Here is a 115,343-nt window from a genome sequence, read left to right as displayed (position 1 = left end):
CCGTCAGGCTGAAATGGTCCAGGGCGCTGGCCTCGGGCCGCGACGGATAGCGAAAGGTGACGTCACGGAAGACGACGCGGCCCTGGGGCGGCGGCAACGGCACCGGATTCGGCGGCGCGGCGATGGCGGGTTCCACGGCGAGCACCTCGGCCAGGCGATCTGCCGCCGCGGCCGCGCGCTGGATCTCGCCCCACAGCTCCGACACGGTCGCCCCGGCGCTCGCCAGCAGCACGGCGTAGAAGACGAAGGCGGTCAGGTCGCCGCCGGTCATGCGGCCCGCCATCACGTCATGCCCGCCGATCCACAGCGCGAAGGTGATGGCCCCGAAGCCCAGCAGCACGACGGACAGGATCAGCCCCGTGCGCGTCAGCACACGGCGCAGCGCGGCCTGGACGGAGCGCTCGGATTCCGCGCCATAGCGCGCGCGCTCGGCCTCCTCATGGGTGAAGGCCTGGACGATGCGCATGGCGTTGATCGCTTCCTCGGCCGTGGCGGCGAGGTCGGCGACGCGTTCCTGCGCGGCGCGCGACAGGCGCCGCTCCCGCCGGCCGAAGGCAACCATGGGCAGCACGACCAGCGGCACCACCACGGCCATCAGCCCGGCGAGCTTCGCGCTGGTCAGCACCAGCATGGCGAAGGCGCCGATGCCGGTCAGCGCATTGCGCAACCCCATCGAGATCGCCGAGCCGATCAGCGATTGCAGCAGCGCGACGTCGGCGGTCAGGCGCGACATCAGGTCGCCGGTGCGCGCCGTCTCGAAATACCGCGCATCGAGCCGCGTCAGATGGTCGAAGACGGCGCGGCGCAGATCGGCGGCGACACGCTCGCCGAGCCAGGTGACCAGGTAGTAGCGGCAGGAGGTCGCCACACCGAGCGTCGCCACGATCGCGCCCATGATGATGGCCGATTGGTTCAGCGCGGAGGCGCCGCCGCGGAAGCCGTCATCGATGATGTGCCGGAGCCCCTGCCCGACCGCGAGGGTCAGCCCGGCCGCCAGCAGCAGCGCCACGGCCGCGCCCAGGGCGCGACCGAGATAGGGCCGCAGGAAGGGCAGCAGCAGGCGGAGGGAGGAGATTCTACCCACGCGCATCCTCGAAGCGTCGCCCCGAACGCCACGGGGGCGCGCGCCGCCCCCAAGACCCTGCCGCGACTGCTCCCGCCCTCAACGCATCGCCATCCCCGACGGATCGCGGCTCTGCCGTGATCCGGGAGCGCAAAGCGCGACCGCGCCGAGACCATCAGCCGCCGCCGGAGCGACTGCGGAGGGCGCGAAAGCCCAGCCGGCGGATGCCGGCGCCGGCGTCTGAGGCACGCTAGACATGTTGCCCGCCATTGATGTGGAGTTCGGCACCGTTCACGTAGGAAGACGCCTCGGTGCAGAGGAAGTAGATCGCCTGCGCGACCTCCTCCGGCCGGCCGAGCCGCCGCATCGGGATTTGCTCCTGCACGATCTTCTCGGTGCCGGGAGACAGGATGGAGGTGTCGATCTCACCCGGGCTGATGGCATTCACCCGGATGCCGAGCGGGGCGAAGTCGCTTGCCATCTCCCGCGTCAGCCCGGCCAACGCGGCCTTGGAGGTGGAATAGGCGACGCCAGCGAAGGGATGCACCCGCCCGCCGGCGATGGAGGTGACGTTCACCACCGACCCCTTCGCCTTCTGTAGCGGCCCGACCAGGCCGCGCGCCAGCAGCACCGGGGCGAAGAAATTCACCCGAAACACCGTCAGCCAGTCATCGAGCGGCATGTCGAGCGACCCCAGCCGGGCCCCGCCGGGCCCTTTCGGGGAAATCGCCGCATTGTTCACCAGCGCGTCGAGCCGCCCATCCTCGGGCGCGAGGCGCGCGGTGATCTCCTCCACCGCGGTCTCGGTCGCCGCGGGGTCCGTCAGGTCGAGTTGGATGTGGTCCTCGGGGCCCATCTCCCAGGGGCATTGCTCCGGGAACGGGTGGCGGGAGACGGTGATGACCCGCCATCCTGCGGCGGAGAATCGCTTCACCGTGGCATGGCCGATGCCACGCGATGCCCCGGTCAGCAGCAGGACGCGGCGCGGCCCGTTGGTGGTCCTGGCTCGTCCGGTGCTGCTCATCGCCACTGACCCGCATTCGCTGTTGCGTTGCGGGATATAGCGCGGAACCCGCCGTCGCACAGCGGGGCGGGTTCCGATCCATCACGCTTGGCGCTGGCAGCACGCGCCGAGTGCCGGCTTTCGAAGGCCGATCGGGCTGCCGCGACAACCTCGTCGGAAGGAACCGGAGAGGCTCTGCCCCTCCGGACCGCCCCGCCAAATGACAGTGTCATTTGGAAAGCCGGATACTTGGCGCTTGGCACAAAAGGCATTCCTCGCCCCCGCAGCACGCTCTGTGCTCAGGTGCGGGTCTCGGTGCCGGTTCTGTCCGCGGTGCCCGGCGCCAAGTCATGGATTCCAAAGGCCTTGGGCCTTTGGTGGGGTGGTTTGGAGGGGCAAAGCCCCTCCAATACACGCCAGAAATCCCGGGGGCCGATCCCCCGGTCACGGGTCACGCCGCGAGGCGCAGCGCCGTCGTGGTCGGAAACGCCGCGGCCCAGCCCGGCGCGGCGCGCAGCAGGCGCTCGATCGCGGCTTCGGGCAGCGTCTCGACATATTCGAGCGCGGTGACGGCGCGGTCATCCCAATGGCGCGCGATCTCGGTCACGGCCTGCACCGAGGCATCGGTCGTGGCCGGCAGGCGCAGCGCGCCCTCGGCGGCGAGTTCGCCGGCACGGCGCGCGGCGGTGATCACGCGGGCCGCCTGCTCCAGGCGGATGCGCGCCGCGAGGCTGCCCTCGGCCAGTTCGGCCAGGGTGCGCGTCAGGGCGGCGGTCTGCAGGCGGGTGGAAACGGTCATGGTCTGATGTCCCCTTTCGGACGTTGCGCGCGGCCTCCCAACCACGCGACGGATAGGAAGAGTGGTTTCACGCCCCCGCAACAACAAGACCGATGTTTAGAACTCCGGCATGTTGCACATGCATAGTGTCACAATTGCCCATGCCGTAGGCGGTTTCTATTCCGGCTCGATCCCGGCGGCGCGGGCCTGCTCGCCCCAGAAGGCGATCTGCGCGCGGATGAAGGTGCCGAATTCCGCCGGCGTTGAGGTCGCCTGCTCGATGCCGAACTCGCCGAGGCGGCGGATGGTCGCCTCGCGGTCCCAGACGCGGCGGATGGCCGCGTTCCAGCCGCCCAGGATCTCCTCGGGCATATGGGCCGGGCCGACCGCGCCCATGAAGGACAGCAGCTCGAATCCCGGCAGCCCGGCCTCGGAAAGCGTCGGCCAATCGGGGAACAGCGGCGTGCGCCGCGCCGAGGTGATGCCGAGCGGCCGCAGCTTGCCCTCATTGAGGAAGGCCCGCGACGAGGCGACGTCGGCGAACATCGACGTCACCCGCCCGGCGATCACATCCGTCATGGCCGGCGGCGAGGACCGATACGGCACATGGGTCACGTCCACGCCCCCGATGCGGTTCAGCATCGCCGCGCCGACCACGCCGGTCGTGTTGCCGGATGCGCAGGTGAGCTGGCCGGGTCGTGCCATCGCCAGCGCCAGGAACTCCGGCATGGTGCGGACCGGCACCTGCTCGTTCACCGCGAAGACGAAGATGTAGGTGCCGAGGCGGCTGATCGGGGTGAAATCCGCCACCGCGTCATAGGTCGGCCGCTTCATCAGCGCCGGCGTCGCGCCATGCGGGCTATTGGTCGTGATCATCACGGTCTGGCCATCGGGCGCCGCCCGGGCGGTCGCCAGCGCCGCGATGGCGCCATTGGCGCCGGGACGGTTGTCGACGACCACTTGGCCGCCCCATTCCTGTTCCAGAAGCCCTGCGAGGGTGCGCGCCACCGTGTCGGTGCCGGATCCGGCCGCGAAGGGAACGATCATGGTAACCGCACGCGACGGCTTCCAACCGCCCTGTGACCGCGCCAGGCCGGGCGCGAGGAAAGGGGCAGCGAGCACGGCACGCCGCGCGATGGTGAAGCTCATGGGACGCCTCCTCACAGACTCTTGTTGGGGGCAGGGTCGCAATCGCCTGCGGGCTTGTCCACCACCGCGTCCCGGTACGCCGATGCCGTCTTCGGAACGGTTTATCATCCCGTCACGCTTGACCCGACACGGCCGCCCAGTCCATGAGGGCCCTGATATGCCGATGCTCGGACCCCGCGCCACGAGGCTGCTCGGCCTGATGCTGCCTCTCGCCGCGCTCGCGGCCATGCCGCTGGCGCCGGCCCATGCCGACAATGAACAGCGCGCCGCCGGGGCCAGCCGGCCGGCGGTCTCGCGGCCTGCCGCGCTACCGCGGCGTCCGCAGCAGGTGGCCGCGCGCCCCGCGCCTGTCGCCGCCGTCATCCCGCCGCCCTCGAACGACCCCTGGGACGCCTGCGCGCGCGCCATCGCCGTGGCGGAACAGAATTCCGGCCTGCCGCCTGGCCTGCTCGGCGCCATCGCGCGGGTCGAGACCGGTCGCCGCCACCCCACCAATGGCAGCGTCCAGCCCTGGCCGTGGTCCTTCAACGCCGCCGGCGAGGGCCGCTACATGGGCAGCCGCGCCGAAGCCGTGGCCGAGGTGCAGACCCGCCTCGCGGGCGGGACGCGGTCCATCGACATCGGCTGCATGCAGATCAACCTGCTGCACCATCCCGACGCCTTCGAGAGCGTCGAGGCCGGCTTCGATCCCGACACCAATGTCCGCTACGCGGTGCGCTACCTGAAGTCGCTCTACCAGCGCAGCGGCGACTGGAACGTCGCCTCCGGCCAATACCACTCCGGCACGCCGGAACGAGCGCTGATCTACCAGCAGCGCGTCATGGCGGCGCTGACCGGACAGGGCTTCATGCCCGGCCCCGCCCCCGGCGTGATCCCCCTGCCCGGCCCGGCCATGGCAGGGCTTTGTGCCTCCGGCCGCGGCGCGGTGCTGCTGGTGGGCAACCAGACGCCCACCCTGACCCCGATCGTCGCGGTGCCGCAGGTGGAATTGCGGCTGCGCGGCCGGACGGCGTCGGGGCCCGCCAGACCCCGCATCATGTGCCTGCAACAGGCGGGGCGGCGCGGCCGGCCGGGCTGACCCCCGCCCGCCGCCAGGCCGACCACAGCAGCAGCCCCCAGGCGGCCGGCGCGGTCAGCGGGAATTGCGCCATCGCCAGCAGGCCCGGCAGCAGACAGGCGCCGACGAGGATCGCCTTCTCGCCCGGCAGCCAGCCCTCGCGCAGGGCCCCGCGAACCAGGAACAGCGCGGCCACCGGGATCGCGGGCGTGTCATAGCCCCAGACATAGGGCGTCATCAGGTAGGAAGCCGCGATCGCCGCGGCGGCGCGGGGCTCTTCCCCGACGGCGGGCCGGCGCAGCCACAGATGCAGGGTCAGGCCGGTCGCCGCCAGCGCCAGCACGGCATGACCGATCACGGCAACCTCCCGCTGCCCCGTCAGACGCAGCAGGAAGGCATAGACGGACTGGATGCGTGGCGAGACCTCGCCCCCCAGCATCCGCGCCGCATTGCTGGAAAGCGACGGCAGGAAGGCCAGCCACGCCTCGGTCCCGAAAATTGCCCAGGCGAGGCCCATCGCGAGCAGCGCGGTCGCCGCCGCCGCCGCGAAGACCCGCCAGCGACCGGTCACCAGCAGCAGGGCCGGGAGCAGCAGCCCGAATTGCGGCTTCACCGTCAGTAGCCCCAGCGCGACGCCCGCCAGCCCCGGGCGCCGGTCCATGAGCGCGAAGGTGACACCGAACAGCGCCGCGATCAGCAGCCCGTTCTGCCCCACCGACATGCAGAGCATGACCGAGGGCGCGGCGAGCACGGCCAGCACCGCCGGAGCGCGCGGCAGGATCAGCCAGGCAGCGCCGGCCAGCAGCGCCACCCCCGCCAGGGTCCAGAGCAGCCACGCCCAGCCATAGCCGAGCGGCGCCAACGGCAGCACGGCGAAGAAGAAATGCGGCGGGTTCAGCCAGCCGAGCGCACCACCGATCGCCTCGGTCCCTCTGCCCAGCACCGCGGCCTGCGCCTCGGAAAAGGCCGTCCAGTCATAGGCGATCGCCGCCTGGCCCGCAGCCGCCAGCCGCGCCGCGGCGAGGAAGGCCAGCACATCGGTCGGCAGCGGCCCCTGCGTGCGCAGCACCGTGCTGCTCAGCAGGAAGGCCCCGTACAGCGCGACGACCCCGGAGCCGAGAACCAGCACGACGCCGCCCTGGAGCCAGCGCGGCCAGCCCGCGCTCTCCACCTTGCCCACGCTGCGGCGTCAGCCCGGCGGCGAAGCGCTCGGGGTCACCTCGATGATCTGGCGTCCCGGGGCGCGGAACGCATCGCCGAGCGCCGCGACGTCGCCGCCAGCCTCGCCGAGGACGGTGCGCGCCGCTGCGACATCGCCCGTTGCGGCGAGCGAGATGCCGTAATTCGCCGTCACCCGCTCATTGGCGTCGGGGCGGCGGGCGAGTGGTTCGAGCACTGCGCGGGCCTCATCCGGCCGGCCGTCCAGGAGCAGGGACAGGCCGAGGTTGTTGGCGATCGCGACCGAGTTCGGCGACAGCGCCTGGGCGCGGCGATAGGTCTCCTGCGCCTCCGGGTGCCGGCCCATCAGGTCGAGCGCGACGCCGCGACCATCGAGCGCCTCGACCGAACGGGCATCGGCGGCCAGCACGCGGTCGAAGAGGGTCAGCGCTTCCCCGACCTGGCCGCTCTGCAGGCGCATGCGGCCGAGCTGGACCATCAGCCCGCGCTCGTTCGGCCGGCGCTCCAGCGCGGCTGCGAGGATCTGCTCGGCCTGCTGCCGGTTGCCCGAGCGGGCCAGCGCCGTCGCGAAGCGCGACTGGGCCTGCGCGTTGTCCGGGTCGTGGGCCGCGGCGGAACCATACATCGACAGCGCGACATCCATCTGCCCCTGGGATTCCGCCGTCGCGGCGACGCGGAGGCGCGACGCGGTATCGAGGCTGCGCGGTCCTTCGGTCGCACAGCCCGCCAGCAGCAGGCCAAGGACAACGCCTGTGAGGTGACGACTCGTCATCAGCGCATTCCGGAGAAGAGACCCTTGCCGAGTTCCAGCACGGATGGACCAACAAGAGCAATGAAGACCGCCGGCATGATGAAGAGGATCAGCGGAATCACCAGCAGGGCGGGCAGGCGAATTGCCTTTTCCTCGATACGCAGCATGCGGTCCTGGCGCATTTCGGCCGCCAGCACGCGCAGCGCCTGCGCGAGCGGCGTGCCGTATTTCAGGGTCTGCGACAGCGTGCCGCCGAGCCGCTTGAAGCCATCGAAGTTCGAGCGCTCGGCGAACCGCTCCAGCGCCTGCCGCCGATCGGGCAGCATGCGCAGCTCCTGCACCAGCACGAGGAAGGAGATGGCGAGCGGACGGTTGTTCGGCTCGATCTCCCGCGCCACCCGGTCGAGCGCCGTCTCGATGCCGAGTCCCGCCTCGGCGGTGACGACCAGCAGGTCGAGCGCGTCGGGCAGGCCCTTGCGCAGCTTCTCCTCATGCTTGCGCTTGAGGTAGCTGAGAAAGTAGTTCGGCCCGAAGATCGCGACGACGATGCCGCCGAACAGCACCATGGCCGTCTTCGGCACGTCGAAGCCGCTCAGTTGCGCGTAGAAGAAGGCGCAGATCGGCAGGCCGACCATCAGCACGGCCTTGATGCCGATGAAGGTCGGCACCGCCGCGCGCGGATTGAGCCCCGCGGCGGCGATCGCGATCTGGAAATCGGCGATGTCCTTGTCCGAGACCAGGGCCGTGTTGCGCAGCTTCTCGCCCAGGTGGCGGAAGGGCGCCGCAGCCGCCCGCACGCCGCTGCCCGCGACCGAGATATCGGGCGCCGCCGGGCGCAGCACGCCCTGCACACGGCTGGCGAGGTCCCGGTCCTCCGCCCCGCGCGCCAACAGAACCGCGGCGGCGATGGCCATGACCACGGCGCCCATCGCCGCCAGGATGGGAATCATGCCGCCCGTAAGAAGCTGCTCGATCATCGCTCAGTCCGTCCCCGCCTTCTTGATCATCCAGCGGATGACGAGCCAGCCGAAGACCGAGAAGCCGAGACCGATGAGCACCAGCCTCTGCCCGGACGGGTTGCGGAAGAAATTGTCGATGTAGAAGGGCTGGATCTGCGACATCGCCAGCGCGGCGACGTAGGGCAGCGCCATCAGGATGCCGGCCTGCATGCGCGCTTCCGCCGCGAGTGCCTTGGCGCGCTTGGTCATGGCGACGCGCTTGCGCACGATGTCGGCGAGGTTGTCGAGCGTCTCGGCAAGGTTCCCGCCCGTCTGGGACTGCAGACCGAACACGACGGCCAGGAAGGAGAATTCCGGCAGTTCGGTGCGCGCATGAAGCCGCAGCAGCGCCTGGTCGAGCGGCCGCCCGATGGCGACATCGCCGAGCACGCGGGCGAATTCGTCACGCAGGGGATTGGCCAGTTCCGCTGCCACGGAGCGTATCGCCTCGCCCACCGGCAGGCCCGCGCGGATCGCCCGCACCATCAATCCGATGGCATCCGGGATCTGCACGAAGATCGCATCGACATAGTTGTTGTGCTGCCAGGCAAAAAGGCCGCGCACCGCGAACAGCGCCATGCCGAGCCCGATCAGCGCGCCCGCCCCCCGGCCCAGGAGGAACCCCATGTAGTATCCGGCGATGACGCCGATCAGCGAGCCGATCAGCAGCGTGGCCCACCAGGGGATCACCTGTTCCTGCGGCGTGTCCGGGTTGAAGCGGAGGAACCGCAGGATCCGCTCGAGGAACGGCCTCTGCCGGCCGGTCTGCAGGCGGATGCTCGGCAGGCCGGCAGCATGGGTGGTGCGGACCTCGATCGCGCTGGCATTCGCCACCCGTTCCTTCAGCCGCCGCGCCTGGCCCGACTTGGCCAGGGTGATCACCCCGGTGACCAGGGCGAAGGTCAGCAGCCCCGCAACGCCGAGAAGGAGGGTGCGATCCATGCTCAGGCTTCCTGGAGCGCGCGCATCCAGGGGTCGAGCATGCCGAAATAGTTCAGCCGATCGATGAAGGCCGGCCGCATGCCCGGCGAGACCCAGGTGCCGCGCAGGCGCCCATCGGCGTTCTCGCCCTCATACTGGAAGGTGAAGATGTCGTTCATCGTGATGACATCGCCTTCCAGGCCGCAGATCTCGGCGATCTGGGAGACGCGGCGGCCGCCATCGCGCATGCGCTCGATCTGCACGATGAGATCCACCGCCGCGGCGATCTGGGTGCGGATGGCGCGGGACGGCAGCGTGGACTGCCCCATCATCACCATGTTCTCGATGCGGGTCAGCGCGTCGCGCGCGGTGTTGGCGTGGACGGTACAGAAGGACCCGTCATGGCCCGTGTTCATGGCCTGCAGCATGTCGAAGGCCTCGGCGCCGCGCACCTCGCCGACGATGATGCGGTCGGGGCGCATGCGCAGCGCGTTGCGCACCAGGTCGCGCGCCGTGATCTCGCCGCGGCCTTCCAGATTGGCATGCCGCGTCTCGAGCCGCACGACATGCGGCTGCTGAAGCTGGAGTTCCGCCGCATCCTCGATGGTGACGATGCGCTCGCCATGGTCGATCAGCCGCGACATGGCGTTGAGCATGGTGGTCTTGCCCGACCCCGTGCCGCCCGAGATCACCACGTTCAACCGGCAGCGCGACGCGATCTCGAGGACGCGCTGGACGCTCGGCGACATCGATCCGTTCGCCGCCAGCGACCCGAGATCGTAGCGCTTCTTGGAGAACTTTCGGATCGAGATGCAGGGCCCGTCGAGCGCCAGCGGCGGGAAGACGATGTTGACGCGCGATCCGTCGAGCAGGCGCGCGTCGCAGAGCGGGCTCGATTCATCGACGCGCCGGCCGACGGTCGCCGCGATCTTCTGCGCGATGGCCGCGACCTGGGAGGAGGAGCGGAAGCGCACATTGGTGCGGATCAGCTTGCCCCGCACCTCGACGAAGACATTGTCAGGGCCGTTCACCATGATGTCGTTGATGGTGTCGTCCTGGAGCAGTGGCTCGAGCGGACCGTAGCCCACCATGTCGCGGGCGATTTCCTCGGCGATGCGCGACTGGTCGCGCGCCGAGATCTCCATCCGCTCGCGGCTGGCGAGTTCATGGACCAGCGCATCGAGCTGCTGGCGCAGCGCGGCATGGGGCAACTCGCCCGCGACGACCGGGTCGATGCGCTCCAGGACGAGGGTACGCAGCCGGGCAAGCTCGGCGCTTTCCGCCAGTGCCAGATCCGCCGCACTGATGTTGACCGACCGCGGCTCGTTGTCGATCGTCAGCGGGACGGGAAGCTGGCTGCCCTCGCTGCGGCGCCCGAAGGTCCGCATGGTCAGCCTCCGCGCCCGAACAGGCGCGCGAAGAGGGAGCGCGGCCGGTCGGCCACGCGCACCGCCGCGATCTCCTGCGACAGGATGCCGAGGCCGCGGCGCAGCACCGGGCTGTCCCGCAGTGCCGGACGGCCGAGATTGGCCGCACGCGGCAATTGGCGCGACAGGTCGGGCAGGATCACCTCGGGCATGCTGCCGATGCCCTCGGCGACCAGCCGCGTCGGCAGATACCCCTTGCGTCCCGCGCCGTTCAGCACGGTGAGGACGCGTCCGGCCGAGCCCGTCATCGTGACCACCTTCTTCACCGCCACGGCATCGCGGATGCTCGCGACATCGGGGGCCAGCACCAGCACGACATGACGCGCACGCTGCAGCACCAGTCGCTCCATCGACCCGGGCGGCATCGGCAGATCGACGATGACGTGGTTGAAGCGCTGGCGCAGCATGTCGATGACGCGGCGGGCCCCCTCCTCCGTCGGCCGGATCTCGGCCTCCATCGGCTCCTCGGCCGCGATCAGGCGTACGCGCTCGCTGATCGGCACGCCCACGCGGTCGAGGAAGAGGCTGTCGACGCGGTCCGGTTCCTCAAGGGCCACGCGCAGTCCGGAGGTCACGCGCGCGCCGAGCATCATCGCCGCCGTGCCGCCCTGCAGATGCAGGTCGAGCAGCGCGACATGGCCGCGCGTCACATCCTCGATCTGCAGGGCAAGATTGACGGCGAGCGTGGTCGCGCCGACCCCGCCATGCACGCCGCAGACCGCCGTGACCAGGCCGCCGCGGTCGAGCCTGCCATCGCCGCCGCCCTGGACCAGCGGGGCGAAGAGCCGGGCGACATTGTCGCGGGTCAGCGGCTTGTGCAGGTATTCGTGCACGCCGACATTGCGGGTGATGTCGCGGTAGAACCCGATCTCGGTCCGTTCGCCGACCACCAGCACCCGCACATCGGGCGTGCAGACCGAAGCGAGGTCATCCAGCGCGGCGAAGGGATCCTCGATGCCGCTGATGTCGACGATCAGGACGCGCGGCGTGGTTTCCTTCTCGAGCGCCTTGACGGCGGTGCGCACGGTACCGCGCCGGATCTGCGCCCCGAGCACATCGCCGATGCCGCCGCGGATCGCCGTCTCGCTCGCCTCGTCGGCGACGAAGACCATGAGCGCCGCGCGGTCGGCGGAGATGACCGCCCCACCCCGCTGCGCATCCGGGACCTCTCGCGGAACCGGGCGGTCACTGGCCACCGCTTGATCCTCCGCCGCTCGAGGTCACGCCTGTATTGCCCCCCCCGGACTGCCGGCCGGCCGTGCTCAGGGTCGTCCGGGGCAGGGGTGGCCGGCGGCCAGCCTCCATGGCCTGGGCCGCCGCAGCACCCGCCTGGCCGCGATCGGTCGCGGCGCCGACGCCGCGCGTCAGATGCGACGGGTCGGCGACCATGGCCCGAAGGTTGCGGTCGTTGACGCCATCGGCCTGCCAGGTGCCGGCGCGTTCGAAATCGGTCGGCGGGAAATACGTGTCCGGCGCACAGCCGATGAGGCCGCAGGCGGCGACGAGCACGGGGAGGAGCGTGGGGATCCGGATCATGCCACTCACTCCACGATGAAGCCGGCGGCCGAGGGCGGGCGGATCTGCCGATACGGTGCCCCCGATCCGGTCTGCCGGCGCAGCAGCACGCGTTCGAGATCCGTCGCCGGACGGAAGGTGTCGAGCGGGGTGCCGAGCGCCGACGGATCCGACACCGGCCGCACGAGATATGGCGTGATGATGATGACGAGTTCCGTCTCGGCACGGCGGAACCGGTCGGAGCGGAACAGCGCGCCGAGCACCGGGATGTCGCCGAGGCCGCTGACGCCCGAATTGTTGATGGAGGCGTTGCGGCTGAGCAGCCCGGCGATGGCGAAGCTCTGGCCCGAGCCCAGTTCGATCGTCGTCTCGGCGCGGCGCACCGTCAGGCCGGGAATGCTGACCACGCCGCCCGCCACCGGGAAGCTGATCGAGCCCGTCTCGGAGAGTTCGCTCACCTCGGGGCGGACCCGCATATTCATCCGTTCGGGCGACAGCACCGTCGGCACGAAGGCAAGGCTGACGCCATAGGGCTTGTATTCGACGGACAGCGTCGTGCTGTTGTTGGCGGCGGCCGCCGGAACCGGGAACTCGCCTCCCGCGAGGAAGGAAGCCACCTCGCCTGACTGTGCCGTCAGGTTCGGCTCGGCAAGGATGGTCACCAGCCGGTCCTGCGCCAGCGCGTCGATCAGGCCATTGATGTCCCAGTTGCCGTTGGCGTATCGCACCCCATAGGTGCCGCCCGTGCCGGTGCCCGCTCCGGACGCCAGGCCAGGAATGAGACGGCCGAGGGGGTCCGCCAGCGCCGCGACCGCGGTACCGACCACGCTGCCAGAGCGCAGACCGAGCTGCCAGGTGCCATCATTGAAGGCCGCCAGCCAGTTGAAGCCGAGATCGCGCGTCACCTCGCGCGAGATCTCCGCCACCCGCACCCTCAGGTTCACCTGGATGCCGGACAGCAGGGTGAGATCGTTGATCACCTCACGCGATTCACCGGCCATCGACTTGGCGATGGCCTCGGCGCGCTGGGCATCGGCCGCGGACGGCACCATGCCCGACAGTTGGATCGCGCCGGTGCGCCCGGCGATCGACACCCGGACATTCTGTCCGCCGCGCACCATGCGGCGGATCATGCTCTGCACCTGGCCGGCCGTCACCGTCGGCACCGCCGCGGGCGCGATCGCCTGCGGTGCCAGGGCGCCGCTCGACTGCACGGTGATGTCGAACTCGGCGACGAGGGAGCCATCCTCGCGCGTCGCGATGAGGTTGGTGCGCCCGGCATTCACGCCCATGATGAACAGTGAGGTGGGCGAGGCCGGCTGCACCCGCGCGATGCGCGGATCGGCCACCAGCACGGTCAGCGCCGCCGCCGGCAGTTCGACGAGCCGCCCGGCCCCCTGCTCGATGACCAGCGGCCGCGTCAGCGTCGCACCCGGTGCCGGCGCGACGACCTGCGGAACGCCCGGGATCTGCGTCGGCAGGGTCTGTGCCTGGGCCTGCGGGATCAGGGAGATGCCCGGCGGCGGCGCCTGCATCGGAACGTTGAAGGGTGCGCTGGGTCGCGGCCCGCCCGGGGGCAGCGCCTGGGCCATCTGAATGGTCGCCGGCGCGGGCGCGGCGTCCCGCGGCAGCACATCCGGCGCGATGCCGGCGGCGCGCACCGCCTCGGGCCCGGGCGTCGCACTGGCCAGCACCGCCGCGCGCGAAGCCGCGCGTCCCGGCACCGGAATGCCGGTCGCGCCGGCCAGGTCGGCCAGAATGCCTTCGGTGCTCGGCGCCGGGTCGATGGTGAGCGCCGGACGCATCTCCGGCGCGGCAGCGGCGGTGACCGGGGCCTCGGGGTCCAGGATATCGACCACGAGCTTCGGCCCGTGAAGGAAATGACGGAACCGCGCGCCCTCGCGGGCCGAGATGCGCACCGCGCCATCCTCGGCCGACAGGCCCGTCACGTTGCGCGGCACGATGATGCCGCCGATGCGGGGCTGGCCGGGCGCGGCGAAGCGGATCACCAGATCGTCGCCGCGAGTCACGGCCTCGTAGCCCGTGCGCGTCGGCCAGTCGAAGACGACACGGCCATAGCCAGGATGTGTTCCGACGCGCACGCCGATGACCGGTCCGTCGCTCGCGACCATGGCGGCCGGCTGCTGTGCCGCCACCGGCCCGACCGGCAGGACGACCAGCATCGGCAGCGCCGCGACGGCAGCGAGAAGGGCCGCCCGACCGAATCGCCGGGCGCTGCCTTCCGCCACCCTGGCCGCGAAGCGCGCATCAGTCATCGGAACGTGACCTCCTGTTGGGTGCCGCCCTGAATGATGCGCATGCGCGGCGCGGCCGGCGCCGGAGCCTGGGGACCAGCGAGAGCCGAGGAGACATCGGAGCCGAAGACAAGGGACGGCCGCGGCGACGAGGCCTCCGGCACACCCTCGATGGAGCGCACGACGAGGGAAATGCGCCCGAGCTGGGTCGCCACCGCCACGCGCTCCGCCTGCTCCGGGGTCACTTCAAGCGTGACGGTACGCGCCACCACGCGGGCAGCGGCTGCATCCGTTCCACTGTGACTGATCTGCTGGTCCACTGCGATCACCCGAACTGCCGAAAGGATGGTCTCGCCAACGACACGACGTCCAGACGATTCCTGGGCTTGCCCCTGTTGCTGCAGATTCTGGGTGAGGATCAGGTCGACCTCGTCCCCCGGCCAGATCAGGCCTGAGGCGCCGGTGACGACATCGACTCCGACCGAGATCGCGCGGGTGCCGGGACGCAGCACGGCGGCCAGGAAGCCGCGGTCGCGGGGACGCAGCACATCGGTGCGGATGATCGGCTGGTTGGGGTCGACGAAGCGGCGCAGCAGCGCGCCGCGCAGCTCGGCGAGGGATTCCTGGCCGCCGACGAAGGCGCCCTCGGGCATTCCATCGCCGGCCACTTCCATTTCCCGGAAGTCCTCATCCTTCAGCAACGTGCCGATCGACAGCGGGCGCGACGCCACCAGCATGCGGATGCGCGGCGCCGGCGCCACGACCGGGGGCGCCTCGACGCGGGCGACCTGCTGCGCCTGCTGCGCCGGCTGAAGGAGCTGAAGCGCGAGGATCCCAAGGCCGGTGGCGCTCAGGACCAGGGAGAGAATGACGAGAAGCCGAAGAAACATCGGTCAGACCCCCGGAAGGGTGTTCAGGACAATCAGGCCGCCGACCGCGATGGCGACGGCATAGGGCAGCGGACCCCGCCGCCGCATCCGCCAGGCCTCGACGGCCAGGACACGGCGTAGGAGGTTGGTGTTGCCGGCCACGCGTGTCTCGGGAACCACGTATCGGCCGGCGATGTAGGCGATCCCGAGCACGCCGCCCGCGAACACGGTCGCCATGATGAAAACCCATGTCTCGTAGGGTGCGAGACCCACCGCCATGGCGCCGATGAGTTTGACGTCACCGCCGCCGAGCCAGCCGCGCATCGCGAGCGGCAGCAAGATCACGAAAAGCAGGAGGCCGGCGAGGAGCGACGTGCCCGCCTCGGTCCAGCCGACCATGAGGCGCGACAGCACGCCCAGCACAAGCAGGGCAATGGGCACCGCGTCGGGAATCAGGCGCGTCGCGACATCCCGTGCCGCAGCATAGATCAGGAGGCCCGCCGCAAAGACCTGATGGATCGGCAGATCGGACATGCGACGAAGATCTCCCGACAGAAGGAACCGTGATCTGCTTGCTTCCAAACCACCAGAGTCATCGTTGAACACGGCATTTGCAATACTTGGCATTCCGGACGGCGGATCGACCTGTACATCAATAAGAATAAGCTATCGGCACGCTTTGTATTGCAGCAGTGGCAGCACCTTGCGCGAATCTCGACGGTTGCCCGGCAAAAGATCGTCCAAGACGCCGGACATGCGAAGCTGCCCGTCGGGATGAACTCACGCGCGGTAACCGAAACTCCCCGGGATAGGCCGCACCGCTACAACGAACCGGCTGACCCCGAAAATGGTGCCAGCCGATCTGCAGGAACACGCGCGACAGGGTCGACCACCTCAGCCACCCAAGACGAACGCAGAGCCGACCCGATCAAATGCGCTGGACAGGGAAGTGCCGAACGTCAACACCGCGGACGCGATGATGACGACGACACCTAAGCCCAGAACCGCGCATTCCGAAGCGGTGACGCCCCTGCGGTCGGCAAGGGCGCCGCGGAGAAAGGCCAGAAGCGCGTGGGTCATTGACGCGGCGGCGTCAGCCCCCGGCGGGCGGCACAGTGATGCGCGAGCCGAGCGCCGTGAACACATCACTCAGCTTGGTGCCGAAGGTTGCCGCCGCAGCAGCAACGACGATGACGATGCCCACCGCCAGCACGGCGTATTCGGCAGCCGTCACGCCCTTGCGATCGACAACGGCAAGATGGAGGGAGGCCAGGAACTTGCGAATCATATCTATCCCCTTCGGTTCGTCTCTTTAACGAGCCATTGCCTGCGCCATCCTCCGGAACCCGCTCGTCTGGGTTGCTATCGAAAGGACGGGAAGCGGATCGCCACCGGAGGGAGTCGACCGCGTCGAAACAACCAAACATCTTACTTAATGAACCGTCAACGCCGAAAATTGAGACATTTCATTCTTAATTCACTAATTTTACGTTCCCCCACCTGACATCACACCTCGACTCCGGCCCAGCACCCGTTCGGATCGCCCGCCACGGCGATCAAATCGCACCCGCCACGCCTCGTGGTTGTTCCCGGATTTTCGCCACTCTCGCGCGATCGCGATAAAATTCCGCATCAAAAACGCGACAGGTTTTGGCTTGCGGGACGCGTCCGGCGAGGCTGCATGGACCCTTGTCGAATTCAACCTATATCACGCAATCGTGTAGTGGATGACATCGCCGTTTGCACCACCGGCGGCGCGTCGGGAAGCGCCTCGGCGCAACCGTTCGGACCGTCCACGGGCAGCGGTACCCGCACCGTCGCGGCCCCACCGCAGGGGCCCGCTTGACCAGCCTCGCCCAGCGCGGCGTGATGCCGCGCTTGGCACTGCGCCAGGCTCGCCCTTGGTATGGGAGGAAGGCGGCCAATGTCCGCGACACTCTTCGACCGGATCTGGGATCCGCATGTCGTCGCCGATCTCGGCTCGGGCTGGTCGCTGCTGCATTGCGACCGCATCCTGCTGCACGACCTCTCGGGCGGCCGCGCCATGCAGGAAGTCGGCGAGGCCGGCTATGCCCTCGCCCGCCCCGACCTGGTCTTCGCCACGCCGGACCACGCCGTCTCCTCCGCCCCGGGCCGCACGGCGGACACCTTCCCCACCGGCGCGAAGCTCCTCACCGGCCTGCGCCGGCGCGCCGCCGAAACCGGCGTGCGCTTCTTCGACATCGGCACGGATGGCCACGGTATCGTCCACGTCATGGGCCCCGAGCTCGGCCTGGTGCTGCCGGGCACCACGCTCGTCTGCGGCGACAGCCACACCTGCACCAATGGCGGCGTCGGCGCGATCGCCTTCGGCATCGGCGCGTCCGAACTCAAGCATGTCCTCGCCACCCAGACCCTGCCCCAGCGCAAGCCGAAGCGCCTGCGCATCCGCTTCGACGGCGCGACCCCGGCCGGCGTAACGCCCAAGGACATGATCCTCGCCGCCATCGGCCGCTTCGGCACCGGTGCCGGCACCGGCTTTGCGGTCGAATATGCCGGCGCGGCGGTGCGCGCCCTGTCGGTCGAGGGCCGCCTGACCCTGTGCAACCTGTCCATCGAGATGGGGGCAAAGATCGGCATGGTCGCCCCCGACGACACCACCATCCAATGGCTCGCCGGCCGCGACTTCGCCCCGCGCGGCGCCGCCTGGGACGCCGCCGTCGCCGATTGGCTCACCCTGCGCAGCGATGACGACGCCACATTCGACCGTGACCTGACGATCGACATGCGTGACATCGCCCCGCAGATCACCTGGGGCACCAGCCCCGAGCAGGTCCTGCCCGTCACCGGCCACATCCCCGATCCGGCCTCCGCCCCCAACCCCGAGAAGCGCGCCGCCTGGGAGGCCGCTCTCTCTTATATGGGCCTCACCCCGGGCGCCCCGATAGCCGGCACGAAGGTGGACTGGGTCTTCATCGGGTCCTGCACCAATTCGCGCATCGAGGACCTGCGCGCCGCCGCCGCCGTGCTGCGCGGCCGCAAGGTCGCCCCGCACGTCACCGCCTGGGTCGTCCCCGGCTCCGAACGCGTGAAGCATGAAGCCGAGGCGGAAGGTCTCGACGCCGCCTTCCGCGAGGCCGGCTTCGCCTGGCGCGAACCGGGTTGCGCGCTCTGCGTCGCCGCGAATGGCGAGTTCGTCCCGCCTGGCGCGCGCTGCGTCTCCACCTCCAACCGCAACTTCGTCGGCCGGCAGGGCACGGGCGCGCGCACGCATCTCGCCTCCCCCGCCATGGCGGCGGCGGCGGCCCTCAGCGGCGCCATCGCCGATGTGCGGACCCTCGCGGCGTAAGGGGCGCGACCGATGGACAAGTTCACCACCGTCTCTGGCCCCGCCGCGCCTCTCATGGCCGCGAATGTGGACACGGACGTCATCATCCCCATTCAACGCCTGCTCGGCAGCGGGCGCGGCGGCCTCGGCCCCTATGCCTTCGAACGGCTGCGCTACGCCCCCGACGGCACCGAGAACCCCGACTTCGTCCTCAACCGCCCGCCCTATCGCGACAGCCCGATCCTGCTGGCGGGCCCCAACTTCGGCTGCGGCTCCTCGCGCGAGGGCGCGGTCTGGGCCCTGATGGGCATGGGCTTCCGGGCGGTGCTCGCGCCATCCTTCGGCGACATCTTCTTCAACAACTGCTTCCAGAACGGCATGCTGCCCATCGCGCTGCCCGAGGACGCGATCGCCCGCATCGCCGCCGAGACCGAGGCCGCGCAGGGCGCGCGCCACACCACCGTCGATCTCGCCCGCCAACTCGTGGTCACCCCGGACGGAACCGAGATCCCCTTCCCCGTCGACGCCCGGAAGAAGGAGGCCCTGCTGGAGGGCCTCGACGACATCGCGCTGACCCTGCGCATGAAGGATCAGATCACCGCCTGGTATGCCGCCGACCGCACGCGGCGCCCCTGGGCCTGGGAGAGTGTCGAACGATGACCACCGCGTCCGATCGCCCGACGGCGGAGACGAAGCCAAGCACCGATGGCGTGAATCCGCCGCGCCAGACAATGAACATCGTCGTCCTGCCCGGCGACGGCATCGGCCCCGAAGTGACCGACGAGGCCGTCCGCATCCTCGACTGGTTCGTCACCAAACGCGGCCTCCCGCTGCGCATGGAACGCCGCCTCTTCGGCGCCGCCGCCTGGGCCGCCGAGGGCACCACCATGCCCGACGCCTCCTGGGACGCCATCATGGCCGCCGACGCGCTCCTCTTCGGCGCCACCGGCAGCCTCGACCAGAAGCACATCCCCGCCGAGGAACGCCGCAAGGGCTCCCTGCTGCGCATGCGCAAGGCGCTCGACGTCTTCGCCAACCTCCGCCCCGTCCGCGCCTGGCCCGCCCTCGCCGAGGTCTCCCCCTACAAGCCCCGCACCATCGCCGGCACCGACCTCGTCTTCGTGCGCGAACTGACCGCCGGCGTCTATTTCGGCACGCCCCGCGGCATCCAGACCCTGCCCGACGGCACCCGCTGGGGCCTCAACACCCACGCCTACACGGAAGCCGAGATCGCCCGCGCCGCCCGCTTCGCCTTCACCCTCGCGCGCACGCGCCGCAACCACGTCACCTCGGTCGACAAGGCCAACGTGATGGAAGCCGGCGCGCTGTGGCGGGAGGTCGTCGCCGCCGTCCACGCCAGGGACTTCCCCGACGTGACGCTCGAACACATGCTCGCCGACAACTGCGCGCTCCAGCTCTCCCGCGCCCCCACCCGCTTCGACGTCATCGTCACCGACAACCTCTTCGGCGACCTCCTCTCCGACTGCGCCGGCGCCATCAACGGCAGCCTCGGCATGCTGCCCTCCGCGGCCCTGTCCGACCCCGGGCCGGACGGCAAGCGCCGCGCCCTCTACGAACCCATCCACGGCTCCGCCCCCGACATTGCCGGCAAGGGCATCGCCAACCCCCTCGGCGCCATCCTCTCCGCCGCCCTCCTCCTGCGCTGGACCGCCCGGGCCCCCGCCGAGGCCGACGCCCTCGAAGCCGCCGTCGCCACCGCCCTCGCCGCCGGCGCCCGGACCGCCGACATCGCCCTGCCCGGCGAGTCCGTCCTGTCGACGCGCGGCATGGCCGACGCCGTCATTGCCGCGCTAGAACACCCCTGACGACACCACACAACGACCGAGGAAGCGTTCATGAATACGTCCCGTCGCACCCTGCTCATCGCAGGGGCGAGCACCCTTGCCGCGCCCGCTCTCGCGCAATCCGGCCCCGTGCTGCGCCTTGGCATCCTCGGTGATCTCTCCGGTCCCTATCGCGACCTGTCGGGCCTCGGTACCGCCGCCTGCGTGCGCCAGGCGATCGCGGATGCCGCCCGCGCAGGAATCGCGCCGCAGGTCGAGGTGCTGCACGCCGACCACCAGCACAAGCCCGACATCGGCGTGCAGATCGCCCGCCAATGGTATGACCGCCAGGATGTCGACGCGATCCTGGAGGTGAACAACTCCGCCATCGCGCTCGCCATCGCCGACCTGGCGCGGGACAAGGACAAGGTCTTCCTCGCCACCGGCCCGGCCACGGCCGATCTGCACGGACCGCGCTGCGGGCCGAACCATGTGCACTGGACCTACGACACCTGGATGCTCGCCAACGGTGCCGGCACCGCGACGGTGCGTGCGGGCGGCGACACCTGGTTCTTCCTCACCGCCGACTATGCCTTCGGCCACGCCTTGGAACGCGACAGCAAGGCCGCAGTGGAACGCGCCGGCGGCCGCGTGCTCGGCCAGGCCCGCTACCCCTTCCCCAACACGACCGACTTCTCCTCCTTCCTGCTCCAGGCACAGGCCTCCCGCGCCAAGGTGCTCGGCCTCGCCAATGCCGGGACGGACATCGTCAACAGCGTGAAGCAGGCGCAGGAATTCGGCCTGCCGCGGCACGGCATGCGCATGGTCGCGCTGCTCGGCCTGCTGGGCGACGTGAAGGCGCTCGGCCCCGCCGCCGCGCAGGGGCTGCTGGTGACCGAGCCCTTCTACTGGGACCTCAATGACCGCACCCGCGGCTTCACCCAGCGCGTCCTGCCGCAGATGCCAAGCGGCATCTACCCAAGCACCAACCACGCCGGCGCCTATTCGGCCGTCCTGCACTACCTCAAGGCAGCGAACGCGCTGGGCGTGGCGCAGGCCAAGGCCTCGGGCCGCGCGCAGATCGCGCAGATGAAGGCCATGCCGACCGATGACGACTGCTTCGGCCCCGGCATGGTCCGCGCCGACGGCCGCAAGATCCACCCCGTCTACCTCTTCGAGGCCAAGCCGCCCGCCGAGGTCCGCGCCGAATGGGATCTCTACCGCCTGATCGGCAGCATCCCGGCGGACCAGGCCATGCGCCCGCTCTCCGAAGGCGGCTGCCCGATGGTCAGCGGCTGAGTGCCCGTTTGAGAATGCGCCGTTCGGCGCATTCTCGCACCCGGCACCGGCCCGCACCCCCACCCGGCCACCCACGTCAGTATCCTGGAATAGGTGGCCGGGTGGGGGTGCGGGCCAGTGCCGGCATTCTCAATGCGGGCTCTGACAGGTTTTCCCGCGCCGGCTTTCGATACTACCCTCCTCGGCAAGAACACCCGAGGAGGAACATCCATGCGTCGCACCCTGCTCGCCGCCATCGCGGCGGCCTGCATCGCCCTGCCTGCCGCCGCGCAGGACCGCACCATCCGCGTCATCTCGGGCTACGCGGCCGGCGGCACCGGCGACCTCATGGCCCGCCTCATCGCCGAATACGTCGTCCCCTTCCTCGGCGCCCGCGGCGTGGTCGAAAACCGCACCGGCGCCAACGGCCTGATCGGCGCTGAGGTCGTCGCGCGCGCCGCCCCCGATGGCCTCACCGTCCTGCAATGCCCGATGGGCACCATGACCATCACGCCGAACCTGCCCGGCGTGTCCATGCCCATCGACCCGCGCACCGAGCTGATGGGCGTCGCCAACGTCGCGCTGTCCACCTACGCCCTGGTCGTCGCCGCGCGCGGGCCGCATCAGGATGTCGCTGCACTCCTCGCCGCCGCCCGCGCCCACCCCGGCGCAATGAGCTACGCCTCGGCTGGCGTGGGCTCCGCGCAGCACCTGTCCGTCGAGCTGCTGAAGGCGCGCACCGGCCTCGACATCGTCCACGTCCCCTACCGCGGCGCGACGCCGGCGATCGTCGACATCCTCGGCGGCCGCACCGAGTTCATGATCACCAACCTCGGCGACGTCATGCGCCAGGTGCAGGGCGGCGAGCTGCGCCTGCTCGCCCTTGGCGACGATGGCGGCTCGCCGCTCTTCCCGCAGGCCCGCCCGCTCTCGGCCTTCGTGCCGGGACTGCAGATGGCCGGCTGGTTCGGCATCTGCGGACCCAAGGGCATGACCGAGGAGAGCCTCGCCCGCTGGTCCGACGCGACCCGCCGCGCGCTGGAGAACCAGACCTTCCGCGAACGCCTGCTCGCCAACGGCCTGACCCCGCATTTCGAGGACACCCGCACCTTCAACGCCCGCATGGCCGAGGACCTGCGGTCCTGGGGCGAGGTGATCCGCGCGGCGGGGGTGCGCGGGGATTGATGCGGGTGGGTGACGCAGGGGCTCTGCCCCTGCACCCCGGCAGGAAACTCAGTTTCCTGCACCTTCGATCTGTCAGGCTGTCGCTCAGGTGAGATGGCGCGGCCCATCCATCCGCTGATGGAGAATGCGGATGACCTCCGGCGCACCATCCGGGCGGCGCCGGAACCACAGCACATGCGACCCGACCGGCGCCTTCCGATAGCCCGGCCGCACATCGCCCGCATCGCGATCAGGATACGCCCGCGCCGCCAATGCCCGGCAGACCTCGACGATCGCCTGGGCATACCGCTCGGCCTGGGCGGTGCCCCAACGCTGCTCGGTGTACTCCCAGATCGCGTCGAGATCGGCCCGCGCCGCCGGCGTGAGATAGAATCGCCTCACGCCCCGGAAGCGCGACGCCGACCGGCGAGATAGGCCTCGAAATCGAACTCGGTCGCAGGACCGGACCGCTCGCCCTCATCCAGCGCATCGCGCAGCGACTGCATCGCTGCTTCGCGTTCTTCCAGCAGCCGCAGCCCGGCGCGGATGACCTCGCTGGCTGAGCCATAACGGCCATTCTTGACCTGCCCGTCGACGAAATCGGCCATATGGTCGCCGAGGGAAATGGATGTGTTGCGCGCCATGCTTCTGCCCTCCTAGTGGACGATACCAAATTTCGGTATCCAGCGCACCGCCTGTCCGTGGCCGGCAGCGAACGCGGCCTCTCAAGAACGAAGCCTTCATCCACTTGCACAAGGCAGGTAAAATACCGCATCGTTCGCTGCCTGCTCTTAGCATGCGCCGCCTTGCGACATTGATAAAATTAAACCAAGCCCAAAGTGAACCGGAAGCGACCCGTGAAACCAAAAATCATATGGAATAAACATGCCAGACCTGCTTGAATCTGGAATATACACTATTGCAGAAGCCGCTTATCTCGTCGGCATATCCGAAAGAAAAGCACGCGGCTGGATATCTGGATATGATAAATATAAATTAATTCCTATGATAGAAAATGAAATTGGTTGGAGTGGAAATCATCTAGCCCTAAGCTTCAAGAATTTACTTGAAATGCGATTTATTTCATTTTTTGAAGACGCTGGCGTTCATATTAATCATATTCGATCCATTATGGATGAAGTACGAGTCATCACAAGCACTGATCATCCTTTCTCAACGGACATAGTATTCCAAACTGACGGAAGGAAAATTGTAGGATCCATAATAAAAAAATACTCCTCTCCAAAGATTTATGACCCTAGAACAAAGAATTTGGAGATGTTTCCGGTCGTTTATGACTCACTTAAGCACGATATAGAATTTGATTTCAACGGGGACGCACGATTGTGGTTCCCTCGAAAGCACATTGCGCCGAATGTTATTATTCATCCGAAATTTGCTTTTGGAAAGCCCATCATAAAGGATTTTCAAATCCCTACACAGGCCATAGCTTCAGCGGTGAAAGTGGAAGGAAGTCAGGCAGCTGTAGCAGAGATATTTGATATACCTGTAAAATATGTTCGACAGGCAGTGAAATTTGAAGCCGAGCTTAGGCTTGCAGCATGAAGATAGCCTTCGACGAACACGTACCGGGCGCCGTACCGCGCCTGATGCGCGAGATCATAACAGACAGGGCTTCGCGCCATCTTTTTCGCGGCATCGAAATCGTGTCGGCGAAGGATTACGCTCCTAGGCCCAATGATTCAGATTATGTAAAGAATAGTGATGCTCCCTGGATAAAAAGATATAGGGACGCTGGCGGGCGTATCATTGTGTCAGGCGATGTCTCAATGAACGAAAAGCCGGCTGAACTTCTAGCACTAATAGAAAACAAGCAAGTTGTATTTTATTTTCCAACAAAATGGAATTCTTGGAAATTTCCACGAAAAAGCGCATTCCTACTCGTATGGTTCGAACGAATTATCAAATTTTCAAGAACAGCGAAACCACGATCTCTCTATAGAATTCCTGAAAGATGGTCCGATGATGCTGATTTTCTTATAATCAATACGCCGACGCCACTAAAACTATCTATTCGCGGTCCGCTTGCATCTGCCTCAAGCGTTAAGAAGGCCAAGAAAAATCAGAAAATCCAGCGATCTCCAGCGCCGGAACCGCAACTGCTCGCAATGATGCGCCGGCCCGCCCCGGATGCGTCAACAGCGCAGAATGCCACCGAGGAAACTACGAATCGGGGTGGCTCCTCATCAGAATAGGATTTTCTTGCTAATTCTGTCGCGACCGTTTATGCTCTCGGCATGTTTGCACCCCTCACCCCACCCAATTCTTCGCCTCCTCCCCTACATCCTCCCCCGTTCCTCCGCCGGCCGTCAGATCGGCGACCTCAAGAGTCGGCTCAACGCCATATTCCACCTCGCCTGCACCACCGACCCCTGGCGAGCCCTCCCCCCGGAACACGGCAAGCCCGACACCGTCTCCCGCTACTTCCGCCGCCTGACTCACGCCGGCCTGTGGGAACGCCTCCTCGAAGCCATCAAGGAAAACCATCCCAACCACCCGCTGAATGAGGTCGCCCCCCTCATCTTCCGCGCCTGCCGCCGCGCCGTCCGGCTCAGGGGGCTGAGATTCATCGTCCTCATCCGCCGCCTCGGCTTCCTGCACGCGCTGAACGGCCCGCCGCACAAACTCCCCAACCCCGATTTGTCCGAAAAGCTGAAGGCCATGCGCCTGCCGGCCCTGCCGCGCACGCGCAAGCAGATCACCGCCTATCTCGGCTACCTGAAGGCGCTGAGGCACCTCCACCGCTTGGCCGGCGGCATCAAGCACATCAGCCGGCAGCAACGCCTCGGCTGGTCATGAGGCCCCCGGCCGGCACCCGCATCGCCCGCCGCCGCCCGGCCGGCCCGCACCCCGGGCCGAACCCATCCGCCACACGCTCCAACCGCGGCCTGGCCTCACGGCCGCATGGTCAGCGCCGCCATCCCCGGTGCCCGCAGCGGCTCCGCCAGCCGCGCGAACTCGCACAGCAACCCCCGGGTCCCCCGCGGGTCGATGATCTCCTCCACCCAGAACGCCTCCGCGGTGCGGAAGGGGGATCGCAGCTTGTGCAGCCGCTCCTCGATCTCCGCGACCTTCGCGTCGCGATCCTCGGCGGCCGACACCTCGGCGGCATAGGCCGCCTCGACCCCCCCTTCCAACGGCAGGGACCCCCACCGCGCCGATGGCCAGGCATAGCGGATCGAATACCGCCCGGCCGGCTGGTGCACGACGCCCGCCACCCCGAAGGCGTTGCGCATGATGACCGTGCACCAGGGCTGCCGGCACTGGTTCACCGCCGCCATCGCCCGCACGCCCCAGCGGATGGTCGCGGTCTTCTCCGCCTCCAGCCCCACCGCGAAGCCCGGACAGTCCATCAGATAGACAACGGGGATATGGAAGGTCTCCGCCAGGTCCACGAAGCGGATCACCTTCTGGCACGCATCCGCCGTCCAGGCCCCGCCATGGAACACGGGCTCGGACGCCATCACCGCCACCACCCGCCCGTCCAGCCGCGCGAGCCCCGTCACCACCGACCGCCCGAACCACTTCCCCATCTCGAAGAAGGATCCCTTGTCGACCAGCATCTCGATGATCGGCCGCACCTTGTAGGCCTGCTTGGGGTCCCGGGGGATCACCGACAGCAGCTTCTCCTCCCGCCGCTCGGCATCGTCCCGGCAGCGGATCGCCGGCGCCAGCTCATGCACGGACGACGGCATGTAGGACAGGAACCGCCGCGCCAGCGCGAAGGCCTCCTCCTCCGTCTCCACCGCGTCATCCACCGCCCCGGCCTTGCACTGGATCTCCCACCCGCCGAGGTCCCGCTTCTCCAGCGTCTGCCCCAGCCGGGCGACCACCGGCGGCCCCGCGACGAACATCGCCGACGACTTGGTCATCACCGAGTAATGCGCCGCCGCCAGCCTCGCGGCGCCGAGCCCCGCGACCGACCCCAGCCCCAGCGTCACCACCGGCACCAGCCCCATATTGGCGGTGGTCTGGTAATAGAGCTGCGTCCCGCCCACGCCCCCCGGCAGGTTGGCGCGCCCGGTGGTCTCGATGGTCTTGACCGACCCGCCGCCGCCCGACCCTTCGATCAGCCGGATGATCGGCAGCCGCAGCTCGGCCGCCATGCGCTCCGCCATGATGGGCTTCTCGCGGATGGTTGCATCGGCACTGCCGCCGCGCACGGTGAAGTCGTCCCCCACCACGACCACGGGCCGGCCATCCACCTTCCCCCGCCCCATCACGCAGTTGGACGGCGTGAAGCTCGCGAACTCCCCCTTCGCGTCATACTCCGCGCGCCCCGCGATGGCGCCGACCTCGTGGAACGACCCCCGATCGACCAGCGCCTCGACGCGCTCCCGGACGGTGAGCCGCCCGCCATCATGCTGGCGCTTCACCTTGTCGGCGCCGCCCATCTCCCGGGCCAGCGCCTCGCGCCGGCGCAGTTCCTCGAGTTCAATAGTCCAGTTCATCGTCGCGGCGTTCCCTTCCTTGCCCACAGTCTCGGGCGAGGACCCGCGGGCGGCAAGTCAGGGCGACGGGGCGGCGACGTCGCTACGCTGGAACCACAAGGTCAAGGGCGCACCGTTGGTCAGGCGGAGCTGCACCGCATCGCCCTCGCTGGACAGCAGGGCCCATTCATTGACGCGGAAGGTCGTCCGGCACCCTCCCGCGGCGCGCGCTTCGGCGAGCAGCCGCGGCGTGCCCTCTGCGGCCTGGCGCAGCATCGACAGGGCCCCCCGGTCGGCGCAGCCGGTGACGCCATCGCGCGCCACGTGCCAGGCCGGCGGCGGCCGGTCGGCCAACGGCCCCTCGGCAGGGCGCGCGGCAGCATCCGCGGCCACCGCCGAGGCAGCCGGCGCTACGACCCGCGGCGCCACCCGGCTCACCTGGGCGCGCGGCGGCGCGGGCGGCGGCGGCGGGGGCAACGGTTCCTCGGGCGGAGGCTCCGGCGCGCAGGCGCCAAGCAGGCCCAGCAGGACCAGGACAGGCATGAATCGGGACATCACGCAGACGTTAAGCCATTTTTCACGACAGCGATATCAATCCGGTCGCGGTCCAGGCGTGACTTGGACCTCACGGGTCCTTGCATTGCACGATCCCATCCCCGGTTGTTATTGCATTCTGGGGACACGTCGAGCAGGCGACGGCCTCAGGAACGGTAGTGCTAGACAGAACGAGCCAAGCCGAATGGACGGAGTCCCGCTTTCCGACCCTGGGTCGGCGGCTGGTCAGACTCGTGCTCGCCTCGGCCCTGCCCCTGCTGATCGGCGCGGCAGGCGTGGCGACGCTGGTCATCCGGGCCGAGGAAGAGGCGGCGGATGCCGCGATCCAGGCACGCGTCCAGATGGCCGCTCATGCCATCGATGTGGAGATCGAGAGCCGCCGACTGGCGCTGGAAGGATTCAGCGCCCTGCTCGGCAATGCGGACCGTAGCGACCTTGCCGCGATCGATGCGGCGGCCCGGCGGCTCGCCGAGATCCTCGGCGCGCCGATCGGAGTCCTCGATCGCGGTCTCGGCCTGCTGGTGGACACCGACCAGCCTTTCGGCACGCCGCTCGGGTCTACGCCGGCCGTGGCCGCCGGGCTCTGGGCCGTGGAGACCGGCCGGCCGCGTGTCAGCGACCTGCCGGCCAATGGCGAGGGTCGCCCCCTTCTGATGGTGCCGACGATGCGCGACGGGCGCGCCGTGGGCGTGTTGAGCGCCACGCTCCAGCCCGATCGCCTGGCCGCCGCCATGGGGCCGGGTCCGGCCATGCTCGCCGACAGCCGCTGGCGCCCCGTTGCCGTCCAGGGCGGCGGCGCGGCCGACTTGCCGACCTGGTCGGCCCTGACCACTGCACCACGTGGCGTGGTGCAGGCCGGTGAGGCCAGCAACAGCGCCCCGCTGCGCTACGTCGTCACCCACCTGACCGAGGCGCCCGAATGGCGGCTGGTCGTCTGGGCGCCAGCCGGTCTCGCCACCAGCATCGCCGGCAAGGCCCTGCCCTGGGCGCTGATCGCGCTCGCCCTCGCCGCGGCGGTGGCGCTGGCCGCGCTGCTGCGCGCAAGGCGCGTGCTGCGCGCGCCGCTGCTGGCGCTCGAAGCCCATGCCCGGGCCCGGGCCGAGGCGCTGCGCAATGACGCGCCCCTGCCCGCCCAGCCGGCCCTGAGGGGAGTGGCAGAATATGCGGCGCTCGGTGCTGCTCTCGGCCAGGCCGATGTCGCCGCCGCGGGACATGAACGCCGGATGCGTGCCCTGGCCGAGGCCGGGGCCATCGTGCTGTGGCGCGCCGACGTCGCCGGCGGCTGGAACGAGGCCGCTGGCTGGGCCGGCCTCACCGGCCAGACCTCCCCGGCCTTCCGCGGCGATGGCTGGCTGGAGATGCTGCACCCGGACGACCGTGCACCTACGCTGGCCGAATGGGGCCGCAGCCTGGTTGCGCGCGGCCCGATCAGCGTGGAGTTCCGCCTGCGCACCGCCGATGCCGATGCCGATTGGCGCTGGGTGCGCGCCACTGGCGTGCCCGTCTCCGACGAGGCCGGGCAGCTGCAGGAATGGGTCGGCGCGATCCACGACGTCAGTGACCCGCGCGGCGCCGGGATGGCGCGGCATGTGAACGACTCCCAGGTCCGCCAGACCGTCGCCGAGCTGCGCGCCGTCTATGACAACGTGCCGGTCGGCCTCTCCCTGGTCGATTCGGCGCTGCACTTCGTGAATGTGAACGAGCGCTTCGCCGCCATGACCGGCCTCGCCCCCGAGGCCCATATCGGCCGCGCCCCGCATGAGGTGATGCCCGAGGGGCTCGCCGGCCCGCTGGAGGACGCGCAGCGCCGGGCCTTCGAAGGCGGGCGGCCGGTACTGGACGTGACCTGCTCGGGACCCGCACCGGGCACCACGCAACCGATGCGCCACTGGCTCGCCTCCTGCCACCCGGTGAAGGATGCGGAGGGCACTGTCACCGGCGTCTCCGCCGTGCTGCAGGACGTCACCGAGCGCGTGCGCGCCGAACGGTCCCGCGAGATGCTGGTCACCGAGCTGAATCATCGGGTGAAGAACACCCTCGCCACGGTGCAGGCGCTGGCGGCGCAGTCGCTGCGCGGGGCGCGCGGAGGCCAGGCCGGGCTGGGGCGGGAATTCGTCGGCCGGCTCCAGGCCTTGATGCGCGCCCATGACCTGCTCTCCGACCAGGGCTGGCGGGAAGTCGACCTGACCCGCGTCGTGCGCACCGGCATCCAGCCCTGGATCGAGAGCGGCCGCGCCATCCGCTTTGGCGGCTCGGGCCGCATCCAGGCCAGCGCCGGACAGACCCAGGCCATCATCCTCGCGCTGCATGAGCTCGCGACCAACGCGGCGCTGCATGGCGCGCTGTCCCATCCGGGCGGCGAGGTCGAACTCCACTGGGAACTTGGTGAGGACGGCGTCGCCACGTTGGACTGGCAGGAGAGCGGCGGCCCGGCCGTGACCCCACCGACCGCCGAGCGGCGTGGCTTCGGCATGCGGCTTCTGCAGCGCGGCCTGGCGCATGATCTCGGCCCGGATGCCAAGGTGACGCTGGATTTCGCGCCCGAGGGCCTGCGGGTGCGGATGCGCTTCCGCGCCGGCCAGCCGGCGTTGCAGCCTGCCGAGGGCGATTGAAGCGCGTCACCCTGTGACGTGCCCGACATTGGCTCCCGCACCGTCCTGCGTATAAGGACTGAATGACAGTTGAAGGCGGGTTCGAAACGGTATGGCACGTGCGCTGATCACCGGGGTCACGGGCCAGGATGGCGCCTATCTCGCTGCCCTGCTGCTCGGCAAAGGCTATGAGGTCCACGGGCTTCTGCATCGCCATGGCGGTTCGGAAGCGGTGCAGGACCGGCTGCGGCGTCTCGGCTGCAGCGACAGCGTGGCCATGGTTGATGGCAACCTGATCGACCTCTCCTCGCTGATCCGTCTGCTCGATCGGGTGAAACCGGATGAGATCTACAACCTCGCAGCCCAGTCTTTCGTGCGCATGTCCTGGGACCAGCCGCTGCTGACCACGCAGGTGACGGCAATCGGCACGGCGAACATGCTGGAGGCGGTGCGCATCGCCTCCCCCGGCGCGCGTTACTTCCAGGCCAGTTCCTCCGAGATGTTCGGCAAGGCCGAGACGCCGGCGCAGAACGAAGCGACGCATTTCCATCCGCGCAGCCCCTACGCCTCGGCCAAAGTCTTCGCGCATTGCCTGGTGCAGAACTACCGCGATGCCTTCGGCCTGTTCGGATGCAACGGCATCATGTTCAATCATGACAGCCCGCTGCGCGGCATCGAATTCGTGCTGCGCAAGATCACGGACGGGGCAGCGCGGATCAGTCTCGGCCTGGCCACGGACCTGGCGATGGGCAACCTGGAAGCACGGCGCGACTTCGGCCATGCACGCGACTACGTCCGCGCCATGTGGCTGATGCTGCAGCAGGACAAGCCCGACGACTACGTGGTCGCGACAGGCCGCGCAGCCTCGATCCGCGACCTGTGCCGTATCGCCTTCGCCCATGTCGGGCTCGACTACCAGGACCATGTGCGCGTCGATCCCGCCTTCCTGCGGCCGGTGGATGTGGACGTGACGGTGGGCGACGCGACGCGGGCGCGGCGGAAACTAGGCTGGGCGCCGGAAACGAGCCTGGAGCAGATGATCTCGGAGATGGTCGAGAGCGATCTCGCGCGGTGGAAGGCACGGATGTGAAGGCCTGGGAAGGCCTGCGGGCCATGCCTGGCGAGGCAGGGGTGTCGAACGCAGGGTGGGACTTCGCTTCATAGGCGCGACGATGGGCGGCGGCGGACCGGAAACGGGCTTCGCCTCTCTCAGGACCTCTCCTCAGCAAAGGCCCACGGCCTTTGGAAGCCGTTACTTGGCGCGCGGCACTACGGGACTTCACGGCATCGAAGCGCGCGCTGCGCCCATAGCACCCTGGAGCATCTTTCGATCGAACGGCACCAGCCGGCCACCCAACGACAGTATCCTTGATGGGTGGATGGGTGAGGGTCCGGGTCGCTGCCGATCCAACGTGAGCGAGAATTGCCCTTGGCCATGCCGGTCTGGCCCTCAGTCCCGACCGGCTCCAGAGGCCTTGCGGCCTTTGGCGGGCGCGAAGCGCGGCTTCGCCGTGCAGAGTGGGCAGAGCCCCGCTCCAATTCCCGTAACGTATCGGCCGTTCCACGGACGCAGCATCGCCGCCGGGCCCAAGGCTTCCCGCATCAGTTCGGGAACCTGAAGGTGTTCCCGTAATTGAAGGAAATCGAGGTCCCGTTGAACAGGAAGATCTGGCGGATCACCTGGTCGACGAAGCGACCGACGCGGGCCACCTGCGTCGGCGGCACCCAGACCGTCGCGTTCGGCGGCACCACCATGTCTTCCTCCACCGCGAGGTCGTTCAGCACGCGCTCCAGGTTCACCTGCCGCACGCGCGGCCGTCCCACCGCGTCGAAATACAGCACCCGCACCTGGTCCATCGCGCCGGTCGGCATCGGGCCGCCAGCCGCGGCGACGAGCTGCAACAGGGTGCGCGGGGACGGCGCCGGTATCGCACCTGCCTGGCGTACCTCGCCGAAGACGAAGATCTGGTTGGCCGCGATCTGCGACAGCCGCGCCGTCACCGTCACGCCACCGACCTCCCGCGCATAGCGCGCGTTCAGTTCCGCGCTCAGTTCGTTCAACGTCATCCCGGCCGCCGGGATGTTCGCGGCGAGCGGCAGGTCGATCAGCCCGTCGGGGCGCACCAGCGCCGTGCGCGCGCGGCCATCGGCACCGTTGCGCACCACCTCCGCCAAGTCCTCGGCCGGCGTGGTGAAACGGCGGACGATCACGGTGACGACCGGTGACCGCGCGACATCCTCGAAGCGGCGCGCAACCTCGCCCGACAGCGCCGACGGCGTCAGCCCAACCGCCCGCACCTCCCCCTTGCCGGGCAGCGAGATCATGCCATCCGGCCGCACAACCATGGTGCGGTTGAGGTCGCGGTTGAAATCGAAGTCTAGCTCCAGTTCATCCCCGATGCCGATGCGATAGGGCCGCAGGCGCTGGTTGTTGGTGTGGTAGAAGACCTCGACGCGATCACCGGGCTGCAGGCGGTAAGTGCCACTGCCGCGCAACAGCCCCTCCCCCACCAGACGGGCGGCGCTGTCGCGCTGTTCGGGCGTCGCCTGGTCGAAATAGACCGGCTCCTCGCCGACCGCGCGATCGAAGCCACGGGGGGATTCGCAGGCGGCAAGCAGCAGCGCCGCCATCGCCAGGGCGAGGCGCCGACCGCTTGCGGCTGCGAATCGAATTCGGACCATGCCCATCCTTACCGCACCCCGACGCCGCTGCGCGCCCCTTGCGGCCGCAGCAGCGCCTCATAACGCGGAGCCAGCGTCGTCCAGGCGAAAGCACCCGCCCGCGCGCGGCACAGCGCCGCGGTCTCGGGCAGGCCGGCAAGCGCCGCGCCGCGCAGCAGCGCCTCGGCCAGGCCCTCGACATTGGTCGCCACGCGCCGGAAGGGGCCTGGATCGAACAGCGTACCGATGCGCGGATCGTCGATGATGTCCGGGATGCCGCCATGGGCGCAGCCCACGACCGGGGTGCCGGCAGCCAGCGCCTCGATCAGCACCATGCCGAGCGCCTCCCACACCGCCGGGTTGACCACCAGGCTCGCACGGGCGAGCAGCGCCGGCAGATCCTCGACGGCGCCCACGCCGTGGAAGTCGACCTCGTCGCGCAGCGCCTCCGGCAGGGCATCGAGGATGGCCATGCGCGTCGCCTCCGATGCCCGGCCGGAGAAGCCGAGCCGTGCGGCGGCGCCGAGGCGGGGCCGCGCCATCGCATAGGCCTGGGCGAGCAGCAGCGCGCCCTTGCGCGGCTCGTCCGCATCGCCGACGAACAGGATGCGCATCACGCCGTCCGGCCCGGGCTTCGACGTCGCGGCGAAGGCCGCGTCATCGACCGGCACCGGCAGCAGCACGGAATCCCGGCCGAACTCGGCGCGCAGCGTCTCGGTCGCGAAGTGCGAAATGGTCACCACCGCATCGGCCCCGGCCAGGACCCGGCGGAAGGCGAAACCGTCGCAAGGCGTGCGGCGGAAATAGGCGCGGATCGGGATGCCCGTCATGACGACGGCAAGCCGGAAGCCGGCCCCGCCACGTCGCGCGACCAGCGCGCCGGCCGCATCGTGCCAGCCCAGGCAGAGCACGCTGTCATAGCCGCCATCCCGCAACGCCCACCGCAGATCCCAGGCGAACAGGTGGTGCTGCGTCACCTGCCGCAGGCGCGCGAGGATCCCCGGCGGCTCGCGCCGCGGCAGGAACAGGTAGCGGACATCCCCGCGCCGTTCCTCCCCACCCGCGGGCAGGCCGGGCGTGGTGGAGATTGCCGTCACGTCATGCCCGCGCGCGGCCAGGACGCGGCCGGTTTCGGCGAGCATGCGTTCCGAGCCACGCCGGATTTCCGGCCAGCAGGTGGCATGGGTGATGGCAAGGCGCATGCGGGCTGGCGGCCCTCTCAGATGCCTGCGTGGAAGACCGCATGCCAGATCGAGGGCGGCACGCCGCGCTGGCCATACTTGAAGCGCGCGACCTCCTCCACGCGCTCGAAGCCGGCATCCTCGATCATCGCGCGCAGCGCCTCCGACCCCAGGCGCCACCAGATGTTCTGGCCACGCCCGCCCTGGTACTGCACCAGCGGAACGCCGCCCGTGCCGCGGTCGAGCTCCGGGAAGATCACATCCGACAGGATCGCCTGCCCACGGCAGACGCTGCGGATCGCGGTCAGCGCGCGCACCGGGTCGCGCAGATGCAGCAGCAGGTCGCCCACATGCACCAGGTCGAACAGGCCTGCGCGCTCGGGGCTGAGATCATAGACGTTGCAGTGGAGCGGCTGAACCTTGCTCGACAGCGCCTCGCGCGCCAGCGCGAAGCCCTTGCCGAAGGCGAAGGACAGATCCGCCTCGCTCATCGCGGCGCGGGTGCGCGGAGGCAGGTCGATCTCGCGCTTCTCGCGCACATCCAGGGCAACGACCTCGGCCGCGCCGCGCCGTTCGAACTCGAAGGCCCAGTAGCCGTCAAAGGTCGCGACGTCGAGCACGCGCAGCCCGTCGAGCCGGTCCGGCAGATTGTAGCGTGCCAACAGGTCGCGATGGTCGAAATAGCCGGGCGTGACGATGCCGTGCGGCAGTTCCAGCGTGTGATACCAGGTGAGTTCCGCGACCCGTGCCGCGAGGGCCTGCGCCTCGGCCCCGCCCGAGGTCGGCACCGGCGGCGCGGGCGGCGGCTGCACGTCCTCGAGCGCCACCGAGGCATCGCGGCGCGGCCGGCGTGCGGCGACCTCAAGGCCCAGCTCGCCGCGATCGGCGAAGATGCTGGCGCGCAGTCCGAGGACATTGAGCGTCTTGCGGGGCATAGGCGTCGTCTCCGGAAGGGGCGGCGGTCAGAGGACGAGGGAACGGAAGCGCGCACTTCCGTAGAGAAGGGATGCCGTCAGCGCGAACTGCCGCAGGATGTCACCGCCGGCCTTGAGCAGTCGCTGACCAAGATCACCGGCTTGCGGCCCCCGTCGCGGCCGCAAAGCGATGGCCAGCAGGCCGAGCGGCCCCAGCAGCAGCAGCCATGGTACGAAGGCACAGGCCAGCAGCCAGAGGAGGGTCGCCACCACGCGCAGCGTGCCCGAGGGATAGAAGAAGATACCCCAGGTCAGCAACTCGGCCCGCAATTCGGGATGACGGCGCACGAGTTCCGGCAGCGCGAAGACGCGCGTCGGCTCGATAAGCCAGTTGAACACGGAAAGCTGCTCGATCTCGTGCCGGATGACGGCGTCGGGCATGAAGCGGCGCGCATGGCCGGCCTTGATGATGCGCCAGGCGAGGTCCGTGTCAGCGCATTCCGTCGAGCGGCCGAAGGGGTCGTCGAAGCTCAGCGTCGCGTCAAAGCCGCCGAAGGCGAGGAAGACCGCTCGCCGATAGAAGGCATTCGCATTCGGGAAAGAAGCGTGTTCGGTCTCGACCACGAAGGTCAGCTTGGAGGTCGCGCGCACGGGCTGGCCCGGCTTCGGCAGCACGGGGCCGGTCACCAGCGCGATGGCCGGGTCGGCGAAGGCAGCGATGCCGGCTTCGAGCCAGCCCGGTTCCGGCCGGCAGTCGCTGTCGGTGAAGGCGATGATCGGCGCGCGCGCGATCCCGACGCCGCGGTTGCGTGCCGGCGCCGGGCCGTGGTCCTCGTCCATGCGGGTGAAGGTCACCGCCAGGCCGAGTTCCCGGCGCGCACGCTCCGCCACGCCGGCGAGGTCGTCGCGGGAGACATTGTCCATCAGCACGACCTCGAAGCGGTCGCGCGGCAGGGTCTGCGCGCCAAGGCCGAGGAAGCAGTCCCACAGCATCGCCTGCCGGTTCTTGCAGGAGATGACGACGCTGACGTCCGGGTTCGCGGTCATCGCAGCAGCCTGTCGATCCAGGCGGGCACCACCTCCCGCCGCTGGTTGAGGATGACGCCGAGAATGTCGACCTTCGCCTCCACCAGGTCGTCGCGCATCCGTTCCAGCACCTCGTAGGGCAGGTTGCCGGCGCGGATCACCAGCAGCGCCTGGCCGCAGACGCGGGCGGCGGCCAGCGCCTCCAGCCCGTCGGCGAGCGGCGGCGCATCCACCAGCACGATGTCGAAACGCCCGGCCGCGGCACCGAGCAGCGCGGACAGGCGCTGCCGCAGGTCGCGTAGCGGTTCGGCCGCCTGGGCCAGGTCGACCAGCGCCCAGGGGCTGGCCGCGCCGGCGACGGCGTCCTCGCGAATCGTTGCCGGCGCCGTGGAGAGGCGGCCCAGCGTCTGCGCCAGCCGCCGCTTGCCCGGCGCCAGGTCGACGAGCAGCACGCGCAGACCGAGATGGTCCACCAGTTCGCGCGCGAGATGCGCAGTGATGGTCGTCACCCCTTCCCCACGCACCGCACCGACCAGGGTCAGGGCGCGGAGGCCGCCTTCCTCGGCAACGCGCGCGAGGGTCGCGGCCGCCCGCGCCAGCTCCGGTCGCAGACTGGGAGGCTTCACCGGTCAGCCCACCGGTTGCGGCTGACGCACGCGCGGTGCCACGGCCAGCACGCGCAGGCCGAGCTGTTTCTCGACATCCGCACGGCCATAGACCCGGTGGTCGAAGAAGCTGCGCAGCGCCACCCAGGCCAGTGCCAGCACCACCCCCGCCGCGCCGGCGAGCATGATCATCGACATCTTGCGCACACCGACCGGATTGGCCCCTTCGGCAGGGCGCTGGACAAGCTGAACATTGCCGATCCGCGCCTGCTCCAACGCCGCGATGGCCAGCGAATCGTTCAGCTTGTTGTCGTTGAACTCATAGGCGCGGCGCGCCGATTCCACCTCGCGGCGCAGTTCGTACCAGCGCGGCAGCTCGGCCTGGAAGGCGTCAAGCTCGGACTGGATCGCCGCGCGCTGGCGTTCGCGGGCTTCAAGCAATTCCTGGCGCTGGGCGAAGGTGGCGCGCACCTGGTCAGCGAGCTGGCGCGACAGCGCGGCCATTTCGGCGCGCTGGCGGCGGATATTGACGTCCTGCGCGCTCAGCGTGGTCTGCGCCCCGGCGCTGCGCGCACCCAGCGTGGCGAGCTCCGTCGCCAGCGATTGCTGCAGCGGATTGCCGGCGAGCGCGACCCCGGACAGCGTCTCGTCGCCCGCCGCCCGGGCCGCGTCGAGCTGGTCCATCGCGGTGCGCGCCATGTTGAGCTCGAGCGTGGCGGCCTGCACCGCGGTGTCGGCCTCGGCCAGGCGGCGGTTCAGGCCGGAACGCTGCTCGTCGGGACTGGTGATGCCGTTCTCGCGTTCGAAGGTCGACAGTGCCGCCTCGACCTCCTGCAGGCGCAGGGCGGTCTCGCGCCGGCGTTCGGTGAAGAAGGTCACGGCCTGGGTGCCGAGGAACATCGCCCCCCGCATCTCGAAATAGAGGTCGAGCAACTGGCCCAGGATGGCCTCCGGCACGCCGCGCTGGGCCCAGAGGAAGCGCGCGCCGACGACATTGCTGTTGGGCTGGGTCTCGAGGATCAGGGAGCCGGCGATGGCCTCGATCGCCTGCTCGCGCGGGGTGAGGCGGACGCGGGCGCCGATCGCGATCAGGATCTCCTCGAACCATGCCTGGACCTGCCGGTACAGGTCGCGCGCGGCTTCCTTGATGCGTCCGAACAGCGAGGTCGGCGCGGGCCGCGGTTGCGGCGTCAGGTCGACGCGATCGACGAGCCGCGCGATCAGATCGCGCGAGCGGATCAGCTCCATCTCGCTGTTCACATGGCCTGCCGTGGTGGCGACCAGCGCCTGGCGGTCGGCCACCATGGTCGGCAACGGCGCCTGCTCCTGGCCCAGGCGGACCAGGATCTTCGCCTCCGCCATCCAGGCATCGCCGCGGATGAGGAAGGCGTAGACGGCCGCGCACACGACCGAGACCAGCACGATGCCGATCACGCTCCAGATCCGGCGGAACAGGATCTCGGCGATCTCATGCAGGGACACGGCGGGCAGCAGGCCGCCGAGATTCGCCGGCGGGGGGCCGGCAGGCGATGTCATGCGGGCTGGCCTTCGAGCCAGGCGCGATACCAGGCCACCGTCTCGCCCAGCGCCGCATCCAGCGTGAAGGCGGGCGTCCAGCCCAGCATTGCCCGCGCCTTGGCGGCCGAGAGATGCTGCTCGGGGATCTCGTTCGTCGCCTCGCCGAGGATGATGGGTTCGAGGTCCGAACGCCCGGCCGCGGCGAGGATGTGCTTCACCAGCGCGATGACCGACATCGGCTGCTCGGTCGAGAAGTTGAAGGCGTGGCCGTGGATGGCCTTGTCCTCCATCTTCTCGGCCAGGGCGAGATACGCAAAGACCACGTCGCGGACATAGATGTAGTCGCGGATCATCGACCCGTCGGAGCGCAGGATCGGCCGTTCCCCATTGATCGCCCAGCGCGCCACGCCGGGGACGATGCGGTTGAAGTTGAGGTCCCGGCCGCCATAGAAATTCCCCGCCCGGGTGACGCAGACGGGCAGTCCATAGGTGTGGTGATAGGTCTGCGCGATGATGTCGGTGCAGGATTTGGAAGCATCGTAGGGATGCCGGCCGTTCAGCGGCATGCTCTCGTCATAGGGCAGCGTCGACGCGGTGCCGTAGGCCTTGTCGGAGGACGCGACGACGATGCGCTTCACCTTGCCCCCGATCTCGCGGCAGGCGTCGAGCACATTCCAGGTTCCGCGCACATTCGCCTCGAAGGTCGAGCGCGGGTGGCGGTTGGCGACGCCGACGATGGGCTGGGCGCCGAGATGCAGGACGGTGTCGGCCTCGTGCTCATTGATGGCGCGCAGGATGGTCTCGTAGTCCTCGAGCGCGCCATGCACAGTGAAATGCGGTTCCGTCTCCGGGTCGTCGCGGCGCGACAGGTGCCGCCCCAGATCGCGCACATAGCCGATGGTGGTCGCCCCGCGACGGTTCAGCTCCTTCACCGTCCAGGAGCCGAGGAAGCCCGAGGATCCCGTGACGAAAACGCGCTTGTCGGCCCAGAAGCCGGCAGTTCCGGTCATGTCGATACCTGTCCTGTGTGTCCGCAAGGCCGGTTCACGCCCCGGCCCGTCCTGTGGTCGGCGCGGGCCGTACCGCCCGCGCCGCCCGGTCGATCAGGCCGCCTGGGCCGCGCGCATCCAGGGGGTCTGGCCGGCGCTGTACATGGCCTCGATCTCCTGCTGGTCCTTGTAGGTGTCCATCGACTTGAAGAAGCCGTCATGGCGATAGGTCGCAAGGTGACGGCCCGGCAGCAGGTTCGGGAATACGTCGCGCTCCAGGTTCTCGCCCTGCCAGTGGTCGAAGATGCGCTTATCCATGACGAAGTAGCCGGCGTTGATCCAGTGGTCGCGCATCACCGGCTTTTCCTTGAAGTCCTGGATGACGCCGCTGGCATCGGCTTCGATGGTGCCATACTGGGAGCGCAGCGGGACCGAGGTGATGGTCGCGAGCTTGCCGTGCTTGTGGTGGAAGTCGAGCAGCTTCGTCAGGTCCACGTCGCATAGCCCGTCGGCATAGGTTGCCATGAAGGTGTCGCCGACCAGGTCCCGGCACCCCCAGATCCGCCCGCCGGTGTCGGTCTGCGCGCCGGTGTCCACCAGGTCGACCTTCCAGCCGAAGCTGCGACCTTCGAAATAGTCGAGGATGATTTCCTTCCGGTAGCCGACCGAGACGACGAATTCCGTGACGCCCTGCCGCGCGTAGATCTCCATCACGCGCACCAGGATTGGCTTGCCGCCCACCGGCATCATCGGCTTGGGCAGATACTCGGTGTAGGGATAGGCCCGGGTGCCGGAACCGCCCGCCAGGATGACGACCTTCATCGTTGTTGCTCCTTCGTAGTGAGGCCGGCCTGCCGGCCGTTCCGTCCCGTCAGAATGCGCTGTCGCTGGTGAATCCGCGGAAGACTGTCGCGAAGAGGATCCGGATGTCCATCGCGAGCGACCAGTGCTCGACATAGTGCAGGTCGTAGTCAAGCCGGCGCTGCGCCTTCTCGAGCGTATCGACCAGTCCCCGATAGCCGTTGATCTGCGCGAGCCCCGTGATGCCAGGCTTCATGCGGTGGCGCGCGGCGTAGTGGCTGACGACCTCGTGGTAATAGCGCCCGCCGACCTGCATCTCGACCGGATGGGCACGCGGCCCGACCAGCGACATCGTCCCCAGCACGACGTTGAAGAGCTGCGGCAGCTCGTCGAGGCTGGTGCGGCGCAGGAAGCGCCCCACCCGCGTCACCCGCGGGTCGCCGCGCACGGTCGCGACGCGGCCGGACAGGTCGCATTTGTCGGCGTACATGGTGCGAAACTTGAAGATCGAGATCGGCGTGTTGCCGAGGCCGTAGCGCCGCTGGCGCAGCAGCACCGGCCCCCGGCTGTCGAGCCGGATGGCGAGGGCGGCAAGCGCCATGACCGGTGCAAAGAGCAGCACCAGCGCGCTGCCGATGACGAGATCCTCGGCCCGCTTGACGACGCCGCGCCAGTCGCGCAGCGGCCGCCCCCACACTTCGAGGCCCACACGCCCGGCAATGCGGTGCGGCGCCGCGGTCGGCAGGTCATAGCCCGCGAGGTCAGGCGCGAGGCGCACATCGACCGGCAATTCGCGCAGCCGCATGCAGGCCTCGGCGATGCGTTCCGGCTCCGACCAGGGCAGCGCGATCAGCACCGCATCGACGCCAAGCCCTGGCGCATCGCGCAGCAAATCCTCGAACCAGCCTTGCGCGTCGGGATGCGGCGCCTCCGCGCCATCGAGGCTGTAGATGCCAAGGAGCGCCACCAGGCCCGCGGCCCGCGGCTCCGCCAGATGGTCGACCAGACGCCGCACGTGCTGGCCGCCGCCGACGACGAGGACGCGTTCCGCGAGGCGGCCTTCGACCCGCCAGCGCCGCAGCGCCGCCGCCGCGCCATGGCGCCAGGCGACCAGCGCGCCGCCGCCGACCAGGAACCAGCCCACCACCCAGGCGCGCGTCACCGCAACCCCGCCATCCCAGAGGAAGGCGATCGTCAGCGTCAGCATCACCGCGAGCCCCCAGATCGCCGAAAGGGGCCCGAGCGCCGCGATCCGCCGGTCGAGATCCTCGCCACGGTATTGCCCGGCCAGTGCGGCCATGGCGACGAAAAGCCCCGCCCCGACGATGGTGGCCGCGAGTTGCCGCCCCACATCCGGCCCGTCGGCATCGCCGAGGCCGAGACCGACGACAAGGTCGGCGACAAGCAGCAGAGCGGCATCGACCGCCGGCATCATCCCCGCCATCAGCGCGGTGGAACGACGCGCCGGCGGCGCCGGCTTCACATCGTGCGGCCGCGAGACGTCGCGACCGCCGGAAGGAGCCTCCACCAGGGTGACCCGGGTCATGGCCGCGTCACGCCGGCCGCCGCCGCCTTCGTCTGGGTCGATGTTACGCCCTTAATGGTCAAGGCCTCGGCTCCAACGTAATAGGAACTGCGCCGCCTTGCCGCCGCCGTATCCGGGCAGCAGAGGCAACGCACCAACCGTCCTGTCTCCCCGCGCGGCCGAGCGTTCTGATGCACACGGACCACGTTCGAACCTCGCGCTGCCGCTGCCGACGCGTTGCCGGCACCACGGCCGCGCAGGGCCGATCCCCGGCAAACTATGCTCTCGAAACATTCTGCCTCAATACTAAATGCGACGCCGCAATGTGAAACAGGAGCAGGATGCGTGGATCGGCCAAACCCGGGCACCCGGCAGGTGCTGACACGCGCTGCCATGGCCCTCGGGCTCAAGGGCGGGCTCGTCGTGGCGGGGTTCGGCATGCAGATCATCCTGGCACGCAGCCTCGGTCCGGAGGGTCTTGGCGCTTATGCAACGTTCCTCGCCCTGGCCACGGTGCTCTCCATCACAGGGGGCTTCGGCATGCCGATGGCGGCGGTGCGCTTCGTGCCCGTCTATCTCGCAGCCGGGCAAGACGCGGCGCTGCGCGGCTTCCTGTCTGCCGCGCGGCGTCTGACCCTGCTGACGTCGATCCCGGTCGCGCTCGGCTTCGCGCTGGTCTTCCTGCTGCTGCCGCCATTGCGTGACCAGGCGCACGCCGCGGTTGCCGCGGCGGCGATCATTCCCGTCTTTGGGCTCGGCACCCTCGCGGCAGGGCTCCTTCAGGCGCTCGCCCGGCCCATGCGGGCGGACCTGCTGCTCAATCTTTTCCGTACGGCGATGATCGCGGCCTTCGTGCTCCTCGCGCGGTGGTGGGGCTTCGCAACGGCGGAGATTGCGCTGTGGCTGACCGCGCTGGCCGCGCTGCTTGCCGCACTCCTCACGGCACGCGCCGCGGGCCACGCACTGCCGGTGGCGCCGGCGGGGCCGCGTACCGAGGGGGAACGGCACCACTGGATCGCCGCGGGCATGACCTTCGTGCTCGCGATGCTCTCGGTCTCGCTGATCGAGCGGCTCGACACCATCATGATCAGCGCCCTGCTCGGCACCGAGGCGGCCGGGATCTACAGCGTCGCATCGCGGCTGGCGCTGACGGTGATGCTCGCTACCTCCTCCGTGCTGTCGCTGCTCGCCCCCGCACTGGCGCGGCAGGCGGCGGCAGGGGATCGGGCGGGTCTGCAGCGCAGCGCGGCCCTGGCGGCAGGGCTGACGCTCGTGCTTTCGCTCGGCGTCGCGGGCGTGCTGGCGGCCGCCTCGCCCTGGCTCCTGCCGGCCTTCGGCCGTGATTTCGCGGCAGCGGGGGCGCCCTTCGCCATCCTGCTCGCCGGCCAGGTCGCGGTGGCCGCCTGCGGGGCGGCGGGCGGCCTGCTCGCCCTGTCGGGACGGAACCGCGCGCTCATCATCGTTGCGCTGGCGGCTGTGATCCTGGACATGGTGCTGTGTCTGGTCCTGGTGCCAGCCTTCGGATCCGAGGGCGCCGCGGCCGCAACGGTGACGACCTTGCTGGCGCAGGCCGTGGCGCTGTCGATCGTGGTGCGGCGATCGCTCGGGGTCGATCCGACGCTGGTCGGGGCCTTGCTTCTCGCCTGGCGCACCATCGGGCGCGGCATTCGGAAAGAGGGGACCTGATGATCCGCCGGCTGTTGATCCTCCTGCTGTTCGGGCTGCTCGCCGGCGCACGGCCCGCCGTGGCGCAGAGCATGCCGGAGAATGGGGGATTCGCCGGCGACGCCGCGCCGCCCGCGGGCTGGTTCCTTGATGACGAAGCGGCGGCCAAGGGCCGCCTGCGCCTGCTGCCGGCGCCATCGGGCGTGCCGGGACAGGTGCTGGAATTGTCGCCCAATGCGCGCAACACGCCGAGCGCCAAGCCGCTCGGGGTCGGGCAATTGCTGCCGGCGGCCGCGGTGCGCGGGCGGACGCTGCGGGTCTCGGCCGCGCTCGGCGCGAGCGGGGGTGCCTCGGCCGTGCTCGGCCTGGCAATCCTGCGCCGTGGCGGGGAGGCCGGCTCCGTCACCCTGCGCAACGTGACCGCGGATGGCACGTTGCAGGCACAGTCCGACACCCTGGACGTCCCGGACGACAGCGCCATCGAAGGCGCGGTGCTGTTCCTGGTGGCGGAGGGCACGGCCGGCGCGGCGCTGTTCGCCAATGTCGCGGTCGCCGCCGGGGCCGCCGCGCCGCCGGCACCGCGGGGGGCCGCCACGGCACCCGGTGCCGCGGTGGCGGATATCGCGGCGCGCGTGCGCGTCGATACCACCACGATCCGCAGGTCCATCCCGCGCGACCTGTTCGGCACGAACATCGAGGTGATCCGCGACGCCAACGGGCTGTGGGATGCGCGGCGCAACCGGCTCGACCCCGATGTCGTCGCCATGGCGCGCGACATGGGCATCACCCTGGTCCGCTTCCCCGGCGGCGTCTGGTCAGATGCCTATGACTGGCGCAACGGCATCGGCCCGCAATCGGCCCGCGCGACCACGCCGACGCATCCCGGCGCGGAGGAGCGCTTCCGCCATGTCTTCGGCACCGACGAGGCGCTCGCCTTCGCGCAGGAGATCGGCGGCTCGCTGCTGATCACCGTCAATGCCGGCCATGGCACGCCCGAGCTGGCCGCCGACTGGGTGCGCTACGTGAATGGCGAGGGCGGCCGCGCCCCGCGCAACGGCCGCGTGACATGGTGGGAGATCGGCAACGAGCTCTACATGGCTGGCGACGCCTCGGGCGGGTCGACGACGCCCGATCGCTATGCCGACCGCGTCGTGCAGTTCGCCCGGGCGATGCGCGCCGTCGATCCGAACATTCGTATCGCCGCGATCGGCCTGCGTAATTTCGGCCGCTACCGATTCAACGCGCACGACAACTGGAACGAGGTGGTGCTGCGCCGCGCGGGGTCCGAGATCGACCTGCTCGCCGTACACAACGCCTATTCGCCGCTGGTACCCGACGCGCGCGGGGCCGATCCGCTCGACGTCTATGCGGCGATGTGGGCCTTCCCGCAGCTCATCGCACGCAACCTCGCCGATACGCGGGCAGAGATCGCGCGCTTCGCGCCGGGCCGGCGCATCGGCATCGGCATCACCGAATGGGGGCCGCTCTTCGCGATCGACCCGGCCTCCCCGTTCATCGACCATGTAAAGACGCTGGGATCGGCGCTCTTCGTCGCCTCGGCGCTGCGGGTCTTCGCAGAGGATCCCTCGGTCGAGCTGGCGAACTTCTTCAAGCTCAACGAATCCCTGTTCATGGGCTGGATCGGGCGGCGCGGGAACCAGTGGGCGATGACCGCGCCGGCCATGGCCTTCCGCATGGTCGCGCGCGGCATGGAGAGCGGGTTGCTCGCCGCAAGCACCGAGGTCGCGACCTATGCGAGCCGCGCCCTCGGCTTCGTCGACCGGGTGACGGCCGCGCCCTATCTCGATGTGCTGGCGAGTGCGTCGCCCGAACGCGATGTCGCCACCGTGCTGCTGATCAACCGCCATCCCGCCGCCGCCATCGCGACGCGCGTCACGCTGGGCGGCGCGGCCGGCGCCGCCTTGGTGACGGCCGAGACGCTGACCGGCGACGCGCCCGACGCCAATACCGGTACCGACGTTCTGCGCATCCCCGGCCTGCGCTGGGGAGACCAGGCGCGTGTCGGCTCGCGCGGTCGCTTCCAGCAGGGAGCGGAGGGCGAGATCCGGCTCGAACGCCAATCCCTGGGACCGGCCGGGGCCGACACCGCGATCCGCGTGCCGCCCCATTCCATCACCCTGCTGCGCTTCGAGGGGCTGCGCCGGCCGTGACCATCCTGCCGCATCCGCGCCACTGGCTCGGCACCGCCGGGGTTCTCGGCGGGGGGTTCCTCGCGGCGAGCCTCGCGGTCGCCCTGCCCCAGCTCGGCGCCAAGGGCCTCGCGGCCCTGCTCGGGCTCGGGATGATCGGCGCGGTCATCCTGTGGACGGGACGGCCGAAGGAGGTCTTCCTCGCCTTCTACGTCCTCGCCCTCACCTACAACCGGCAGTATTTCGACGTCTTCGACCGGATCTTCGGCGGTATGCCCGGCGAGGGGCTCTACTGGATCCCGGCCGACCTGATGCTGTTCTGCCTCTTCGCCACGAGCGTGCTGGAGCGCGCCCTGGGGCGCGACACCACGCCGCCCAGGGTGCGGGAATTCGCGGCCGCGCCGGTGCTGCCCTTCCTCGTCGCGGCGCTGCTGTCGACCCTGGTGGCGGAGAGGATGGACCTGGCCGCCGCCGATACGGTGCGGATCGTGAAGTTCACGTTGCTGCTGGTCTGGCTGCACCGGAACATGACGCGGTCCCTGTGGCTGACGCTGGTCGGCGCGCTCGCCGCCTCGATCACGCTGCAGGCGACGCTCGGCACGCTCCAGGTGGTGTTCAAGGCGGGCCAGTCGCTGCTGTCCATCGTCGGCGCCGGCGGCCCCGACGCATTGCCCGAGGAGATCGACAACCGCGCACGCGGGACGCTCGGTCATCCCAACATGATCGCGCCCTATCTGCTGATGCTCGCGCCGGGCGCCTTCGGGGTTGCGGTCTTCTCGCGCCACGCCCCGCTTCGGCTGCTCGCGCTCGTCATCACGGTCATTACCATCGCCGGCATGGTCGCGACCAAGTCGCGCGGGCCGGGGCTGCTTCTGCTGGTCGCGCTGATCGGCGTCGCAATGGCCGGCGTCTGGCTGCGCGCCCTGTCGCCGAAGGCGCTGATCGGCATCGGCATCTGGGCGCTGCTCGCCATCGCGCTCGCCCTGCTGCCCTTCCTGAGCGACATCATCGAACGCTTCCGCGGTGATTTCGGCGTCTCGATCACCTTCCGCGCCGACTACAATCGCGCGGGCATGCTGGTGTTCAGCGAGAACCCGCTGCTCGGCATCGGCTTCGGCGGATCTCCGGAACGCATGGGGCAGCTCTGGTGGGTCATCGCGGACGAACTGCGCCAGGTGACTCGCTTCGCCCAACTCGCCGGCGTGCGCGCCGGGGCGCCGATCCACAATGCCTATGTGCTGATGCTGGCCGAGGCCGGCGCACTCGGCTTCCTCGGCTTCTGCATCCTGCTCGTCGCGACCATCCTGCGCGGTATCCGCGGCGCCCTGCTGACCGAGGCCGGATCGCGCGGCGTCTGCGTCGGCCTCACCTGCGGGATGATCGTGCAGATGGTGCAGCAGACCATCGACTTCTCCCTCTGGTGGGACCCGTCCTTCTTCACCCTCGCGCTGATCGCGGCGGTGCTGGGGACGGCACCGCGGATAAGGCCCGGATTGCCATGACAGCGCCGATCCTCTTCGTCATCCCGACCTTCAACCGCGCCCCCGACCTGCCGCGCACGATCCGCGCCATCGCCGCGCAGGACTGGCCGAAGGAGGCGATCGCCGTGCTGGTGGTGGACAATTCCTCCACCGACAACACCGCGGAGGTCGTGGCCGGGCTCGCCGCCACGCTGCCGATCCGCCTTGACTATCACCGCAAGGCGCCCGAGGGACCGTCCATCGCGCGCAATGCCGGTCTCGCCCGGGCGCCGGAGGACGGCTACTGCGCCTTCGTGGACAGCGACGTGGAACTCGACCCGGGCTGGACGCGCGCCACCGTCACGGCGATGGAGGCCGATCCGCAGCTGGCCCTGGTCGCCGGACCGCTCGTCTTCGGTCACAACCGGGCACTGCTGAACTGCTATGGCGGCGCGCTCTCGCCGCTCGGCCTCGCCTGGGATCTTGAGGAAGGGTCGCCGGTCTCCGCCGCCGATGCGCCGCGCGACGCGCTGTGGCTGAACAGCTCGGCCATCCTCGCCCGTACGAAGCCGGTGCGCGCGACGGGCGGTTTCGACGCGCGGTTCTTCTACGCCTATGAGGAGCCGGATCTCTGCCTGCGCCTTGCCCTCGAAGGCTGGCGCTGCCGCCTGGTGCCGGATGCGGTGGCCATCCACCATGTCGGCAGCGATATCGGGCGCAGCCATGCCGACTTCGTCTTCCATCACGTCAAGAACCGCCTGCGCATGGGCCTCAAATGCTTCAGCGCCGGCACGCTGGCCTGGTGGATTCCCGTCGCGACCGCCCACGCGCTGCTCGACGCCGTGCTGCACGTCCCGAAGCGCACCAGGCTGCGCGGCTTCGTGTGGAACCTCCGGAATCTCCCCGACACGCTGCGCGCCCGTGCCGCGGTGCAGGCGCGCCGCACCGTGCCGCATGGCCAAGCCTTCCGCCTGATGGAGACGCGCTGGTTCCCGCCGACGCGCCTCGGCGGCCTGCGCCGCCGGCCGGTGGAGGGCATCGTGGTCGGCAATGTCGCCGACGACCGGGCGGCGCGATGACCGACGCCCCGCCCTTCGTCAGCGTCATCGTGCCGACGCATCGCCGCCGCGACCTGCTGCGCCGCCTGCTCGATTCGCTGATCGCGCAGGATTGGCCGGCGGATCGCTTCGAGGTCATCGTCGTGCACAACCACACCGATGACGGCACGGCGGAGATGGTCGCCGCATGCGCCGCCGCGAGCCCGGTTCCCATCGCCTATTTCCGCACCGCTTTCTCGGGGCCCGGCCCGTCGCGCCAGTTCGGCGCCGAGCATGCGCAGGGCGCGATCCTCGCCTTCATCGACGATGACTGCGCGGCCACGCCGGGATGGATCGCCGCCGGGGTGCGGGCGATCCAGGGCGGCCTCGCCCTGGTCCAGGGCCGTACCCTGCCGCGGCCCGACCAGCCGCGCCGCCTGCTGGAGAAGACCGTCACCGTCACCGGCCCGACACCCTATTACGAGACCTGCAACATCTTCTACGACGCCGCCGTCTTCCGCGCCGTGGGTGGCTTCCCGGCCGATTTCCGCGAGCGATTCTACGGGGAGGACACCGCCCTCGGCTGGGCCGTGCATCTCGCCGGCTATCCCACCGGCTTCGCCGCGGATGCGCTGGTGCATCACGAGGTCTTCCCCGTCACCTTCCGCCGCTGGCTGATGGAACCGACGACGATGCGCCACTGGCCGGCCCTGGTGCGCGCCTATCCGGCGATGCGCCGCGACCTCTTCCTCGGCTATTTCCTGTCGCGGCTGACCGCGGCCTTCGATCTCTTCGCGCTGGGGCTGATCCTCGCCGTGCTGCTGCATCCGGCCTTCCTGCTGCTGACCCTGCCCTATCTCGCGCTGCGCTTCCTCGACCGCGGCCGGCTGACCAACCCGATCCACCTGGTCGCGCGGCTGGTCTTCGGGCTGCCGCGCGCGACGATCCTCGCCGCGGTGCTGCTGCGCTCCTCGATCCGAGCCGGGACGATCGTGCTGTGAGGCCGCGTTCCGTCCTGCTCGTGCATGAGGTCTTCCCGCCCGATTTCCGCGGCGGCGGCGAACGCATCGCCGTGCGGACCGCGACCGCGCTGATGGCGCAGGGCATCGGCGTGCAGGTGCTGACCACCGGCGATCCCGCCATCACCGAGCATGAGGGCGTTCCGACGCGCCGGCTGCGCCTGCCGCGCCAGGCCATGGCGCTGGCCATCGGCACGATCGCACGGGAGGCCGCACGCCATGATCTGGTGCATGCCTTCAACTACAATGCCGCCCTGCCCGCCCTCGCCGCCGCGCGCATCGCGAAGCGCCCGATCGTGTGCGAGATGCTCGGCCTGTTCGGCGAGGGCTGGCTCAAGCTCAAGCCCGGGCTGCAGGGCCGCGCGCGCATGTGGCTCGAGGAACGGATCGTCCGCGCCCGCTACGACCGGATCATCTTCCTCTCCGAACCCTCCCTGCGGGCCGGCATCGGGATGGGCGCCGATCCGGCGCGCAGCGTCACGATCCATCCGGGCCTCGAATCGGGCGGTATCCCGCCCGCCGTGCAGCGCGAGCCCTTCGTCCTGTTCGCCGGCCGGCTCGACCGCCGGAAGGGCTACGACCATGTCGTCGCCGCCGCGCGGGCCCTGCCGCACATCCGCTTCCGCGCCTCCGGCTGGGCGCCGGATTTCGACGCGCTGAAGGCGGCGGCGCCACCCAACCTCGAACTGGAAGAAGGACGTGCGGGTGACAATTACTGGCGATCCCTGTCGCAGGCGCGGATCTTCCTGTTCCCCACCTATGCCGAGACTTTCGGCCTTGTGGTGGCCGAGGCGATGGCGGCCGGCTGCGCCGTGGTCTCGTCCCTCGACACCTTTGCCTTCGCGGGGTACCGCCACGCTCCCGGCAATGAGGCGGACATGATCGCTGCCATAGAGCGCCTGTGGAACGACCCGGCGGCCCTGGCCGCCGCCGGGGCAGAGAACATGCGGCTTGCCGGCGCCTTCACCTGGGAGCGCCATGGCGAGGCCCTGGTCGCGCTCTACGAGGATGTGCTGGGCGAAAGCACCCCGGCGAGGATGGCAGCCTGATGCGCGTCGCACTCTACCACCCCTGGGTCTACCTGAAGTCCGGCCTTGAGCGGACGCTGCTCGAGATCCATCGGCGCAGCCGCCACCAGGTGCGGATCTACACCAGCCATTACGACCAGCAGGGCACCTACCCGGAACTCGCCGCGACGGGCGTGGTGGAACTGCCGCGTGTCTCGGTGCGGCGATCCTACCTGCCGGTGCTCGGTGCCGCGGCGCAGATCGTGCGGACGCGGCTCGACCCGTCGGAATTCGACGCCCTGGTCATTTCCTGCGACGGACTCGGCGACCTGCTGACCCTGCGCAACCACGACAAGCCGGTGCTGGCGCTGACCTTCACGCCGCTCCGCGCGGTCTATGACGACGCCTATCGCGCCCGCCTGCTCGATCGGGTGGGGCCGGCGGGCCGGCCCTTCGCGCTGGGCCTCGAAGCCGGCTACCGCGCCATCGACCGCGCCTGCTGGAAGCATTATTCCGCCGCCGTCGCCATCAGCGACACGATCCGCCAGCGCATCGCCGCCGGCGGGCTGTGGCCAGCCGAGAAAGTCCAGGTCCTCTACCCCGGCATCGACGGCGCGCGGATTGCCCCGGGCAGCGGCTCCGACCCCTATTTCCTGATCTCCGGCCGGATCATGTGGACCAAGAACATCCGCCTGGGGCTGGAGGCCTTCGCCCTGGCGAAGCAGGCCCTGCCCGGATGGCGGCTTGTGGTCGCCGGCATGGTGGACGAAAAGAGCCGTTCCCACGCCGAGGAGCTGATGGCGCGGGGACGGGAGATCGGTGACGTGGAGTTCCGCATCGGCAATACCGACGCCGAGATGCGGGCGCTCTACGACCGCTGCACCGCGCTGCTCTTCACCCCCTTCAACGAGGATTGGGGGCTGACGCCGCTCGAAGCCATGGCCGCCGCCAAGCCGGTCATTGCCGTCGATCGCGGCGGCCCGCGCGAAAGCGTGGCCGATGGCGTCACGGGCTTTCTGGCCCCGGACGACGCCGCGGCCTTCGCCCAGCGCATGGTGCAGCTGGCGCAGGACCCCGCCCTCGCCCGGCGGCTGGGGGAAGCCGGGCTGGAGCGCGCCCGGCTCTTCACCTGGGATACTTTCGTGGGCGGACTGGACGACGCGATCGAGACGATGATCGAGGAACGCAGGGAGCACAGGGGCTGACATGATTTCGCGCAAGCGTGTGCTGGTGACGGGCGGGGCCGGCTTCATCGGCTCCCATCTTTGCGAAAGGCTGCTCGCGCAGGGGCACCAGGTGCTCTGCGTCGACAACTATTTCACCGGCACCCGGGACAACATCGCCCATCTGCTGTCCCATCCGCAGTTCGAGGCGATGCGCCACGACGTCACCTTCCCGCTCTACGTGGAAGTGGACGAGATCTACAACCTGGCCTGCCCGGCCTCCCCGGTGCATTACCAGTTCGACCCGGTGCAGACGACCAAGACCTCGATCTCGGGCGCGCTGAACATGCTGGGCCTCGCCAAGCGGGTGAAGGCCAAGGTGCTGCAGGCCTCGACCTCCGAGGTCTATGGCGACCCCGAGGTGCATCCGCAGACCGAGGATTACCGCGGCAGCGTCAATCCGCTCGGCCCCCGCGCCTGTTACGACGAAGGCAAGCGCTGCGCCGAGACGCTGTTCTTCGACTACAAGCGCCAGCATGACGTGCGCATCAAGGTGGCGCGCATCTTCAACACCTATGGGCCGCGAATGCACCCCAATGACGGGCGCGTGGTGTCGAACTTCATCGTCCAGTCGCTGCAGGGCCAGCCGGTCACGATCTATGGCGAGGGCACCCAGACCCGGTCCTTCTGCTTCGTCGACGACCTGGTCGAGGGGCTGATGCGGCTGATGGACACGCCGGACGAGGTGACCGGGCCGGTGAACCTCGGCAATCCGCACGAGATCACGGTGCGCGAACTCGCCGACCGCATCATCGCCCTGTGCGGCGAGGGCGCGAGCCTGGAGAAGCGCCCCCTGCCGCAGGACGATCCGACCCGGCGCTGCCCGGACATCAGCCTGGCGAAGCGCCTGCTGGGATGGGAGCCGAAGGTGCCGCTGGAAGACGGGCTGCGCCGGACGGTCGCCTATTTCGACGCCAGGCTGCGGCAGCCGGCGACGGCCGACTGACCGGGGGGGGCTTTGCCTCGCCCGCATCGGCGCCGCCGGCTCATGGAAGATTGGAGGGGCTTTGCCCCTCCAAGCCACCCCACCAAAGGCCCGAGGCCTTTGGAAACCGTCACTTGGCGCCCTGCGCCGATGGCAGAAAGAACGCCGAAACCCGCCTTTGCGTCCGCAAGGCGCTTCGAGGGCAACGGCATGATTTTCCCGCTCAGCACCAAGTTCCTGCGTTCCAGGTGCTCCGGGCACTTGGCGGGGTGGTCTGGAGGGGCAGAGCCCCTCCGATCTCCTTCAGCGGAAGGATCCGGGCACTCCGCACGGCCTTCGGTCTTTGGTGGGAAGAAACCGGAGAGGCAACGCCCCTCTCGCTTCCATGGATCAGGTCAAAGAGCCCCTGGTATCATCGCCCTACCGCCGCCGCCGGATGCGGCGCGACGAGGCGCGGGCCGGTCCCGAACAGCTTCTCGCGATAGGTCCCTGGCGCATAGCCGCGCTTGTATCGCCCGCGTTCCTGCAAGGCCGGCACCAGCAGCGCGACGACGTCCTCCAGGCACTCAGGCCACACGGTGCGGGACAGGTTGAAGCCGTCGATGTCCGTCTCGTCCACCCAGCCGATCAGCGTCGCGGCCACCGTCTCGGCGCTGCCGACGATGGGCGGCTGGCGGCTGCCCAGGATCATGCGGTCGATCAGCGCCTGCTTGGTGGCGTGGGGGGCTGCGGCGCGCAGCGCCTCGACATTGGACCGGATGGCCTCGGACGGCGCGGCGGGCAGTTCGTCGTCCGGACCGAGTGCCGCGAGATCGATCCCGAGCGACGCCGAGGCATGCACCAGCGCCGCCTCCACGCTCGCGCAGCGGCGATAATCCTCGAGCTTGTCGCGGGCCTCGGCATCCGTGCGGCCGAGGATCAGCGTCACCCCCATGAAGGCCTTGATCGGGCGCGCCGCCGCACGCCGCCGCAGGTCCCGCACCAGCGCCGCGACATGGTGCTTCGGCCCGCCATTGATGAAGACGCATTCGGCATGCCGGGCGGCGAAGGCGCGGCCGCGCTCGGAAGCACCGGCCTGATACAGCACCGGGGTCCGCTGTGGGGACGGCTCCACCAGATGCGGTGCGTCCAGCCGATACTGGGTGCCCTCATGGCGGATGCGGGCCACACGGGACGGATCGGCATAGACCCCGGCCGCGCGGTCGCGCTTCACGGCGTCCGCGGCCCAGGATTCCTCCCACAGGCGATAGACCAGGCCCATGAACTCGTCCGCCATGTCGTAACGGTCGTCATGGGCCATCTGGCGGTCGAGCCCCATCGCCCGCGCCGCGCTGTCGAGATATCCGGTGACGATGTTCCACCCGATCCGCCCGTCCGTCAGGTGATCGAGCGTCGAGAAGCGCCGCGCCAGTAGGGCCGGCGGTTCCCAGGCGAGATTCACGGTGACGCCGAAGCCGAGGTTGCGCGTGACCGCCGCCATGGCCGGCACCAGCAGCATCGGGTCGAGCAGCGGGATCTGCACGCCATGGCGGATCGCCGCATCCTGCGACCCGCCATGCACGTCGTAGACGCCAAGCACATCCGCCAGGAACAGCCCGTCGAACAGCCCGCGCTCGAGCAGCCGGGCGAGCCCGGTCCAGTGATCGAGCCGCAGATAGTCGGTCGAACGGTCCCGCGGATGGGTCCAGAGCCCCTGCTGGATATGCCCCACACAGGCCATGTCGAAGGCGTTGAGGCGAATCTCGCGCGACGTCGTCATGGCGCCACCCTCGCCCAGCCGGCGCGCCCGGACAATGGCGCGGCCCGGTCGGGCATCGCCGGATCGATGCGGGCCGGTGCCGGTCTTCTCGAACACTCCCTCAGCAGCCGGGCACCCGCCAGCGTTCGATGTCCACGGTGATCATGCTGCTCTCGAAGATGATCTGCCCGCCGGCCGCCCGCAGCACCGCGCGCACCGCGGACAGGGTCGAGAAGCCGGGATCGCTCTCCACGATCGGCGGCACCGGCCGGGCCACCACCCAAACGGTGGCGGCGCCGCGCAGCCGAGTGCAGAGCGCATCCACCGACGTGTCGCCCTCGGGGTCCAGCAGGGCGGCCGACCGCTGCTCCAGCGGCGAGGCGGCCGGCACCACCAGGATCGGCGCGCTCAGTCCTCCGCGCGCCGTGGCCGCCATGCGCAGCGAGATCGCCGCGAAGACGCTGTCCGTCACCACGATCCGGTCGTTGGGAGAAGCTTGGGATTGCAGCAGAACCGCCGCATGGTCCCAGCGTTCCTTGTGCGCCGGCCAGTCGAGGTAGCGGACGATGCCGAAGCCATGCAGCCCGACGAGCAGCGCGGCACAGCCCAGGAAGACGCGGCGCGGCAGCAACGCGATGCCTGCCGCGATGCTCGCGGCAAGCGGCGCGACCATGAACAGCACTGTCCGCTCCAGCATCACCGGCCAGGACTGGCTGAGGACGGGAAACAGGATGGCCGCGGTGCCGAGCAGCGCGACGAGCGCCACCCGCGCCGGCCAACCCTCGTGGTGACGGGCGTGCAGACCGATCAGGACGCCGGCGATCGACAACAAGCCGGTCAACACCGAGATCGGCGAATGGAACGGCGCGACCAATCCCCGGATGTAGATCAGCGCCACGTCTTCGAGATCCGGCGGCGCGATCCAGCGCGTGACGAAGGCGCCTTCCATCGCGTGCTGCAAGGCCCACCAGATCGGCGCCGCGCCGATGAGGAGCCCCATCAGATCGGCCGCGACCAGCAGCGCGATGCCGCGCCCGATGCCCTGCTGCGCCGCCAGCAGCAACGCGACCACGAAGACATTCAGCGCCAGGTCGGCGATACCCGCGGTGTGGTGCAGCCACAGCATGCCGCCCTGGCAGACGCCGAGCGCGATGACCGCCGGCACGCCCGCCTCCCCGCGCCGCGCGGCCTCGGTCAGCCGCCAGGCGGCCAGCAGCGCGCAGCAGAAGACGAAGAACAGCACCGCATAGGTCCGCCCATCCTGCGACATGCGGAACAGCAGCGCATGCAGCGCGATGATCAGCCCGGCCAGCCAGGCGGCGCGCAGCCCGAAGGCTTCGCGGCAAAAGATCCACAGTGGCAGGATCGACAGCGCCGCCGCGGCCGCCGAGAGCAGGCGCAGCGGCGCACCCCCCTGCCCCGCCGCGATGCCGACCAGCTTGGCGATGGCGTAGTAGCCGGGCGGACTCGCCTCGATCCGCGCCATCTCCCCGAACAGCACCGACCAGGGCAAGGAGCCGATGCCGATGCTCGCCGCCTCGTCGATCCAGACCGGATCGCTGAACAGTCCGAGGCACCGGATCAGAAAGGCGCCAAGGATCAGGCCTGCCAGCAGCAGGCTCGTCGATGGGCGCCAAACGGTCGGGGGCGCGGCCACCGGGTCCGGCGGCACGTTCTCGTCACGGGTCAGCATCGATCCGGACGTTACAGATTTGCACCGCGGCGCAACAGGAACGGCATCACACCGCGCACCACCCCGCCTGGGGCCGCGCGCGGCGTGTGATCAGCGCAGGGGGAAGCCCAGGCCGATCAGCGCCTCCTTCAGCTTGTCACGGCCGCGCAGGGCGGTCAGGGTGCCGAGCCGCGCGATGACGCGCTGCGTCCAGTTATCCGCCGCCATCTCATTGCGGCGGGAGAATTCGGCCATGCGCGGGTCATAGGCGGCACGGTGCCCGGCATCCGCGGCGTCATAGGTGCCACGATGCAGCACAGCCTCCTGCGGCAGGCGGGGCTTCACCTCCCCTTCGCGCCCGGCGGCGGGGTGGCCGACGCACAGGCCGAAGACGGGTGCGACGCCCTTCGGCAGGCCGAGCAGTTCGGCCACCCGCGTCACGTCGTTGCGCAGCGCGCCGATATAGACGGTGGACAGGCCGAGGCTTTCCGCCGCCACCACCGCGTTCTGCGCGGCGAGCGCCGCGTCGATCGAAGCGACGAGGAAGGACTCGAGATAGGGCAGGCCGACGAGGTCCTTGCCCTCGGCTTCGGCGAGGCGCGCATTGCGCGAGACGTCGGCAAGGAAGACGAGAAAGAGCGGGCAGATCTCGACATGCTTCTGGTTGCCGGCAATCGCCGCCAGTTCCTTGCGCACGGCGGGATCGGTCACCTCGACCACCGACCAGGTCTGCAGGTTCGAGGACGTGGCGGCCGATTGCGCGGCGGCGACCAGCGTCTCGGTCGTGCCGTCGGGCAACGCATCGGGGCGGAAGCCGCGCACCGAACGGTGCGAGAGCAGCAGCGCCAGCGTGTCGTTCCACGGGCCCGGCTTGGGCTCGGCGCCGGCGCCATAGCGCAAGGTCATCGCCGCCTGGGCGGCAGGCGTCTGGTGTCCATCCATAATGTCGGGATCCCTCGGGGTTTCCCCGAAGGTAGCGTGAACACCAGGTCCGGCAAGGGTGGGAAGCACCGGGCCGCATCAGGCGGGGATGCGGCCGACTGCCCTCATTCTTCCGCTGTCGAGTTGGAGGGGCTTTGCCCCTCCAAGCCATCCCGGCAAAGGCCGAAAGGCCTTTGGTGCGGAAGAGGTCTGGAGAGGGGCAAAGCCCCTCTCCCGTCTGAGCACCGCCCGGGGAAAGCGCCCCTCAGCGTTCCAGGCACATGGCGACGCCCATGCCGCCGCCGATGCACAGCGTCGCGAGGCCCTTCTTCGCGTCGCGCTTCTGCATCTCGAACAGCAGGGTGGTCAGCACGCGGGCGCCCGAGGCGCCGATCGGATGGCCGAGCGCGATGGCCCCGCCATTCACGTTCACCTTCGACGTATCCCAGCCGAGATCCTTGTTCACCGCGAGCGCCTGAGCGGCGAAGGCCTCGTTCGCCTCGATCAGGTCGAGGTCGTTGACCGTCCAGCCGGCCTTCTTCAGCGCCTTGCGCGAGGCCGGGATCGGGCCGGTGCCCATGATCGACGGATCGACGCCGGCGGTCGCCCAGGACACGATGCGCGCCATCGGCGTGATGCCGCGCTTCGCGGCCTCGGCCGCCGTCATCACCACCACCGCGGCGGCGCCGTCATTGATGCCCGAGGCATTGCCGGCCGTGACCGTGCCGTCCTTGGCGAAGGCCGCGCGCAGCTTGGCGAGCACTTCCATCGTGGTCTCGGGCTTCGGGTATTCGTCGTCGCTGACGACGATGTCGCCCTTGCGGCCCTTCACCGTGACCGGGACGATCTCGTCCTTGAAGCGGCCGGACTTCATCGCCTCGCCGGCCTTGCGCTGGGAGTTGAAGGCGAACTCGTCCTGCTCGGCGCGGGTGAGCTGGAACTTCTGGGCGACGTTCTCGGCGGTGTTGCCCATGTGGTAGCCGTGGAAGGCGTCCATCAGCCCGTCGCGCAGCATGGTGTCGATCAGCGCGAGGTCGCCCATTTTCTGCCCGACGCGGAGCTGCTGGGCATGCGGGGCCTGGGTCATGCTCTCCTGCCCGCCGGCGACCATGATCGTCGCGTCGCCCGAGGCGATCTGCTGGGCGGCGAGGGCCACCGCGCGCAGGCCGGACCCGCAGAGCTGGTTGATGCCGAAGGCGGTGTGCTCGACCGGGATGCCGGCGTTCACCGAGGCCTGGCGGGCCGGGTTCTGGCCGGAGGCGGCGGTCAGGATCTGGCCCATGATGACCTCGTCCACCTCGGCGCCCTCGACCTTCGCCCGCTCCATCGCGGCCCTGATCGCGGCGGTGCCGAGCGCATGCGCCGGGACGGAGGCGAAGGCCCCGTTGAAGGAGCCGACCGGCGTGCGGGCGGCGGAGGCGATAACGATCTCAGTCATGACAGCGGCTACTCCCAAGTGGATTTGAGCGGCATCCTGCGCTCGCCTGGGGGGTGGCTACAAGCGTCTGAGCCATGACGTCATCGGCTGCCAGAGTGCCGACTCGGCCCCGGTTCCGGCGACCATGCCGATATGCCCCCCTGCGGCGACATGCACATCCCCCTGGCGGAAGCGCAGCGCGGCCGCCATGGCCGAGGCCGGCGGCACGATGCGGTCGCGTTCCGGCATGGCGGTGAAGACCGGACCGGCCCACGCGGCCGGGTCGATGATCTGGCCGGCGATGCGCCAGACGAGGCGCCCCGGCTCGTTGCGCCCATACCAGCCGCCCAGGCATTGCCGCGCGATCGGTGCGGGCAGCGGCACGCCGTCATTCAGCCAGTCCTCGAGCGCCACGAAGAGGCTGGCGCGTTCGCTGTCCGGCCGCAGCCGGGCGAAGGCGCGGAATTTCTGCGCCACCCCATAGGGGTCGAGCATGGCGAAAAGCGATTGGATGGCATCGACCGGCAGCGCGCCAGTGGGTTCCATCAGCGCGTCGAGCCCCGGCAGCAGCGCAGCGGCGGTGCGGGCGCGGCGCGGCCCGTCGGGCCCGGCATGGAAATCCCAGGGCGTCGCCAGCAAGGCCAGGGCATGGACCCGGTCTGGCCGGCGCAGGGCGGCGGCGAGCGCCAGCAGCCCGCCCATGCAGTATCCCGCGAGCACGACCGGCCCCGGGGCCGCCATGAGGGCGCGTTCGAGCCGGCCGGCGACGTAGTCCGTCAGGGTGAAGTTGCGTTCCGCCTCCCCCGGCCAGCCCCAATCCAGCAGCAGGGTGCGGAAGCCCTGCCCCGGCAGCCAGCGCATCAGCGAGCGTTCCGGCGTCAGGTCCAGCACATAGGCGCGGTTGACCAGGGACGGGACGAACAGCACCGCCGGCCCCTCGCCGCCGAAATCCAGCAGGCGCGACCCGCCCTCGGACCAGAGCACCGGCGGGTCGGCCATCTCCCGGGTCCAGGGATGGCGGCGATAGGCGGCCATGCCGGCGATCAGCGCCCGGTCGGCGCGGGCGAGGCGCGTCAGGACCGCCTTGCCGAAGGCCTCAGGCCCGTGGCCGCCGGCCGCGAGGGCGCCGAGGATCCGGTCCCGTTCCGCCTGTCCCGCCTTCGAGATCGGCCAGGCGGCGCTCGAGTTCGGCCAAGCGCTTGGCCATGGCGTCGCCGGCAGGCTGCTGGCCGCCGCCATGGCCCGCATCCCCGCCAGGCCCAGATGGAGCGGCAGCGGGCGGGGGCCCCGGCGGCGCAGGGGTCCGGTCATGCCCATCGGGCCGCATCCGCGGGGCCATGGCCGTGGCCGCACGCATCCATGCCGCGCCGAGCGCAGCCCAGGCGGCCCATTGCTCGGCCAGTTCCGGATCGGCGGCCAGTCCGGCGATCTCGCTCTGCCACAGCGCGATCCAGTCCTCCGCGAGGCTGTCGAGATCCTCAGGCGGTTCCATAGGGGGGTTCCTCGCGCGGCGGACCATAGCCGCACAGGCGGTCTGAAGGAACGTGCGGAATTTGCTGCTTTCGCTGCACCGCGTTGAGCGTCTAGGGTGCGGCGCGAAGGAACAAGAGCGAGGCGTGATGTCGATGGCCGGCAGTGCAGCGACAAGCGGCGCGCAGGGGAGCGAAACAGCAGTCCCGCCCGTCGTGGTGAAGAAATACGCGAATCGGCGACTCTACAACACCGAGGCTTCGACCTACGTCACGCTGGACGACTTGGCGAAGATGGTGCGCGAAGGCCGCGACTTTGTCGTCTATGATGCCAAATCCGGCGATGACATCACGCGGTCGGTGCTGACCCAGATCATTGTCGAGGAAGAAAGCAAGGGCGGACAGAACCTTCTGCCGACCGCTTTTCTGCGGCAATTGATCGGATATTACGGCGACAACCTGCAGGGACTTGTGCCGCGCTACCTGGAATTTGCCATGGCGTCTTTCGCCCGGCAGCAGGACCAGATGCGGCGCACCATGGAGCACACGATCGGCGGCCTTCTGCCCTTCCCGAACCTCGAGGAAGTGGGCAAGCAGAATATGGCCATGATGGAACGCGCCATGAGCCTTTTCGCCCCCTTCGGCCGGCGGGAGGACGCGCCCGCCGAGGTTGACGCGCTGAAGGCTGAAGTTGAAAACTTGCGCAAAGAACTCGCGCTTTTGCGAGAAGGACGTGGTAAAGTTTGATGCGCCATCACACCTGCGCGATTCGCGCATAAGTAGAGAACTTAGTTGCTGGCACACCCTGAGGGCGCTAGAGTAGGTTCGCCACCATGATGATGAAGCCTGCCTCACACGACCATGACATCGAGACCGGCGTGGACGATGGCGCGATCCAGCGCGCCAGCCTCGTCGACCATCATGTCGGCGCGCGAATCCGCGAGCGGCGGACGATGCTCGGCCTGTCGCAGCAGCAGCTCGCGAAGATGATCGGGGTCACCTATCAACAGGCCCATAAGTATGAGCGGGGCCTGAACCGCATCTCCGCCGGCCGCCTGTTCGAGATCGCCCAGGTGCTCAGCGTGCCGGTATCCTATTTCTTCGAGGGGCTGCAGCCCGGCGGGGAGGCCCAGCCGGTCTCGCCGCGCCAGCGCATGTTCCTCGAACTCGCGCGCAACTTCGCGTTGATCGACAACGACAAGCACCAGGAAGCGCTGAGCCAGATGGCACGTGCCCTGGCCGCCCAGTCCCAGGCCCATCAGCGCGACCGCGAGGAATAGTCGGCGGGTGTCCCGCCGACACCGGCCAGGGCCGCCCGGATCGTCCGGCGGCCTTTTTTTATGCCTCGCCATGGCACGATAACTGCCCAGTTTCCGGGCTCATGGCAGAATTGCTGCCCAGTGCCGCGCCTTTTGCCGTTTTTCGGCGCAGAGGTCCCCTGACGCCTTCTATATCCGTCCCCTGCAACCCGATGCAGCGGAGACCTTGATGCATCAGACGATCAACCGCCGGCGCCTGCTCGGCGGTGGCGCGGCCCTCGGTATGGCCGCAGTGCTGCCCTACGACCTCGCCCTGGCCCAGGGCGCACCCACGACCAATCTGCGCGTCGGCATGACTGCTTCCGCCGTGCCTCTGTCCAACGGCATGCCCGATCAGGGCGCCGAGGGGCATCGCTTCATGGGCATCACCCTCTACGACCAGCTCGTGCAGTGGGACCTGTCGATCAGCGACAAGCCGGCGCCGCTGCGCCCGGGCCTCGCCACCGCCTGGCGGGTCGATCCGGCCAATGACAAGCGCTGGATCTTCACCATCCGGGAGAATGTGAAGTTCCACGACGGCAAGATCCTGACCGCCGAGGACATCGTCTTCTCCTACAACCGCGCCTTCAAGAACGACGCGCCGGAATTCGACCCGCGCGGTTCCGCCCAGGTGCGCAGCCGCATGCCGACGCTGGTGAACTGGTACGCCGAAGGCCCCAACACCTTCATCGTCGAGACGCGCACCGTCGACAGCCTCGTCCCCTATGGCGCCACCTGGGTCGGCATCACGCACCGCGCCGCCTGGGAAGCCGCGGGCCGCGACAACGACAAGTTCCTGACCCAGCCGGTCGGAACGGGCCCCTTCAAGCTGGAGACCTTCTCGATCCGCGAACGCGCCATCCTGGTGCGGAATCCGGATTACTGGGAGGAGCGGCGCACCCCCAAGGTCGGCCGCGTCACCCTGCTGCCGCTGCCCGAAGCGAATACCCGCGTCGCCGCGCTGCGCTCCAACCAGGTGGATTTCATCGAGGCCCCGCCGCCCGATGCCATCCCGTCCCTGCGCCAGGCCGGCTTCAACATCGTCACCAACCAGTACGGCCACAACTGGACCTGGCACCTGAACCTGAAGGAGGGCTCGCCCTGGCGCGACGTGCGCGTGCGCCGCGCCGCGAACCTCGCCATCGACCGCACCGGCATGAAGGACATGCTGGCCGGCACGATGCTCGAGGGCGGCGGTCTCGTTCCCGTCGGCGGTCCCTGGAACCCGGTGCGCAGCCCACGCCTGACCTACGACCCGGATGCGGCGAAGAAGCTGCTCGCCGAGGCCGGCATCACACCGCGTACGCCGATGCGCACCAAGGTCGCCATCTCCTCCTCCGGCTCGGGCCAGATGCAGGTGCTGCCGATGAACGAGGCGCTTCAGCAGATGCTGAAGGAAGTCGGCATCGAGGTGACCTTCGAGGTGTTCGACTGGAACTCCCTCCTGTCGACCTGGCGCGAGGGTGCGGGCGCCGCCTCGGCGCGTGGCTGCGATGCGATCAACGTGTCCTACACCGCGCTCGATCCGTACACGGCGCTGGTGCGGCTGCTGAAGTCGGACCTGACGCCGCCGACGGCGAACAACTGGGGCTACCTGAACGACCCGTCCTACGACGCGATCATCAATCAGGTGTACCAGACCTTCGACACGACCGCGCAGGACGCGCTGCTGAAGCAGCTCCATGACAAGGTCCTGGACGACGCGCTGTTCCTGTTCGTCGCGCACGACATGAACCCCCGGGCGATGAGCACGCGGGTGAAGGGTTTTGTGCAGGCGCAGTCCTGGTTCCAGGATCTGACGCCGATCTCGATGAGCTGAAGGCCGACAAGCCGGAGCGGCGCGCCGGCCGCTCCGGTTCCGGCGTCAGTTCTCGTCGCGATCGCGGCCACGGCCGCGATTTGCCTCCCGTTGACGCTGCTGTTGTTCGGCGCCTCGACGCTGCTGCTCCTGCGCCTGGCGCTGCTGTTGCTCCGCCGCACGACGCTGCTGTTCCTGTGCCTGGCGCTGCTGCTGTTCCGCGGCGCGACGCTGCTGGTCCTGTGCCTGGCGCTGCTGTTGCTCCGCCGCGCGGCGCTGCTGGTCCTGTGCCTGGCGCTGCTGCTGTTCCGCTGCGCGACGCTGCTGTTCCTGCGCCTGGCGCTGCTGCTGTTCCGCCGCGCGACGCTGCTGGTCCTGTGCCTGGCGCTGCTGCTGTTCCGCCGCGCGACGCTGCTGGTCCTGTGCCTGACGTTGCTGTTGATCCGCCGCGCGACGCTGCTGCTCCTCGCGCTGCTGCCGTTCCTCAGCCCCGCGACGCTGCTGCTCCTCGCGCTGCTGCCGTTCCTCGGCCCCGCGACGCTGCTGCTCCTCGCGCTGCTGCCGTTCCTCAGCCCCACGACGCTGCTGTTCCTCGCGCTGCTGCCGTTCCTCAGCCCCACGACGCTGCTGCTCCTCGCGCTGCTGCCGTTCCTCAGCCGCGCGACGCTGCTCCTCGCGCTGCTGCCGTTCCTCAGCCCCACGACGCTGCTGCTCCTCGCGCTGCTGCCGTTCCTCAGCCCCACGACGCTGCTGCTCCTCGCGCTGCTGCCGTTCCTCGGCCCCACGACGCTGCTGTTCCTCGTGCCGCTGCCGTTCCTCGGCCCCACGACGTTGCTGTTCGTCAGCGGTTCGGCGCTGCTGCTCCTGGCCCTGCTGCTGAGCCGCGCCACGCACCGCATCCCGCCGGGACTCGTCGCCCCGGCTGGCGCGCTCAGCCACGGCACGACGGCGCTGTTCCTCCATCAGGCGACGCTGCCGCTCGACAGCGGCACGCTGCGCCTCGTCGCGATCGCCCTGGCGCGCATCGCTTGACGGCGCCGGCCGGGACGTCGCGCGATCAGGCGGGTTGAACCGTCCGTCGCGCGGGCGGGCCTGTTCTTCGTCGGGAAGCCGTTCGCGCAACGCCACATGGCGGTCCGCCGGCGGTCCCTGCCGGGTCAGCGGCGCACGGAGCCGATCGGGCGCGATGCCGAAACGCTGGGCGTCCTGGGCCGTCAGACCCCGGGTCCGCGGACCGGGCCGAGGCGGACCATCCTGGATCGCGGCCAGCCGGCGCCAATCCTCGGTCCCGACCCGGCGCAGGGATGCGCGAACCGGCCGGGAGTCGCGCATCGCCTCCGCCGGCACGACGGTCGCCCAGCGGCGGTTCCGGTACTGGTCGATCGGCTCCCGCGGACCGCGGCCGCGGTCGCGCACCCAGATCGTCGTTACCTCCCGCACATCGGTCACGTAGCGGGCATTCACCTGCTCCACGTAGCGCGGGGAGGCGCGATACCAGGGGTAATAGGCCTCGCGCGGCGCCAGGGGCACCCAGCCGACCGGCGCATAGCCCCGGTCCCGCGGCCCGCCCCCGAAAAAGCGCACATTCGCCGGCGACCACACGGGTCGCGGCGCGAGCGCATTCACCACCGCGGCGACGACCGGCGCCCAGGCCCAGCGCGACCCGACCTGCACCCAGCGACCGTAATGTGACGGCGCATACCCCCAGGGCTGCGCATCCACCCAGGTCCAGCCCCAGGGATCCACCCATTGCCAGGATCCGTCGCGATAGGGTGCCCAGCCCTGCTGCACGTTCGGATACCAGACCTGGCCGTAGTCCGGGGCATTCGCCCAGGTGCCATGGCCAGCGAGTTCGCTGATGCCGGTCATGCCCTGCGCCGCCGCAGGAATGGCCACCCTCTGGCGCGGCAATGCCCCATCCGCCCAGGCCACCAACGGCGAACCAGGCCCAGCCTGCTCGATCCGCGGCTCCGCGCCGGGCGTCAGGATCGCCGCCTGGCCGGAGGTCAGGCGCAGTTCGCCCGAGGCGGTCGCCAGCAACGCCTCACCTTCCAGCACCGCCACACGGCCCGGCCCCTCCGCGGGCACTTCGATCAGATAGCGGCCCTCGGTGGCGAGGGTCACGCCAGCCTCGGGTGTCACGATCTGCGCGATCTCCTGTGGCGCCAGGCCGGCCATGACGACATAGGCCGCGCCGCGCGGCAGCGTCGCCGCAAACACCGCATCATCCAGCGCCGCCATCTGAAGGTCGGTCCCGCCTTCCAGCGCGATACGGCTCTGACCCACCTCCAGCACCGCACGGGCCCCGGGCGCGGCATAGATCGCATTGCCTTCGGTGATCGGGATGTTCTGCACGGCCTGCTGCCAGGTGTCCTCCCTCGGCAGACGGTAGGATACCTGCCCGGTCATGCGCGCAAGCCGTCCCACGCGGGTCGGCGGATCGGCGACGTCCGCGGCCTGCGCATCGGTGGTCGCCGCGGCAGGCTGCAAGGGCTGCGCCGGCAAGGGGCCGGGTAGCAGGATCAGGAGAGGCAAGGCCAGGATGGCTGCGCGCGTACCGGGCCTGATGATGCTGCGCATGGTCTTGGTCTCCCTGGACGCTTGGGGCGCCATCAGGTCATCAACGCGCAGCATTCTGGGGAGTTGAGGGCCACGGCGGGGCAATCGCGCCGGGTTTCGGCCGCGTCGCTGCCACATGCGTGGCAGCGGCAGCCGAAGGTCAGTGGCGCATGCCGATCAGCCGGCGGCGGACGCGACCCGAGATCGTGTCGATGATGGCGACAGTCACGATCATCAGGATGATGATGAAGGCGACCTCGTCCCAATGGCGGACGCGGATGCGCTCGGCGATCTGCAGCCCGATGCCGCCGGCGCCGACCACGCCGAGGATCGCTGCGGAACGCGTGTTGCTCTCGAAGAAGTACAGCGCCTGGGCCAGCATCACCGGCGCGACCTGGGGCAGCACGCCGAAGCGGATGGCGGCAAGCCGCCCGCCCCCCGCGGCGACCACGCCCTCGGCCTGGCGCTTCTCGGCATTCTCGATCGCCTCGGCATAGACCTTGGCGATCACCGCGACGTCGGTGGTGAAGATGGCGAGCACGCCGGCAAGCGGCCCGAGCCCCACCGCGCGCACATAGGCCAGCGCCCAGATCAGCTGATCAACGCCGCGCAACCCATCCAGCAGCCGCCGCAGGGAGAAGCGCAGCAGCACATTCGTCACGACGTTCCGCGCACCGAGGAAGCCGAGCGGCACCGCGATCAGCGCGGCCATGAAGGTGCCTAGGAAGGCCATGGCGACGCTCTCCGCCAGGCCCTTGAGGATGTCGAGCCAGAGCTCGCCCGGCGAGGGCGGGATCATCAGCCGCACGATGGTCCCGAGGCCCGACAGCCCGTTCCACAGCCGCTGCGGCGTGAAGCCGAAATACCACAGCGCGCCGATCAGCCAGATGGCGAAGGCCGCCCAGCCAACGCTGCGCAGAGCGCGCTGGGACGGCGTCGCGCCAAAGGCGGCGGGCATGCGTTCCCGCCACATCGCGACATTGGCGGGGGCATTCATCGCGCTGCCTCCAGCCGCCCGATCGCGGCGTGGCGCAGCCGCTCGGAGACGAGGTCGACGCAGGACACGGTCAGGACGATCAGCAGCACGATGGCGCTGATCTCCTCGTAGTAGTTGAAGGAGATCACCTTGTAGAGCTCCTCACCGATGCCGCCGGCGCCGACGAAGCCGATGACGCTCGCGGAGCGGATGTTCACCTCGAAGCGCAGCAGCAGATAGGACAGGATGTTGGGCAGCACCTGCGGCAGCACGGCGAAGCGGCAGGCATGGACCCAGGATCCGCCGGTGCTCTGCACGCCTTCCCAGGCCTTGAGGTCGGCATTCTCGATGGCTTCGGCGAACAGCTTGCCATTGGCGCCGGCCGAATGCAGCGCGATCGCCAGGATGCCCGCGAGCGGCCCGACGCCGAAAGCCCAGACGAAGATCAGCGCATAGACGATCTCGGGCACGGTGCGCATCGCTTCGAGCGAGCGCCGCGCGAGGTGATAGACCAACGGCGAGGGCGCGATGTTGCGCGCTGCCGGGAAGCACAGCAGCAGGGCGACGGCGGACCCCATCAGCGTCGCCAGCGCCGCCATGTTCGCGGTCTCGAAAATCAGCCAGGACCATTCGGGAAGGCGATACAGCCAAAAGGCGATCGAGCCTTCCGTCTCGGCATTCGCGAACAGCGCGTGCCAGCGGAGGTCGGGCAGGATCTTGCCGAAATACTCGCCGATGCGCGGCAGGCCGGCCCAGAGCGTGGAAGGACGCGCCTCGCTGACCCAGGCGGAGATCGCCAGGCAAACGAGCAGGATCGCCGCGCCGAGCAGCACCTGGCGGCGCTTCTCCCGGCGGGCGGCCTGGTAGGCTTCCTCCCCGCGGATCACCGCGGGGAGGCCGGTGGCGTAAGATGCGCTCACGAACGCCGGCGACGGGCGGCGGCTTCTTCGCGACGCAGCTCGACGATGATGTCGAAGGTCTGGTGGGTGACCTCGCGATACCCCGTTCCGCCGCCGCGCTCGATCTGCTGGTAGATGTCCGGATGCGTCTTCGGCAGGGCCAGGTGGAAGCGCGTCATGTCTTCCTTGAAGGCGGCCGGAAGCGCAGTGCGCACGGCGAGCGGGCCGTTCGGGATCGGATCGGACGTCCAGATCACGCGCAGATCGGCCATGTTGAGCATGCCCTTCTCGACCATCGCGCGCAGGTTGCCGCGGCTGTAGCCCTGCGCCGGGTCGCCCTGGCCCGAGGCCCAGGTGCAGGCGCCGTCATACTGCTTCTGCAGCACGGCGACGACGCCCTGCTCATGCCCGCCGGCGAAGCCGGTGCGGGAGAAATACTGGCCGCTCTCGACGCCAATGCCCTGGCGGCGCAGCGCGAAGCGCGGGATCAGGTAGCCCGAGGTCGAGTTCGGGTCGGCCCAGGCGAGCGACTTGCCGCGCATCTGCTCGAGAGTGGTGATGCCGCTGTCGGCGCGAACCACCAGCACCGAGACATAGGCGATCGAACCGTCATTCTCCTCGGGCACCACGAGCGGCTGCACGCCGCCATTGGTGTCGAGCCAGGCGCCGGCGTAGCCGGAGGCGCCGAGCGAGGCCATCTCGATCTGCGCGGCCGAGAAGGCCTGCAGCACGCCGGCGTAGTCGGTCGCCGGGAACAGGCGCGTCGGGACCTTGAAGGTCTCCTCCAGCAGGTCGCGATAGGCGCCGAAGCGGCCAAGGCGGTCAGCCTCGTTCTCGCCGCCGAGCAGGCCGATGCGGAGCTGCGGCACCTGCTCCGCCCACGGGCGCTTCCCGGCTTCCGGCATGGTGGTGGTGGCGTCGAGCGTGCGGCGCATCGTCGGCTGCGCGGGCTGCTGCTGCGCGACGGCAAGGCCGGGCGCGATCAGCGCGCCGGCGCCGAGGCCGGCGAGGGTACGACGGGTGATCATCTGCGTTCTCCTGGTTCTTCAGGCGTGAATGGCGACGGGACGAGGCGTGGCGCCGACCGCGGCGGCGGCCTCGGCGGCGAATTCGGCCTCGCTGACGCCATAGACCTCGGCAATGCGCGCCGCGGTCAGCTCTTCGGGCGGGCCGTCGAAGACGAGCCGGCCGGCATTCAGCGCGACGATGCGGTCGCAATATTCGCGCGCGGTGGCGAGGTCGTGCAGGTTCACCAGCACGGTGATGCCCTCGCGATTCACCGCGCGCAGCGACTCCATGACGATGCGCGAGTTGCGCGGATCGAGGCTCGCGATCGGCTCATCCGCCAGGATGATGCGCGGTTCCTGCAGCATGGCGCGGGCGATCGCCACGCGCTGCTGCTGCCCGCCGGAGAGCGTGTCGGCCCGCTGCAACGCGGTCTCGGCCAGGTCGAAGCGATCGAGGGCGGCGAGCGCCATCGCGCGCTCCTCCGCCGTGAACAGGCGCAGCAGCGAGGACAGCATCGGCCGCCGGTTCAGCCGCCCGACCAGCACATTGGTCAGCACGTCGAGCCGCTGCACGAGGTTGAACTGCTGGAAGATCATGGCGCAGCGCATGCGCCAGTCGCGCAGCGCGCGGCCGTTCAGCGTCGTGATGTCGGTGCCGTCGAAGCGGATGCGTCCCTCGGTCGGATCACCGAGCCGGTTGATCATGCGCAACAGCGTCGACTTGCCTGCACCCGAACGTCCGATCACGCCCACCATCTGCCCGCCCGGAATCGCGAGCGAGACGGCATCCACCGCTGTCTTGGCGCCGAAGCGGCGCGTCAGCCCGTCGATTTCCAGCATCGCGTCCCGCCTCCGTGCTGCGGCGCAGTAGCAGCGGGGCGTGACTGGCCGATGACGCCCAGATGACAGAGCTGTTGCGCGGGCTTGAGGCCGACGCCGGGCGCGGGCAGGCTATGCGCAACGACATGGAGGAAACGACGATGATCACCCGCCGCGCATGGCTCGGGGCGCCGCTTGCCCTGCCCGCCCTGCTCCGCCCCGCCGCCGCGCAGGATGCCTGGCCGAGCCGCTCCGTCTCGGTACTGCTCGGCTACCCGCCCGGCGGTGTCACCGATTTCGCGGCGCGTGCCGTTGTCGAGCGCATGGGCCGTGCGCTGAACCAGACGATGGTGCTGGAGAACCGCCCCGGCGCCGCGACGGCGCTGGCGAACACCGCGGCCGCCCAGGCACGGCCGGATGGCTACACGCTGCTGATGGGCACTTCGACGCTCGCCATCAATCCGGCGCTCCAGCCGAACCTGACGCCGAAGGACCCGCAGAAGGAACTGACGCCGATCGGCACGGTGTTCCGCACCGCCTTCGTGCTGCACGTCCATCCCTCGGTGCCGGCGCGCAACACGGCGGAGCTGATCGCCTACGCCAAGGCCAATCCGGGGAAGCTGAACTTCGGCTCCTCCGGCACCGGCGCGGTGAACCATCTGTGCCTGGAGCTGTTCCGCGCCCGCGCGGGGATCGATGTGGTCCATGTCCCCTATCGCGGCGGCGCGGCGGGGTTGCTGGACCTGCGGGAGAACCGCATCCAGGGCATGTTCAGCGCGGTGCAGGAAGCCCTGCCCGTGATCCGGGACGGGGTGACGCGCGGGCTCGCCATATCCTCGAAGGAACGCGCCGCGGCGGTGCCGGACCTGCCACCCATCGCCGATGTGCTGCCGGGCTATGACGGCGTCTTCTGGCAGGGGCTGTTCGGCCCGGCCGGCCTGCCCGCGCCGATCGTCGCGCGTGCCGGCGCCGCCCTGCGGGAGGCGACGACCGACACCGACCTGATCGCCCGCATGGCTGCCCAGGGCGTCGCCCTGACGCCCGGCGACGGCGAGGCGCTGCGCCGCACCCTGGCGGATGAGACCGTCCTGTGGGGTCGCCTCATCCGTGAGCAGAACATCCGGGCGGAGTAGAAGCGCCCGCTTGTCTTCCTGGCCCGGGGTCCGGCACGCCGGCCAGGGTCGGCGCCGCCATGGCATCCCGGCCTGCATGGCCGCCCGCGGCCCGGCGAAACCCCGGGGCGCGGCAAACCGATGGCGTAGCGGCGAGAAGTCGAAACGTCCGACCACGGCCCGGGCCGGGCGATCGAGCGGGAGCAATTCCTCCAGGCGCATGGCGCGCAACGCCGCCGGGCTGCGCTCGGCAGGCGCAGCCGCGGGGCCCCAGGAGCGACAAGGCCCCGTTTCCGCGCCGTCAGTCGAGGATGCGGAAGATCGCCTCGATCTCGACCGGGATGCGGCCAGGCAGGGAGGCGAAGCCCACCGCCGAGCGCGCATGCTTCCCGTTCTCGCCCAGCACGGCCACGAACAGATCCGAGCAGCCGTTGATGACCTTCGGATGGTCCTCGAAGTCGAGGTCGGCATTGACCATGCCGAGCACCTTGATCGCCTTGAGCTTGGACAGCCCGCCTGCGCCCTCAGCCGCCGCGGCGAGCAGGCCGAGGCCCACCAGCCGCGCAGCGGCATAGGCGTCCTCGACGCTCATCTCGCTGGGCACCTTGCCGCGCGGGCGCGGCCCCTCGATCACGCGCGGCCCCTGCCCGGAAGTCCACAGCAGGTTGCCTTCCACCCGATAGGGAACATAGGTGCCGATGGGCTTCGGCACGTCCGGAAGGGTCAGGCCCAACGCGGCCAGGCGCTGTTCGGGGGACTCGCTTGACATTGCTTTCGCTCCTGTGACGCATGTCGCCATGCGACACGCGCATGGGCATTTCGGCAAGAGCGCGTGCACAGGTCAGCCCCACGGTCCTAACCTTCGGCCATGGAAACGCTCCTCCCGTTGCTCGCTTTCGCGGTCGCGACCTCGGTGACGCCCGGGCCGAACGTCCTGATGGTCGCTGCCGCCGCGGCGAATCATGGGGTCCGCGCGACGCTGCCGCACATGCTCGGCATCGCCATTGGCTTCGCGGCGATGCTGGTGATCGTGGGCATGGGCTTGGCCGGCCCCTTCGCCGCCTGGCCGCTGCTGCATGCGGTGCTGAAATGGGGCGGAGCGGCCTGGCTGCTGGTGCTCGCCTGGAAGATCGCGCGCGCCGGCGCGCCCGGCGAGGGCCCGTCACGCCCCCCACTCGGCTTCACGGGCGCGGCGCTGTTCCAATGGGTGAACCCCAAGGCGTGGATGATCGCGCTCGCCGCCATTCCCGCCTTCACCACGCCGGCGGGCGACACGCTGTCCGAGACGCTGCGCATCGCCGCCGTCTTCACCCTGGTCGGCCTGCCCTGCACCTTGGTCTGGGCCGGCCTTGGCGCCGGGGCGGCACGGGTGCTGCGCACCGAGGTCGCCCTGCGCGGCTTCAACATCGCCATGGCGCTGCTGATGGTCGGATCGCTGCTGCCCGCCTTCCTGTGAGGCATCGCACGGCGCGCTGAAGCGCTTCAGTCCTGTCACGCGGCATCGCTGGACCCGTGCCGTGGCCCTCCCTACCCTCCGGCGCGCCTGACATGGGCGGCGGCTGACGCGGCTCCGCCCCAATCGGCCCCATGCGCGCCACAGCTCCGGCGCAGGGTGCCATCCGTGTGACGAGAGGACACCGCCATGCGCCGCCTGACCCTGGCCTTCCTGCTGACTGCCTCGACCGCGCTCGCCACCGAATTGCCGGTGCGCAGCGTGACGCTCTCCTCCGCCGGCCTCGCGCAGATCGAACGCGCGGGCGAGGTCCCCGCCGATGGCGATGTCACCTTCCGCGCTCGTACCGACGATGTGGACGACCTGCTGCGCAGCCTGATCGTGGTGGACCAGGCCGGGACTGTGGAAGGGCTGCGCCTGCCCGCCCGCGACCTGACCGGCGAGGCCTTCCGCGGCCTGCCCCTCCAGCCCGAGGATTTCGACAGCCGCGCCCGGCTGCTCTCCGCCCTGCGCGGCCAGGAAGCCGAGGCCGGCGGGGCCCGCGGCCGCATCGCCGATGCCGCCGAATCCGAACAGGGCCTGCGCCTGACCCTGGTCACCCAGCGCGGCCTGACCACGGTGCTGCTGCGCGAGGGCGACGAGGTGAAGCTGGTCGATGAGGGCCTCGCCGCGCGCGTCGCCCGCGCGGCGGAATCCCTCGCCGCCGCCCGCGCCGCCGACGAGCGGCGGATCGACATCCGCCTGCGCGCCGACCGCGCGCGCCAGGTGGCGGTGCTCTACGTCGCCGGCGCGCCACTGTGGAAGCCGTCCTACCGCCTGCTGGTGCCGCCCATGGGTGCCACGCCGCCCGCCGGATCGCCCACCGCGCCCACCGCGCCACAGGCCCGCCTGCAAGGCTGGGCGGTGGTGGAGAACGCCTCCGGCAGCGATTGGGACCGCATCCGCCTGGCGCTCGTCTCGGGCGAGGCCGCCGCCTTCCGCCAGCGCATCTACGACCCGATCACGGTGCCGCGTCCCGAATTGCCGGTGCGCATCGCCGGCGCAGTGCAGGTCCGTCCCGATACCGGTGGGGTGCCCATCCCCCTGCCGGCGCCCGCGCCGGTCGCGGCGCTGGGCGGCCGGGCCTTCGAGCAGTCCGAGCGCGCCGCCCCGCAGGCTGCCCGTCGCGCCGCCGCGCCCGACGCCCCGGTCGGCGCCGGCATCGCCGACACCGCCAACCCGGCCGCCGGCGCCAGCGCGGAAGCCTCGGCCGGCCGCGTCGCCTTCGTCCTCTCCGAACCGGTGACCATCCGCAGCGGGGAGACGGCGAACGTCCCCTTCCTGGACATCCGCCTGCCGGCGGAGCGGCTGTGGTGGATCCAGGATCTCAGCGCGCGGTCGCCCTTGCAGGCGGTGCGCATCCGCAACACCTCCCAATCCACGCTGCCGGATGGCCTCGCCACCGTCTATGGCGCGGAGGGCAATGAGGCCGGCGTCTTCCTCGGCGATGCCGAGATCCGCGCCATGCCGGCGGGCGATGGCCGCATCCTCGCCTTCGGCCGGGACCGCGACGTGCTGGTGAACCAGACCAGCACCACGAATGAGCGCGTGGCGCGCGTCGCCCTGCGCCGCGGCTACATCGCGCTCGAGATGGTGCGCACCGATCAGACCTCGCTCGCCATCGACCCGCGCGGCGCGCGTGGCCCGGTCGTGATCGACATGCCCCGCCGCCCCGGTGCGACGCCGCGCTTCACCATCGTCTCCGAGGGCGATTTCGGCCTGCGGCACGAAGCCATGCTCGATGGCAGCCCGCAGACACTGAATCTCGCCTACGAACGCACCATGACCCAGTCGCTCCCCCTCTGGGACAGCGGGTTGGGCGAGCCGATCCTGCTGCGCTGGCAGAATTTCGACGTGGAGCAGAACCTGCGCCGCCTGCCCGGCGGCCCGGGCACGATGGAGCGCCTGCAGGAGATCCTGGCCCGCACGCCGGAGAACGTGCCCGGCCGCGCCGACCTCGCCGCCGTGGTCGAGAGCATGGGCGAGCTGCGCCGGTTGCTCGACGATGCACGGATGAAGCAGCGCACCTACCGCAGCGCCGACCAGGTGCTGCAACGCGCCCGCCAGGCCGCCGAGGATCGCACCGGGCCGGAGCTTCAGGAAGCGCGGCGCAAGCTGAACGCCGCGAGCCGCGACGCGGAGCAGGCGGGCGCGGCGGCGGACCAGGCCTGGGAAGCGTGGCAGCGGGCAGTGATTGCGCTGATGCAGCGGGGGTCGTGAACCACCCAAGGCCGGGGGCCGACTTGCTACTTCCGCTACGGCAGCAATCGGAGGGGCTCCGCCCCTCCGAACCACCCCGCCAGGATGCTGGGCATCCTGGACCGCAGTCTTTTGGCACGGAACACCGCAGACACGCTGCGCCCGCCAGGCGCGCTGTCATGCATGACTGCGGTGTCGGCGGTTTTGCAGCCAGGTCCGTCCGACGCCGGACCGTGGCCTGACCCAGGGGCCGCTGCCCGCACCGCGAAATCCGCGACGGGAGACATCCATCAGGCCAGTGGCACCCAGCGCCGGTTGAGGTTTTCCAAACGCCCTTCGGTCGATGCGGGCTCCCCTTCGCATGCCGGAGCAAGGTGAATGGGTATTCGTGTTGGGGTGGCTTGAAGGGGCCCCAGGCCCGTCCAGCGTCCGTAAGCTCAGGGATCGCCATGGCGCGACCTGGGAGCGGCTACGCCCTGCCCCACGCCATGAATTGAGGCAGCACGGCACGAAGTTGCATCCCACCGCGGCAACACCCTCGCGGCAAGCCATTGCATACAGCCTCGCATACAGTTTGCACGCCCCTTGCATGGTGCAGCGCATCCCATTGCGAGGGCGTGCCCCATGCCGATCGCCATTCCCGCCGAACCCTCGGATTTCGAGTTCGATCCCGCGCGCACGGCGCTGATCGTCATCGACATGCAGCGGGACTTCCTGGAACCCGGCGGCTTCGGCGAGACGCTGGGCAATGGCGTCTCGCTGCTCGCCGCCGCCATCGGCCCGTGCAAGGTCGCGCTGGACGCCGCGCGCGCCAACGGCATGCTGGTCATCCACACCCGGGAAGGCCACCGGCCCGACCTCTCCGACGCGCCGCCGGCCAAGGTGCTGCGCGGGGCACCCTCGAAGCGCATCGGCGATCCCGGGCCGATGGGCCGCATCCTGGTGCGCGGCGAACCGGGGCACGACATCGTCGCGGAACTCACCCCGCTGCCCGGCGAGCCGGTGATCGACAAGCCGGGCAAGGGCGCCTTCTACGCCACCGAGCTCGAACCCATGCTGCGCCATCGCGACATCGAGGCGCTGCTGGTCGCCGGCGTCACCACCGAGGTCTGCGTCCACACCACGGTGCGCGAGGCCAATGACCGCGGCTTCCGCTGCGCCGTGCTCGGCGATGCCTGCGCCTCCTACTTCCCGGAATTCCACGCCATGGCGCTGCGCATGGTCAGCGCGCAGGGCGGGATCTTCGGCTGGGTCACCGACACCGCGGCCTTCGCCGCATCGCTGCAGGGAGACAGGGCATGACCACCACCACCGCGAAGCCCGCGCTCTGGACGCCGGGCGACTGGAACGCGCTGTTCGGCTTCGGCACGAACATCCTGGTGAACCTGCTGGTGCTGACGGGGCTGCTGCGCTTCGTGCTGCAACTGCCGCCCGATATCGTCTTCGGCCGCATCCTGCCCGCCGCCGGGCTGATGATGGCGCTGTCGACCTGGTACTACGCCTTCCTCGCCTACCGGCTTGCGGCGCGGACCGGGCGGGATGATGTCTGCGCCCTGCCCTCCGGCATCTCGGTGCCGCACATGTTCGTTGTGGTGCTGGTCATCATGCTGCCCATCGCGCAACGTACCGGCAACCCGATCAAGGGTTGGGAGGCCGGGCTCACCTGGGTCTTCATCCAGTCCTTCATCCTGATGGCCGGTGGCTTCGTCGCCCCCTACATCCGGCGCATCACGCCGCGGGCGGCCCTGCTCGGCACGCTGGCGGGTGTGTCGATCACCTTCATCTCGATGCGCCCCGCACTCGAGATGTTCATGACGCCGGCAATCGGCCTCGCCTGCTTCGCCATCGTGCTGGCGTCCTGGTTCGGCGGGCTGCGCTACCCGCGCGGCACGCCGGCGGGGCTGGTCGCGATCGCCTTCGGCATGGCGGTGGGCTGGCTCGCGGCGCTGTTCGGCCTCGGAACCGGCGGGCGCAGTGTCGATGCACTGTTCAGCGGGCTCGCGAATATCGGCTTCTCGGTGCCGGTGCCCTCGCTCAGCCATGTCTTCGGCGGCTTCGAATACATCGGCATCATCCTGGTCACCGCCATCCCCTTCGGCATCTACGACCTGGTCGAGGCGATGGACAATGTGGAGAGCGCCGAGGTGGCGGGCGATCCCTTCCCCACCACCCGCGTGCTGACGGCCGACGGCGTGGTCAGCCTGATCGGCTGCATCATGGGCAACCCCTTCATCAATGCGGTCTATATCGGCCACCCGGGCTGGAAGGCGATGGGCGGGCGCATCGGATATTCGGCCGCCACCGGGCTTGCGGTGCTGGTGGTCACCTGGCTCGGCATCGTCTCGCTGCTGCTGGACCTGATCCCGGTCGTCGCGATCTCGCCGATCCTGCTCTACATCGGCATGCTGATCGGCGCGCAGGCCTTCCAGGAGACGCCGAAATCGCATGCGCCCGCCGTGGTGCTGGGGCTGGTGCCGCACCTCGCTGCCTGGGCGAAGACGCTGATCGACGGGGCGCTGGGTGCGGCCGGGACCAATGCGGCGACGGTCGGGATCGACAAGCTGGCGACGCTCGGCGTGTTGTATCCGGGGCTCGAGGTGCTGGGCGAAGGGTCGATCCTGTCCGGCCTGATCCTCGCGGCCATCGCCGCCTTCGTCATCGAGCGCGAATGGGTCAACGCGGCATCCTTCGCCGGCGCCGGCGCGGTGCTGACCTTTTTCGGCTTCATGCACGGGCCGGCGGTCGGCTTCGCGGTCACGCCGGCGGTGGCACTGGCCTATGCGATGATGGCGGCCTTCCTGTTCGCCTGCGCGCGCTGGCCGGTGCTCACGGCCGGGCTCGCTCCGAAGCCCGCGGCGGCAGAATAGAATGCGAAGCGGCCGCTCCCCATGATGTCAATCAACCTTGCGACAAGCCTGCGCGAGTATCTGGTGACCTGATCGCGCCACGGTTCGGTGGCGCTGGCAGCCTTCCGGAGACCGCGCCCATGACCTTGCCGATGCCTCCCGCCGGGGCGGGCCTCGCCCGCCGTTCGCTGCTGCGTGGCGTCGGGCTCGCCGCCGGCGCGGCGCCGCTGACCATCGGCTCCCTGCCGCGCCCGTCCGTCGCGCAGGCCGCGTCGCCGGCCGAACGCCGCATGACGCTCGACAACGCCGTGACGGTGACGCGGATGCGGTTGGACAACCTCGTCGCCACTTGGCACGCGACCTTCAACACGGGCGATGTGCTGCGTGCCTTCGATCCGGCGATGCAGGGCGCCGGGTCCGATGTGCGGCTCAGCCGCATCATCACCACCACCGAATTGCCCGGCACCGGAGAGCGCGTGACGATCAGCGGCCTGCTCGCCATCCCTGCCGGGGCGACGGGCCGCATCCCGGTCGTGTCCTGGCAGCACGGCACGATCTTCGGCGCGGACTCCGTCCCCTCGAACCTCACGCGCATCGCCGAGGACGACTACGTCATGCGCGAGGGCACCGATTCCGCCGAGACGCTGTTCATGGTCCAGCGCCTGGCCGCGAATGGCTTCGCGGTGATCGGCGCGGACTACATCGGCAAGGGCCCGTTCCGTGACGGCCGCCCCGAGGCCTATGTCGTTAAGGAGGCGACGACGCGCTGTTGCCTCGACATGCTCGATGCCGGCATCGCCGGGATGCGAAGCCTGGGACTCGAGCCCGGGCCGCTGTTTCTCCATGGCTGGTCGCAGGGCGCGATCAACACGCAATGGCTGGCGCAGGCGCTGCAGGATGGCGGGCGCCCGGCGCGCGCCGCCGCCGCCGCCAGCCCGTTCAACGACCTGAACGAGACGTTCCGCTGGTGGGCGGGTGGGCTGACCTATCCGGCGCCGACCGCGGCGGCCTATCCGGCCGTGCCGGATTGGGTGTCGCTCGGGATGATTATCGTGCTCGGCAGCTACCAGACCTATTACGGCCTCGATGGGCTGATCGAGGCGGCGGTGCGCCCCGAATATCACGAGATGGCGCTGAAGTTCTGGCCTGATGAGGGCCTCGACTTCGACCCCGCGCAGCACTTCCCGAAGACGACCGAATTGCTGACGGAGGGGCTCTTCCAGGGCTTCACCGCCGATGTCGTCAGCCGCTTCCTGCGCCAGCTCGCGGCGAACCGAGCGACCTTCTGGGACTACGCCGCACCGATGCGCTTCTTCTACGGGCTGGCCGACGAGGCGATCCATCCCGTCCTCGCGCAGCAGCCCCTCGCCGCAGGTGGGGCGCGGATCGACGGCGCCGCCGTGCCCCGCGGCACCCATCGCATCACCTTCCTCGCGAGCCTCTACGGCAACGGGGCGGAGACCAGCGGCCAGCCCGACCTGCTGACCTGGTTCCGGTCCCGCCTGCCGGGCTGACCTCCGCGCCTCACCGCGGCCCGTATTGCGCGGTGAGGTAGGCGATGATGGCCGGGATGTCCTCGCGCGGGACCGGGGCGTGGAAGACGCCGACCATCTTGTTGACCTCGGCGGTCCACTGCGCCTCGTTCAGGAAGGGCGAGTTCATCGGGATGTAGGCCAGGGTGTGGCAGGCACCGCAATTGGCCTGGACCTGCTCCCGCCCCGGGCCGGGGCGCAACTCGGGTTCCGCGGCCATGGCGGAGAGCAGCGGCGCGGCCAGTGCGCCGGCGATGACGATGCTCCTCATGACGCGATCACCTCCAGCGTCTGGATGACGTTGTGGTGGTAGCCGGCCGGGTTCGGGACCAGCCGAGCGGCCTGCACCTGGCCGGCATTGCTGGTCGCGCGCACCATCGCCTGCACCGGACCAGCCCGGCCGGGCTGCACCCGCATCGTCCAGGGACGGAAGGCGTAGACGCCAAGATCCTGGCCGAGCCGCGCCCGCTGCCAGGTCTCGCCGCGATCGGTCGAGACCTCGACGCTGCGGATGCCATGGCCGCCATCCCAGGCGATGCCCTCGATGTCGAAGCCGCCGACGGGCACGCGCACGCCGTCCTGCAGGTTCGTCACCAGCGAATTCACCATGATCTGCGTGATCGGCTCATTCGCCTGGGTCATCTGGGTCGGGAAATCCATGTCGGTGGGGAAGAGCCCGCGCGGCACGCGATAGGCGGCCTTCATCCAGAAATTCTCTTCCGGGGCCGTGCGCAGCTCGATCCGGTTGACGTGCTTCATCCAGTAGGTCGCAGTCCAGCCGGGCACCACAACGCGCAGCGGGAAGCCGTTGAAATGCGGCAAAGGCTGGCCGTTCATCTCCCAGGCGAGCAGCGTGTCGGAATGAATCGCCCTCGCCAGCGGGATGGATTTCACGAAGTCGGGCGTCTCGGGCACGATCGGGCCGTCGGCCCCGTCGAAGGCGACCTCGATGGTGTCGGACTTCACGCCCGCCCGTGCGAGGACATCGCGCAGCCGCACGCCAGTCCAGCGCGCATTGCCCATCGCCCCGATGCCCCATTCGACGCCCGGCACATGCGGCTGGAACAGGCCGCGGCGATTGCCCGAGCACTGGCAGACCGCCGTCACCGTGACCGGCGGGGCGATCCGTTGCAGATCGGCGAGGCTCAGCGTCACCGAACGCTCCGCCCCCGGCCCGCCGATCGCGACACGCCAGTCGCGCAGTTCATCCATCTCGGGGATCAGGGCGAGGTGATAGCGGACGAAGAAGCGGTCATTCGGCGTGATCGGGGTGCGAAACGCATCGAGCGGCGTCTCGAAATTCGGTGGTCGGTCGGTGAGCTCGATGAGCTGTCGCTTGCCGGGCAGCGCACCCATGCGCGCGATCTCGCGCGTGCCTGCGGGCAATCGGGGGTCGAACTGCGCCAGTGCCGGACGCGCCGCGACCAGAAGCGTCGCGCCGGCGAGAATCTCCCGCCTCCGCATCGCCGTTCCTCCTTGCATCCTTCTTGGCCCTCGCGGGCAAGGCGGAGCCTACGCCGTCGCGCGGCCGGACCGCCACGGAATTATCCGGCGGCGTCGCCCTGCCACAGCCCCTTCGCCGCCAGCCAGTCCTGCACCAGCGCCGCCACCTGGTCGCTGTTGCGGTCCATCATGATCATGTGGCTGTTGCCGACGATGCCGTGCTCGGGCAGGTCCACGACATCGACGCTGCCGCCGGCGGCGCGCACCGCGTCCGCGAAGGCGACACCATGGGCGCGGATGGTCGGCCAGCGCGCATCGTCGGCGATGTAGTCGCCGAAGATCATCAGCACCGGGATGCCGCGCAGGGCTGCGACCTTCTCCGCCAGCCCGACCGAGGCCGGTTCCACCAGCACCAGCGCGCGCACCTTGTCCGGCCATTCCTGCGCCGCGCGCCAGCCGAAGAAGCCGCCCTGGCTGTGCGCCACCACCACCGAGGGACCGATGCGATCGAGCAGCGCACCATAGGCCGCGAGGATCAGGTCATCCGTGGTGGTGAAGCGCGGCACGTTCTGCCGGATGAAGGCGCGCCAGGATTCCGGATCGGAGGGGAATTGCTGGCCCGGATAGACGTGCCCTTCCTGCGGCGTGCCGGGGCCGATGCGGAAGCGCAGCCAGGGGTTTTCCAGCGGCCCGACGACCGGGACGCCGCCGGTCTCCTCCGGGATGCGCGTCCAGCCGGCGCGGCCGCGTTCGACGGCATCGCTGACAACCACCTCCCAGCCCTGCCGGAGGAAGAAATGCTGCCAGCCCTCGCGGCCGTCCGGCGTGGTCTCCCAGCACGCGCCGGTCAGCCCGCCGCCATGCCAGAGCATCAGCGGCACCGCCCCGCGCCGCGGCTCCGGCACCATGAACTGCGCATACATGCCGCCGACGAGATAGGTGCCGTTGGGATCGAGCCGCGCCGGCGCGCTGCCGGGGGTGTAGAGCACCTCCCGCACCGGCGCGCCTTCGACGCGCACCTCGCGCCCGCCGACATGGAAGCTGCCCCAACGGGCAAGCGAGATCGGGGCGCTGGCAGTGGTCATGACATCTCCTGGCGGTTCCTCGCCGCGGAGGCTAGCGGCACCGGGGCGGGGTTGCACACCCCGCCCCGGCCGGCTGAGGGCTTGTCCTGAAGGTCCGGCGCCAGACTCCAGAAGTCGCCGCCAGGCGACTTCTGGGACAGGCTCTCAATCCTTGAAGGGATCGAACTCGCCCGCGCCGGCCATCGCCACGGCGAAGGGGCGCAGCCGATGCAGCACACGGACCGTGTCGCCCTGCGCCGCCAGCACTTCCGGCAGGCGGCGATAGGCCATCGGGCTCTCATCCACGTCGCCGCCCGAGAGCTGCACGCCGCGTTCCCGCAGCCAGTCGTGCATCTGGTCGCGGGTGAAGCGGCGATGCGCCTCCTTGCGGCTGGTCACGCGCCCGGCGCCATGGATGGTGGAGTAGAGCGCGGCACGCGACGCGTCGCTCTCCAGCCCTTCCAGGATCACCGCGTCGTCACCCATCGACCCGCCGACGAAGCCGCGCTGGCCGGGGAAGGCCGGCGTCGCGCCCTTGCGGACGACCCAGAGGTCGCGATCGCCGTGCCGTTCCTTCCAGGCATAGTTGTGGTGGTTGTGCACGCTGTCGGTGACGGCACCGCCCACGATCGCGCGCACGCGCTCCACCACCCATTCGCGCCCGGCATAGGCATAGCGGCCGGCGAGTTCCATCGCGGCCAGGTAGCGCTGGCCGAGTTCGGAGGCCTCATCGACCACGGTCGGCGGCACATGCATGCCGTCCCGCCCGCCGGCGGCCTTCAGGTATCGCGTGGCGCTGGTGTGCCCCAGCCCGCGCGACCCGAAATGCACGCCGATCCACACCAGCCCGGCCTCGTCCTCGAACAGGTCCACATAGTGGTTGCCCGAACCCACCGTGCCGAGCTGCGCGGCCGCCTTCTGCCGGTAGTCGCCCATGCCGGAGGCATGCCAGGCCTCGTCGTCGTCCAGCACCTCGTGCTCGACGCGCGCGGCGTTGGCGCGGCCGATGCCGAAGGAGATGGTGCGGCGAATGCCCGTCAGGATATCCGGCACATCGTCGCGGATCCGCGCGGCGGGCATGTCGAGCCGCACCGCGAGGTTGCCGCAGCCGATGTCGAAGCCGACGCCGGAGATGCTGACCTGGCCCTCATAGGCGATCACGCCGCCGACAGGCTGCGCATAGCCGAGATGCCCATCCGCACACAGCGTCGCGGCGACCGTGTTGCCCACACGCAGGCAGTTGCGCATCTGGTCGACCGTGCCCGACTCATGCGCGCCGAAGACGGTCAGTGGCGCATCGCGATAGGTCTCCGGCTGCGACGCCATGATCTCGGCCTCGCGCGCGCGGGCCGCGTCGCGCCGTGCATCGCGCGCGGCGTCGCGGAACTGCGTCCAGACCGGCATGGTCTTGCCGGGCTTGTCGGGGTTGGGAATGCGCGCCTCGGGGTCGAGACCAGCCGCCATGGCCAGTTCGCGCGCGGGCGCTTCCAGCGGGTCGGAGCGACGCATGGGAGTACTCCAGATTGTGCGTAGTCTTGGGAGAGAGAGAAGCGGCGCGACAGGCGCCGCGGTGTGTCAGGCGAGGACGGGTTGCCGCTTCGCTGGGCCGGTCAGGCACGCGCGCAGCCGCAGCGACCGTCCGGGCATAAACCCGTCCGTATTGCTGGCGACGACGATGCGAAGCGCGATCGGCGACATGGGTGACACACGATATCTCGGCGAAGGAATTTCCGCCGAGGGCGGTGCGGATACGCGAAGCCGTTGCCGCGATGCAAGCGGAAAAGCGCGCGATGCCGTGCCGGGCTGCCGCTTGCTTCGGCTGCGGAGTTGGAGGGGCCTTGCCCCTCCAAGCCTCCCCACCAAAGGCCACAGGGCCTTCGGAAACCAATACTTGGCGCTGAGCGGGGAAGCTCTTTCGCAATACCGAGGCGCGCGTGGTGCACGGCGCTCAGTCGATGCTTCCAGGCGTTAACATCCGACTCATCGGGACGCCGCGCGCCTCAGCCCGCCGCATCCCGCAGCGTGTCGAAGCGCCGCTTCAGCACGTCTAGCTGCTCCTCGGTGCTGTCCTCGAGCGAGATCATCTGGTCCTGCGCGCCTTTGGTGGCGCGGATCAGCTCGTCGAGCTTCAGTTGCAGCGCGCGGGTGTCGCGGTTCTGGGTGTTCTGCATCAGGAACACCATCAGGAAGGTGATGATCGTCGTGCCCGTGTTGATGACGAGCTGCCAGGTGTCGGAGAAGCCGAAGAACGGCCCCGACACCCCCCACAGCAGGATCAGCGCCAGGGCGGCGAGGAAGGTCGAGGCGCGGCCGGCCTGACGACCCGCCCATTGCGCCACGGCCTCGAAGATCTTGGACATGGGGTGTCTCCGGTCACGCCGCGCACAGGGGCGCGGCAGATCGGGAACACCCGGGCGGCGCCGCGGTTGCGTGACGAATGCGTCACGCCCGCGGCGTGGCGCCTCAGATCATCGCCATCCCGCCATTCACATGAATGGTCTGGCCGGTGATCCATCCGGCCTCGGGGCTGGCCAGGAATACCACCGCGGCCGCGATATCCTCCGGCGTGCCCATCCGCTGCGTCGGAATGCGCGACAGCAGCGCGGTCTTCTGCGCCTCCCCCAGCACATCGGTCATCGCCGTCTTCACGAAGCCCGGGGCGACGACGTTCACCGTCACGCCGCGCGTCGCCACTTCCTGCGCCAGCGACTTCGACATGCCGATCAACCCGGCCTTGGCCGCCGAATAGTTCGCCTGCCCCGCATTGCCCGTCACGCCGACGATGGACGCGATGGAGATGATCCGCCCCGACCGCTTCTTCATCATCCCACGCAGCGCGGCGCGCGCGAGGCGGAAGGGCGCGGTCAGGTCGACCTCCAGCACCGCGTTCCAGTCGGCATCGCCCATGCGCAGCGCCAGCATGTCCCGCGTGAAGCCGGCATTGTTCACCAGGATGTCGAGGCCGCCGGCCTCGGTCTCGATCTTCTCGACCAGCGCGGCAGGCGCGGCCGGGTCGGTCAGGTCGGCCGGCGCGACGATCACGCGCGCCCCGCCCAGGGCTTCGGCCACGCGGGCGAGTTCCGCCTCGCGCCGGCCGGTGATCGCGACAGTCGCGCCCTGCTTGTGCAGCGCGGTCGCGATGGCCTCGCCGATGCCGCCCGTGGCGCCGGTGACGAGGGCGGTCTTGCCGGTCAGATCGAACATGTCTCGGTCTCCTGGCGACGCCCGCGACGGACGTCTGGCTGTCTCTGCGAAAGGGTCAGTGGAAGCGCTTGGCCATGCTGTAGCGCGCATGGCCCGGCGGGCAGTCCTCGAGGGTGCCGGTGACGCGGTAGCCCTGCTTCTCGTAGAAGCCCCGCGCCTGGAAGGAATAGGTGTCGAGCCGCGCCCCGATGCAGCCCTGCCCGCGCGCCGCGGCCTCGGCCTGCTGCAGCAGGCGCTGGCCCCAGCCCTGCCCGCGCAGCGCGGGGGCAACCGCCAGGGTCATCACATAGAGCCACCGCCACGAGATGCGCCCGATCAGCCCGCCCGCGACGCCGCCCTCGGCATCGCGGATGGTGAGCAGCACCGCTTCGCGCACATGCGGCCAGCCGGCAGCGGCATTGGCGTCGGCGAGGACGGCCATGATCGCCGCCTCATCCGCCGCCTCCGGCGCCGCGATGCGCTCGATATGCGTCACAGGGCCTTCAGGAAGGCTTCGACATCGGCCGGCGTGCCGATCGCCTGCGCGCGTGCCTCGGGGGCGTTGCGCTTCATCAGCCCGGTCAGCACCTTGCCCGCGCCGAGCTCGACGAAGCTGTCGCAGCCCATCGCGGCCATGGCGGCGACGCATTCACGCCAGCGAACCGTGCCGGTCACCTGTCGCACCAGCAGGTCGCGGATCTCGGTCGGGTCGGTTGCCTTGGCGGCGGTGACGTTCGCCACCACCGGCACCAGAGGCGCGCGGAGGTCCGCCTTGGCCAGCGCCTCGGCCATCGCATCGGCTGCGGGCGCCATCAGCGCGCAGTGGAAGGGAGCGGAGACTGGCAGCAGCATCGCGCGCTTCACGCCCTCGGCCTTGGCGATCTCGATGGCGCGCTCGACCGCGGCCTTGGCGCCGGAGATCACGACCTGGCCGCCGCCATTGTCGTTGGCGGCCTCGACCACCTCGGCCTTGCCGGTCTCGGGGTCGGGCGCGGCCTTGGCGCAGATCGCCTTCGCCTGGTCGAGCTCCGCGCCGAGCAGCGCGGCCATGGCGCCCGTCCCGGGCGGGGTCGCCTTCTGCATCGCCTCGCCGCGCAGACGCAGCAGGCGCGCGGCGGTGGCGATGTCGAAGGCGCCGGCCGCGGTCAGGGCGCTGTATTCGCCGAGCGAATGCCCCGCGACCAGCACGACCTTCTCCGCCAGCACGAAGCCGCCCTCGGACTCCAGCGCGCGCACCACCGCGAGCGAATGGGCCATCAGCGCCGGCTGGGTGTTGGCGGTGAGCGTCAGCTCCTCATGCGGCCCTTCCCACATCAGCGTGGACAGCTTCTGGGACAGCGCGTCGTCCACTTCCTGGAAGACGTGGCGGGCGGCGGGGAAGGCCTCGGCCAGGTCGCGGCCCATGCCGACGGCCTGGCTGCCCTGGCCGGGGAAGACGAAGGCGGTTGCCATGTGAATGCGTTTCCGTGTCGTGCAGGCGATGGTCGAACGATCGCGCGCATTGCGGGTCCGACACGCCATTGTCAACAAGCGGCGATGGTTCCTACCCGCGGAACATGCCGGGATGCCAATGATGTCCGTGGCCCGATCCGGTGCCATAGACGGCCAGGAAGATGCGCATCTCGGGTGCCGAGTCGCCCCGATGGAAGGCCAGCGCCGCCTGCATCATGGCGTCATCCAGGGCGTTGAAGCGCAGCGCGGCGCGGCGGAGTTCGCTCCAGTCGGGCAGGCGGAAGGCCTCGACCCAGATCTCCGGGCGCCCGATGTCGCGGACCAGCGTCCAGTCGGTCGCCCCGTCGCGGTGCCGGGATTGGCGCAACCCCTGCATCGCCCGGCGAAAGGCCGCGATATCGGATTCGCCCACCACATAGGCGACGCTGACCAGCACCGGATGCGCGTCGGTGCGCAGGACCTCCATCAGGCCGGCACCGACCGCGAATTCGGGCAGGCTGTGCTGGGGCGCGGCGGCGGGATCGGGCACCTCGGAGGGCAGTTGCTGGGACCGCGCCAGCACCGCGATGACAATGCCGCCCAGCCCCGCCGCCAGCAGCGCCCCCTTCACCCCGGCATGCATGCCGAGCCAGCCCCAGCCGATCGCCCCGAAGCCCATGCCGCCATTGTAGACCGCCTGGTAGATGGCCAGGCCGCGCGCCTGCACCCAGGGCGCGCAGGCGAGCTGCACCGTTGATTGCAGGCTGGCCGCCGCCGCGATCCACCCCATGCCGAAGACGAACATCGCGATGGCCGCGACCGTCAGGCCGGGCATCACCGCGATCGGGATCAGCGCCGCCGCATTCACGACCCCGGCGAGCATCACCAGCGTGTCCGGCGTATAGCGTTCGCGCAGCCGGGGCATGACGAGCCCGCCCACCACCGCCCCCGCCCCCATCGAGGCCAGCAGCAGGCCGAAGCTCGTCGCCGCGAGGCCCAGCACGTTGTGCACATAGAGCGGCAGCAGCGCCCAGACCGCGCTGGCGCAGCCGAAGAAGGCCGCCGAGCGGAACAGCGCGGCGCGCAGGCTGGGCTCGTAGGCGGCATAGCGCAGGCCGAGCCGCATCGCCTGCACCAGCGGTTCCGGCGGCAGGTCGGCCGGGCGCGTGGAGGCCGGAAAGACCAGCAGCCCGCCGATGATGACCGCGACGATGGCGAAGGACAGCGCATTCGCCCCGAAGGCGACCGCCGCGCCGCCCCCCGCGACGATGACCCCGCCCAGCGCCGGACCCACGGCCCGCGCCAGGTTGAATCCCACGGAATTCAGCACCAGCGCCTGCGGCAGTTCGGCGCGGGGCACCAGCAGCGGCACCGAGGACGACCAGGCCGGGCTGTTCAGCGCCGTGAAGCAGGCGAGCAGCGCCGTCAGCAGCAGCAGCAACCAGGCATCGACCAGGCCAAGAAGCTGCAGCGCCGCCAGCAGCCCGGACGCGGCGAGCATCGCGAGGTTGCTCCAGACCAGCAGCCGCTTGCGGTCCAGCCGGTCCGCCAGCGCCCCGGCCGGCAAGGCCAGGACCAGGATCGGAAGCTGTGCGGCAGCGAGGATCAGGCTGACCATCAGCGGGTCCGGCGCGAGCATCGTCATGACCCAGGCGCTCGCCGTCGACTGGATCCAGGTGCCGATGGCCGAGATGGCATTGCCGAACCACAGCCAGGCGAAGGCATGGTGGCGTAGAGGCGTCAGTGAGCTCGGCAGTCGCATCGGCGTCCTGTCTCAAGGGGGGGCGGCGCACGAGGCCCTGCCCCGTCGAACCTCCCCGCGCAACGCGCAGTGCCACCCGAATGCCGCCTTTCGACGCCGGGCGCAGCGGGCAATCTGCCGCATCCCGGCGCGCAGCGCGTACGGGGCCGGGCTCCGGCGCCGGTTCCGCATCGCGCCGGCGCGAGGCATCCGGACACCGTCAGACCTAGGGCGCGGCGGCCCCCGGAGGAAGCCCCCCTTTCTCGGCCCGGGCCTGCAAGGCCTGGAGTTCCTCGAAAAATCGGGCCGCCGCGACATCGGGCGCCCAGGGCCGCCAGGGCGGATCACCGTAGCGCACCGCAAGCGGATCGCCTGCCATGGGGGCGGCACGGATCCCGAGCGTCTCGCGCACCTCCTGCGCCGTCCAGCCGACCACGTGCACCGCCTCGCCCGCCGCCACGGCGATGTCGACGGATTTGTGGGCGCGCTTCTCCTCGCTGGTCCAGGCCGGCAGGCGGTAGCGTGTGGCAATCACCGCGAGCAGCCGCGCCTGCAGCTCGGCGAAGCCTGGCCCGAGAAACGGCTTCAGGGGCGAGATGCAGTCAAAGTTGATCAACCCCTCATCCGCGTCATGCAGCAATTCGCGCAGCTCCTGCGCCGGCGTCAGGCGATTCCGCGTGCGGCTGCGGCGCAGGGCCAGCACCGTCAGGGAATGCTGCGCGACCGACAGCGGCTCCGGCCAGGCGGAATGCCCGCCCCAGCGGAAGGTGCGCGCAAGGCCCGTGGCGAGATCCGTATCCGTCCAGTCGAAGGGCGTCGGCGACAGAAGATCGAGCCGCCGCCCCGAGGGCAGCCGCACCCAGGCGCGATCGGCCATCAGGCGCTGCCCGCGATCTCGGTGAGGCGCGCGAAATCCTCGGCGGCGATGGGCACGCCTTCCGCCAGGCGCGCGCGATGCCGGGCGAGCGAGGCCTCCCCGGGCAGGCGCACCCGTTGCGCGGGGTCCGCCGGTTCCGTCTCGTGCAGGATGGCGCGAAAGGCGTCGATGCGCGCGGCGAGCGTCTCGGGCAGGCCAAGGCGCGTCGTGTCGACCAGGACCAGCACATGGCCGAGATCCTGCGGCTTCGCCGGGTCCTTGTCCCAGGCACCGATGCCGGTGAGGAACCCCGCCCCCGACAACACGCCCGCCAGCATGTCCACCATCAGGGCGAGCCCATAGCCCTTGTGCCCGCCCATCGCCAGCAGGAAGCCGCCCATCGCGGCGGCCGGATCGGTGGTGGGATGCCCTGCCCCATCAGTCGCCCAGCCGTCCGGGATCGCCGCGCCGGCGCGCGCGGCCGCGCGGATCTTCGCCCGTGCCGCGACGCTCATCGCCATGTCGAGGATGACCGGCTCCCCGCCGGGCCGCGGCACCCCGATGCCGATCGGGTTGTTCCCCAGTCGCGCCTCGCGACCGCCGACCGGCGCGATCGACGGCGCGGCGTTCGACGCGATGACGCTGGCGAAGCCGTGCCGCGCGGCGATGAAGCAGTAGGGCATGATCGCGCCAAGGTGATTGGACCCGCGCACAAAGGCGGCCGCGACGCCGGCGCCGTGGGCTGCCTGCATCGCCGCATGCAGGGCGCGCGACGCCACCAGCGGACCCATGCCGTTCGCACCGTCCACGCGCATCAGCGCGCCCGCCGCGCGTTCGATCCGCGGGCGTGCCCGCGGATCAATGCCGCCCGCCTTCACGCGGGCGAGATACTCGGGAATGCGCTGGACGCCATGGGTGCGGATGCCGAACAGATCGGCGAGCACCAGGATTCGTGCCACCTCCGCCGCATCATCGGACCGCATGCCGCCGCGCCCCAACGCCCGTGCCGCGAGCGCCTCGAGCTGCGGGGCCGGCAGGACGGCATCGGAGGGGGTCACACGAAGCCTCCTGGCAGGCGCGGGCAGGACGCGACCGTGATCATCAGACACGCCCTGCGTGCATCGCGCGATCAAGAATCACCTGCCGCGCGAGGCCTGGTCAATAGGTCGCGAAGATACGCTCGTGATCTGTCACACCGGCCGCGAGCGACAGCGACAGAAGGATGCGCGCCTTCTGCGGTGTCAGGTTGTCGGCCGCGATGAAGCCGGCATTCCGCCCGCGCGTCGTCCGCGCCGCGCGACCTGATCCGGCGCGGGTGGACAGCGCCACCACCACACCGCTGGCGACCGCCGCTTCCAGCGCCACCGCCATGGCCGGCGTCACGAAGGACGGCGCGAATCCCGCCGCGACGATGCCCTTGGCCCCGGCCGCGACAAAGGCGTCGATCGCCGCGCCATCCGCCCCGGCATAGGTATAGGCGATGTCGACACGCGGCAGTGCATCGAGCCCGCGCACGTCGAACTCGGTGTCCGGGGCAAGCCGTCGCAGCGGCTTTCGATACCAGCAGATCTCGTCCGCATCGGCCTGGCCGAGCACGCCGAAATCCGCCGTGCGGAAGGTCTGTAGCCGCAGGGTCGAGGTCTTGGTCACCTCGCGTGCCGCCTGGATCTCATCGTTCAACAGCACCAGCGCGCCGAGTCCGCGTGCGCGCGGATCGGCCGCGACGCGCACCGCGTTCACCAGGTTCATCGGACCGTCACCCGACAGGGCGGAGGCCGGCCGCTGCGCGCCGACCAGCACGACCGGCAACGGAATCTTCAGCGTCAGGGACAGGAAATACGCCGTTTCCTCCAACGACGCCGTGCCATGGGTGACGACGATGCCGGCCAGATCCGGATGTTCCGCGGCAAGACGGTCGCAGATCAGCACCAGTTCCTTCCACTCCGCCCAGGCCATGGCGGTCGACGCAATCGCCTTGAAGGGCACGGGCACGATCTCGGCGACCAGGGCGAGTTCCGGCACGCGCGCGATGACGCCGTTCACGTCGAGCACCTGGCCCGTCGCGGAATAGTCGATCAGGTCGAGTGGCCCGCGCCCGACCGAGGAGATGGTGCCGCCCGTCCCGACGATGGCGACCTTCGGTTTCGCGCTCACGCCGCCGCTTTCTCCGCAGCACCGAGACGCAGTCTTTCGATCACATGGTCCACAGTCATCACATCCCCGAAGATGTTCCAGAAGGCGGCGAGCGAGGCATTGTGCTCCGCGTCACTAGTCGCCGCGTTGCAATCCGCCACCATGACGGTGCGGAAGTCGAGCATCATGGCGTCGCGCGCACTGCTCTCGCAGCAGACATTCGTGACGGTGCCGCCGATGAGCACCGTGTCGAAACCCCGCGCGCGCAGGCGCTGCTCCAGATCGGAGGAACCCTGGATGAAGGCGCTGAAGCGGCGCTTGAGAACCGTCTCGTCCTCCGGCCGCACATCGAGGGCCGGCCACAGCGCGTGACCCGGCGTGCCTTCCATCATCGCCGCATTGCGGCGCGCGCGCGCGGCCGGCGTGACCATGCGCTGCATGACCGTCCATTCGGTCTCGCAGCTCGCATCATGGGTGTTCTGGATCCAGAAGACGCCGCCGCCGGCCTCACGCAACGCGGCGGCCAGGCGGTTGACGGCGGGGACGATGCGTTCGGCCATCGGGCAACAGGCATGGCTGATCGCCGGATCCATGAAACCGACCTGCATGTCGATCACCACGAAGGCGGTGCGCGTCGGGTCCAGATCCTCGAAGGGGTGGGCGCGGCCGCAGCGCGCCTCCACCCGCGCCACGATCTCGGGCGGGATCGACAGGGGATGCATGCGCAGGGTCTCCTCGGAAGAAGCGGAGGGCCGGCGACGTTCTGCGTTTCCGGCGCGCAGGCTATCGGCGCTGCATCCGCGCGGCAACGGGGCGGTCGTGGCCTGTCCCGCGATGCGTCCCGCAGCGCAGCTCCGAATCGCCTCTCAGCCGCGGGCTTCCACCACCGCCGTGGTCAGGCGGGAGACGCAGGCGAGCCGCCCGTCCGCCCGATGGATCTCCGTCTGCCAGACCTGGGTGGTGCGGCCGAGATGCAGGGGCCGGCAGAGCGCCGTCACAGTGTCGCCCTTCGGCACGGCCGCCACGTGATTCGCATTGATCTCGAGCCCCACGGCGCGGCGGTCCTCGGGCAGCGTCAACTGACTCGCGACGCTGCCCAGGGTTTCGGCCAGCACCACCGAGGCACCCCCATGCAGGATTCCGAAGGGCTGGACGTGGCGGTCGTCGACCGGCATGTCGGCACGAATGAAGTCGGGGCCGATTTCCAGGATACGAATGCCGAACAGGCCGGGCAGGCTGCCCGCGAAGCGCTGCTCTATTTCGGCCGGCTCCACCGGACGACGCCAGATGCTCATGCCGCCCGCTTCCTGCCCGTCCTGCCTCGGTGCTGGCGCGAAATGTGCACAGCCGCCGGCATGAGGCAAGCGAGTGGACGGCCCCGCTACTGGACCGGGAGAAAGTTTGGGACCTCAACCATGAGTGTTGACGGCTGGCCCTGCCGAAGGATTAGGCTTGTGGTAACAACCGCGGCGGGCGAAACGTCACTGCGCCACGCGTATCCCGACCAAGAAGGATGCCGTGTCTCGATCGAACGCTCCGTTCGCTCCGCCAGGGGTGGCTTGGGGTGCGGCCGGAGTGGCCGACAGAAAATGGTGGTGCCGTGCACGTAATTCTGGACGTGTCCCGGTTCCTGGCATGTGGCCGCCGCCGGGCGCCCTCGGGGATCGATCGTGTCGAGGCTGCCTATGCGGCGCAATGGCTCGCGCGCGGGCCGGCCGAGGTGACCTTCTGTGCCCGCGGCCCCTGGGGCGGATATGCCGCCCTGCCGCATGGGCTGGTTGCGGATTTCGCGGCCCTGCTCACCCATGGCTGGACCGGCGGCCCGAAGGCAGAGGCCACGCGGCAGGCCGCGTTCCGGCTGGGCCGAAAGGCGCTCATGCAGGCCACCATCGGCCGCGGCCGCAGCCGGCTGGCCCAGATCATGGCGCGGGAGCGCCGAACGCTGTTCCTGCTCGTCTCCCACCGCCTCATGGAAAAGGCCGAACCCATCGCGGCATTGCGCGACCAGGGTGCGGCCTTCATCCCGCTGGTGCATGACCTGATCCCGGCGACGCATCCGGAATACGCGCGCCCGGGCGTGGCCATGCAGCATCTGCGGCGGCTGGAGACGGTCGCGTCTCTCGCCTCCGGCATCATCGTCAATTCCGCGGCGACGGCGGCGGTGCTGCAGCCGCATCTGGTCCGCCAGGCCAATCCGCCCGCCGTGGTGGTCGCGCCGCTCGGCATCGATATGCCCATGCCGGTGCCCGATCGGGCCGTGCAGCCGGATGGTCCCTATTTCGTCTCCATCGGCACCATCGAGCCGCGCAAGAATCATTTGCTGCTGCTCCATCTCTGGCGCGACTTCGCCGAGAAATGGGGACCGGCCGCGCCGCGCCTCGTTCTGGTCGGTCGCCGCGGCTGGGAAAACGAGAACGTCCTCGACCTGCTCGAACGCTGCACGCTGCTGCGCGGGCTGGTCAGCGAGGCGGGGTCGCTCGCCGACCCGGCCGTCGCCGGGCTGCTCGCCGGCAGCCGGGCCCTGCTCTTCCCCTCCTTCGCCGAGGGCTACGGGCTGCCGCTGGCCGAGGCCCTGGCCGTCGGCGCGCCGGCCATCTGCTCCGACCTGCCGGCGCTGCGCGAGGTTGGCGGCGACGTGCCGGAATATCTCGACCCGCTGGACGGGGCCGGATGGCGGCGGATGGTGCTCGACTACGCCACGCCGGACAGCCGCGCGCGGGCCGCGCAGCAGGCCCGCATGCGAGGCTGGTCCGCGCCCGACTGGCCCTGCCACTTCGAGGCGGTGGATCGGCTTCTCGACGAGGTCGCCACGCATCACGCAGCGACCTTGCCGCTGGCTCCCTCGCGCCGCCCAGGCGCAGTCATGCCGACGCCCGATCCCGTCGCGGCGCGCCCCCTGGTGTTGCGATGATCCGCCCGGCCCGCTGCCCCGGGCAGGGTCTGCCGCGCGGATGACGACACCCGGTTCGAGGCGCCCCATCCTGTCGGCCCGCACGTCCCGCCCCTCCGGCGGCATCGCGATCATCGGCGCTGCCTGCCGCCTGCCCGGCGCGCCGGACCTCGACGCCTTCTGGTCGCTGCTCGCCGAGGGCCGGGACGCCGTTACCACCGTGCCGGCCGACCGCTTCGACCAGGCGCGCTGGGGCCATCCGCGCAAATCCGAGCCCGGCCGGGCCTATACCTTCGCGGCCGGGACGATCGGCGATGCGGCCGGCTTCGACGCGCCCGCCTTCGGCCTGTCCCCACGCGAAGCCGCCGAGATGGACCCGCAGCAGCGCCTGCTGCTGGAAGTCGCCGCCGAAGCCTTCGAGGATGCCGGCTGGCCCGCCGAACGCCTCGCGGGGCGGCACATCGCCGTTTATGCGGGCGGTTCCTCGACCGACTATGCGGAGCTGCGGCTGGAGGATCCCTCGGCCGGCGACCGCTTCTTCATGACCGGCAACGCGCTGTCGATCCTGGCGAACCGGATCGGCAACGTCTTCGACCTGCGCGGGCCGGCGCAGACCATCGACACGGCCTGCTCCTCCTCCCTGGTGGCGCTGCACCACGCCGCCCTCGCCCTCGCCGACCAGCCCGATCTGGAAGCCGCGGTGGTGGGCGGGGTGAACATGCTGCTCTCGCCCTATTCCTTCATCGGCTTCTCGCGCGCGGGGATGCTCTCGCCGACCGGGCGCTGCCGCGCCTTCGACGCGTCCGCGGACGGCTATGTGCGCGCCGAGGGCGCGGGCGTGGTGATCCTCAAGCGCCTGGACGACGCTATCGCCGCCGGCGACCCGATCCGCGCGGTGCTGCTCGGGTCCGGCGTCAACGCCGCCGGGCGCACCATCGGCCTGTCGCTGCCGAACCGCAGCGCCCAGGCTGCCCTGATGGGCCGCGTCGTCGCGCGCGCCGGCATCGCGCCGGACCGCTTCGTCGCTTTCGAGGCGCATGGCACCGGCACCCGCGTCGGCGACCCGGCCGAGAGCTGGGCCATCGGAACCACCATCGCGCAGCATCGTGATGCACCGCTGCCGATCGGGTCGGTGAAGACCAATATCGGGCATCTCGAAGCCGGCTCCGGCATGGCCGGCCTGCTCAAGGCGATGCTGGTGCTGGAGAAGGGTATCGTCCCGCCCTCGCTGCACTTCGGCGACCCCAATCCCGAGATCGATTTCGCCGGCTGGAACATCGCCGTGCCGACGGCGGCGACGCCGGTCTCGCCGCGCGCGGATGCCGTGGTCGGAGTGAATTCCTTCGGCTTCGGCGGCACGAATGCGACGGTGCTGCTCGGCCGCGCACCGGCCACGAAGCCGCAACCCGCAGGCCGGCCGCGCGGCGTGCCGCCGCTGGTGCTCTCGGCGCATTCCGAAGCCGCGCTCGGCCTGCTGGTCGAAACCTGGCGCGGCAGGCTGCCTGGGGCGGATGGCGCGGCCCTCGCGCGCGGCGTCGCACGGCATCGTGATCTGGCAGCCCATCGATTGGTGCTGCGGGGCGCGGATGGCGATGCGCTCAGCGAGGCCCTGGACGCCTGGACCCAGGGCAACCGCGACGCCGCTGCGCAGGGCCAGGCGGTGCGCGGCAGCACGGCCTTCGTCTTCTCCGGCAACGGCGCCCAGCATGCCGGCATGGCGAAGGAGGCACTGCGCAGCAACGCCGCCTTCCGCAACGCCGTGAAGCAGGCCGATGCAGCGCTCGCCCCGCTGCTCGGCTGGTCGCCGCTGACGCTGCTGAAGCGCGGCGTGCCGGCGGCGATGCTGGCCGGCACCGACATCGCCCAGCCGCTGCTCTTCGCCGTGCAGGTTGGCGTGGTCGGCGCGCTGGCGGTACAGGGCATCCGGCCGGCGCTCGTGCTCGGCCATTCGGTGGGCGAGGTCGCCGCCGCCTGGTGCGCCGGTATCCTGCCGCTCGACCAGGCCGCGCGGCTGATCGTCGCACGGTCGCGCCACCAGCACATGACGCGCGGGACCGGCCGCATGGCCGCGATCGGTGCCTCGGCCGAAGCCGCCGCCCCACTGCTGGAGGCGAACGGGCCGGGGCTGGACGTCGCCGCCATCAACGGCCCGTCCGCCATCACCGTGGCCGGCCCGGCCGAGGCCATCGCGCGGCTCTGCGCCGCGGCGGAACAGGCGCGGGTCTCGGCCGTGACGCTCGACCTCGACTACGCCTTCCATGCGGCGACGATGGACCCGGTGCGCGATGGGCTGCTGGCCGATCTCGCCGCACTGGCGCCGCAGGCCGGCGCCCTGCCCATGGTCTCCTCGGTGACCGGCTCCGTGATTGGGGGCGAAGACGCCATCGCCGCCTATTGGTGGCGCAACCTGCGCGAGCCGGTGCGCTTCCGCGAAGCCGTCCATGCCGCGGCCGAGGCCGGCGCGCGGCTCTTCCTCGAAATCGGCCCGGCGGCCGTACTGCAATCCTACCTGCGCGAAAGCCTGCGCGAGGGCACCGAGGGTGCGGCCGTGCTCGCCACGCTGACGCGGCGCGACGGCGCCGGCGACCCCTTCCCCGCCATCGCCGACCGCGCCATCGCCCGCGGCGCCGACCCGCGCGAGGGCCCCGCCTTCACTGGCCCGGCCGAACGCGCCCTGCCCCGCACCCCCTTCGCCCGCAGCCCGACCTGGTTCCCCCGCACCACCGAGGGCGCGGCTCTGACCCTGCCGCGCCGCGACCATCCCCTGCTCGGCATTCGCCAGGGCGAGGATGCGCGGGCCTGGACCACCTGGCTCGACACCGAGCTGCATCCCTGGCTCGCCGACCACAAGCTGCTCGGCGAGGCTGTGCTGCCCGCCGCCGGCATGGCCGAGATGGCCCTCGCCGCCGCCGCCGCGCGCCATCCGGAGGCCGAGGTGGTCGAGGTCTCCGACCTCGTCATCCTGCGTCCCCTGCCGCTCGAACCCGACCGCACGCGGGAGGTCCGCGTGGTGACCGAAGAGGAAGGCGGCTTCGTCCTCGAGAGCCGCCGGCGCCTCGCCGAGGAGCCCTGGAGCCTCTCCGCCCGGGCGCGCATCGCCGTCCTGCCGCGCCTTCCCGCCGCTGCCGTGCCACCCGCCGGCGGCACGCGCCGCGTGACGGGCGCCGAGGTGGTCGCGCTCGCCGCACGCAGCGGCCTCGACTACGGCCCCGCCTTCCGCCCCGTGCAATCCGTCCTGGCCAATGATGCCGAGGCGCGCGCGCGCGTCACCCTGCGCTTGCCCGACACCGCCCCGCCGGCCGAGGGCTTCATCCTGCACCCCGTCCTGCTGGACGGTGCGCTGCAAGGGCTGATCGCGCTGCTCTCGGCGCAGGTGCGCGCGGAGGGGCAATCGCTGGTCCCGGTGCGCATCGGCCGCCTGTCCGCCCGTCGCGGCGCGGAACCCCCCGCCAGCGCCGAGGTCGCCCTGACCCGCCGTGGCGAGCGCTTCGTCGCCGCCGACCTGGTGCTGCGCGACGCGGCCGAGGCGGTCGTCGCCATCGCCGACGATGTCTGGCTCCAGCGCATCCGCCTGCCCGGCCGCAACGACATCGCCGACAGCGCCTTCCGCCTCGAACCGCTGCCCGCGCCCCCCTTGCCGCCCGCCCCGGCGCCGCTCGATGCCGAGGCCGCGCTGGAGGCCGCCCGCGCCGCCGATGCCGCGGCCGACATGACCGAGGCCGCGCTGCTGCTGGAAGGCTTCGCCGCCGCCGCGGCCATCGCCGCCCTGCCGGCCGCGCCGCCGCTCGCCACCCCCTATCGCCGGGCGCTTTGGCAAGCCCTCGCCGAAGGCGGCTTCGCCGAGGAGAACGGCGCCGGCTGGCGCCTCGCCGAGGACCAGCCGCTGCCGCCGGCGCAGGAGATCTGGCGCGCGGTGCTGGCCGAACAGCCCCGTCTCGCGCTCGACATGGCATGGCTGGCGCGCGCCGCGGAGACCTTGCCCACGGCACTGGCCGGCGAAGCTGCCGCCGCCGCGCCGCCGCCGCCCGAAGCCGGCGCCTTCGCGCGCATCGCCGCGGTGATGGAAACGGCGATCGCCTCGCTCGCCGCCGCCTGGCCGGAAGGCCGCGCGCTGCGGGTGCTCGACCTGTCGGGCGGCGGGCCGCTGACGCGCCATGCCGTGGCGGCCCTCGCCACTTCCGGCCGCCGCGTCGAATACCGCGCCGCCGGGGAAGCCCGCGCCGGCGCGGCGCCCCCCGCCGTCGAGGGTATCGCCTTCGCCTGGACTGGCTGGGATCCACTCGCCGGGACGGGCGCGGTGGAACCGGCGGACCTCGTCATCGGCCTCGCCGCCGGGGCGTGCGGGCGATCGGGAACGAAGCTCGCGGCCGCGCTGCGCAATGCCTGCGTGCCGGGCGGGCTGCTGCTGCTTGCCGAACCCGCGCCGGGGCGGCTGTGGGATTTTGCCTGCGGGCAGGACCCGTCCTGGTGGGATGGCGGCGACGGCGCGCTGCCCGATGCCGAAGCCTGGCGCGCGGCACTGTCGCAGGCCGGCTTCGAATCCCCCGACGCGCTGCCGCTGTCCGCCGCGCCCTGGCCCGCGCTGCTGCTGGCCGCGCGCGCGCCGTCGGTGATCGTCGCCGCGGTGCCGAAGCCGCGCCGCGTGCTGGTCTGCGTCGAGACCGGTGCGGAACCGCTTGGCACCGCGCTGGAAGCCGCGCTGCACAGCGAAGGCCACGCGGTTGCGCGGCATCCCCTCGTCACGCCGCCGAGCCCGCGCGACATGCGCGGCGCCCAGGTTGTCGCCCTGATGCGCGCGGAAACGGATGCGGGTGCGACCCTCGCCGCCGCGACCCGCCTCGCCGAGGCCGCCATGGGATCGGCGGCAAGCTTCGCGCTGGTCGGCGCCGGCGACACGGCGCGCGCCGCAGCCATCGCTGGCCTCGGTCGGGTGCTGGCGAATGAGATGCCGGAGCTGAAGCTGCGCCGGATCAGCCTCGATCCCGCCCTGCCGGTGGACCGCGCGGCGCGGCGGCTGGCCGCCGAACTCGGCGGCGACGCGCCGGAGGTGATCGTCACGCCCCAGGGCCGGATGACGCCGCTGCTGTCCCCCGGCCTGCCTGTTGGCGAAGCGGGCGGGGCACGCCGGCTGCTCGTCGGGCAGCCCGGACAGATCGGCAGCCTCGCCTGGGCACCGCTACCCGACCTGCCCGAGCCCGGCCCCGGCGAGGTTCGCCTGCGCCTCCAGGCCGCCGGCTTGAACTTCCGCGATTTGATGTGGGCCCAGGGCCTGCTGCCCGAGGACGCGCTGATGGACGGCTTCGCCGGCCCGACCCTCGGCATGGAAGGTGCAGGCATCGTCGAGGCCGTCGGCCCCGATGTCGCGCTGCGGCCGGGCCAGGCGGTCTTCGGCTTCGCGCCCTCGGCCTTCGGTACCCGCGCGCTGACCCGCGCGGAAGCCCTGGCGCCGCTGCCGGCGGGCCTGTCGCCCGAAGCCGCGGCGACCATCCCCGTCGCCTTCATCACCGCGGCCTATGCCCTGGAGACCCTGGCCCGCATCCGCCCCGGCGAGCGCGTGCTGATCCATGGCGGCGCCGGTGGCGTGGGCCTCGCCGCCATCCAGATCGCCCAGGCCGCCGGCGCGCTGGTCGCCGCCACCGCAGGCAGCGCCGAGAAGCGCGCCTTCCTGCGCATGACGGGCGTTGATCTCGTGCTCGACAGCCGCGATGCCGGCTTCGCCGACGCGCTGCGCGCCGCCTGGCCGGAAGGCGTCGACGTCGTGCTGAACTCGCTCGCCGGCGAGGCGATGGAACGCTCGCTTGGCCTTGTCGCGCCCTTCGGGCGGTTCATCGAGCTCGGCAAGCGCGACTTCGTCGAGAACCGCCGCGCACCGCTGCGCCCCTTCCGCCGTAACGTCTCCTACTTCGCGGTCGACGCCGATGCGCTGCCGCGTGCCAAACCCGACCTTGCCGCCGCACTGCTCGCCGACATCGCCGCGCGCCTCGCCGAAGGCACGCTGCTGCCCCTGCCCCATGCGGTGTTCGAGGCGGCGGAGACCGAGAGCGCCTTCCGCACCCTCCAGGCCTCCACCCATATCGGCAAGCTGGTGATCCGCCCGCCCGCCGATACTGCGGACCCCGCCCCCGAACCGTGGAAGCCCGATGCGGACGGGATCTATCTCGTCCTGGGCGGCGTGCAGGGCTTCGGGCTGGAATGCGCGAAATGGCTTGCCGCGGAGGGTGCGGCGCACCTCGTGCTGGTCTCGCGCCGCGGCGGGACGACGCCCGGGGCGGATGCCGCGCTGCGCACCCTTGCGGCACTCGGCGCGCGCGCCCGGATCGAAGCCTGCGATGCCGCCGACGACACGGCGCTGGCGGTGCTCCTGAAGAAGCTGCGCCGCGAAGGCCCGCCGATCCGCGGCATCGTCCACGCCGCCGCCGCCTTCGCCGATGGCGCCGCGACGACCATGGATGCGGCGCGATTCGCGACGGTGCTCGCCCCCAAGCTGCTCGCGGCCGAGGCGCTGGACCGCCTGACCGCCGACGATCCGCTGCACCTGTTCCTGCTGTTCTCCTCGGCCACCACGGCCTTCGGCAATCCCGGCCAGGCGAACTACGTCGCGGCGAATCTCGCGCTGGAAGCCATCGCGCGGCGCCGGGTCGCGGCGGGCAAGCCGGCGCTCGCCATCGGCTGGGGTCCCATCGCGGATGCTGGCATCCTGGCCCGCGACACCGCCACCGCCGAGACGCTCGAACGCCGCACCGGCGTCGCGCCCATGCCGGCGCAGGAGGCGCTCTCCACGCTCCCTGCCATTCTCGCCGCCGGCGTGCCGGTCGCGCATGTCGCCCGCGTCACCTGGGGCACGCTGTCGGCAGGCCTGCCGATCCTCGCCGAGCCCGCCTACGCCGCCGTGCGCGCCGCGCGCGAGGGCGGCGCGGAAGGGGCCGATCTCCGCGCCGAACTCCGCGCGCTGCCGCCCGACGAAGCCCGCGCCCGCCTGGTCCGTCTGGCGCAGGAGGAAATCGGTCGCATCCTCCGGCTGCCCATCGAAGCAGTCGGTGCCGATGCCCCGGTGGCGGGGCTTGGCCTGGACAGCCTCGGCGGACTCGAATTGCGCATGGCGCTGGAACGGCGGCTCGGCGTACAGGTGCCCTTGGCGAGCGTCACCGAAGACCTCACCATCGCCATCCTCGCTGGCCGGATCGCCGGCGTCGTTCTGGAAGACCGGACGGAACAGACGGTGCAGTCACTGATGGATGCCTATGAGCCCGAGCGCGCCGCCGCACCGGAGAGCGTGAAGTGACCCAGGGCTTCGGCCTGTCGGCGACCGCCCGGCTCGCCCTGCTGCAACGCCTGTCGAAGCGCAAGGAAGACAAGGGCCCCGCCCCCGGCGCGGCCCGCGCCTTCCGCGAACTTCCCGGCCAGCGCGACATGGAGCTGATCCGCGAGGCCGCCGGCGCACTCGGCCTCGAAAACCCGTTCTTCCGCCCGCATGAGGGCATCGCCGGCGCGACCTCGATCATCGGCAATCGCGAGGTCATCAACTACGGTTCCTACAACTATCTCGGCCTGAACGGCGATGCGCGCGTGATGCGTGCGGCACAGGCCGCGATCGAACGCCACGGCGTCTCGGCCTCGGCATCACGCATGGTCTCCGGCGAACGCCCCGTGCATGCGGCGCTCGAAGAAGCGATCGCCGCGCATTACGGCGTGGACGCCGCACTCGCCTTCGTCTCCGGCCACGCGACCAACGTCACGGTGCTTGGTCATCTGATGGGCCCGCGCGACCTGATCCTGCACGACGCCGCCATCCACAATTCCTGTGCCGAGGGCGCTCGCCTGTCAGGCGCCAAACGCATCGCCTTCGCCCACAACGACTGGCGCGCCGCGGAAAAGGAACTCGCCGCCGCCCGCCGCGCCGCGCGCCGTGCCCTCATCGTCATCGAGGGCCACTACTCGATGGACGGTGACATCCCCGACCTGCCCCGCTTCGTCGAGATGGCGCGCAAGCACGATGCCTGGCTGATGGTGGATGAGGCCCACGGCATGGGCGTCGTGGGTGCGACCGGCCACGGCATCCACGAGCACTGGAACGTCGATGCGCGCGACGTCGACATCTGGATGGGCACGCTGTCCAAGACGCTGTCGGGATGCGGCGGCTACATCGCCGGCAACGCGGATCTGATCGCCTGGCTCAAGCACTCCGCGCCCGGCTTCGTCTATTCGGTGGGCATGGCCCCCGCGCTCGCCGCCGCCGCGCTGGAATCCCTGCGCATCCTCGCCGCCGAGCCCGACCGCGTCGCACGCCTCCAGTCGAACGCGACGCTGTTCCTGCGGCTTGCGAAGGAAGCCGGGCTGGACACGGGAACCTCGGCCGGGCTCGCCATCGTGCCGATTATCGTCGGCTCCTCGGTGGGCGCGGCGCGGCTGTCGCAGGCGCTGTTCGATGTCGGCATCAACGTGCAGCCGATCCTCTACCCGGCCGTGCCGGAAAGCTCGGCACGGCTGCGCTTCTTCCTGTCGGCGGATCACACCGAGACCCAGATCCGCCGGACGGTCGAGGCGGTCGCGCAGGCGATGGCGGGCGCACGGCCGGCGGAGATCGCGGGCTGAACGGCGGGGGTCGCTGTTGGAGGGGCTCTGCCCCTCCAAACCACCCCGCCAAAGGCCACTGGGCCTTTGGAAACCTTGACTTGGTGCCAGGCACGGGAGGCAGTCCGAACAGCGCGACGGACGTTGGTGCTCGGTGTCCGACCGCCGGGCAGCGTGGGTACATGCCGTCATGGCCCGACCACCGGGCCGGGTGCCAGGTGTTGGTTTCCAATGGGCTTCCCGATTGCTCCGATACTTTCACGGTCGCGATCGGAGGGGCGCCGCCCCTCCAAACCACCCCGCCAAGTGCTTGGAGCACTTGGAACGCAGTCTTCTGGCGCCGGGCACAACAGGCATGGCGAACCCCCCCAGCGGCCTTCGCGCGCAAACGCGGGTCTCGGCACTCTTCTGGCAGCGGCGCACAGCGCCAGGTTGAGGTTTCCAAAGGCCCTTCGGCCTTTGGTGGGGTGGGGTCCGGGGAGGGGCAAAGCCCCTCCCCGTCGCGCCACGACCGCGCTCCCCGATGACCCTCCGCCTCGCCGTCCTCACCCTCGAATCCACCGCAACCTCCGAGGCTGCCGCGCGTGTCCTGCGTGATACCCCGCATGACATCGTCTTCCTCGGCTTGTCGGACGCCTACAGCGCGAACGTCGCGTCCACGCGGAAGCATGTCGCGCGGTCCGGCTGGCGCATCCTGCCCTGGCTCTTCGTCGAGTTCGCCGCGCCGCGGCTGATGCGCGGCGAGGGCGTGGGTCCGGTCGGCGTCGCGGCCTTCGCGCGGGGCGTGCCGCCGACCGTCGTCACATCGGTGAACGGTGCGACGATCCAGGGCATGCTGGCAACGCTGAAGCCCGACCTCATCGTCACCTGCCATTTCGACCAGATCCTCGCGCCGGAGACGATCGCGCTGGCACGCCTTGGCGGGATCAATCTGCATCCGTCCCTGCTGCCGCTGCATCGCGGGCCGATGCCGTGCTTCTGGGCGGCAGCGGATGGCAATGGCGAGTTCGGCGTGACGGTGCATCGCCTCGTTCCCCGCATCGATGCGGGGGCGATCCTCGCGCAGCGCGCGGTGACGCCGCCGGATGGCGCGACGGTGTCGGGCATGGCGCGCGCGCTGCATCGCGCCGGCGCGGAGTTGCTGCTGGACGTGATCGAGGAGATCGCCGCGGGCCGCGATCGCGGCGTGGAAGTGCCGACGCTGCCCTATCGTCCCTTCCCGACGCAGCAGGACTTGGCGGCGGCGGCGAAGCGCGGCGTGCGGCTGACCGGCTGGGCGGATTTCCGCGCCGCGCGGGCGTTGCACGGCGCGGTGCGGTAGAGCAGGTTGCTCTCCTGGCCATGGCTGGAACGCGCGATGCAAACCCAGGCGAAGGCCGCCCGCTCCAGCGCCTCAGCCGAGCACCGTCGCCGCGACCAGGCGGTTCAACGACGCGGCGTCGAGCGGCCGCACATCCCCCTGCCCTGCACCATCGCTGCGCCAGACGACATAGTCGGTATCCGTGCCGCCGCGTGCCGCCGGCAAGGCCGGCCGATGGTCGCCGAACGCCACCAGCACCACGGGCCGCGTGCTGCGTCGCGCCGCCTCCACAAACGTGCCGAGCATCGCATCCGTCGCTTCCATCCGCGCCGCCCAGCTCACCGCCGGATCCGGCCCAGACCAGGGACCGTGCCCCGCCACGGTGATGGCGTAGAGGAAAGCCGGACCCGACACCGCGTCGAGTGCAGCCATGAGCCGCTCGGCCACCGCAGCGTCTGTCACCAGGCCATGCGCCTGCTCGGCTCCCGAAAAGGCCTCGGCAGCGTCGAACCGCTCGAAGCCCAGCGCCGGCAGCACGCGATCGCGCCCGAAGAAGCGCGCATCGAAGGGATGCAGGCAAGTGGTCGCATACCCCGCCCCCCGCAGCGTCCAGGCGAGCGAGCCCACCGGCGCGCGGGCAAAGCGGAAATAGGGATTCAACCGATCCAGGCCGAGCACATCGTCCGCAAGTCCGGTCAGCACCACGAACTCCGTGCGCATCGTGTTCGCGCCGAAACCGGGCACGGCAAGCGGCCCGCGCGCAACCGCCTCGCGACCGAGCGCATCCCAGCGGGGCAGCGCCGCCGGAATGCCGAGCCGCCGCGGATCGCAGAAGGATTCCAACTGCAGCAGCACCAGATGCGGCGTCGCGGCATCGGGCCGCGCGACGGCCGGCGCGGGCGGATGCGCCGCACGGCGTGCGCCGCGTTCCACCGCCGCGATGCGCGCATGCAGCGCGAAGGTCGCGATCGGCCCGAAGCGCGCCGCATCTCGCGCCGGCTCGCGTGCCGGTTCGGCGCCACGCAGCAGCGCCAGCGGCCGCATGATCAACGCGACCAAGACTGCGGCCAGCAGCAGCAACGCAACCCGCACCATCCAGCCCAACGGCAGCACCGGTTCCAGCCACAGCACCAGCAGGAAGGCCATGACGCCTGCGCCAAGCCCGCCGACGATCACGACCGTCGGCACGAAGGGCAGGTAGAAGCGCGGATGCGCCACGACCTGCCACAGCAGCCCGCCATCGGTGAAGGTCAGCGGCTCACCCAGCGCCGTGCGCTTGGCGCGATCCGCCACGCCGAGGAACAGGCACGCCCCTGCCGCGAAGCCGCCCGCCATGATCGGGCGCCCCGTCACCGCCAGCAGCACCAGGAACAGCGCGACGACCGGCGCCGCATCCAGCCCCATCCAGGCCGAGACACGCGCCCGCGCGCCATGCCGCAGCCACAGCCAGAAGGGCAGCGGCAGCAGCGCACCGAGGATCAGGTGCAGCGCAGCGCTCACACGCTCGGCCCATCCTCGGGCCGGATGCGGAAGCGCATGCGGCGGACCATCCAGTCCGACACGCCCGCCGGCATCGCATCCACGACACGCAGCAGCGCGGCGAGCGGCAGCGGAAACGCCGCCCGCCGCGCCCCGCGCAGGATCGCGCGATGCGTCCGTTCCGCCGCGACATCCAGGGACACCGCGAGCGGCCGCGGTCCGGCCCAGCGGTCGCCCATCGCGCTGTCGAAGAATCCCGGCAGCACCACCGTCACGCCGACGCCGCGCGGGGCGAGCGCCGCGCGCAGCCCCTCCCCATAGGCACGCAATCCGGCCTTGGACGCGGCATAGCCCGGCGCATCCGGCAACCCGCGATACGCCGCGACGGACGCGATCAGCACGATCCGCCCGGCGCGGCGTTCGCGCATCGCCGGCAACAGTGGCTCGACCAGGTGCATCGCGCCGAGCAGGTTCACCGCGACCTGCTCCGTCGCGCCTGCCAGCCCTTCCCACGCGCCATCCGGGCGCACGCCGCGCGCGATGCCGGCATTGGCGATGATGCAATCGACCGGCCGCGTCGCCTCCCAGGCGAGGAGTTGCGCCGCCACCGCCACGCCGTCGCGGACATCGAGCGCGGCCGTCTCCACGGTCGCCCCCCGGGCCGCGCAGCGCGCCGCGGTCTCCGCCAGCCCCGACGCCGTGCGCGCCAGCAGCCGCAGCGTCACGCCTCGTGTCGCGAAGCGCTCGGCCAGCGCCGCGCCCAACCCGCGCGAGGCGCCCGAGATCACCACGCAGCCGAAGGGCGCCATGCCCGCGCTATTCCGCCGCGAGGCCCGGTGCGGCCCCCGCTGCGGCCTCGAGCCGCGGCACGGCATTGCCGACCGCCTCGGTGATGCCGTCCTTGCTGAAGAAGCCGCCGCGGATCAGGCAGTGCGCAGCAAGCACGCGGCGCAGCGCATCCACCAGCGCCATGTCTGGCGGCATCGCCTCGGTCCAGAAGCGGTCGAGCCGGCCCTGGAAGGTCAGGCCCGGCATGTCGTAGATCGCCTTGCCCAGCGCAATGACAGGCTTGCCCTCACGCAGGGATTGCAGCCCCGCCGTACTGTTGACCGTGACAACGCCCGCCGCCGGCGCCAGCACGGGGCCGAAGGGCAGTTCGGGCAGCCAGATGACGCGTCCCCCGACGCCGAGCGCCCGGGCCCGGCGCATCACGAACCGTCCCCAATTGGTCAGCCCGTTGTCGAGCGGATGGCCCTTCACCGCCAGCAGCGCCGTGCCAGGCGCGTGCTGTGCGAAGGAGGCGAGGATGGTGGCGATCGCCTCCCCCAGCGTCGGGAAGGGCGAATGCAGACGAAGCTGGTAGTCGCCCTCGAGCTGCAGCGGCAGCACGAAGACCGGTCCCGGCCAGGTCTGGAGCATCGCGAGCCGTCCCCGCGCGCCACGCTGCCGGATCGGGCGCAGCGCACCGCGGATGAGCCAGCCAGTATATTCGTGGAAGGGATTCCAGGGCCGATGGGTCCGCCAATGCGGGAAGCGTCGGCGCCTCACGACGTTGTGCACGTTATAGCGGACATCGTCGCTGGCCCGGCGCAGGAAGGACCCGCCCGACAGCGTCTCGGGCGCCGCCGGCGGCAGGCCCCGCGCCATGGCAAGGATCCGCGCCGGATCCCGCGGCAGAGGCGAGAAGGCATTCACCCCGTCCTGCTCCAGCGTGATGTAGCCGGGGCGGAGATACGCCTCCTCGAAGATCCAGGACCGGATGCCGCGCCGCTTCGCGACGGCGATCGCCGCGATGTGCCGCGGGCGGCAATCGCTGAACATCACGAGGTCGGTGACGCCGTGGGCCTCGACCAGCGCCTCGAGCGCTGAGGGCCATTGCGCGTCGGTGCCCGCGAAATCGGTTGCGGTGGGCCGCTGCCAGAAGAGCCGGTCGCCGGCGTTGAAGTTCACCCGATGCACGGCATGCCCGCGCGCGAGCAGCGCATCGCCGAGCCGCACGAAGAGATGCGTCGCGAGACCCTGCAGGAACAGGAACGACCGCCGCTGCGTCATCCACCGCAACCCTGCATCAGCCGCGGCCCCGCATCAGCCGCGCCATCGCCCGGCCCTGCCAGCGGCGCAGGCGCGCGGGCAGCCCGCCGCGCCAGGCGGCAGCCTCCGCAAGCCGGTCGAGCAGGGCCTCCGGCGTCGTGGGCAGCTCGGTCACCGGGTCCTGATAGCGGGGATAGAGCAGCAGCGCACCAGCAAGGATGTGATCGATGGTGAGGCGCCGCACCCGACGCGGGATCGGTGCGCGGTCTTCCGTCAGCCCCCAGCCGGCATAGAAAGGCTGGCCCCAGCAGGTGACGGACAGGCCCCGGAGCAATGCCTCGAAGCCGGTGAGCGAGGTGATGGTGTGCACCTCATCCACCTGCGCGAGCAGGGGAGCGATGGGCGCCCGGTCGAGCACCATGTCGGCCAGCGCGAGCGCCTGATCCGGCGGTATCCGGCCGGTCCGGTAGCCGGCCTCGACATCCGGGTGCGGCTTGAAGGCGATGAAGGCGTCGGGATGCGCGACGCGCACGGCCTGCAGCAAGGCGAGGTTGCTGCGCACCGTCCCCGCCCCGCCCCGCAGGACGGACAGATCGTCCTCCACCTGGCCTGGCACGAGGATGCGGCGGCGCCCTGGCGTCGCCGGCAGGGTCGGGGCCGCTCCCGAAAGATTGTACTTCGTGACACCCCGCGCCACGAGCATCGCGCGCAACGCCGCCGCCCGCGCCAGCAGCGCCGGCGGGAACGCCGCGGTGGCGAGCAGGATCTCAAGGTCGCTGGGCCCCGAGGGATCAAAATAGGGCCGACGCGAATCGAGCGTCAGCGATGCTGCCGGCAGGAAGCCTGCACCGAGGCCGGCGGAACGGATGAACCCATCCTCCACCCAGAGCAGCGGAATGCCCGCCGCGCGTGCGGCGGCCTCGAGGCCGGCGGGCGCGCGGCTCGACCATACGGCGATGGTACCGTCCCGGCGCACGGCCTCGCCGATGGCGGCGCGGGTGCTGCGGGCGAAGGCCGGCGGGCCAGCGGCGGAGGCGAGGGCCGAGGCGATGCGCCGCCGCTTCCAGAAGGACATCCCGACGCAGACCGCGATGCGGCGGTTCGCCGCCTCCTGCACCCGCCACCGGCCAAGCAGGGCGATGGCCTCCTCGATGGAGACAGGCCGCCCGCCCGCCGGGTCGACGCAGCGTGCGGCCGCGGCCAGGGCCGCCAGCGTGGCGAGGCCGTCCGGCATCGGGCCGTCCGGGGTCCGGACCTCGACCCCGGCCAGGGCGGCCAGGTGCGCGGTGGGCCCCGGCAGGGCGTAGATCCGGGCCGCCACGTCGAACAGCGTCCAGGGGGAGAACCGCCCCGGATGCGTCGCAGAGAGCACGGGAGGGGCGTCCCCCGGCGCCTCGGGCGCACGACAGGCCAGAAGGGGGCGGCCCGCGGCCCGCGCCGCCGCCGCGGCCTCCTGCCACAGGGCCTGCACCGCCCCGCTGCGTGCCGGATCGCAGGGATCGAGGAGGATCAGCGCCTCGGCCGGCGCGAGTCCGAACGCGGCCGGCCCCGGATCGTCCAGCCCCGGCGGACCGCCGATGCGCGCATCCCGCAGAGTGTCGCGCAGGATGCTGGCGCGGACAGGGTCGGATGGTGGCGATACGGCCAGCGCGGCAGCCACCGGATCCTCGGCCGCCGCACCGAACAGGATGGCGGGCACGCCGCGCCCCCCGAAGACGACGGGCGGAAATGGCCCCGGGGTGACCCGAAAGACGGTTCCGCCCCAGCGCATGGGCACGGGCATGTTGCAGGGCAGCAACAGCCGTACATCATCCACATCGCCCCCATCATGCAACCATGGCGTGCAGGACCAGAAAGCCGGCAGATGGGGCCAGAGGCGCAGCAGGGCCGGTGGCACCAGCAGGCGCGGCTCGGAAGCGGTCCCTTGATGGGTAGGTTCCCTGTGCAGCGCCTGCAACCTCGCCTCATCCTGCGCGCCTGGCGGCGGTCCTGCGGCGACCCAGCACCAGTCACGTCTCCGCACCGCCCCACAGCCTGTTGTTTTTGCGTGTTTCGTGACGAAAGGCTAGGTTGCCGCATTAGCGAATTCAGGGATGGCTGCCGAATGATCCTTGCCCGGCATCATGGCGAGCGCGGGATGACGAGGGCGCTGCTCGGCGGCGTGCTGCTGCTCGCCGGCTGTGGCCTGGACACCGCCGGTCCGACGACGGATGTCGTGGCCCCGGCCGCGATCTCGGACCCCGTCATCGCCTTTGCCGCGCATGGCGGCGGCGCCGGCGCCGAGGAGACGGTCACCCTTCCTTCCACCGGGCAGGTGGTGCGGCTGCGTCTGGTGCGGGCCTATCTGGCGGCGAGCGGCAGCGAGTGCCGCGAGGTGGAGGTCGGTGCCGGCGGGTCGGCGTACAGCCGGCTGGTGTGCAGCGCCGGCACCGGTTGGCGCGAGGCGCGGCCCCTGCTGCGCAGCGCGTCGCGCGGGCCGTGAGCGGAACGGCGCCCGGGACGCTGCTGATCGACTGCGGTCGGCAGCAGTTGCGCGTCATCGGTGCGCTGATCATCCGCGAGATGCATACGCGCTTCGGGCGGCATCGCCTGGGCTATGTCTGGCTGTTCTTCGAGCCGCTGCTGCTCGGCGGCATGATCGCGGTGATCCACGGCTCCAGTATCGGCGGCGAGAACCTGCGCGGCACCTTCGAGTTCTTCTCGATCGGCTACATCATGTTCTTCGCCTTCCGCGGCATGGTCAATCGCGCCTCGGGGACGATCGGCGCGAACCGCGGACTGCTCTATCATCGGCAGGTGACGCTGCCGGACCTGTTCTACGCACGCCACATCATCGAAGCCGTGGCCTGCACCGGCGTCCTGACCATCTTCACCGTCGCCGGCATCGCCCTCGGCAGCGATCCGCCGGATTCACCGGCCAAGATGATCAGCGCCCTTGGCCTGATGGTCCTTCTCGCCCAGGGCGTCGCCCTGACGGTCGGCGCCCTGACCAGCGAATGGGAAGCAATCGACCGTCTCATCCACGCCATGTCCTACCTGATGCTGCCCTTCAGCGGCCTGTTCTTCATGGTGGACTGGCTGCCGGACTGGATGCAGCAAATCGTGCTATGGATCCCCACGGTCCATATCTTCGAGCTGCTGCGGTCGGGCCAGTTCGGCGACCGCGTCACGCCGCACTACGACCTTACCTATGTGGCCGGCTGGATCCTGGTTCCGCACCTGCTGGGGCTCGCCGGCCTGCGCATCGTGCGCAACCGCATCGGGCTGGAGTAGGAGAAGCAATGGCGCTCGAGCTCATCGACGTCCACAAATCCTATCCGATGAACATCGGTCGCAAGTATGTGCTGCGCGGTGTCAATGCCAGCTTCCGCAAGGGGGAACGGGTAGGCGTGCTCGGCCGCAACGGCACCGGCAAGTCGACACTGGTGCGTATCCTGGGCGGCATCGAGGCGCCGACACGCGGAGCCATCCGGCGGACCATGTCGGTCTCCTGGCCGATCGGCATGGCAGCAGGCTTCCAGGGTGCCCTGTCGGGCGCGGACAATACGCGCTTCATCGCCCGCATCTACGACAGGCCGGTGCAGGCAACGGTCGACTATGTCGAGAGCTTCGCCGAGCTCGGCGAGTATCTCCACATGCCTGTCCACACCTATTCGGCCGGGATGCGTTCGCGCCTGGGCCTCGCGATTTCGCTCGCCGTCGAATTCGACTGCTTCCTGGTCGATGAGGCGCTGGCGGTGGGCGACACGAAATTCGGCCGTGCCTTCGGCGCGCGGTTGCAACATGCCGGGCTGATCATCGTCACACATTCGCCATCCCTTGTCCGCCAGCTCTGCACACGCGCCGCGGTACTGGATCAGGGAACCCTCACGTTCTACGAAGATCTCGATGAAGCTCTCGCCACCTACAACAGCCTTTGAGGCACCCGCCTTTCAGGCTCCCGTCGCGGAGGTCGAGACTCGCTGGAGCGAGGCGGCCGCCGTCCCTCCACGCAAGCCGCAGTCGCGGCTGTGGCGCCTCCTGCGCCACCCCTTCACCTGGTGGGTGCTGGCGCCGACGCTGATCGCGATCGTCTATTTCTACGGCATTGCGAGCCCGCAATACGTCAGCGAGGCACGCTTCGTCGTGCGGTCCCGCTCGGACGCGCCGCAGGTCTCGTTGGGCAGCATGCTGTCCGCCGCGGTGGGCGCCGCGCCCGGCGTCTCATCGGGCGACGCCTACAGCGTACGCGACTTCCTCACCTCGCATGATGCGGTGATGCGGACCGATGAGCGGCTCGACCTGCATCGGATCTGGGGACGCGAAGACGCGGACATCATCGCGCGGCTGTGGAACGACGATCCAGAGCGCCTGACCAAGTATTACAACAGCATGGTCAGCGTGACCTACGACAGCTCGACCGCCGTGATCACGCTCCGCGTCCGCAGTTTCTCGCCCGCGGACTCCAAGGCCATTGCCGAGACCTTGCTGACCCTGTCGGAGCAGTTGATCAACAGTCTCTCGGAACGGGCGCGCGAGGACGCGCTGCGCATCGCCCGCCATGAGGTGGAGATTGCCGAACGACGCGTGCTGACCAGCCGGGAAGCACTGACCAGCTTCCGCGAGCAGCAGCAGGAACTCGACAGTGCCGGTGCCGTCCAGGCCGCGGTGGCGACCATGGCTCAGCTCGAAGGCCAGCTCATCGCCGCCCAGGCCGAACTGCGCGAGCGTCAGGCCTTCATGCGGCCCGACAACACCGTCCTGCAGGTCACGCGCAACCGCATCCAGGCGCTGGAGCGCCAGATCGAGGCGGAGCGGATCCGCCGGACCCAGGGCGATGGCGCCCTGTCCCAACAGCTTGCCGGCTTCGAACGCCTGATGCTGGAGCGCGACTTCGCCGACCGGCAGCTCGCCTCCGCCACGGCAAGCCTCGAGACGGCGCGGATCGAGGCGCAGCGCCAGCAGCTCTACCTTGCGCGCGTCGTCGAACCGAACCTCGCCGTCTATCCCCTCTATCCGCGGAAACTCATCGGTGTGGGCAGTGTCTTCCTCGGGCTCTCCGTGGCCTTCGGTATCGGGTGGCTTCTCATTGCAGGGATGCGCGAGCATGCGGTCTGAACGGCGCGGTCTGGCCGCGCTGCTGCTTGCGGGGCTGATGATCCTGGGCGCCCCGCTGGGCGCGGCGGCAGCACAGAGCCTCGGGTCGCGCGGCGTCCCCGGACAGGGTGTCATACCCGGAGTGCCGGGGGCGTTGCCGGGCTTCCCGCTGCTGACGCAGTCACAGACGCCGGCGCAGCAGGCGGTCACGGCGCCCGCCGGCACGCCGGCGGTGCAACCGCCCCCGGTTTTCGACCAGCGCAGCCTGGCCGACATCCCGGGCCAGCAGCGCGGGACCGAACGCATCGGCAGCCCCACCCAGGCCGAGGGCGGGCCTTCCCTCGTGGCGCCGCTCGGCGACCAGGCCCGCATCTCGGGGCCGGCGACGGCGGTGTTCGGGGCATCGCTCTTCACCGGCGGGCAGCAATCCTCCTCGGATGCGCCGAACCCGAACTACATCCTCGCCCCGGGTGACCGGGTGTCGGTCCGCGCCTGGGGCGCGGTCGATTCCGAGCTGGTGGGCCAGATCGACCCGGCCGGCAACCTGTTCCTGCCCAATATCGGTCCGGTGCAGGTCGCCGGCGTGCGCGTGGGCGACCTGCAGAGCGTGATCGAGGGCGAGGTCCGCAAGGTCTACACCTCCCAGGTGCAGGTCTATGCGACGGTGCTGTCCACCCAGCGCATCGGCGTCTTCGTGACCGGCTTCGTGCGCTCGCCAGGCCGCTATGCCGGCACCGCATCGGACAGCATCCTCGACTTCCTGGTGCGCGCCGGCGGCATCGACCCCGGCCGCGGCTCCTTCCGCGAGATCGCCCTGAACCGCGGCGGACGGACCGTCACGAACATCGATCTCTATCGCTTCCTGCTGCAGGGCAATCTGCCGACCATCCGGATGCAGGAAGGCGACACCATCGTGGTCGGCCGCCAGCGTGCCATGGTCGGTGCCGACGGCGCCGTGCGGAACAACTACCTCTTCGAGAGCGCCGGCCGGACCGCGCTGACGGGCCGGGAGATCGTCGAACTCGCGCGCCCCCTGCCCGCGGCGACCAACGCCGTGCTGCGCGGCGTGCGCAACGCCCAGCCCTTCTCGCGCTACCTGACCATCGCGGAACTGGCCCAGCTCACCCTGCAGGACCAGGACACCGTCACCTTCGTGGCCGACGTCGCCGCACGGACCATCCGGGTGACCGTCGAGGGCAGCCGGCTCTATCCCTCGGTCCTCGTTGCCGATCGCGACACGACCTTCTGCCAGATCCTCGACCACATCGCGGTCGAACGCGGCCTCGCGAACACCGAGGGCGTGTTCATCCTGCGCCCCTCCCTCGCCGTGCAGCAGAAGCGCACCATCGACGAGGCGCTGGACCGGCTCGAGCGCCAGCTCTTCACCGCCCCCGCGCCCACCACCTCGGTCGCCGAGGCCCGCAGCGCGGAAGCCAGCCTGATCACGCAATACATCTCCCGCGCCCGGCGCGTGCAGCCCGAGGGCCGCATCGTCGCCATGTCGGCGGCCGGGACCTGCATGCCGCTGCGGCTCGAGAACGGGGACATCATCGTCATCCCCGAACTGTCCAGCACCGTGCTGGTGCAGGGGGAAGTCACCTTCCCGCAGGCCGTGATCTGGCGCCCCGGCATGACGATGGGCGACTTCCTCGAAGCCGCCGGCGGGCTGACCCCGCGCGGATCGCGCTCGACGCTGATGATCCGCCGCCCCTCGGGCCAGGCGATCCTCAACCCGTCGCAGGAGCCGCGGCCGGGGGATGAGCTGGTCGCCCTGCCCTATCTCGATCCCAAGGTCTGGCTGTTCGGCCGCGACCTGATCACGGCGCTGTTCCAGGTGGCCCTCGCCGCGCGCGTCTTCATCAACAACTAGCGCGGGATGCGTATCGCCCTTCTCGCCGATATCCACGGCAACCTCGAGGCCTTCCGGGCTTGCCTTGAGCACGCCCGGGCGCGGGGGGCGGAACGGCTGGTGCTGCTGGGCGACCTGGTGGGTTACGGCGCCGATCCCGGCGCCGTGCTCGACATCGCCATGGAAGAGGTCGGGCGCGGCGCCATCGCCCTGCTCGGCAATCATGACGAGGCAGCGATCGCGACCGGCGGCTCGGGCATGAACGACATGGCGGCCGCGGCCATCGCCTGGACCCGCGCCCGGCTGACACAGGCCCAACGGGACTTCATCGCCGACCTGCCGCTGACCGCCGAGGAGGAAGGCCGCCTCTACGTCCATGCCGAGGCCTCCGCGCCGGCCCGCTGGCGCTATGTGACCGATGCGGATGCCGCGCGGCGCAGCATGGAAGCGGTGCATGCCCATGCGACCTTCTGCGGCCATGTCCACAAGCCCGGCCTCTACAGCCTGGGCGACACCGGCAAGCTGGTCGGCTTTCGCCCGGTCGCCGGCGCACCGGTGCCCCTCGCGCGCGGGCGGCACTGGCTCGCCGTGCTGGGTGCGGTCGGCCAGCCGCGGGACGGCGACCCGTCCGCCTGCTACATGATGCTGGACACCGGGGCGCAGCTTCAGGCGTCATGGATGCGCGTGCCCTACGACGTCACCACCGCCGCTGCCAAGATCCGGGCCGCCGGCCTCCCGGTCGGACTCGCCGAACGGCTGTTCGTCGGGCGCTGACCGCCAAGGACGGAAGGAGCACCGCGTGCCGCTGCCGGACCCAGCAAGAGGCGAGGTTCCCGCGCAGGACGAGGACCGGAACGGGACAGGGCGCGACACGCATTGGAGAGGGGCCCTGCCGCTCTCCAAGCCTCACCCCGCCAAAGGCGGAAAGGCCTCTGGTGGGGTGGTTTGGAGCGGCAAGGCCCCTCCAATTCCGCAGCGGAAGCAGGAAGACCCATCGGCCTTTGCCGGAATAGGTTCCGACGACCCCTCCCCGCCCCATCGCCGGGCCCCGCTCCCGGCCACGAATGCACCATGCCCCACCGCCGCGTAATCGACGGCTTCACCGTCTGCGAGACGCTGCATGAAGGCGGCATGGCGGTCCTCTACCGGGTCGAACGCAACCCCGACGACCCGCCCATGCTCATGAAAGTCCCCCGCCTGCGGGAGGGCGAGGACCCCGCCGCCATCGTCTCCTTCGAGATGGAGCAGATGATCATGCCGCGGCTGTCGGGCCCGCATGTGCCGCGCCTGATCGCCCAGGGCGGCTTCGAGGCCCAGCCCTACATCGTCATGGAGCGCATCGAGGGCCAGGCCCTCAGCAGCCGCCTGCGCGACCTGCCCCTGCCGCCGGAGGAGGTGGCCTCGATCGGCGCCGCCATCGCCGATGCGCTCGATGCGCTGCACCACCAGCATGTCGTCCATCTCGACGTGAAGCCCGCCAACATCCTGTTCCGCGAGACGGGCGAGGCGGTGATGATCGACTTCGGCCTCGCCCATCACGAACAGCTTCCCGACCTGATGGCCGAGGAGTTCCGCCTCCCCTACGGCACCACCCCCTACATGGCGCCGGGCCAGGCGCTGGGCGTGCGCAACGACCCGCGCAGCGACCTGTTTGCCCTGGGCGTGGTGCTCTACCAGCTCGCCACCGCCGACCTGCCCTTCGGCGAGCCGCAGCACCTCAAGGGCGTCAAGGCGCGGCTGTGGCGCGACCCGGTCCCGCCCCGCCGCAGGCGCAGCAGCATCCCCCCCTGGCTGCAGGAGATCATCCTGCGCTGCCTGGAGGTCTCCCCCACCAAGCGCCACCCGACCGCCGCGCAGCTCGCCTTCGACCTGCGGCACCCGGAGCAGGTGGAACTGACCGAGCGTGCGGAGAAGCGCAGCCGCGACGGATACCTGACCGTGCTGCGCCGGCGCCTCCGTCCCGAGACCTTCGAGCAGCGCGCCTTCACCACGGCCCGCCAGGTGCGCTCGGCGCCGATCATCGCCGTCGCGATCGATATCTCCGCCGTCGATGAGGGTTTGGCTGCAGCGTTGCGCGACCAGGCGCTGCGGATGCTCGGTAATCGGCCCGGGGCGCGGATCGCCTGCCTCAACGTGCTGAAGACGGCGCTGCTGTCCATCGACACCACGCTCGACGAGCAGGGGCGCAACCGGCACGTCCAGCGCCTGGTCGAACTGCAGCATTGGGCCAGGCCGCTCGGGCTCGGCGAGTCGCGGCTGACCTTCCATGTGCTGGAATCCGCCGATGTCGCCGACGCCATCCTGGACTATGCGCGGGCCAACCGGGTCGACCATGTGGTGCTCGGCGCACGAGCGGAATCGCTGTCGCGCCGGCTGCTCGGCAGCGTCTCGGGCAAGGTGGCCGCGGAAGCGCCCTGCAGCGTGACGGTCGTGCGGCAGCGCCACACGGGGTAGGCCGGATCAGGCGAGGCGCGCCGGCCGCGGCCAGGGCAGGACGGCATGCCCATGGCGCCGCAGCGCCGCCAGCCTTTCGCTACGCGCCATGTCCTCGGCGATGCCGACGGAGAAGGCGGTCAGGTCATGCGCCGCGGCAAAGCGGGCGGCAGCGGCATCCAGCCTTGCCGCCTCGGCCGACCCGGGGCCGGCCAGCATGCGTGCGGCATGGGTGATGACCAGGGCCGCCTGCGCGGGCGACAGGCCGTGCCAGCTGATGCCGAAGGCGATCGCGCCGCGTTCCAGCA

98 protein-coding genes (2 of these 98 only partly in view) are annotated in these 115,343 nt (G+C 70.4%); 39 read left to right on the top strand and 59 right to left on the bottom strand.

Annotated elements, in window-relative coordinates; genetic code table 11:
• The 4 genes from KPL78_RS03110 to KPL78_RS03095 all read right to left on the bottom strand — a co-directional run.
• Positions 1-1,084, bottom strand: the 5' portion of a protein-coding gene (locus KPL78_RS03110; RefSeq protein ID WP_432761272.1) for an ABC transporter transmembrane domain-containing protein. The gene continues 653 nt to the left of window position 1, outside the view; 1,084 of the gene's 1,737 nt are visible here — the first part of the coding sequence; the start codon lies at positions 1,082-1,084; the stop codon falls past the left edge of the window.
• A 229-nt stretch (positions 1,085-1,313) separates the two neighbouring features.
• Positions 1,314-2,087: an SDR family NAD(P)-dependent oxidoreductase gene (locus tag KPL78_RS03105; RefSeq protein ID WP_219761366.1), complete on the bottom strand. Its 774-nt coding sequence runs from the start codon at positions 2,085-2,087 to the stop codon at positions 1,314-1,316.
• A 430-nt stretch (positions 2,088-2,517) separates the two neighbouring features.
• Positions 2,518-2,865, bottom strand: coding sequence for a hypothetical protein (locus KPL78_RS03100; RefSeq protein ID WP_219761364.1), 348 nt, complete (start codon positions 2,863-2,865; stop codon positions 2,518-2,520).
• A gap of 156 nt (positions 2,866-3,021) precedes the next feature.
• The gene (locus KPL78_RS03095; protein ID WP_219761362.1) at positions 3,022-3,993 is read right to left on the bottom strand and encodes a Bug family tripartite tricarboxylate transporter substrate binding protein; all 972 of its coding nucleotides are present in this window, start codon (positions 3,991-3,993) and stop codon (positions 3,022-3,024) included.
• 163 nt (positions 3,994-4,156) lie between these two features.
• Here KPL78_RS03095 and KPL78_RS03090 point away from each other — a divergent pair, with 163 nt between their 5' ends.
• Entirely contained in the window at positions 4,157-5,071 is a 915-nt protein-coding gene (locus tag KPL78_RS03090; RefSeq protein ID WP_219761361.1) for a lytic transglycosylase domain-containing protein, read from the top strand.
• Here KPL78_RS03090 and KPL78_RS03085 read toward each other — a convergent pair.
• The 12 genes from KPL78_RS03085 to KPL78_RS03030 all read right to left on the bottom strand — a co-directional run bounded on the left by KPL78_RS03085 (position 5,028) and on the right by KPL78_RS03030 (position 16,253).
• A complete protein-coding gene (locus tag KPL78_RS03085; protein ID WP_219761359.1) occupies positions 5,028-6,230 on the bottom strand; it encodes a glycosyltransferase family 87 protein in 1,203 nt (400 codons plus the stop codon). The two genes, KPL78_RS03090 and KPL78_RS03085, sit on opposite strands and share 44 nt — an antisense overlap.
• Before the next feature lie 9 nt (positions 6,231-6,239).
• Positions 6,240-7,001 (bottom strand): tetratricopeptide repeat protein, encoded by a 762-nt coding sequence (locus tag KPL78_RS03080; RefSeq protein WP_219761357.1) that lies wholly within the window; start codon positions 6,999-7,001, stop codon positions 6,240-6,242.
• On the bottom strand, positions 7,001-7,957 hold the full coding sequence (locus KPL78_RS03075) for a type II secretion system F family protein (RefSeq protein ID WP_219761355.1): 957 nt from the start codon (positions 7,955-7,957) through the stop codon (positions 7,001-7,003). Before KPL78_RS03075 ends, KPL78_RS03080 begins: the two co-directional genes overlap by 1 nt.
• A 3-nt stretch (positions 7,958-7,960) precedes the next feature.
• On the bottom strand, positions 7,961-8,920 hold the full coding sequence (locus KPL78_RS03070) for a type II secretion system F family protein (protein WP_219761353.1): 960 nt from the start codon (positions 8,918-8,920) through the stop codon (positions 7,961-7,963).
• Positions 8,921-8,922: 2 nt separating this feature from the next.
• On the bottom strand, positions 8,923-10,287 hold the full coding sequence (locus KPL78_RS03065) for a TadA family conjugal transfer-associated ATPase (RefSeq protein ID WP_219761351.1): 1,365 nt from the start codon (positions 10,285-10,287) through the stop codon (positions 8,923-8,925).
• A 2-nt stretch (positions 10,288-10,289) separates the two neighbouring features.
• The gene (locus KPL78_RS03060) at positions 10,290-11,522 is read right to left on the bottom strand and encodes a CpaE/TadZ family protein (RefSeq protein WP_219761349.1); all 1,233 of its coding nucleotides are present in this window, start codon (positions 11,520-11,522) and stop codon (positions 10,290-10,292) included.
• Positions 11,512-11,862 (bottom strand): hypothetical protein, encoded by a 351-nt coding sequence (locus tag KPL78_RS03055; RefSeq protein WP_219761347.1) that lies wholly within the window; start codon positions 11,860-11,862, stop codon positions 11,512-11,514. The genes KPL78_RS03060 and KPL78_RS03055 overlap by 11 nt, the downstream gene beginning before the upstream one ends.
• 5 nt (positions 11,863-11,867) lie before the next feature.
• Positions 11,868-14,117: a secretin GspD/PilQ domain-containing protein gene (locus tag KPL78_RS03050; RefSeq protein WP_219761345.1), complete on the bottom strand. Its 2,250-nt coding sequence runs from the start codon at positions 14,115-14,117 to the stop codon at positions 11,868-11,870.
• Entirely contained in the window at positions 14,114-14,986 is an 873-nt protein-coding gene (gene cpaB, locus KPL78_RS03045; RefSeq protein WP_219761343.1) for a Flp pilus assembly protein CpaB, read from the bottom strand. The genes KPL78_RS03050 and cpaB overlap by 4 nt, the downstream gene beginning before the upstream one ends.
• A gap of 3 nt (positions 14,987-14,989) precedes the next feature.
• Complete coding sequence (locus KPL78_RS03040; RefSeq protein WP_219761342.1) at positions 14,990-15,499, bottom strand: A24 family peptidase; 510 nt, start codon at positions 15,497-15,499, stop codon at positions 14,990-14,992.
• 360 nt (positions 15,500-15,859) lie between these two features.
• On the bottom strand, positions 15,860-16,045 hold the full coding sequence (locus KPL78_RS03035; RefSeq protein WP_219761340.1) for a Flp family type IVb pilin: 186 nt from the start codon (positions 16,043-16,045) through the stop codon (positions 15,860-15,862).
• Between the two features lie 13 nt (positions 16,046-16,058).
• On the bottom strand, positions 16,059-16,253 hold the full coding sequence (locus KPL78_RS03030) for a Flp family type IVb pilin (protein WP_219761338.1): 195 nt from the start codon (positions 16,251-16,253) through the stop codon (positions 16,059-16,061).
• 636 nt (positions 16,254-16,889) lie between these two features.
• Here KPL78_RS03030 and leuC point away from each other — a divergent pair.
• The 5 genes from leuC (at position 16,890) to KPL78_RS03005 (ending at position 22,519) form a co-directional block, all read left to right on the top strand.
• Complete coding sequence (gene leuC, locus KPL78_RS03025; RefSeq protein WP_219761335.1) at positions 16,890-18,293, top strand: 3-isopropylmalate dehydratase large subunit; 1,404 nt, start codon at positions 16,890-16,892, stop codon at positions 18,291-18,293.
• A 12-nt stretch (positions 18,294-18,305) separates the two neighbouring features.
• Positions 18,306-18,932: a 3-isopropylmalate dehydratase small subunit gene (gene leuD, locus KPL78_RS03020; RefSeq protein WP_219761334.1), complete on the top strand. Its 627-nt coding sequence runs from the start codon at positions 18,306-18,308 to the stop codon at positions 18,930-18,932.
• 71 nt (positions 18,933-19,003) lie between these two features.
• Entirely contained in the window at positions 19,004-20,098 is a 1,095-nt protein-coding gene (gene leuB, locus KPL78_RS03015) for a 3-isopropylmalate dehydrogenase (protein WP_219761702.1), read from the top strand.
• Positions 20,099-20,128: 30 nt separating this feature from the next.
• Positions 20,129-21,355, top strand: a complete 1,227-nt coding sequence (locus KPL78_RS03010; RefSeq protein WP_219761332.1) for an ABC transporter substrate-binding protein — start codon at positions 20,129-20,131, stop codon at positions 21,353-21,355.
• A 210-nt stretch (positions 21,356-21,565) separates the two neighbouring features.
• Positions 21,566-22,519: a Bug family tripartite tricarboxylate transporter substrate binding protein gene (locus KPL78_RS03005; protein WP_219761330.1), complete on the top strand. Its 954-nt coding sequence runs from the start codon at positions 21,566-21,568 to the stop codon at positions 22,517-22,519.
• An 84-nt stretch (positions 22,520-22,603) separates the two neighbouring features.
• On the opposite strand, the gene KPL78_RS03000 is transcribed toward KPL78_RS03005, so the two are convergent.
• Positions 22,604-22,900: a type II toxin-antitoxin system RelE/ParE family toxin gene (locus KPL78_RS03000; RefSeq protein WP_219761328.1), complete on the bottom strand. Its 297-nt coding sequence runs from the start codon at positions 22,898-22,900 to the stop codon at positions 22,604-22,606.
• The gene (locus KPL78_RS02995) at positions 22,897-23,142 is read right to left on the bottom strand and encodes a type II toxin-antitoxin system ParD family antitoxin (RefSeq protein ID WP_219761326.1); all 246 of its coding nucleotides are present in this window, start codon (positions 23,140-23,142) and stop codon (positions 22,897-22,899) included. The genes KPL78_RS03000 and KPL78_RS02995 overlap by 4 nt, the downstream gene beginning before the upstream one ends.
• A 241-nt stretch (positions 23,143-23,383) precedes the next feature.
• Between KPL78_RS02995 and KPL78_RS02990 the strand changes: the two genes are divergently transcribed.
• Genes KPL78_RS02990 through KPL78_RS02980 form a run of 3 tightly spaced genes read left to right on the top strand, consistent with a single transcriptional unit; the run spans position 23,384 to position 25,318 of the window.
• Positions 23,384-24,064, top strand: coding sequence for a MerR family transcriptional regulator (locus KPL78_RS02990; RefSeq protein ID WP_219761325.1), 681 nt, complete (start codon positions 23,384-23,386; stop codon positions 24,062-24,064).
• A complete protein-coding gene (locus KPL78_RS02985) occupies positions 24,061-24,714 on the top strand; it encodes a PIN-like domain-containing protein (protein ID WP_219761323.1) in 654 nt (217 codons plus the stop codon). The genes KPL78_RS02990 and KPL78_RS02985 overlap by 4 nt, the downstream gene beginning before the upstream one ends.
• A gap of 7 nt (positions 24,715-24,721) precedes the next feature.
• Entirely contained in the window at positions 24,722-25,318 is a 597-nt protein-coding gene (locus tag KPL78_RS02980; protein WP_255568523.1) for a transposase, read from the top strand.
• Between the two features lie 95 nt (positions 25,319-25,413).
• On the opposite strand, the gene KPL78_RS02975 is transcribed toward KPL78_RS02980, so the two are convergent.
• Together KPL78_RS02975 and KPL78_RS02970 are read right to left on the bottom strand one after the other, a co-directional pair.
• On the bottom strand, positions 25,414-26,970 hold the full coding sequence (locus KPL78_RS02975) for an acyl-CoA carboxylase subunit beta (protein ID WP_219761322.1): 1,557 nt from the start codon (positions 26,968-26,970) through the stop codon (positions 25,414-25,416).
• Positions 26,971-27,027: 57 nt separating this feature from the next.
• The gene (locus tag KPL78_RS02970) at positions 27,028-27,492 is read right to left on the bottom strand and encodes a hypothetical protein (RefSeq protein WP_219761320.1); all 465 of its coding nucleotides are present in this window, start codon (positions 27,490-27,492) and stop codon (positions 27,028-27,030) included.
• A gap of 170 nt (positions 27,493-27,662) precedes the next feature.
• Between KPL78_RS02970 and KPL78_RS30715 the strand changes: the two genes are divergently transcribed.
• Together KPL78_RS30715 and KPL78_RS02960 are read left to right on the top strand one after the other, a co-directional pair.
• Positions 27,663-30,116 carry a sensor histidine kinase gene (locus KPL78_RS30715; RefSeq protein WP_219761318.1) on the top strand — a complete coding sequence of 818 codons (2,454 nt, stop codon included), beginning with the start codon at positions 27,663-27,665 and terminating at the stop codon, positions 30,114-30,116.
• 91 nt (positions 30,117-30,207) lie between these two features.
• Complete coding sequence (locus KPL78_RS02960; RefSeq protein WP_219761317.1) at positions 30,208-31,185, top strand: GDP-mannose 4,6-dehydratase; 978 nt, start codon at positions 30,208-30,210, stop codon at positions 31,183-31,185.
• 512 nt (positions 31,186-31,697) lie between these two features.
• Here KPL78_RS02960 and KPL78_RS02955 read toward each other — a convergent pair.
• The 9 genes from KPL78_RS02955 to KPL78_RS02915 form a co-directional block, all read right to left on the bottom strand.
• Entirely contained in the window at positions 31,698-32,777 is a 1,080-nt protein-coding gene (locus tag KPL78_RS02955; RefSeq protein WP_219761315.1) for a polysaccharide biosynthesis/export family protein, read from the bottom strand.
• An 8-nt stretch (positions 32,778-32,785) separates the two neighbouring features.
• A complete protein-coding gene (locus KPL78_RS02950) occupies positions 32,786-33,958 on the bottom strand; it encodes a glycosyltransferase family 4 protein (protein WP_219761313.1) in 1,173 nt (390 codons plus the stop codon).
• Between the two features lie 17 nt (positions 33,959-33,975).
• Positions 33,976-34,872, bottom strand: a complete 897-nt coding sequence (locus tag KPL78_RS02945; RefSeq protein WP_219761311.1) for a class I SAM-dependent methyltransferase — start codon at positions 34,870-34,872, stop codon at positions 33,976-33,978.
• Between the two features lie 27 nt (positions 34,873-34,899).
• A complete protein-coding gene (locus tag KPL78_RS02940) occupies positions 34,900-35,898 on the bottom strand; it encodes a glycosyltransferase (RefSeq protein WP_219761309.1) in 999 nt (332 codons plus the stop codon).
• On the bottom strand, positions 35,895-36,503 hold the full coding sequence (locus KPL78_RS02935) for a P-loop NTPase family protein (RefSeq protein ID WP_219761307.1): 609 nt from the start codon (positions 36,501-36,503) through the stop codon (positions 35,895-35,897). Before KPL78_RS02935 ends, KPL78_RS02940 begins: the two co-directional genes overlap by 4 nt.
• A gap of 3 nt (positions 36,504-36,506) precedes the next feature.
• Positions 36,507-38,018, bottom strand: coding sequence for a GumC family protein (locus tag KPL78_RS02930; protein WP_219761305.1), 1,512 nt, complete (start codon positions 38,016-38,018; stop codon positions 36,507-36,509).
• Complete coding sequence (locus KPL78_RS02925; protein WP_219761304.1) at positions 38,015-39,010, bottom strand: GDP-mannose 4,6-dehydratase; 996 nt, start codon at positions 39,008-39,010, stop codon at positions 38,015-38,017. Before KPL78_RS02925 ends, KPL78_RS02930 begins: the two co-directional genes overlap by 4 nt.
• A gap of 93 nt (positions 39,011-39,103) precedes the next feature.
• Entirely contained in the window at positions 39,104-39,811 is a 708-nt protein-coding gene (locus tag KPL78_RS02920; protein WP_219761302.1) for a sugar phosphate nucleotidyltransferase, read from the bottom strand.
• Positions 39,812-39,860: 49 nt separating this feature from the next.
• Positions 39,861-41,336, bottom strand: coding sequence for an exopolysaccharide biosynthesis polyprenyl glycosylphosphotransferase (locus tag KPL78_RS02915; protein ID WP_219761300.1), 1,476 nt, complete (start codon positions 41,334-41,336; stop codon positions 39,861-39,863).
• Positions 41,337-41,660: 324 nt separating this feature from the next.
• Here KPL78_RS02915 and KPL78_RS02910 point away from each other — a divergent pair, with 324 nt between their 5' ends.
• Genes KPL78_RS02910 through KPL78_RS02875 form a run of 8 tightly spaced genes read left to right on the top strand, consistent with a single transcriptional unit; the run spans position 41,661 to position 51,822 of the window.
• Positions 41,661-43,001 carry a lipopolysaccharide biosynthesis protein gene (locus tag KPL78_RS02910; RefSeq protein WP_219761298.1) on the top strand — a complete coding sequence of 447 codons (1,341 nt, stop codon included), beginning with the start codon at positions 41,661-41,663 and terminating at the stop codon, positions 42,999-43,001.
• On the top strand, positions 43,001-45,151 hold the full coding sequence (locus tag KPL78_RS02905) for a hypothetical protein (protein WP_219761297.1): 2,151 nt from the start codon (positions 43,001-43,003) through the stop codon (positions 45,149-45,151). Before KPL78_RS02910 ends, KPL78_RS02905 begins: the two co-directional genes overlap by 1 nt.
• On the top strand, positions 45,148-46,632 hold the full coding sequence (locus KPL78_RS02900) for an O-antigen ligase family protein (RefSeq protein WP_219761295.1): 1,485 nt from the start codon (positions 45,148-45,150) through the stop codon (positions 46,630-46,632). Before KPL78_RS02905 ends, KPL78_RS02900 begins: the two co-directional genes overlap by 4 nt.
• Positions 46,629-47,669 carry a glycosyltransferase family 2 protein gene (locus KPL78_RS02895; RefSeq protein WP_219761293.1) on the top strand — a complete coding sequence of 347 codons (1,041 nt, stop codon included), beginning with the start codon at positions 46,629-46,631 and terminating at the stop codon, positions 47,667-47,669. Before KPL78_RS02900 ends, KPL78_RS02895 begins: the two co-directional genes overlap by 4 nt.
• Positions 47,666-48,628 carry a glycosyltransferase family 2 protein gene (locus KPL78_RS02890; protein WP_219761291.1) on the top strand — a complete coding sequence of 321 codons (963 nt, stop codon included), beginning with the start codon at positions 47,666-47,668 and terminating at the stop codon, positions 48,626-48,628. Before KPL78_RS02895 ends, KPL78_RS02890 begins: the two co-directional genes overlap by 4 nt.
• The gene (locus KPL78_RS02885) at positions 48,625-49,695 is read left to right on the top strand and encodes a glycosyltransferase family 4 protein (protein ID WP_219761289.1); all 1,071 of its coding nucleotides are present in this window, start codon (positions 48,625-48,627) and stop codon (positions 49,693-49,695) included. Before KPL78_RS02890 ends, KPL78_RS02885 begins: the two co-directional genes overlap by 4 nt.
• Entirely contained in the window at positions 49,695-50,858 is a 1,164-nt protein-coding gene (locus KPL78_RS02880; protein ID WP_219761288.1) for a glycosyltransferase family 4 protein, read from the top strand. The genes KPL78_RS02885 and KPL78_RS02880 overlap by 1 nt, the downstream gene beginning before the upstream one ends.
• 1 nt (position 50,859) lies before the next feature.
• Positions 50,860-51,822, top strand: a complete 963-nt coding sequence (locus tag KPL78_RS02875) for a UDP-glucuronic acid decarboxylase family protein (RefSeq protein WP_219761286.1) — start codon at positions 50,860-50,862, stop codon at positions 51,820-51,822.
• Between the two features lie 391 nt (positions 51,823-52,213).
• Here KPL78_RS02875 and KPL78_RS02870 read toward each other — a convergent pair whose 3' ends face one another.
• The 5 genes from KPL78_RS02870 to KPL78_RS02850 all read right to left on the bottom strand — a co-directional run bounded on the left by KPL78_RS02870 (position 52,214) and on the right by KPL78_RS02850 (position 58,860).
• A complete protein-coding gene (locus KPL78_RS02870) occupies positions 52,214-53,656 on the bottom strand; it encodes an LLM class flavin-dependent oxidoreductase (RefSeq protein ID WP_432761271.1) in 1,443 nt (480 codons plus the stop codon).
• Between the two features lie 4 nt (positions 53,657-53,660).
• The gene (locus KPL78_RS02865; protein ID WP_219761284.1) at positions 53,661-55,232 is read right to left on the bottom strand and encodes a glycosyltransferase family 39 protein; all 1,572 of its coding nucleotides are present in this window, start codon (positions 55,230-55,232) and stop codon (positions 53,661-53,663) included.
• Between the two features lie 90 nt (positions 55,233-55,322).
• Positions 55,323-56,153: an NADPH-dependent oxidoreductase gene (locus KPL78_RS02860; protein ID WP_219761282.1), complete on the bottom strand. Its 831-nt coding sequence runs from the start codon at positions 56,151-56,153 to the stop codon at positions 55,323-55,325.
• 244 nt (positions 56,154-56,397) lie between these two features.
• Complete coding sequence (locus KPL78_RS02855) at positions 56,398-57,570, bottom strand: acetyl-CoA C-acetyltransferase (RefSeq protein ID WP_219761281.1); 1,173 nt, start codon at positions 57,568-57,570, stop codon at positions 56,398-56,400.
• A 57-nt stretch (positions 57,571-57,627) separates the two neighbouring features.
• A complete protein-coding gene (locus KPL78_RS02850) occupies positions 57,628-58,860 on the bottom strand; it encodes an alpha/beta fold hydrolase (protein WP_219761279.1) in 1,233 nt (410 codons plus the stop codon).
• Between the two features lie 314 nt (positions 58,861-59,174).
• Here KPL78_RS02850 and phaR point away from each other — a divergent pair, with 314 nt between their 5' ends.
• The 3 genes from phaR (at position 59,175) to KPL78_RS02835 (ending at position 62,135) form a co-directional block, all read left to right on the top strand.
• Positions 59,175-59,765 carry a polyhydroxyalkanoate synthesis repressor PhaR gene (gene phaR, locus KPL78_RS02845; protein ID WP_219761699.1) on the top strand — a complete coding sequence of 197 codons (591 nt, stop codon included), beginning with the start codon at positions 59,175-59,177 and terminating at the stop codon, positions 59,763-59,765.
• 86 nt (positions 59,766-59,851) lie between these two features.
• On the top strand, positions 59,852-60,298 hold the full coding sequence (locus KPL78_RS02840; RefSeq protein ID WP_432761270.1) for a helix-turn-helix domain-containing protein: 447 nt from the start codon (positions 59,852-59,854) through the stop codon (positions 60,296-60,298).
• Between the two features lie 208 nt (positions 60,299-60,506).
• Positions 60,507-62,135, top strand: coding sequence for an ABC transporter substrate-binding protein (locus KPL78_RS02835; RefSeq protein WP_219761277.1), 1,629 nt, complete (start codon positions 60,507-60,509; stop codon positions 62,133-62,135).
• A 45-nt stretch (positions 62,136-62,180) separates the two neighbouring features.
• On the opposite strand, the gene KPL78_RS02830 is transcribed toward KPL78_RS02835, so the two are convergent.
• The 5 genes from KPL78_RS02830 to phnC all read right to left on the bottom strand — a co-directional run bounded on the left by KPL78_RS02830 (position 62,181) and on the right by phnC (position 68,395).
• On the bottom strand, positions 62,181-64,694 hold the full coding sequence (locus KPL78_RS02830) for a DUF6600 domain-containing protein (RefSeq protein ID WP_219761275.1): 2,514 nt from the start codon (positions 64,692-64,694) through the stop codon (positions 62,181-62,183).
• Between the two features lie 139 nt (positions 64,695-64,833).
• On the bottom strand, positions 64,834-65,670 hold the full coding sequence (gene phnE / locus KPL78_RS02825) for a phosphonate ABC transporter, permease protein PhnE (RefSeq protein WP_219761273.1): 837 nt from the start codon (positions 65,668-65,670) through the stop codon (positions 64,834-64,836).
• Positions 65,667-66,569 (bottom strand): phosphonate ABC transporter, permease protein PhnE, encoded by a 903-nt coding sequence (gene phnE / locus KPL78_RS02820; protein ID WP_219761271.1) that lies wholly within the window; start codon positions 66,567-66,569, stop codon positions 65,667-65,669. The genes phnE (KPL78_RS02825) and phnE (KPL78_RS02820) overlap by 4 nt, the downstream gene beginning before the upstream one ends.
• Positions 66,566-67,576, bottom strand: a complete 1,011-nt coding sequence (gene phnD / locus KPL78_RS02815) for a phosphate/phosphite/phosphonate ABC transporter substrate-binding protein (RefSeq protein WP_219761269.1) — start codon at positions 67,574-67,576, stop codon at positions 66,566-66,568. Before phnD ends, phnE (KPL78_RS02820) begins: the two co-directional genes overlap by 4 nt.
• 18 nt (positions 67,577-67,594) lie before the next feature.
• Positions 67,595-68,395, bottom strand: a complete 801-nt coding sequence (gene phnC / locus KPL78_RS02810) for a phosphonate ABC transporter ATP-binding protein (RefSeq protein ID WP_219761267.1) — start codon at positions 68,393-68,395, stop codon at positions 67,595-67,597.
• A 62-nt stretch (positions 68,396-68,457) separates the two neighbouring features.
• On the opposite strand from phnC, the gene KPL78_RS02805 reads away from it, so the two are divergent.
• Positions 68,458-69,507 carry a Bug family tripartite tricarboxylate transporter substrate binding protein gene (locus tag KPL78_RS02805; protein ID WP_255568522.1) on the top strand — a complete coding sequence of 350 codons (1,050 nt, stop codon included), beginning with the start codon at positions 68,458-68,460 and terminating at the stop codon, positions 69,505-69,507.
• Between the two features lie 280 nt (positions 69,508-69,787).
• Here the strand turns inward: KPL78_RS02805 and KPL78_RS02800 are convergent, their stop codons facing one another.
• Complete coding sequence (locus KPL78_RS02800; RefSeq protein ID WP_219761266.1) at positions 69,788-70,255, bottom strand: RidA family protein; 468 nt, start codon at positions 70,253-70,255, stop codon at positions 69,788-69,790.
• A 99-nt stretch (positions 70,256-70,354) separates the two neighbouring features.
• Here KPL78_RS02800 and KPL78_RS02795 point away from each other — a divergent pair, with 99 nt between their 5' ends.
• The 5 genes from KPL78_RS02795 to KPL78_RS02775 all read left to right on the top strand — a co-directional run bounded on the left by KPL78_RS02795 (position 70,355) and on the right by KPL78_RS02775 (position 77,537).
• Positions 70,355-70,942: a LysE family translocator gene (locus tag KPL78_RS02795; protein ID WP_219761263.1), complete on the top strand. Its 588-nt coding sequence runs from the start codon at positions 70,355-70,357 to the stop codon at positions 70,940-70,942.
• A gap of 186 nt (positions 70,943-71,128) precedes the next feature.
• On the top strand, positions 71,129-73,198 hold the full coding sequence (locus KPL78_RS02790; protein ID WP_219761262.1) for a DUF4139 domain-containing protein: 2,070 nt from the start codon (positions 71,129-71,131) through the stop codon (positions 73,196-73,198).
• Between the two features lie 603 nt (positions 73,199-73,801).
• Positions 73,802-74,479 (top strand): cysteine hydrolase family protein, encoded by a 678-nt coding sequence (locus KPL78_RS02785; RefSeq protein WP_219761260.1) that lies wholly within the window; start codon positions 73,802-73,804, stop codon positions 74,477-74,479.
• Complete coding sequence (locus KPL78_RS02780; RefSeq protein WP_219761258.1) at positions 74,476-76,044, top strand: hypothetical protein; 1,569 nt, start codon at positions 74,476-74,478, stop codon at positions 76,042-76,044. Before KPL78_RS02785 ends, KPL78_RS02780 begins: the two co-directional genes overlap by 4 nt.
• Before the next feature lie 119 nt (positions 76,045-76,163).
• The gene (locus KPL78_RS02775; protein ID WP_219761257.1) at positions 76,164-77,537 is read left to right on the top strand and encodes an alpha/beta hydrolase; all 1,374 of its coding nucleotides are present in this window, start codon (positions 76,164-76,166) and stop codon (positions 77,535-77,537) included.
• A gap of 10 nt (positions 77,538-77,547) precedes the next feature.
• Here KPL78_RS02775 and KPL78_RS02770 read toward each other — a convergent pair whose 3' ends face one another.
• The 14 genes from KPL78_RS02770 to KPL78_RS02705 form a co-directional block, all read right to left on the bottom strand.
• Positions 77,548-77,826 (bottom strand): cytochrome c, encoded by a 279-nt coding sequence (locus tag KPL78_RS02770; RefSeq protein ID WP_219761255.1) that lies wholly within the window; start codon positions 77,824-77,826, stop codon positions 77,548-77,550.
• Positions 77,823-79,019: a molybdopterin-dependent oxidoreductase gene (locus KPL78_RS02765; RefSeq protein ID WP_219761253.1), complete on the bottom strand. Its 1,197-nt coding sequence runs from the start codon at positions 79,017-79,019 to the stop codon at positions 77,823-77,825. Before KPL78_RS02765 ends, KPL78_RS02770 begins: the two co-directional genes overlap by 4 nt.
• 80 nt (positions 79,020-79,099) lie before the next feature.
• On the bottom strand, positions 79,100-80,083 hold the full coding sequence (locus tag KPL78_RS02760) for an alpha/beta hydrolase (RefSeq protein ID WP_219761251.1): 984 nt from the start codon (positions 80,081-80,083) through the stop codon (positions 79,100-79,102).
• 144 nt (positions 80,084-80,227) lie between these two features.
• Entirely contained in the window at positions 80,228-81,571 is a 1,344-nt protein-coding gene (locus tag KPL78_RS02755; protein ID WP_219761249.1) for an RtcB family protein, read from the bottom strand.
• 491 nt (positions 81,572-82,062) lie between these two features.
• Positions 82,063-82,422, bottom strand: a complete 360-nt coding sequence (locus KPL78_RS02750) for a low affinity iron permease family protein (protein WP_219761247.1) — start codon at positions 82,420-82,422, stop codon at positions 82,063-82,065.
• Positions 82,423-82,525: 103 nt separating this feature from the next.
• Complete coding sequence (gene fabG / locus KPL78_RS02745; RefSeq protein WP_219761245.1) at positions 82,526-83,266, bottom strand: 3-oxoacyl-[acyl-carrier-protein] reductase; 741 nt, start codon at positions 83,264-83,266, stop codon at positions 82,526-82,528.
• 55 nt (positions 83,267-83,321) lie between these two features.
• Positions 83,322-83,741: a GNAT family N-acetyltransferase gene (locus KPL78_RS02740; RefSeq protein WP_219761244.1), complete on the bottom strand. Its 420-nt coding sequence runs from the start codon at positions 83,739-83,741 to the stop codon at positions 83,322-83,324.
• Complete coding sequence (gene fabD / locus KPL78_RS02735) at positions 83,738-84,697, bottom strand: ACP S-malonyltransferase (RefSeq protein ID WP_219761242.1); 960 nt, start codon at positions 84,695-84,697, stop codon at positions 83,738-83,740. Before fabD ends, KPL78_RS02740 begins: the two co-directional genes overlap by 4 nt.
• Positions 84,698-84,788: 91 nt before the next feature.
• Positions 84,789-86,438 carry an MFS transporter gene (locus KPL78_RS02730; RefSeq protein WP_219761239.1) on the bottom strand — a complete coding sequence of 550 codons (1,650 nt, stop codon included), beginning with the start codon at positions 86,436-86,438 and terminating at the stop codon, positions 84,789-84,791.
• A gap of 205 nt (positions 86,439-86,643) precedes the next feature.
• The gene (locus KPL78_RS02725) at positions 86,644-87,294 is read right to left on the bottom strand and encodes an HD family hydrolase (protein ID WP_219761238.1); all 651 of its coding nucleotides are present in this window, start codon (positions 87,292-87,294) and stop codon (positions 86,644-86,646) included.
• Entirely contained in the window at positions 87,294-88,331 is a 1,038-nt protein-coding gene (locus tag KPL78_RS02720) for an Ldh family oxidoreductase (RefSeq protein ID WP_219761236.1), read from the bottom strand. The genes KPL78_RS02725 and KPL78_RS02720 overlap by 1 nt, the downstream gene beginning before the upstream one ends.
• Positions 88,332-88,431: 100 nt before the next feature.
• A complete protein-coding gene (locus KPL78_RS02715) occupies positions 88,432-89,427 on the bottom strand; it encodes an asparaginase (RefSeq protein WP_219761234.1) in 996 nt (331 codons plus the stop codon).
• Positions 89,424-90,128 (bottom strand): isochorismatase family protein, encoded by a 705-nt coding sequence (locus KPL78_RS02710; protein ID WP_219761232.1) that lies wholly within the window; start codon positions 90,126-90,128, stop codon positions 89,424-89,426. Before KPL78_RS02710 ends, KPL78_RS02715 begins: the two co-directional genes overlap by 4 nt.
• 144 nt (positions 90,129-90,272) lie before the next feature.
• The gene (locus tag KPL78_RS02705; RefSeq protein WP_219761230.1) at positions 90,273-90,701 is read right to left on the bottom strand and encodes a PaaI family thioesterase; all 429 of its coding nucleotides are present in this window, start codon (positions 90,699-90,701) and stop codon (positions 90,273-90,275) included.
• Positions 90,702-91,024: 323 nt separating this feature from the next.
• Between KPL78_RS02705 and KPL78_RS02700 the strand changes: the two genes are divergently transcribed.
• The 4 genes from KPL78_RS02700 to KPL78_RS02685 all read left to right on the top strand — a co-directional run bounded on the left by KPL78_RS02700 (position 91,025) and on the right by KPL78_RS02685 (position 102,188).
• A complete protein-coding gene (locus KPL78_RS02700; RefSeq protein WP_369412605.1) occupies positions 91,025-92,317 on the top strand; it encodes a glycosyltransferase family 4 protein in 1,293 nt (430 codons plus the stop codon).
• A gap of 40 nt (positions 92,318-92,357) precedes the next feature.
• On the top strand, positions 92,358-99,578 hold the full coding sequence (locus KPL78_RS02695) for a type I polyketide synthase (RefSeq protein ID WP_219761227.1): 7,221 nt from the start codon (positions 92,358-92,360) through the stop codon (positions 99,576-99,578).
• Positions 99,575-100,888 (top strand): aminotransferase class I/II-fold pyridoxal phosphate-dependent enzyme, encoded by a 1,314-nt coding sequence (locus KPL78_RS02690; RefSeq protein WP_219761225.1) that lies wholly within the window; start codon positions 99,575-99,577, stop codon positions 100,886-100,888. The genes KPL78_RS02695 and KPL78_RS02690 overlap by 4 nt, the downstream gene beginning before the upstream one ends.
• Positions 100,889-101,390: 502 nt before the next feature.
• Positions 101,391-102,188 carry a formyltransferase family protein gene (locus KPL78_RS02685; RefSeq protein WP_219761223.1) on the top strand — a complete coding sequence of 266 codons (798 nt, stop codon included), beginning with the start codon at positions 101,391-101,393 and terminating at the stop codon, positions 102,186-102,188.
• A gap of 72 nt (positions 102,189-102,260) precedes the next feature.
• Here KPL78_RS02685 and KPL78_RS02680 read toward each other — a convergent pair whose 3' ends face one another.
• The 4 genes from KPL78_RS02680 to KPL78_RS30710 are packed head-to-tail and all read right to left on the bottom strand — an operon-like array spanning position 102,261 to position 107,493.
• Positions 102,261-103,667 carry an LTA synthase family protein gene (locus tag KPL78_RS02680; RefSeq protein ID WP_219761221.1) on the bottom strand — a complete coding sequence of 469 codons (1,407 nt, stop codon included), beginning with the start codon at positions 103,665-103,667 and terminating at the stop codon, positions 102,261-102,263.
• The gene (locus KPL78_RS02675; RefSeq protein ID WP_219761220.1) at positions 103,664-104,455 is read right to left on the bottom strand and encodes an SDR family NAD(P)-dependent oxidoreductase; all 792 of its coding nucleotides are present in this window, start codon (positions 104,453-104,455) and stop codon (positions 103,664-103,666) included. The genes KPL78_RS02680 and KPL78_RS02675 overlap by 4 nt, the downstream gene beginning before the upstream one ends.
• Positions 104,456-104,462: 7 nt before the next feature.
• Positions 104,463-105,698: a capsule polysaccharide biogenesis protein gene (locus tag KPL78_RS02670; protein WP_219761218.1), complete on the bottom strand. Its 1,236-nt coding sequence runs from the start codon at positions 105,696-105,698 to the stop codon at positions 104,463-104,465.
• Between the two features lie 16 nt (positions 105,699-105,714).
• Positions 105,715-107,493: a capsular polysaccharide export protein, LipB/KpsS family gene (locus KPL78_RS30710; RefSeq protein ID WP_219761216.1), complete on the bottom strand. Its 1,779-nt coding sequence runs from the start codon at positions 107,491-107,493 to the stop codon at positions 105,715-105,717.
• A 288-nt stretch (positions 107,494-107,781) separates the two neighbouring features.
• Here KPL78_RS30710 and KPL78_RS02660 point away from each other — a divergent pair, with 288 nt between their 5' ends.
• The 7 genes from KPL78_RS02660 to KPL78_RS02630 all read left to right on the top strand — a co-directional run bounded on the left by KPL78_RS02660 (position 107,782) and on the right by KPL78_RS02630 (position 115,056).
• Complete coding sequence (locus KPL78_RS02660; protein ID WP_219761215.1) at positions 107,782-108,159, top strand: RT0821/Lpp0805 family surface protein; 378 nt, start codon at positions 107,782-107,784, stop codon at positions 108,157-108,159.
• Entirely contained in the window at positions 108,156-108,950 is a 795-nt protein-coding gene (locus KPL78_RS02655) for an ABC transporter permease (RefSeq protein ID WP_219761213.1), read from the top strand. The genes KPL78_RS02660 and KPL78_RS02655 overlap by 4 nt, the downstream gene beginning before the upstream one ends.
• 8 nt (positions 108,951-108,958) lie before the next feature.
• Positions 108,959-109,597 (top strand): ABC transporter ATP-binding protein, encoded by a 639-nt coding sequence (locus KPL78_RS02650; protein ID WP_219761211.1) that lies wholly within the window; start codon positions 108,959-108,961, stop codon positions 109,595-109,597.
• A complete protein-coding gene (locus KPL78_RS02645; protein ID WP_219761209.1) occupies positions 109,566-110,774 on the top strand; it encodes a KpsE/RkpR family capsule polysaccharide export protein in 1,209 nt (402 codons plus the stop codon). Before KPL78_RS02650 ends, KPL78_RS02645 begins: the two co-directional genes overlap by 32 nt.
• A complete protein-coding gene (locus KPL78_RS02640; protein WP_255568520.1) occupies positions 110,764-112,623 on the top strand; it encodes a polysaccharide biosynthesis/export family protein in 1,860 nt (619 codons plus the stop codon). The genes KPL78_RS02645 and KPL78_RS02640 overlap by 11 nt, the downstream gene beginning before the upstream one ends.
• A gap of 6 nt (positions 112,624-112,629) precedes the next feature.
• Positions 112,630-113,376, top strand: a complete 747-nt coding sequence (locus KPL78_RS02635; protein WP_219761208.1) for a metallophosphoesterase family protein — start codon at positions 112,630-112,632, stop codon at positions 113,374-113,376.
• 297 nt (positions 113,377-113,673) lie between these two features.
• Complete coding sequence (locus KPL78_RS02630; protein WP_219761206.1) at positions 113,674-115,056, top strand: serine/threonine protein kinase; 1,383 nt, start codon at positions 113,674-113,676, stop codon at positions 115,054-115,056.
• A 6-nt stretch (positions 115,057-115,062) separates the two neighbouring features.
• Here KPL78_RS02630 and KPL78_RS02625 read toward each other — a convergent pair whose 3' ends face one another.
• A protein-coding gene (locus KPL78_RS02625; RefSeq protein ID WP_219761204.1) for a hypothetical protein crosses the window boundary here: on the bottom strand, positions 115,063-115,343 show its 3' portion. 79 nt of this gene lie beyond the right edge of the window; only the last 281 of its 360 coding nucleotides appear in the window; its start codon lies beyond the right edge, outside the window — the gene reads right to left on this strand; it ends in the stop codon at positions 115,063-115,065.

The sequence above is a fragment of the Roseomonas alba genome, assembly GCF_019430885.1.
Taxonomy (GTDB): Bacteria; Pseudomonadota; Alphaproteobacteria; order Acetobacterales; family Acetobacteraceae; genus Neoroseomonas; species Neoroseomonas alba.
Note: the sequence above shows the minus strand (reverse complement) of the source record. Positions and strands in the feature narration are given on the sequence as shown.

Coding starts and splice junctions, on each gene's coding strand:
- KPL78_RS02635 (WP_219761208.1), top strand. CDS start 112,630: ATGCGTATCGCCCTTCTCGCCGATATCCACGGCAACCTCGAGGCCTTC.
- KPL78_RS02660 (WP_219761215.1), top strand. CDS start 107,782: ATGATCCTTGCCCGGCATCATGGCGAGCGCGGGATGACGAGGGCGCTG.
- KPL78_RS02705 (WP_219761230.1), bottom strand. CDS start 90,701: ATGAGCATCTGGCGTCGTCCGGTGGAGCCGGCCGAAATAGAGCAGCGC.
- KPL78_RS02760 (WP_219761251.1), bottom strand. CDS start 80,083: ATGACCACTGCCAGCGCCCCGATCTCGCTTGCCCGTTGGGGCAGCTTC.
- KPL78_RS02930 (WP_219761305.1), bottom strand. CDS start 38,018: ATGACATCGCCTGCCGGCCCCCCGCCGGCGAATCTCGGCGGCCTGCTG.
- KPL78_RS03030 (WP_219761338.1), bottom strand. CDS start 16,253: ATGATTCGCAAGTTCCTGGCCTCCCTCCATCTTGCCGTTGTCGATCGC.
- KPL78_RS02905 (WP_219761297.1), top strand. CDS start 43,001: ATGATCCGCCGGCTGTTGATCCTCCTGCTGTTCGGGCTGCTCGCCGGC.
- KPL78_RS02915 (WP_219761300.1), bottom strand. CDS start 41,336: ATGACCCGGGTCACCCTGGTGGAGGCTCCTTCCGGCGGTCGCGACGTC.
- KPL78_RS02790 (WP_219761262.1), top strand. CDS start 71,129: ATGCGCCGCCTGACCCTGGCCTTCCTGCTGACTGCCTCGACCGCGCTC.
- KPL78_RS02995 (WP_219761326.1), bottom strand. CDS start 23,142: ATGGCGCGCAACACATCCATTTCCCTCGGCGACCATATGGCCGATTTC.
- KPL78_RS02875 (WP_219761286.1), top strand. CDS start 50,860: ATGATTTCGCGCAAGCGTGTGCTGGTGACGGGCGGGGCCGGCTTCATC.
- KPL78_RS03090 (WP_219761361.1), top strand. CDS start 4,157: ATGCTCGGACCCCGCGCCACGAGGCTGCTCGGCCTGATGCTGCCTCTC.
- KPL78_RS02970 (WP_219761320.1), bottom strand. CDS start 27,492: ATGCCTGTCCTGGTCCTGCTGGGCCTGCTTGGCGCCTGCGCGCCGGAG.
- KPL78_RS02650 (WP_219761211.1), top strand. CDS start 108,959: ATGGCGCTCGAGCTCATCGACGTCCACAAATCCTATCCGATGAACATC.
- KPL78_RS02695 (WP_219761227.1), top strand. CDS start 92,358: ATGACGACACCCGGTTCGAGGCGCCCCATCCTGTCGGCCCGCACGTCC.
- KPL78_RS03075 (WP_219761355.1), bottom strand. CDS start 7,957: ATGATCGAGCAGCTTCTTACGGGCGGCATGATTCCCATCCTGGCGGCG.
- KPL78_RS03035 (WP_219761340.1), bottom strand. CDS start 16,045: ATGACCCACGCGCTTCTGGCCTTTCTCCGCGGCGCCCTTGCCGACCGC.
- KPL78_RS02985 (WP_219761323.1), top strand. CDS start 24,061: ATGAAGATAGCCTTCGACGAACACGTACCGGGCGCCGTACCGCGCCTG.
- KPL78_RS02645 (WP_219761209.1), top strand. CDS start 109,566: ATGAAGCTCTCGCCACCTACAACAGCCTTTGAGGCACCCGCCTTTCAG.
- KPL78_RS02835 (WP_219761277.1), top strand. CDS start 60,507: ATGCATCAGACGATCAACCGCCGGCGCCTGCTCGGCGGTGGCGCGGCC.
- KPL78_RS02685 (WP_219761223.1), top strand. CDS start 101,391: ATGACCCTCCGCCTCGCCGTCCTCACCCTCGAATCCACCGCAACCTCC.
- KPL78_RS02960 (WP_219761317.1), top strand. CDS start 30,208: ATGGCACGTGCGCTGATCACCGGGGTCACGGGCCAGGATGGCGCCTAT.
- cpaB (WP_219761343.1), bottom strand. CDS start 14,986: ATGTTTCTTCGGCTTCTCGTCATTCTCTCCCTGGTCCTGAGCGCCACC.
- KPL78_RS02785 (WP_219761260.1), top strand. CDS start 73,802: ATGCCGATCGCCATTCCCGCCGAACCCTCGGATTTCGAGTTCGATCCC.
- KPL78_RS02730 (WP_219761239.1), bottom strand. CDS start 86,438: ATGCGACTGCCGAGCTCACTGACGCCTCTACGCCACCATGCCTTCGCC.
- KPL78_RS02640 (WP_255568520.1), top strand. CDS start 110,764: ATGCGGTCTGAACGGCGCGGTCTGGCCGCGCTGCTGCTTGCGGGGCTG.
- KPL78_RS02975 (WP_219761322.1), bottom strand. CDS start 26,970: ATGAACTGGACTATTGAACTCGAGGAACTGCGCCGGCGCGAGGCGCTG.
- KPL78_RS02990 (WP_219761325.1), top strand. CDS start 23,384: ATGCCAGACCTGCTTGAATCTGGAATATACACTATTGCAGAAGCCGCT.
- KPL78_RS02670 (WP_219761218.1), bottom strand. CDS start 105,698: ATGACGCAGCGGCGGTCGTTCCTGTTCCTGCAGGGTCTCGCGACGCAT.
- KPL78_RS02840 (WP_432761270.1), top strand. CDS start 59,852: ATGATGATGAAGCCTGCCTCACACGACCATGACATCGAGACCGGCGTG.
- KPL78_RS03105 (WP_219761366.1), bottom strand. CDS start 2,087: ATGAGCAGCACCGGACGAGCCAGGACCACCAACGGGCCGCGCCGCGTC.
- KPL78_RS02865 (WP_219761284.1), bottom strand. CDS start 55,232: ATGCTGACCCGTGACGAGAACGTGCCGCCGGACCCGGTGGCCGCGCCC.
- phnD (WP_219761269.1), bottom strand. CDS start 67,576: ATGATCACCCGTCGTACCCTCGCCGGCCTCGGCGCCGGCGCGCTGATC.
- KPL78_RS03070 (WP_219761353.1), bottom strand. CDS start 8,920: ATGGATCGCACCCTCCTTCTCGGCGTTGCGGGGCTGCTGACCTTCGCC.
- KPL78_RS02805 (WP_255568522.1), top strand. CDS start 68,458: ATGACAGAGCTGTTGCGCGGGCTTGAGGCCGACGCCGGGCGCGGGCAG.
- KPL78_RS03095 (WP_219761362.1), bottom strand. CDS start 3,993: ATGAGCTTCACCATCGCGCGGCGTGCCGTGCTCGCTGCCCCTTTCCTC.
- KPL78_RS03080 (WP_219761357.1), bottom strand. CDS start 7,001: ATGACGAGTCGTCACCTCACAGGCGTTGTCCTTGGCCTGCTGCTGGCG.
- phnE (WP_219761273.1), bottom strand. CDS start 65,670: ATGAATGCCCCCGCCAATGTCGCGATGTGGCGGGAACGCATGCCCGCC.
- KPL78_RS02940 (WP_219761309.1), bottom strand. CDS start 35,898: ATGACCGCGAACCCGGACGTCAGCGTCGTCATCTCCTGCAAGAACCGG.
- KPL78_RS03040 (WP_219761342.1), bottom strand. CDS start 15,499: ATGTCCGATCTGCCGATCCATCAGGTCTTTGCGGCGGGCCTCCTGATC.
- fabG (WP_219761245.1), bottom strand. CDS start 83,266: ATGTTCGATCTGACCGGCAAGACCGCCCTCGTCACCGGCGCCACGGGC.
- KPL78_RS02675 (WP_219761220.1), bottom strand. CDS start 104,455: ATGGCGCCCTTCGGCTGCGTGGTGATCTCGGGCGCCTCGCGCGGGTTG.
- KPL78_RS03010 (WP_219761332.1), top strand. CDS start 20,129: ATGAATACGTCCCGTCGCACCCTGCTCATCGCAGGGGCGAGCACCCTT.
- KPL78_RS02770 (WP_219761255.1), bottom strand. CDS start 77,826: ATGAGGAGCATCGTCATCGCCGGCGCACTGGCCGCGCCGCTGCTCTCC.
- fabD (WP_219761242.1), bottom strand. CDS start 84,697: ATGGCAACCGCCTTCGTCTTCCCCGGCCAGGGCAGCCAGGCCGTCGGC.
- KPL78_RS03100 (WP_219761364.1), bottom strand. CDS start 2,865: ATGACCGTTTCCACCCGCCTGCAGACCGCCGCCCTGACGCGCACCCTG.
- KPL78_RS02795 (WP_219761263.1), top strand. CDS start 70,355: ATGGAAACGCTCCTCCCGTTGCTCGCTTTCGCGGTCGCGACCTCGGTG.
- KPL78_RS02755 (WP_219761249.1), bottom strand. CDS start 81,571: ATGCGTCGCTCCGACCCGCTGGAAGCGCCCGCGCGCGAACTGGCCATG.
- KPL78_RS03065 (WP_219761351.1), bottom strand. CDS start 10,287: ATGCGGACCTTCGGGCGCCGCAGCGAGGGCAGCCAGCTTCCCGTCCCG.
- KPL78_RS03055 (WP_219761347.1), bottom strand. CDS start 11,862: ATGATCCGGATCCCCACGCTCCTCCCCGTGCTCGTCGCCGCCTGCGGC.
- KPL78_RS02830 (WP_219761275.1), bottom strand. CDS start 64,694: ATGCGCAGCATCATCAGGCCCGGTACGCGCGCAGCCATCCTGGCCTTG.
- KPL78_RS02925 (WP_219761304.1), bottom strand. CDS start 39,010: ATGACCGGAACTGCCGGCTTCTGGGCCGACAAGCGCGTTTTCGTCACG.
- KPL78_RS02860 (WP_219761282.1), bottom strand. CDS start 56,153: ATGGATGGACACCAGACGCCTGCCGCCCAGGCGGCGATGACCTTGCGC.
- KPL78_RS02880 (WP_219761288.1), top strand. CDS start 49,695: ATGCGCGTCGCACTCTACCACCCCTGGGTCTACCTGAAGTCCGGCCTT.
- KPL78_RS02775 (WP_219761257.1), top strand. CDS start 76,164: ATGACCTTGCCGATGCCTCCCGCCGGGGCGGGCCTCGCCCGCCGTTCG.
- KPL78_RS02955 (WP_219761315.1), bottom strand. CDS start 32,777: ATGGTCCGAATTCGATTCGCAGCCGCAAGCGGTCGGCGCCTCGCCCTG.
- KPL78_RS02725 (WP_219761238.1), bottom strand. CDS start 87,294: ATGGCCGATCGCGCCTGGGTGCGGCTGCCCTCGGGGCGGCGGCTCGAT.
- KPL78_RS02710 (WP_219761232.1), bottom strand. CDS start 90,128: ATGCATCCCCTGTCGATCCCGCCCGAGATCGTGGCGCGGGTGGAGGCG.
- KPL78_RS02945 (WP_219761311.1), bottom strand. CDS start 34,872: ATGCCCCGCAAGACGCTCAATGTCCTCGGACTGCGCGCCAGCATCTTC.
- KPL78_RS02780 (WP_219761258.1), top strand. CDS start 74,476: ATGACCACCACCACCGCGAAGCCCGCGCTCTGGACGCCGGGCGACTGG.
- KPL78_RS03005 (WP_219761330.1), top strand. CDS start 21,566: ATGCGTCGCACCCTGCTCGCCGCCATCGCGGCGGCCTGCATCGCCCTG.
- KPL78_RS03050 (WP_219761345.1), bottom strand. CDS start 14,117: ATGACTGATGCGCGCTTCGCGGCCAGGGTGGCGGAAGGCAGCGCCCGG.
- phaR (WP_219761699.1), top strand. CDS start 59,175: ATGGCCGGCAGTGCAGCGACAAGCGGCGCGCAGGGGAGCGAAACAGCA.
- KPL78_RS02630 (WP_219761206.1), top strand. CDS start 113,674: ATGCCCCACCGCCGCGTAATCGACGGCTTCACCGTCTGCGAGACGCTG.
- phnC (WP_219761267.1), bottom strand. CDS start 68,395: ATGCTGGAAATCGACGGGCTGACGCGCCGCTTCGGCGCCAAGACAGCG.
- KPL78_RS02895 (WP_219761293.1), top strand. CDS start 46,629: ATGACAGCGCCGATCCTCTTCGTCATCCCGACCTTCAACCGCGCCCCC.
- KPL78_RS02890 (WP_219761291.1), top strand. CDS start 47,666: ATGACCGACGCCCCGCCCTTCGTCAGCGTCATCGTGCCGACGCATCGC.
- KPL78_RS02850 (WP_219761279.1), bottom strand. CDS start 58,860: ATGACCGGACCCCTGCGCCGCCGGGGCCCCCGCCCGCTGCCGCTCCAT.
- KPL78_RS02765 (WP_219761253.1), bottom strand. CDS start 79,019: ATGCGGAGGCGGGAGATTCTCGCCGGCGCGACGCTTCTGGTCGCGGCG.
- leuC (WP_219761335.1), top strand. CDS start 16,890: ATGTCCGCGACACTCTTCGACCGGATCTGGGATCCGCATGTCGTCGCC.
- leuB (WP_219761702.1), top strand. CDS start 19,004: ATGAACATCGTCGTCCTGCCCGGCGACGGCATCGGCCCCGAAGTGACC.
- leuD (WP_219761334.1), top strand. CDS start 18,306: ATGGACAAGTTCACCACCGTCTCTGGCCCCGCCGCGCCTCTCATGGCC.
- KPL78_RS02920 (WP_219761302.1), bottom strand. CDS start 39,811: ATGAAGGTCGTCATCCTGGCGGGCGGTTCCGGCACCCGGGCCTATCCC.
- KPL78_RS02950 (WP_219761313.1), bottom strand. CDS start 33,958: ATGCGCCTTGCCATCACCCATGCCACCTGCTGGCCGGAAATCCGGCGT.
- KPL78_RS02750 (WP_219761247.1), bottom strand. CDS start 82,422: ATGTCCAAGATCTTCGAGGCCGTGGCGCAATGGGCGGGTCGTCAGGCC.
- KPL78_RS02800 (WP_219761266.1), bottom strand. CDS start 70,255: ATGTCAAGCGAGTCCCCCGAACAGCGCCTGGCCGCGTTGGGCCTGACC.
- KPL78_RS02855 (WP_219761281.1), bottom strand. CDS start 57,570: ATGACTGAGATCGTTATCGCCTCCGCCGCCCGCACGCCGGTCGGCTCC.